The 115,343-nt window shown below is 69.5% G+C and carries 90 protein-coding genes and 1 tRNA gene (2 of these 91 running past the window's edge); 60 read left to right on the forward strand and 31 right to left on the reverse strand.

All coding sequences use genetic code 11. The annotated features are described in order from the left end of the window. From ABZ855_RS10880 to ABZ855_RS10950, 15 genes are all read left to right on the forward strand, one after another. Positions 1-455, forward strand: the final stretch of a protein-coding gene (locus ABZ855_RS10880; RefSeq protein ID WP_360804893.1) for an ATP-binding protein. Its footprint begins 1,465 nt before the window's first position; only the last 455 of its 1,920 coding nucleotides appear in the window; its start codon lies off the left edge, out of view; the stop codon is at positions 453-455. After that, positions 446-748, forward strand: coding sequence for a hypothetical protein (locus ABZ855_RS10885; RefSeq protein ID WP_360804351.1), 303 nt, complete (start codon positions 446-448; stop codon positions 746-748). Before ABZ855_RS10880 ends, ABZ855_RS10885 begins: the two co-directional genes overlap by 10 nt. Next, positions 745-7,326, forward strand: a complete 6,582-nt coding sequence (locus ABZ855_RS10890) for a DUF4157 domain-containing protein (protein WP_360804354.1) — start codon at positions 745-747, stop codon at positions 7,324-7,326. The genes ABZ855_RS10885 and ABZ855_RS10890 overlap by 4 nt, the downstream gene beginning before the upstream one ends. A gap of 78 nt (positions 7,327-7,404) precedes the next feature. Continuing rightward, positions 7,405-7,953, forward strand: coding sequence for a hypothetical protein (locus ABZ855_RS10895; protein WP_360804357.1), 549 nt, complete (start codon positions 7,405-7,407; stop codon positions 7,951-7,953). 54 nt (positions 7,954-8,007) lie between these two features. Further along, positions 8,008-8,739, forward strand: a complete 732-nt coding sequence (locus ABZ855_RS10900) for a hypothetical protein (RefSeq protein WP_360804360.1) — start codon at positions 8,008-8,010, stop codon at positions 8,737-8,739. Between the two features lie 10 nt (positions 8,740-8,749). Beyond that, complete coding sequence (locus ABZ855_RS10905; RefSeq protein WP_360804363.1) at positions 8,750-9,112, forward strand: hypothetical protein; 363 nt, start codon at positions 8,750-8,752, stop codon at positions 9,110-9,112. Beyond that, positions 9,105-10,244 (forward strand): hypothetical protein, encoded by a 1,140-nt coding sequence (locus ABZ855_RS10910; protein WP_360804366.1) that lies wholly within the window; start codon positions 9,105-9,107, stop codon positions 10,242-10,244. Before ABZ855_RS10905 ends, ABZ855_RS10910 begins: the two co-directional genes overlap by 8 nt. A gap of 48 nt (positions 10,245-10,292) precedes the next feature. Continuing rightward, complete coding sequence (locus ABZ855_RS10915; RefSeq protein WP_360804369.1) at positions 10,293-10,829, forward strand: phage baseplate assembly protein V; 537 nt, start codon at positions 10,293-10,295, stop codon at positions 10,827-10,829. Positions 10,830-10,849: 20 nt separating this feature from the next. Then, positions 10,850-11,188, forward strand: a complete 339-nt coding sequence (locus ABZ855_RS10920; protein WP_360804372.1) for a hypothetical protein — start codon at positions 10,850-10,852, stop codon at positions 11,186-11,188. After that, on the forward strand, positions 11,185-11,598 hold the full coding sequence (locus ABZ855_RS10925) for a GPW/gp25 family protein (RefSeq protein ID WP_360804375.1): 414 nt from the start codon (positions 11,185-11,187) through the stop codon (positions 11,596-11,598). The genes ABZ855_RS10920 and ABZ855_RS10925 overlap by 4 nt, the downstream gene beginning before the upstream one ends. Further along, positions 11,595-14,774, forward strand: a complete 3,180-nt coding sequence (locus ABZ855_RS10930; RefSeq protein ID WP_360804378.1) for a putative baseplate assembly protein — start codon at positions 11,595-11,597, stop codon at positions 14,772-14,774. The genes ABZ855_RS10925 and ABZ855_RS10930 overlap by 4 nt, the downstream gene beginning before the upstream one ends. Then, complete coding sequence (locus tag ABZ855_RS10935; protein WP_360804381.1) at positions 14,771-18,616, forward strand: putative baseplate assembly protein; 3,846 nt, start codon at positions 14,771-14,773, stop codon at positions 18,614-18,616. The genes ABZ855_RS10930 and ABZ855_RS10935 overlap by 4 nt, the downstream gene beginning before the upstream one ends. Beyond that, positions 18,616-20,793 carry a hypothetical protein gene (locus tag ABZ855_RS10940; RefSeq protein ID WP_360804384.1) on the forward strand — a complete coding sequence of 726 codons (2,178 nt, stop codon included), beginning with the start codon at positions 18,616-18,618 and terminating at the stop codon, positions 20,791-20,793. Before ABZ855_RS10935 ends, ABZ855_RS10940 begins: the two co-directional genes overlap by 1 nt. A 78-nt stretch (positions 20,794-20,871) precedes the next feature. Further along, positions 20,872-22,437: a DUF6519 domain-containing protein gene (locus ABZ855_RS10945; protein ID WP_360804387.1), complete on the forward strand. Its 1,566-nt coding sequence runs from the start codon at positions 20,872-20,874 to the stop codon at positions 22,435-22,437. Next, on the forward strand, positions 22,437-23,324 hold the full coding sequence (locus tag ABZ855_RS10950; RefSeq protein WP_360804390.1) for a peptidoglycan-binding protein: 888 nt from the start codon (positions 22,437-22,439) through the stop codon (positions 23,322-23,324). The genes ABZ855_RS10945 and ABZ855_RS10950 overlap by 1 nt, the downstream gene beginning before the upstream one ends. Before the next feature lie 62 nt (positions 23,325-23,386). Here the strand turns inward: ABZ855_RS10950 and ABZ855_RS10955 are convergent, their stop codons facing one another. The 3 genes from ABZ855_RS10955 to ABZ855_RS10965 form a co-directional block, all read right to left on the reverse strand. Beyond that, a complete protein-coding gene (locus ABZ855_RS10955; protein WP_360804393.1) occupies positions 23,387-24,766 on the reverse strand; it encodes a M1 family metallopeptidase in 1,380 nt (459 codons plus the stop codon). A 92-nt stretch (positions 24,767-24,858) separates the two neighbouring features. Next, on the reverse strand, positions 24,859-28,734 hold the full coding sequence (locus ABZ855_RS10960) for a Pls/PosA family non-ribosomal peptide synthetase (RefSeq protein ID WP_360804396.1): 3,876 nt from the start codon (positions 28,732-28,734) through the stop codon (positions 24,859-24,861). Between the two features lie 293 nt (positions 28,735-29,027). Next, a complete protein-coding gene (locus ABZ855_RS10965; RefSeq protein WP_360804399.1) occupies positions 29,028-29,666 on the reverse strand; it encodes an ATP-binding protein in 639 nt (212 codons plus the stop codon). 187 nt (positions 29,667-29,853) lie between these two features. On the opposite strand from ABZ855_RS10965, the gene ABZ855_RS10970 reads away from it, so the two are divergent. From ABZ855_RS10970 to ABZ855_RS11010, 9 genes are all read left to right on the forward strand, one after another. After that, positions 29,854-30,726: a helix-turn-helix transcriptional regulator gene (locus ABZ855_RS10970; RefSeq protein ID WP_360804402.1), complete on the forward strand. Its 873-nt coding sequence runs from the start codon at positions 29,854-29,856 to the stop codon at positions 30,724-30,726. Further along, a complete protein-coding gene (locus ABZ855_RS10975) occupies positions 30,723-30,929 on the forward strand; it encodes a DUF397 domain-containing protein (protein WP_360804405.1) in 207 nt (68 codons plus the stop codon). Before ABZ855_RS10970 ends, ABZ855_RS10975 begins: the two co-directional genes overlap by 4 nt. Before the next feature lie 86 nt (positions 30,930-31,015). Next, positions 31,016-31,189, forward strand: coding sequence for a hypothetical protein (locus ABZ855_RS10980; RefSeq protein ID WP_360804408.1), 174 nt, complete (start codon positions 31,016-31,018; stop codon positions 31,187-31,189). Between the two features lie 170 nt (positions 31,190-31,359). Next, positions 31,360-33,426, forward strand: a complete 2,067-nt coding sequence (locus ABZ855_RS10985; RefSeq protein WP_360804411.1) for a class I SAM-dependent DNA methyltransferase — start codon at positions 31,360-31,362, stop codon at positions 33,424-33,426. Further along, complete coding sequence (locus ABZ855_RS10990; protein ID WP_360804414.1) at positions 33,423-34,742, forward strand: restriction endonuclease subunit S; 1,320 nt, start codon at positions 33,423-33,425, stop codon at positions 34,740-34,742. The genes ABZ855_RS10985 and ABZ855_RS10990 overlap by 4 nt, the downstream gene beginning before the upstream one ends. Then, positions 34,739-36,016 (forward strand): AAA family ATPase, encoded by a 1,278-nt coding sequence (locus ABZ855_RS10995; protein ID WP_360804417.1) that lies wholly within the window; start codon positions 34,739-34,741, stop codon positions 36,014-36,016. Before ABZ855_RS10990 ends, ABZ855_RS10995 begins: the two co-directional genes overlap by 4 nt. Then, positions 36,013-36,633, forward strand: a complete 621-nt coding sequence (locus ABZ855_RS11000) for a DUF4276 family protein (RefSeq protein WP_360804420.1) — start codon at positions 36,013-36,015, stop codon at positions 36,631-36,633. The genes ABZ855_RS10995 and ABZ855_RS11000 overlap by 4 nt, the downstream gene beginning before the upstream one ends. 5 nt (positions 36,634-36,638) lie before the next feature. Beyond that, positions 36,639-39,857, forward strand: a complete 3,219-nt coding sequence (locus ABZ855_RS11005; RefSeq protein WP_360804423.1) for a DEAD/DEAH box helicase family protein — start codon at positions 36,639-36,641, stop codon at positions 39,855-39,857. 41 nt (positions 39,858-39,898) lie between these two features. Continuing rightward, a complete protein-coding gene (locus ABZ855_RS11010; protein WP_360804426.1) occupies positions 39,899-41,539 on the forward strand; it encodes a serine/threonine-protein kinase in 1,641 nt (546 codons plus the stop codon). 62 nt (positions 41,540-41,601) lie between these two features. Here ABZ855_RS11010 and ABZ855_RS11015 read toward each other — a convergent pair whose 3' ends face one another. Then, complete coding sequence (locus ABZ855_RS11015) at positions 41,602-43,740, reverse strand: AIPR family protein (protein WP_360804429.1); 2,139 nt, start codon at positions 43,738-43,740, stop codon at positions 41,602-41,604. 172 nt (positions 43,741-43,912) lie between these two features. After that, a tRNA-Leu gene (locus ABZ855_RS11020) sits at positions 43,913-44,000 on the reverse strand. Between the two features lie 188 nt (positions 44,001-44,188). Here ABZ855_RS11020 and ABZ855_RS11025 point away from each other — a divergent pair. The 3 genes from ABZ855_RS11025 to ABZ855_RS11035 all read left to right on the forward strand — a co-directional run bounded on the left by ABZ855_RS11025 (position 44,189) and on the right by ABZ855_RS11035 (position 47,499). Next, positions 44,189-45,523, forward strand: coding sequence for a M20/M25/M40 family metallo-hydrolase (locus ABZ855_RS11025; protein WP_360804432.1), 1,335 nt, complete (start codon positions 44,189-44,191; stop codon positions 45,521-45,523). Between the two features lie 220 nt (positions 45,524-45,743). Continuing rightward, a complete protein-coding gene (gene chpH, locus ABZ855_RS11030) occupies positions 45,744-45,977 on the forward strand; it encodes a chaplin ChpH (protein ID WP_006375137.1) in 234 nt (77 codons plus the stop codon). A gap of 136 nt (positions 45,978-46,113) precedes the next feature. Further along, positions 46,114-47,499 carry a chaplin family protein gene (locus ABZ855_RS11035; protein WP_360804435.1) on the forward strand — a complete coding sequence of 462 codons (1,386 nt, stop codon included), beginning with the start codon at positions 46,114-46,116 and terminating at the stop codon, positions 47,497-47,499. A 114-nt stretch (positions 47,500-47,613) separates the two neighbouring features. Here ABZ855_RS11035 and ABZ855_RS11040 read toward each other — a convergent pair whose 3' ends face one another. Further along, positions 47,614-47,802 carry a DUF5703 family protein gene (locus ABZ855_RS11040; RefSeq protein WP_018549191.1) on the reverse strand — a complete coding sequence of 63 codons (189 nt, stop codon included), beginning with the start codon at positions 47,800-47,802 and terminating at the stop codon, positions 47,614-47,616. Positions 47,803-47,849: 47 nt separating this feature from the next. On the opposite strand from ABZ855_RS11040, the gene ABZ855_RS11045 reads away from it, so the two are divergent. Then, the gene (locus ABZ855_RS11045) at positions 47,850-48,572 is read left to right on the forward strand and encodes a hypothetical protein (protein ID WP_360804439.1); all 723 of its coding nucleotides are present in this window, start codon (positions 47,850-47,852) and stop codon (positions 48,570-48,572) included. 95 nt (positions 48,573-48,667) lie between these two features. Here the strand turns inward: ABZ855_RS11045 and ABZ855_RS11050 are convergent, their stop codons facing one another. Together ABZ855_RS11050 and ABZ855_RS11055 are read right to left on the reverse strand one after the other, a co-directional pair. Then, positions 48,668-50,875, reverse strand: a complete 2,208-nt coding sequence (locus tag ABZ855_RS11050; RefSeq protein ID WP_360804442.1) for a helix-hairpin-helix domain-containing protein — start codon at positions 50,873-50,875, stop codon at positions 48,668-48,670. After that, complete coding sequence (locus ABZ855_RS11055; RefSeq protein WP_360804445.1) at positions 50,872-51,855, reverse strand: aldo/keto reductase; 984 nt, start codon at positions 51,853-51,855, stop codon at positions 50,872-50,874. Before ABZ855_RS11055 ends, ABZ855_RS11050 begins: the two co-directional genes overlap by 4 nt. Positions 51,856-52,010: 155 nt before the next feature. Between ABZ855_RS11055 and ABZ855_RS11060 the strand changes: the two genes are divergently transcribed. Both ABZ855_RS11060 and ABZ855_RS11065 read left to right on the forward strand, forming a co-directional pair. Beyond that, positions 52,011-53,066, forward strand: coding sequence for an LLM class F420-dependent oxidoreductase (locus ABZ855_RS11060; RefSeq protein WP_360804448.1), 1,056 nt, complete (start codon positions 52,011-52,013; stop codon positions 53,064-53,066). 269 nt (positions 53,067-53,335) lie between these two features. Beyond that, positions 53,336-54,124, forward strand: coding sequence for a ferritin-like domain-containing protein (locus tag ABZ855_RS11065; protein ID WP_360804451.1), 789 nt, complete (start codon positions 53,336-53,338; stop codon positions 54,122-54,124). A gap of 23 nt (positions 54,125-54,147) precedes the next feature. On the opposite strand, the gene corA is transcribed toward ABZ855_RS11065, so the two are convergent. Continuing rightward, on the reverse strand, positions 54,148-55,152 hold the full coding sequence (gene corA / locus ABZ855_RS11070; protein ID WP_360804896.1) for a magnesium/cobalt transporter CorA: 1,005 nt from the start codon (positions 55,150-55,152) through the stop codon (positions 54,148-54,150). Positions 55,153-55,229: 77 nt separating this feature from the next. On the opposite strand from corA, the gene ABZ855_RS11075 reads away from it, so the two are divergent. The 5 genes from ABZ855_RS11075 (at position 55,230) to ABZ855_RS11095 (ending at position 59,935) form a co-directional block, all read left to right on the forward strand. Beyond that, entirely contained in the window at positions 55,230-55,916 is a 687-nt protein-coding gene (locus ABZ855_RS11075) for a histidine phosphatase family protein (RefSeq protein WP_360804454.1), read from the forward strand. A 78-nt stretch (positions 55,917-55,994) separates the two neighbouring features. Beyond that, a complete protein-coding gene (locus tag ABZ855_RS11080) occupies positions 55,995-56,585 on the forward strand; it encodes a DUF3090 domain-containing protein (protein WP_319207711.1) in 591 nt (196 codons plus the stop codon). Next, a complete protein-coding gene (locus ABZ855_RS11085) occupies positions 56,549-57,385 on the forward strand; it encodes an SCO1664 family protein (RefSeq protein WP_360804457.1) in 837 nt (278 codons plus the stop codon). Before ABZ855_RS11080 ends, ABZ855_RS11085 begins: the two co-directional genes overlap by 37 nt. Positions 57,386-57,536: 151 nt before the next feature. Then, entirely contained in the window at positions 57,537-58,766 is a 1,230-nt protein-coding gene (gene mshC, locus ABZ855_RS11090) for a cysteine--1-D-myo-inosityl 2-amino-2-deoxy-alpha-D-glucopyranoside ligase (protein ID WP_360804460.1), read from the forward strand. 203 nt (positions 58,767-58,969) lie between these two features. Next, positions 58,970-59,935: a superoxide dismutase gene (locus ABZ855_RS11095; protein ID WP_360804463.1), complete on the forward strand. Its 966-nt coding sequence runs from the start codon at positions 58,970-58,972 to the stop codon at positions 59,933-59,935. Between the two features lie 73 nt (positions 59,936-60,008). On the opposite strand, the gene ABZ855_RS11100 is transcribed toward ABZ855_RS11095, so the two are convergent. The 8 genes from ABZ855_RS11100 to ABZ855_RS11135 form a co-directional block, all read right to left on the reverse strand. Further along, complete coding sequence (locus ABZ855_RS11100) at positions 60,009-61,013, reverse strand: PAC2 family protein (protein ID WP_319207717.1); 1,005 nt, start codon at positions 61,011-61,013, stop codon at positions 60,009-60,011. A 150-nt stretch (positions 61,014-61,163) separates the two neighbouring features. Continuing rightward, a complete protein-coding gene (locus ABZ855_RS11105) occupies positions 61,164-61,835 on the reverse strand; it encodes a FadR/GntR family transcriptional regulator (protein WP_319207718.1) in 672 nt (223 codons plus the stop codon). Positions 61,836-61,938: 103 nt separating this feature from the next. After that, positions 61,939-63,240, reverse strand: coding sequence for an amidohydrolase (locus ABZ855_RS11110; protein ID WP_360804467.1), 1,302 nt, complete (start codon positions 63,238-63,240; stop codon positions 61,939-61,941). Beyond that, on the reverse strand, positions 63,237-64,013 hold the full coding sequence (locus tag ABZ855_RS11115) for a nucleoside phosphorylase (protein ID WP_360804470.1): 777 nt from the start codon (positions 64,011-64,013) through the stop codon (positions 63,237-63,239). Before ABZ855_RS11115 ends, ABZ855_RS11110 begins: the two co-directional genes overlap by 4 nt. Continuing rightward, positions 64,010-64,930 carry an ABC transporter permease gene (locus ABZ855_RS11120; protein ID WP_360804473.1) on the reverse strand — a complete coding sequence of 307 codons (921 nt, stop codon included), beginning with the start codon at positions 64,928-64,930 and terminating at the stop codon, positions 64,010-64,012. Before ABZ855_RS11120 ends, ABZ855_RS11115 begins: the two co-directional genes overlap by 4 nt. Next, positions 64,930-65,967: an ABC transporter permease gene (locus ABZ855_RS11125; RefSeq protein ID WP_360804476.1), complete on the reverse strand. Its 1,038-nt coding sequence runs from the start codon at positions 65,965-65,967 to the stop codon at positions 64,930-64,932. The genes ABZ855_RS11120 and ABZ855_RS11125 overlap by 1 nt, the downstream gene beginning before the upstream one ends. Position 65,968: 1 nt before the next feature. After that, positions 65,969-67,522, reverse strand: coding sequence for an ABC transporter ATP-binding protein (locus ABZ855_RS11130; RefSeq protein ID WP_360804479.1), 1,554 nt, complete (start codon positions 67,520-67,522; stop codon positions 65,969-65,971). Next, positions 67,500-68,552: a BMP family ABC transporter substrate-binding protein gene (locus ABZ855_RS11135; RefSeq protein ID WP_360804482.1), complete on the reverse strand. Its 1,053-nt coding sequence runs from the start codon at positions 68,550-68,552 to the stop codon at positions 67,500-67,502. The genes ABZ855_RS11130 and ABZ855_RS11135 overlap by 23 nt, the downstream gene beginning before the upstream one ends. A gap of 318 nt (positions 68,553-68,870) precedes the next feature. Between ABZ855_RS11135 and mtnA the strand changes: the two genes are divergently transcribed. Then, positions 68,871-69,911 (forward strand): S-methyl-5-thioribose-1-phosphate isomerase, encoded by a 1,041-nt coding sequence (gene mtnA, locus ABZ855_RS11140; RefSeq protein WP_360804485.1) that lies wholly within the window; start codon positions 68,871-68,873, stop codon positions 69,909-69,911. A 92-nt stretch (positions 69,912-70,003) separates the two neighbouring features. Here the strand turns inward: mtnA and mtnB are convergent, their stop codons facing one another. From mtnB to ABZ855_RS11155, 3 genes are read right to left on the reverse strand one after another with little or no spacing between them, the layout of a single operon-like run. Continuing rightward, the gene (gene mtnB, locus ABZ855_RS11145; RefSeq protein ID WP_360804488.1) at positions 70,004-70,624 is read right to left on the reverse strand and encodes a methylthioribulose 1-phosphate dehydratase; all 621 of its coding nucleotides are present in this window, start codon (positions 70,622-70,624) and stop codon (positions 70,004-70,006) included. Next, complete coding sequence (gene mtnC, locus ABZ855_RS11150) at positions 70,621-71,358, reverse strand: acireductone synthase (protein ID WP_360804899.1); 738 nt, start codon at positions 71,356-71,358, stop codon at positions 70,621-70,623. Before mtnC ends, mtnB begins: the two co-directional genes overlap by 4 nt. Before the next feature lie 23 nt (positions 71,359-71,381). Further along, complete coding sequence (locus ABZ855_RS11155) at positions 71,382-71,981, reverse strand: cupin (RefSeq protein WP_329279117.1); 600 nt, start codon at positions 71,979-71,981, stop codon at positions 71,382-71,384. A gap of 594 nt (positions 71,982-72,575) precedes the next feature. Here ABZ855_RS11155 and ABZ855_RS11160 point away from each other — a divergent pair. The 4 genes from ABZ855_RS11160 to mtnK all read left to right on the forward strand — a co-directional run bounded on the left by ABZ855_RS11160 (position 72,576) and on the right by mtnK (position 77,637). Next, a complete protein-coding gene (locus ABZ855_RS11160; RefSeq protein WP_360804492.1) occupies positions 72,576-73,673 on the forward strand; it encodes a substrate-binding domain-containing protein in 1,098 nt (365 codons plus the stop codon). Further along, positions 73,660-75,207, forward strand: a complete 1,548-nt coding sequence (locus tag ABZ855_RS11165; protein ID WP_360804495.1) for a sugar ABC transporter ATP-binding protein — start codon at positions 73,660-73,662, stop codon at positions 75,205-75,207. The genes ABZ855_RS11160 and ABZ855_RS11165 overlap by 14 nt, the downstream gene beginning before the upstream one ends. A gap of 199 nt (positions 75,208-75,406) precedes the next feature. After that, positions 75,407-76,456, forward strand: coding sequence for an ABC transporter permease (locus ABZ855_RS11170; RefSeq protein WP_360804498.1), 1,050 nt, complete (start codon positions 75,407-75,409; stop codon positions 76,454-76,456). Between the two features lie 11 nt (positions 76,457-76,467). Then, entirely contained in the window at positions 76,468-77,637 is a 1,170-nt protein-coding gene (gene mtnK / locus ABZ855_RS11175; protein WP_360804501.1) for an S-methyl-5-thioribose kinase, read from the forward strand. 107 nt (positions 77,638-77,744) lie between these two features. Here mtnK and ABZ855_RS11180 read toward each other — a convergent pair whose 3' ends face one another. From ABZ855_RS11180 to ABZ855_RS11195, 4 genes are all read right to left on the reverse strand, one after another. Beyond that, a complete protein-coding gene (locus tag ABZ855_RS11180) occupies positions 77,745-79,361 on the reverse strand; it encodes a glycerol-3-phosphate dehydrogenase/oxidase (protein WP_360804504.1) in 1,617 nt (538 codons plus the stop codon). 7 nt (positions 79,362-79,368) lie between these two features. Beyond that, positions 79,369-80,919 (reverse strand): glycerol kinase GlpK, encoded by a 1,551-nt coding sequence (glpK, locus tag ABZ855_RS11185; RefSeq protein WP_360804507.1) that lies wholly within the window; start codon positions 80,917-80,919, stop codon positions 79,369-79,371. Positions 80,920-81,009: 90 nt separating this feature from the next. Continuing rightward, positions 81,010-81,795 carry an MIP/aquaporin family protein gene (locus ABZ855_RS11190; protein WP_360804510.1) on the reverse strand — a complete coding sequence of 262 codons (786 nt, stop codon included), beginning with the start codon at positions 81,793-81,795 and terminating at the stop codon, positions 81,010-81,012. Positions 81,796-82,109: 314 nt separating this feature from the next. Next, positions 82,110-82,874 carry an IclR family transcriptional regulator gene (locus ABZ855_RS11195; protein WP_360804513.1) on the reverse strand — a complete coding sequence of 255 codons (765 nt, stop codon included), beginning with the start codon at positions 82,872-82,874 and terminating at the stop codon, positions 82,110-82,112. A 306-nt stretch (positions 82,875-83,180) separates the two neighbouring features. Between ABZ855_RS11195 and metH the strand changes: the two genes are divergently transcribed. The 4 genes from metH to ABZ855_RS11215 all read left to right on the forward strand — a co-directional run bounded on the left by metH (position 83,181) and on the right by ABZ855_RS11215 (position 91,255). Continuing rightward, positions 83,181-86,699 (forward strand): methionine synthase, encoded by a 3,519-nt coding sequence (metH, locus tag ABZ855_RS11200; protein ID WP_360804516.1) that lies wholly within the window; start codon positions 83,181-83,183, stop codon positions 86,697-86,699. A gap of 117 nt (positions 86,700-86,816) precedes the next feature. Continuing rightward, positions 86,817-87,518 (forward strand): HAD family phosphatase, encoded by a 702-nt coding sequence (locus ABZ855_RS11205; protein WP_360804519.1) that lies wholly within the window; start codon positions 86,817-86,819, stop codon positions 87,516-87,518. Positions 87,519-87,984: 466 nt separating this feature from the next. Then, positions 87,985-89,589, forward strand: a complete 1,605-nt coding sequence (locus ABZ855_RS11210; RefSeq protein ID WP_360804522.1) for an ABC transporter substrate-binding protein — start codon at positions 87,985-87,987, stop codon at positions 89,587-89,589. 85 nt (positions 89,590-89,674) lie between these two features. Next, positions 89,675-91,255, forward strand: coding sequence for an ABC transporter substrate-binding protein (locus tag ABZ855_RS11215; protein ID WP_360804525.1), 1,581 nt, complete (start codon positions 89,675-89,677; stop codon positions 91,253-91,255). Between the two features lie 102 nt (positions 91,256-91,357). On the opposite strand, the gene ABZ855_RS11220 is transcribed toward ABZ855_RS11215, so the two are convergent. Next, on the reverse strand, positions 91,358-92,029 hold the full coding sequence (locus ABZ855_RS11220) for a response regulator transcription factor (RefSeq protein ID WP_107019862.1): 672 nt from the start codon (positions 92,027-92,029) through the stop codon (positions 91,358-91,360). Positions 92,030-92,135: 106 nt separating this feature from the next. Further along, positions 92,136-93,008 carry a PD-(D/E)XK nuclease family protein gene (locus ABZ855_RS11225; RefSeq protein ID WP_360804528.1) on the reverse strand — a complete coding sequence of 291 codons (873 nt, stop codon included), beginning with the start codon at positions 93,006-93,008 and terminating at the stop codon, positions 92,136-92,138. A 179-nt stretch (positions 93,009-93,187) separates the two neighbouring features. On the opposite strand from ABZ855_RS11225, the gene ABZ855_RS11230 reads away from it, so the two are divergent. Continuing rightward, positions 93,188-94,654 (forward strand): site-2 protease family protein, encoded by a 1,467-nt coding sequence (locus ABZ855_RS11230; RefSeq protein ID WP_360804531.1) that lies wholly within the window; start codon positions 93,188-93,190, stop codon positions 94,652-94,654. Between the two features lie 29 nt (positions 94,655-94,683). On the opposite strand, the gene ABZ855_RS11235 is transcribed toward ABZ855_RS11230, so the two are convergent. From ABZ855_RS11235 to ABZ855_RS11245, 3 genes are all read right to left on the reverse strand, one after another. Next, positions 94,684-96,060 carry an acyltransferase gene (locus tag ABZ855_RS11235; RefSeq protein WP_360804534.1) on the reverse strand — a complete coding sequence of 459 codons (1,377 nt, stop codon included), beginning with the start codon at positions 96,058-96,060 and terminating at the stop codon, positions 94,684-94,686. Next, on the reverse strand, positions 96,057-96,989 hold the full coding sequence (locus ABZ855_RS11240; protein WP_360804537.1) for a hypothetical protein: 933 nt from the start codon (positions 96,987-96,989) through the stop codon (positions 96,057-96,059). The genes ABZ855_RS11235 and ABZ855_RS11240 overlap by 4 nt, the downstream gene beginning before the upstream one ends. Positions 96,990-97,219: 230 nt before the next feature. Further along, positions 97,220-98,668, reverse strand: coding sequence for a glycosyltransferase family 2 protein (locus ABZ855_RS11245; RefSeq protein WP_360804540.1), 1,449 nt, complete (start codon positions 98,666-98,668; stop codon positions 97,220-97,222). 218 nt (positions 98,669-98,886) lie between these two features. Here ABZ855_RS11245 and ABZ855_RS11250 point away from each other — a divergent pair, with 218 nt between their 5' ends. Next, on the forward strand, positions 98,887-99,789 hold the full coding sequence (locus ABZ855_RS11250; RefSeq protein WP_318324597.1) for a tRNA (adenine-N1)-methyltransferase: 903 nt from the start codon (positions 98,887-98,889) through the stop codon (positions 99,787-99,789). Positions 99,790-99,983: 194 nt separating this feature from the next. Beyond that, a complete protein-coding gene (locus tag ABZ855_RS11255) occupies positions 99,984-100,559 on the forward strand; it encodes a hypothetical protein (RefSeq protein WP_360804543.1) in 576 nt (191 codons plus the stop codon). Positions 100,560-100,677: 118 nt separating this feature from the next. Here ABZ855_RS11255 and ABZ855_RS11260 read toward each other — a convergent pair whose 3' ends face one another. Continuing rightward, positions 100,678-100,983, reverse strand: a complete 306-nt coding sequence (locus ABZ855_RS11260; protein ID WP_319207785.1) for a ferredoxin — start codon at positions 100,981-100,983, stop codon at positions 100,678-100,680. Positions 100,984-101,236: 253 nt separating this feature from the next. On the opposite strand from ABZ855_RS11260, the gene arc reads away from it, so the two are divergent. From arc to prcA, 6 genes are all read left to right on the forward strand, one after another. After that, positions 101,237-103,003, forward strand: a complete 1,767-nt coding sequence (gene arc, locus ABZ855_RS11265) for a proteasome ATPase (RefSeq protein ID WP_360804546.1) — start codon at positions 101,237-101,239, stop codon at positions 103,001-103,003. Positions 103,004-103,238: 235 nt separating this feature from the next. Then, the gene (gene dop / locus ABZ855_RS11270) at positions 103,239-104,750 is read left to right on the forward strand and encodes a depupylase/deamidase Dop (RefSeq protein WP_360804549.1); all 1,512 of its coding nucleotides are present in this window, start codon (positions 103,239-103,241) and stop codon (positions 104,748-104,750) included. Positions 104,751-104,905: 155 nt separating this feature from the next. After that, a complete protein-coding gene (locus ABZ855_RS11275; protein ID WP_319207791.1) occupies positions 104,906-105,121 on the forward strand; it encodes a ubiquitin-like protein Pup in 216 nt (71 codons plus the stop codon). A 182-nt stretch (positions 105,122-105,303) separates the two neighbouring features. Continuing rightward, complete coding sequence (locus tag ABZ855_RS11280) at positions 105,304-105,717, forward strand: endonuclease VII domain-containing protein (RefSeq protein ID WP_360804902.1); 414 nt, start codon at positions 105,304-105,306, stop codon at positions 105,715-105,717. Beyond that, positions 105,669-106,514, forward strand: coding sequence for a proteasome subunit beta (gene prcB, locus ABZ855_RS11285; protein ID WP_360804553.1), 846 nt, complete (start codon positions 105,669-105,671; stop codon positions 106,512-106,514). Before ABZ855_RS11280 ends, prcB begins: the two co-directional genes overlap by 49 nt. A gap of 64 nt (positions 106,515-106,578) precedes the next feature. Further along, the gene (prcA, locus tag ABZ855_RS11290) at positions 106,579-107,319 is read left to right on the forward strand and encodes a proteasome subunit alpha (protein WP_360804556.1); all 741 of its coding nucleotides are present in this window, start codon (positions 106,579-106,581) and stop codon (positions 107,317-107,319) included. Between the two features lie 84 nt (positions 107,320-107,403). On the opposite strand, the gene ABZ855_RS11295 is transcribed toward prcA, so the two are convergent. Then, positions 107,404-108,423 (reverse strand): LacI family DNA-binding transcriptional regulator, encoded by a 1,020-nt coding sequence (locus ABZ855_RS11295; protein ID WP_360804559.1) that lies wholly within the window; start codon positions 108,421-108,423, stop codon positions 107,404-107,406. A gap of 120 nt (positions 108,424-108,543) precedes the next feature. Between ABZ855_RS11295 and ABZ855_RS11300 the strand changes: the two genes are divergently transcribed. From ABZ855_RS11300 to ABZ855_RS11330, 7 genes are all read left to right on the forward strand, one after another. Further along, entirely contained in the window at positions 108,544-109,803 is a 1,260-nt protein-coding gene (locus ABZ855_RS11300; protein ID WP_360804562.1) for an MFS transporter, read from the forward strand. A gap of 9 nt (positions 109,804-109,812) precedes the next feature. Beyond that, on the forward strand, positions 109,813-111,174 hold the full coding sequence (gene pafA / locus ABZ855_RS11305; protein ID WP_360804565.1) for a Pup--protein ligase: 1,362 nt from the start codon (positions 109,813-109,815) through the stop codon (positions 111,172-111,174). 130 nt (positions 111,175-111,304) lie between these two features. Continuing rightward, positions 111,305-112,309 carry an FKBP-type peptidyl-prolyl cis-trans isomerase gene (locus ABZ855_RS11310; RefSeq protein WP_360804568.1) on the forward strand — a complete coding sequence of 335 codons (1,005 nt, stop codon included), beginning with the start codon at positions 111,305-111,307 and terminating at the stop codon, positions 112,307-112,309. Between the two features lie 97 nt (positions 112,310-112,406). After that, positions 112,407-112,778 carry an FKBP-type peptidyl-prolyl cis-trans isomerase gene (locus ABZ855_RS11315; RefSeq protein WP_319207805.1) on the forward strand — a complete coding sequence of 124 codons (372 nt, stop codon included), beginning with the start codon at positions 112,407-112,409 and terminating at the stop codon, positions 112,776-112,778. A 200-nt stretch (positions 112,779-112,978) separates the two neighbouring features. Further along, complete coding sequence (locus ABZ855_RS11320) at positions 112,979-113,932, forward strand: WYL domain-containing protein (protein ID WP_360804571.1); 954 nt, start codon at positions 112,979-112,981, stop codon at positions 113,930-113,932. Between the two features lie 16 nt (positions 113,933-113,948). Further along, the gene (locus ABZ855_RS11325; RefSeq protein ID WP_360804574.1) at positions 113,949-115,061 is read left to right on the forward strand and encodes a WYL domain-containing protein; all 1,113 of its coding nucleotides are present in this window, start codon (positions 113,949-113,951) and stop codon (positions 115,059-115,061) included. Between the two features lie 11 nt (positions 115,062-115,072). Continuing rightward, on the forward strand, positions 115,073-115,343 hold the 5' portion of the coding sequence (locus ABZ855_RS11330; RefSeq protein WP_360804904.1) for a hypothetical protein. It continues 20 nt past the right edge of the window; 271 of the gene's 291 nt are visible here — the first part of the coding sequence; the start codon lies at positions 115,073-115,075; its stop codon lies off the right edge, out of view.

Genomic DNA, 115,343 nt, shown 5'->3' on the forward strand with positions numbered 1-115,343 from the left:
TCGACGAGGCCGACGCCCTCTTCGGCAAGCGCAGTGAGGTCAAGGACAGCCACGACCGGTACGCCAACCTGGAGGTCAGCTATCTACTGATGCGCATGGAGGCCTACCGCGGTCTCGCCGTCCTCACCACCAACATGAAGAAGGCCCTGGACACCGCCTTCCTGCGGCGCATCCGCTTCGTCGTCGACTTCCCCTTCCCGGCGGAGCACGAACGCGCCGAGATCTGGCGCCGGGTACTGCCCCCGCAGGCCCCGGTCAAGGACATCGACTCCGCGCTCCTCGCCCAGCTCACCGTCGCGGGCGGCTCGATCCGCAACATCGCTCTGTCCGGGGCGTTCCTCGCCGCCGAGGAGGGCGACCGGCTCCAGATGCGGCACATGCTCGCGGCTGCCCGTACCGAGTACCTCAAGCTGGAACGCTCCCTCACGCCGACGGAGGTCCGCGGATGGGTGTGAACAGGGAGCGGCCGGGTGCGGCGACGCCTTCGGCGATCCGCGTGGACATCGGGGAACTTGTGCTTGACGGGTTCCGTGCCGACCCCGAGCGGGTGTCGGCCGCCTTCGAGCACGAACTCGCCCGCCTGGTACGGGAATCGGGCGTGCCCCTCGCGGCGGACGGCACGGTGGGCGTCGACGCGCTGACCGGGCTGCCGCCCCTGCCCGCGGGCCTGTCCGCCCGCCGCCTCGGCCAGGAACTGGCACGCGCCGTGCATCAGGGGCTCAGCGGGCAGGGGGAGGTGACCCGATGAGCGGCAACGCGCAGTCCCAGGACGCCCGTTCGGAGCAGTCGGCCGCCGAACAGCGCCGGCGCAAGCGCAGGGAACGGGGCGCCAAGTCCCGTACCCCGTCCGCGAAGGACATCGTCAGCGGCGCCGGACAGCCGCTCGACCCCGGCGTACGACGGGAGTTGGAGGAACGCCTCGGCCACGACCTCGGCCGCGTCCGCCTGCACACCGACCGCGATGCGGGACAGTTGACCGAGCTGCTCGGCGCCGACGCGGTCGCCGTCGGCCAGGACATCTTCTTCCGCGCGGGCGCCTACCGCCCCGGCACGGCGGACGGACAGCGCCTGCTCGCCCACGAGTTGCTGCACACCGTCCAGAACCCGCACGGGCTGGGCGCGCTGCGGGCCGGGCGGGAACCGGGCGCGGTGAGTGTGCCGCAGCAGGCGATCGAGCGGGAGGCGGAGTCGGCGGCGCGGGAGCTCGTACGCGCGGATGTGCAGGCCGCGCCGGAGACGGCGGGGGCGGTCGAGGAAGGGCAGGCGACACCGGGGTGGCTGCGCTACGCCACCGTCGACGCCGACCGGATGCGGGCCGAGGCCGTCGACCCGGCGACCCTCGTGGACCGGCTCGCGGGCGGTGTACTGCGCTCACTGCGCGGCGACCCCACCGACGCCTCCGGCCGGGTCCGTCTGCAACTGGCCCGTATGTCGCAGGAGTTGGAGGACTCCGTCATCGAGCGGCTCGAGGACCGGCTGCTCACACCGGAGTACGAACGTCTCCTGGACCTCGCGGACCGGGCCGGCCCCGGCCCGGTCGAGCTGCAGCCCGCCGACGTACCGCTGCCCGAGATCGACCTCTTCGCGGAACTCGGCGTCGAACGCACCCACTGGCAGAAGAAGCAGACCTCCGACCGGGGATCCCGGGACCAGCGGGCCGCCGACGCCCGCGAGGAGCAGCGGGACGGCAGGGCCCGTGACGACAGGAGCGGCGACCGCAGCCGGGCACGCGCGGACGCGGCCACCAAGGACCAGGAGGCGGCCCGGCGCACCGAGCAGGAGGACGAGCGCAACGCCTCCCGGCAGCGGGCCGAGCAGGAGCAGCAGCAGGAGGACGAGAAGGCCGCCACCGACCGTGAGCGCACCGACGAGGCCGCCGACGAACGGGTCCAGGGGCAGCAGCAGGGGGTCGAGCAGGCCAAGGAGGAGCGCAAGGAACAGCGCGAACGCGAGGAGGCCGACCCCGAGCAGGCCAATGCCCCCGGCGCCGACAAGCGCGGGCGCAGGGACCAGCAGAACCAGCCTGCCGCCGGGTCCCGGCGGGAGGAGCTGGACCCGAAGCAGCAGGCCCAGCCCGGCCCCGTACGGCCGGAGAAGGTCGACGAGCGGGCCGAACAGCGGGACTCGGCGCTGTCCGAGCACGGGCTGAACGAGAACGACGAGGACGGGGGAGCGGACGGCGACCCGCGCGAGGAGGAACAGCCGCTCGGCCTCGAGGCGGGCGCCGACGGCGAGATCGCGGGCGGCGAGGCCGAAGCCGAACGGGCGCCGGACGCCGGGCGCGAGCCCGCCATCAAACCCGAGGACCATCTGCCCGAGGCCGACCTCGACCTCTCCGCCGTACCGACCGCGGACCAGCGCCGGCCGGGCGCCGCCGAGCCCTCACCGCCCACCTTCCCCACCCCGCCGCCGACCAGGGCGGAGAAGATCGAGCAGGAGCGGGAGAAGAACGAACAGGAGGCGGACGAGGAGGCCGTCGGGCCCGAGCCGAAGGCGCCCGGCCAGGACGAGGGACCCGTCGAGGGCGAGGCGCCGCAGCCCGAGGACGGACCCGCCGCACAGGCGCAGGACCGGGGCACCAAGGACCTGCAGGAGTCGGGGAAGCCGCTCGACCAGGAGGTCGGCCCCGACCCCGCGACCGAGGACAGGGAGCGGCCCGAACCGGAGGCCGAGAAGCCCGACCCGGAGCAGCAGCAGGAGCAGGAACAGGCGAAGGACAGCGAGGACGCCGACGACTCCGGGGAGGCCGGGGGCGGGGGCGCGGACGAACGACCCGACGCCAAGGACGCGCAGGACGAGAAGAGCGAACGGCAGGAGCGTACGAGGACGGAGAGCCGGTCCGGTGCGGGTGCGGGTGCGGCGCCGGCCACGGCGAGCCCGGCCGCGGCCACCACCAGCATGTTGGCGTCCGCCGTGTCCCGGCCCGCCGGTGCGCAGACTCCCAGGGCGCTCGTCGAGGACCGCAACCCCTCCCCGGCCGCCCGGCGCGAGGCCGACCCGCCCAAGCCCGAACGTGAGGCGCCCCGGGCCAAGAGCCGTATCCCCAAGGAGACCGGTCCCGGAGCGGCGCCGCGTGGCGCGGTCGGCGGCGCGGAGCGGAGCGGGCCGACGACGGCCGCCGGGCCGGGTGCCGCGCCGTCCGCCGCGCAGGCCGCGGTCAGCCCGGCCGCCGAGCAGACCGACGCGCCTGGCCAGAGCGTGGACAGCGGCGGTCCGAGGCCCGAGGCCTCCCTGGAGAAGGACGGCGGAGGCTGCGCGCCGCCCGAGCCCGCCGCCGAGAAGGACGACGGCGGCGCGGGCAGTTGCGGGGGCGGCGACGGGGCCGTGCCCGAGGAGAAGCAGGAGGAGCCGCCGGACGTCTCCGGGCAGGACCCCAAGTCCGCCGTACGGACCGTGAGCAAGCTGGCGCCCGACCAGGCGGCGGCCGCCATGCCCGGCGTCGACGCGGCGGCGGACAAGAAGATCGGAGAGGAGCAGCAGCGGCTCGACGCCAACGCGCCCACCCGCGAACGCCCTTCGGGCGCGCCCGAGACGCGCTCGGCGACGCCCGAGGCGGCCCCGGCCGCCCCCCAGGTCACCGGCAAGGTGGAGCGGCTCGGCCCGGAGGACCAGGGCGAGAAGCAGAAGGCCAAGGGCAGTGAGAAGGCCACGGGAGCCAAGCCGACCGCTCCGCCGCCGCCCGCTCCCGCGGTGCCCGCCGAGGGACTCAGTGATGCAGAGGCGCAGAGTGTGGAGGCGGCGGCCGACGCCGTGCCGACGCACGACCCCGCCCTGGACAACAAGACGGTCGGGCCTGCGCCGAAGATCCGCCTCGAGGGCGCCAGCGACCCGACCCGGACGGACGACCAGCAGCGAGCCCTGAAGGAGAAGCAGTCCGACATCCAGCAGACCGGCCGCGACGACGCGGCGAAGTCTTTGGGCGAGGACCAGATCTTCCCCGACGCACCGCGCGAGCAACTCACCGGCAAGGCCGCCGGTGGCAGTCGCGGTCGCGGCAAGGGCGGCGCCCTGAGAACACTCTCCGCGCCCAAGGCCGGGGTCGGAGCCGTCGCCAAGCAGGAGAAGGGCTCCGAGATCCAGGGCGCGGCCGGCCAGGCGGAGGGGGATCTGGCGGCCAAGGAGCAAGAGCGGAACCAGGGCGAACAGCAGGCCAAACAGGAGAAGCAGGCCGAGATCGACCGCGAGGTCGCGCAGAACACCGAGAAGCAGACCGGCGAACGGGGCAGGGTCGCCCGGGAGACGCAGGCCCAGCGCGAGGACTGGCGGGCCCAGCAGGACAAGAAGATCGAGGACGCGGACCAGCAGTCCGAGGAAGAGCACGGCGCCAAGAACAAGGAGATCGTCAAGGCGCGCGACGACAAGGACAAGGAAGTCGCTGCGCGCAAGGACAAGGACAACGCGCAGATCGACACCGAGCGTGAGAACGCCGAGAAGGAGGCCGAGAAGAAGAAGGAGGAGGAGAAGCCCTCCGGCGGCTTCCTCGGCTGGGTCGCCGACAAGGTGGGCGACTTCTTCAAGGGCCTGCTCGAAGCGGTGACCAAGGTTTTCGAGGCCGCTCGTGCCCTGGTCAACGGCATCATCGACAAGTTCAAGGAGTGGGCCAACGCGGCGATCGACTTCGTCCGCGATCTGGCTGTCGCGGCGATCAACGCGCTCGCCGACGCGCTGATCGCGATCGGCGATGTGCTGCTGGCGGCCTTCCCGGAACTGCGCGACAAGTTCCGCAACGCGATCGAAGGCCTGCGGGACGCGGCCATCGCCAAGGTCAATCAGCTGGCGGACGGACTGAAGAAGGCCGTCAACTCGCTGCTGGACGCGTTGGCGGCGGGTCTGAACGCGCTGCTCGACGTCCTGGAAGCCGGGGTCAAGGCGGCCATCAAGGCCTTCCAGGGCATCATCGAGGGCGCGATCAAGTTCGCCCAGGCGGCGATCGAGGCGCTGGGCAAGTTCGCGGCCCTGGTGGCGGACATCGCCCCCGACCCGGGCGGCTGGATCTCGAAGGCGGGCAGCTCGGCCAAGACCGGCATCACGGACCATCTGTGGGGCGCCATCAAGGTGGGCGTGAAGCGGTGGTTCGACACCAAGGTGGAGGGCATCCTCGGCCTCGGCAAGGCGGTCATCAACGTCCTGGTCAAGGGCTGCGTCTCGCTCAAGCAGATCGGCAAGATGGCCTGGGACGCGATCATCGCGTCCCTGCCGATGATGATCGCGTCACTCGTCATCGAGAAGGTCGTCTCGATGATCGTCCCGGCGGCGGGCGCGATCCTCACGATCGTCCAGGGCCTGATGGCGGCCTGGCAGTCCATCAGCTCGATCCTGTCGGCCTTCTCGAAATTCTGGGCGTACCTGAAGGCGGTGAAGGCGGGCCCGGCGGCGTGCCTGTTCGCGGAAGCGGTGGCGGCGGGCGTGGTGGCGCTCCTCGACTTCATCGCCAACTTCCTGATGATCAGGCTCTCTTCGGCGACGAAGGGGGTGGGCAAGCGGCTCAAGGCCATGTCCCAGAAGATCATGGACGGCCTGAAGAGGACCGGCAAGGGGGCACGCTCGGCGGCGGGTACGGCGGTCAACAAGGCGCGGGGGGCGCTGCGGAACGCCACGCAGAAGGTCGCGGAGCCAGCGGTCTCCTCGAAGCCGAGGGCTGCGCCTTCTCCTGGGCCTAAGTCCCCGGTGAAACCGAAGGACACGGCCACGCCGAAGGGGCCGGCGAAGCAGGATGCGGCTCCGGCTAAGCCGAAGGACACCAAGCCGGAGCCCGCGAAACCCGCCAAGGACAAGGCTCCGGACAACAAGTCCCAGGCCCCGTCCAAGAAGAAGAAAGAGATCGAGGGCCCCAAGCCGACCAAGCCCAAGAAGCCCAAGTCACCGGCAGGCAAGGCCCTGGCGAAGGCCAAGGGCGCGGTCAAGTCCGCCCTGAAGAAGGCCGCAAACGCGGCTAAGACCCTCGGCAGGAAGCTGAAGAAGACCAAGGTCGGCAAGGCGCTGAAGAACGGCGCGTCGAAGCTGCGGGACGCCTTCAAGAAGAAGAGGGACCGACTTCGGGATCAAAAGAGGCAGCAGCAGGAGCAGAAGAGGCAGAACCAGGACCAGCGGAGGAAGGACGAGAAGTCCAAGGAATCGAAGGAAACGCGTCTTCAGAAGATCGCCGCGCGGATACGTCCGCTTTTGAAGCGTCAACTGGACAAGGGGGCCGACCGGCGCGTCTTCGATATCGCTCTCGCCGCGCTCAAGCGCTGGTATCGGCTCGCCGGCCTTGACGCCATTGGATCCGCCCTCTTCAGCGTCAGGGCTCGGCTCAACCCGGATGTCGAGATACTCGACGGCTGTGCCGAGGTGGATCGCGACGAACTGCTCAAGTTCATCAGACAACTGGGTGCGGAGCTGAGGACGAAGACGGACCGGGAGCGCAACGCTCAGCCTGGTACGGGCGAGCCTGTGTCCTTCGGCGGGATCACACCGCGCGGCGGCAGCGGCTTCGAAGTTGAGCGCGAGGTACGCGGGGCCTCGGCCGGAGCCCTGGCCGAGCACCTCGACACCGCGACCGACCCGCAGTCGGATGCCGAACTCGGAAAGCGGCGCCGGCAGGGAGACATAGACAACCTGAACTTCATCGGCAACCCGCCTCAGTCGTCCACTACCAAGGTGGAGCGGAATCTGAAGCAGGGTGGAAATCCGAGGAACTTTCTCATTTCGGTGCGTGATCCCTTCACCGGCGAACTGACGGATCCGAGTTACGGTCAGCTGAAGAAATGGATGGCGAAGCTCAAGAATAATCCGAGACGGCTGGGTAAGATCAACGGTGGTCTCCGGCAGTTTTTGAAGAATACGACGCATGCGACCGGTGCAGGTCTGGACGACGACTTCATCAGAGGCGTGGGTACGTGGGTGATTCTGGCGGAGGGTTCCAGGAATCCCGCCGCGATGGTCACCCAAGCGATGGCGGTAGATCTGGCCACGAAGGGTAAGGCGGACTGGGGTCAGGCCGTGGATATGATGCCGATGTCCAAGGCTAGTAAGCGTGAGCGTCTGCTCGACGCGGAAGGCGAACCGATTCTCTCGCGAAACGGCAAACCGCGCTGGATCCAGACTCAGGCGGGCGCCGTTCAGGAATCGGACAACCTTAGATCCTACCTTTTCGGCAAGAGGGGACTGAAATCGCAGGCCAGCATCGACAGAGCGGAATCGATCGCCGAACGAGAAGTGGACATCATAAGAGCCTGGATAGGCCACCTCAACGTGGTGGTCGACGACCCGGCTTCGAAGCGCGAAGTACTGCAGAAGATTAAAGGTGTGATCCGGGAGAAGATGGAAGAGCTTTACGGACGTTGATGACATGACCGCCTGACACATAGCAAGGGACAGTCCATGGTGTACCGGACACGACGGCGAGTGCTTCTGCACAGTCCGATGGCCGACGAAATCAACGAGTTGGCGCAGTCGTATGGCTGGCCTGTCGTGTACGAAGCCGATCGGGACTTCGACAAAGCCAAGGGACGTGAGGTCAACTGGGGGGTGACCAAGCAGGTAGTACTCGGCTATCTGGAGAGTCATATCTCGAACGACTGCTGCATCGTTGCCGTCGGTCACGATCCCGAACTTGCAGAGCGGGTCATGCGGCAGATGGATGACGACCTGCAGGATGAAATCGAGGATGTCTCCGATCTGTTGCGCGCAATCACGAGCGAGGATAATCCTCAACGGCTCGCCCAGGCCCTCGTGCGTGTGGGGTTCGGTGCGCCGCGAGACTTCGACCAAGAATTCTTCGAGGCCTTCAGAAAGGCTGCGCGTCAGAATGACGAATATCGCGTCCGAGACATTGCTGTTTCGTCGATCGCTTACGTGGAATGGCGGGAATTCAAACCTCTATTGATCGAGATCAAGGCGGACGACCCAGAGGAGCAGGTGCGAGCCAGGGCCGCCATCGTGCTGCGGGCGTACGAAGCTGCCGGAATGTAGGGAGATAGCGTTGACGATTCCGTGTAACTGGTGAATCCCTAAGGAGTGAGTTTTGTGACCCGCTACCCCGACATCCCCAAACCCATCCGCTCCGGAATAGTCGTAGTCAACTCCGACACCGGCACCCCCCAACGCATCATCGTCCTCCAGTTCAACCCCGACACCCTGGAGCGAAGCGTCGCCCCCCAGACCGCCGGCGACAGCGCCGACTCCGGAGGGGGCGGCGGAGCCGGTGGCGGGGACAAGAACGAAGCCCTGCGGCTCAAAGGGCCCGCTCAGGAGACCTGGAAGTTCACCGCCGAGATCGATGCCACCGATCAGTTGGAGATCGCCGCGCCCGACGGTATTCACCCCCAACTCGCCACCCTCGAAATGCTGGTGCAGCCCACCACCGCCCAGCTCCGCGCCGCCGGCCGTCTCGCGCAGAGCGGGACCATCGAGATCAGCCCGATCGAGATGCCGTTGACCCTCTTCACCTGGGGGAGCAAGCGCGTCATGCCCGTGCGGCTGACCGAACTCTCCGTCAACGAGTCCGCCTTCGACGTGAACCTCAACCCGATCCGCGCCTCCCTCGGCATCGGCATGAAGATCCTCACCGTCAGCGACCTGCCCGCCGGGCATCGCGGCGCCGACCTCTACATGGCCCACCTCGCGCAGAAGGAACAACTCGCGGCCGCCGCCCGGGGCGGAAGCCTCGGGGCGCTCGGGCTCAGCGGCATCGGCGGCAGTGCAGGCGGTGCAGGCACCGCCGGCAGCGGCTTCGGCGCGTTCAGCGGAAGGGGCTGAGGGAACCACCATGGCCGACATCGAACCGTACGAGAACGCCCTGGACGCCATCCCGGGCGCCCATCCCTATCCGCGCACCAGCCGCTACCACGACGCCGAGCTCGGCATCCACCGTCAGGCCGACGGCACCGAAGTCCGTTACGTGAAGCGCCGGTTGCTGCCCCCTCTCCACGACGACACGCACCCCCACACCGTCGGCGCCGGCGAGCGCCCCGACCTCCTCGCCCAGCGCTACTTCGGCGACCCTGCCCAGTGGTGGCAGCTCGCCGACGCCAACCCCGTACTCGACCCACGGGAGTTGACCGCCGAGGCCGGCCGGGTCATCGACGTACCGACCCTCGGCGGGCTGCCGCGAGGTGACCGGCGTGTTTGATCTGCCTGTGGGGCAGGGCCCCGTTCACATCACGCTCCTCATGGGGCCCAAGCTGGTCCAGCCCGTCCCCGCGGAGGTCACCCAGGCCCTGCTGTCCGCCCAGATCACCGCCACCGCGGGCGAACGCAGCGGATTCCAGCTGGCCTTCGACCTCACCAAGAACGGCATCATCAGCCGACGGCTCCTGCCCGAGGGCTTCTTCGACCCCAAGACCCGCATCATCGTGACCGTCGCCGTCAAGGGCACCCCCGACGTCCTGTTCGACGGCCTGATCGTCCGGCACGAGGTCGGCGCCAGCAACCAGCCCGGCCACTCCACCCTCACCCTCACCGGCGAGGACCTCACCCTCCTCCTCGACCTGGAGGAACGCACCGCCCGCTACCCCAACCTCCCGCCCTCCGAACGCGTCCTCGCCATCCTGCGCCGCTACTCCGACTACGGCATCCGGCCCGACGTCTACGCGGAGAAGATCGCCCAGCCACCGCACCAGGACCTCCGCGTCCACTACCAGACCGGCACCGACCTCCAGTACGTCACCGAACTCGCCCGCCTCAACGGCTACACCTTCTATCTGGAGCCCGGCCCCAACCCCGGCCAGTCCTCCGCCCGTTGGGGCCCCGAGGTGCGCCTCGGCATCCGCCAGCACGCCCTCAACGTCAACATGGACGCCAACTCCACCGTGGACCAGCTGACATTCGCGTACGACGGTACGGCGCGCGAGGAGCCCCAGGCCCGCTGGCAGGACCCGGAGACCCGGGTCTCCACGCTGCTGCCCCAGCCCCCCATCAGCCCCCTGCGCCCACCGCTCGGCAAGCGGCCCACCCCGGCCCTCAAGCGCCGCACCCTCTCCGGCACCGCCAAGCAGCAACGGGCCGAGGCCGAGGCGGAGTTGCTGGCCCGCGCCGCCGTCTCCGCCGACGTCGTCTCCGGCTCGGGCTCGCTCGACGTCAACCGGCACGGCTACATCCTCCAGCCCCGCCAGCTCGTCGGCGTACGCGGCTCGGGACGGGCGTACGACGGCGACTACTACGTCAAGTCCGTGACCCACAACCTGCGTCCGGGCTCGTACCAGCAGAACTTCACTCTCTCCCGGGAGGGACTGGAGGCGCTGAGCGACTACGTCCGGCCGTGACCCCAGACATCTCAACGGCAACAGTCCACACCCCAGGAGCAGTTCAGCATGGCGGCACCCAGTAATCGCTACCTCGGCAAGTTCCGCGGCCGGGTCGTCGACAACAACGACCCCCTGCGCATCGGCCGTCTCGTGGTCGAGGTCCCGGACGTCCTCGGCGACGAGCCGTCGACGTGGGCGCTGCCCTGTCTGCCGTTCACCGGTCCCGAGTCCGGTCAGTTCGTGGTGCCGCAGAAGGACACCGGGGTGTGGGTCGAGTTCGAGCAGGGGGACCCCAGTTTCCCCATCTGGACCGGGTGCTGGTGGGGGACCGCGGACGAACTGCCGCCCGACGCGCGCCGCGAACTGGCGGCCGACGCGGCCCACAAGCCCGTCGTCGTGCAGACACCGCTCGCGCACAAGCTCGTCATGAACGACACGCCCGGCGCCGAGCAGGGGATCCTCCTCCAGGCCCAGGGCGGCGCCTATATCCGCATCACCCAGGGAGTCATCGTCATCGCGAACGGCGCGGGTGCCGAGGTTCTGCTCAGTGGTGACCAAGTGATCATCAACGAGGGCCAGTTGACCGTGCTCTCGAAGCGATAGAAGACGGGGGACGAGGAACAGTGTCCGGGAGTCTGCTCGATGCGAGCGCAGTGATCGGCTGCCCGCACGGCGGTCGTGTCAGCGCCGCCACCACATCCACCGGCGGGGTACGGATCGCGGGTGCCGCCGTCGTCACGGCCGCGCACGCCCCGGTCGTCGTCACCGGCTGCCCGCACACCGTCGACGGTGTGCCATCGCCCTGCGTCTCGGTCCGCTGGGCCGGCGACAGCACGGGCGTCCTGGTCGACGGCGCGCCCGCGCTGCTCGACACCTCCGCGGCCCAGTGCTTCACCTCGGCCTTCGTCCCCCAGGGACCGCCCGTCGTCCAGGCCGCGCAGCGAAAGGTCATCGTCCGATGAGCCGCCCGACCACTCCCGGCGCGACCAGCCGGGCCACCCGCCCGCGCAGCGACATCGCCTTCCCCTTCCACGCCGACCGGCGTGGCCGCACCGCGCACGCGGGTCACGCCGAGCACGTCCACGACCTGATCGAACAGCTCCTGTTCACCAGCCCCGGCGAGCGTGTGATGCGCCCCGACTTCGGCTGCGGACTCCTCGACCTGGTCTTCGCGCCCAGCAGCCCGGAGCTGATCAGCACCCTCGAACTCTCCGTGCAGGCCTCGCTGCAGCGCTGGCTCGGCGACCTCATCGACGTACTGGCCCTCGATGTGATCGGCGAGGACAACGTCGTCCGCGTCCATCTCTCGTACGCCGTGCGTGCCACGGGCGCCCGCCGCGACGACGTCTTCGAAGGGCGGGCCGCCGTATGAGCACCGACGACACCAGCGGTACCGGCAGCGTCGCCGCTCCCCGCCGCGCCAAGGTAAGGGCCGCCCAGCTCAACGGAGTTGACGCCGTCGAGGTCAGTGACGACGGGCTCCTGCTCACCGTCACCTTCCTCGGCAAGGCCCCGCACGGCCTCTGCCCCGAGAACATCCGGATCGACGGCGGCCGACGCATCACCGGCATCACCGCCGTCGATGTGAGCGTCGAGCGCGAGGACGACCCGGAGCTCGACGACCGGCTGTACGTCACCCTCGACAAGGCGGGCGACACCTCCCGCTACCGGCTCTCCCTCGTCGAGACCGACCCGTACGACCGCCCGGGCACCCAGCCCTACCGCGGCTTCGACCAGCGCTACCACAGCGCCTTCTTCTCCTTCCGTCCCGACCGCCCAACTCCCTTCGACTGCAGGGGAGATGAGGACCAGGGCGGCTCACAGCCCGTTTTCCCGGACGCGCCCGTCGTCGACTACACCGCCCGCGACTACGACACGATCCGCAAGCTCCTCCTCGACCGGCTCGCGCTCACCACCCCCGACTGGGTGGAACGCAACCCCGCCGACCTGGGCATGGCCCTCGTCGAACTCCTCGCGTACACCGGCGACCAGATCAGCTACCGGCAGGACGCGGTCGCCACCGAGGCCTACCTCGACACCGCCCGCCGCCGCGTCTCCGTACGCCGGCACGTCCGGCTCATCGACTACGCGATGCACGACGGCTGCACGGCCCGCGCGTACGTCACCGTCGAGACCGCAGGCGACCACACGCTCGCCCCCGGCACGTTCCGCTTCGCCTCCGTCGACGTCCGCACCCTCGACCCGCACGACCGGCCCGAGCCCGGCACCGTCGTCGACGACCACGAACTCGCCGACCTCGACGAGCGGGGCTCGGTGGAGGTCTTCGAACCGGTCCTGGCCGCCGACCCGTTGGAGCTGAGGGTCGCCCACAACGCGATCCGGCTGTGGACCTGGGGCGGCGAGGTGAACGCCCTGCCGAAGGGCGCCACCGCCGCGACCCTGCGGGACGAGTGGCAGGACCCCGAGACCTGCCGGGACCGGCAACTCGGCCTCAGGGCTGGGGATTTGCTGGTCCTGGAGGAGGTGAAGGGCCCGCGCACCGGCACCCCCGGCGACGCGGACCCCGCCCACCGCCAGGCCGTCCGCCTCACCTCCGTCACCCCCGCCCTCGACCGCATCGAGGACCAGCCGGTCCTGGAGGTCACCTGGGCGGCCGAGGACGCCCTGCGCTTCCCGCTGTGCCTCAGCACCCGCGGCGGACGTGACTGCCTGCCGGTCCACGACGTCACCCTGGCCCGCGGCAACGTCGTCCTCGTCGACCACGGCCGCTCCCTGCCGGGCGAAGGACTTCCCGAGACGTTCACCGTGCCGCCCGTGCCCGCAGTCGTGGCCGCCTGCGACCCTCCCGCCTTCGGCTGCGTAGACCGAGCCGAGGGCAACGCACCCGCCCGCCTCGTCAACTCCCTCGCGGACCAGACGGAGAACGGGGAGGCGCTGACGCCCGACGACATCCGCGAACTGTTCGACGTACTCGGCGAAGCCGCCACCAACCGTGCCGGACTCGGTCTCGAACGCGCCGGACAGCGCCACGAACGGGTGGTGCCCGGCACGGCGTACGCCCAGGCCGCCGCCCTGCGCACCCTGCTCGCACAGTCCGTCTACCCCGGCATCGCACCCCGCTTCCGACCGGTCCTCGGCCGGGCCCCCATCGTCCAGGCGGTACCGTTCCCCGACCCGGCGACCGTCTCCGCCGGCCAGGCCGAGCGGATCGCCGCCATCCCCGAACGCGTACGGCTGCGGCTCGTCGAACTGTGGCGCAGCGCCCGTGACCGCGACGGCCTCGACGAGCAGGAGATCGCCGAACTCGCCGTCGTGTACGGCCTGAAGGCGCTGGAGCGGTTCGAGCTGCGCCGCCACCCCGTCCGCGCCCTGCGCGAACTCCTGTTCCGCAACGACGAGTTGCTCGACGGCAAGCTGCGCCGCATCGAGATCCTCACGGCCCGGGCCCGCGCCGGAACCGTCCTCGACGGGCACATCGCCTGGGAGATCGCGCACAGTTGGGGCCCGGCGTACGCGGCCGGACTGCACCCGGACGAGCCCGCGCTGCGCGGCTCCGCGACCGCCGCCCTCACCCAGGACCCACGCCGCGCCCTGCCCGCCGTACACCTGCGGGAACAGACCGACGACCACACCTGGCACCCGCGCCGCGACCTGCTCTCCAGCGGCTCCCGGGACCGGCACTTCGTCGGTGAACTGGAGGACGACGGACGGCTCGCACTCCGCTTCGGCGACGGGACGCACGGCGCCCGTCCCGTCCCGGGCACCCGCCTGGCCGCCCGCTACCGCCTCGGCGGCGGCACCGCAGGCAATGTGGGCGCCGAGGCCATCAACCACCTGATCGTCAACCACCAGGAAGCGCAAGGGAACGGCGAGTCACCGCCCGTCGCCGTCGTCCGCAACCCGCTGCCCGCAACCGGCGGCACCGAGCCCGAAGCCATCGACCAGGTACGCCAGTTGGCCCCCCTCGACCTGCGCCGCACCCGCCTGCGCGCGGTCACCGCCGACGACTACGCGGCCCTCGCCACCGCCCTCCCCGGCGTCCAGCGCGCCGCCGCCGAGATCCGCTGGACCGGCAGCACCCAGGAGGCCCACCTCGCGATCGACGCGTACGGCACCGGCGCACCCCCGCCCGAGCTGCTCACCTCGGTCGCCCAGGCCCTGGAGGTGTACCGGCGTATCGGCCACGACCTCGTCGTGGGCGCCGCCCGGCACGTACCGCTGGACCTCGCGCTGACCGTGTGCGCCGCACCCGGCCACCAACACGGGCAGATCCTCGCCGAGTTGTACCGCGTACTCGGCACCGGCCGACTGCCCGACGGGCGGCTCGGCTTCTTCCACCCGGACGCCCTGACCTTCGGCGAACCGGTACGGCTCAGCCGCCTGGTGGCCGTCGCCGCCGCGGTGCCCGGGGTGGAAAGCGTCCAAGTCACCCGACTGCGGCGGCTGTTCGAGCAGGACCGAGGAGAGAGGGAGGACGGTGTGCTGCGGCTCGGCCCGCTGGAGATCGCGACCTGCGACAACGACCCGGACCGGCCGGAGAACGGCCTCCTGGCGATATCCCTGACGCCCGTTGGAGGTGCCCGATGACCACCGGCATACCCGTCCAGGGCGGCGACTTCGCAGACGGCTTCGCCGACGACTGCGGCTGCGGCGGCGCCTGCCGCACCGGCCACGACGAGCGCCTCGCCCCGGCCCCGCTCCACAACCCGCCCGGCCGCACCGCCCTCGACTACCGCGTGGGCGAGTACGGCGACTTCCGGGCCGCCCTCCTCGACCGGCTCGCCTCACCCGCGTACCCGGCCCTCGGAGGCCTCACCGTCCGTACCCCGGACGACCCGGCGATCGGCCTGCTCGACGCCACCGCCGTCCTCGGGGACATGCTCACCTTCCACTCCGAGCGGATCGCCGACGAGGCCTATGTCCGTACGGCCAATGAGCACCGCTCACTCGTCCTGCTCGGGCGGCTCGTCGGCCACCGACCGCGCCCCGGCGTCGCCGCCGCCACCCATCTCGCGTACACCCTCGAACGCGACCCGCGCGCCGAGACGCTGCCCGTGCTGATCCCGCGCGGGGCGCGCAGCAACAGCGTGCCGGCGTCCGCCGACGAACAGTCGCAGACCTTCGAGACGAGCCGTGAGCTGACGGCCCGCTGGGACTGGAACGAGCTGGGCGTCCGCCGTCGGCGTCCCTCCCTGCTCACCCCGCACGACCTGGAGAGCCGCTCCCAGATCTTTGTCGCAGGCACCGCGAACTCGCCGCGCGTCGGCGACCAGTTGCTCTTCGTCTTCGGTGAACAGGCGGGCGGTGAGCGGAAGTTGCTGCCCGTCGCACGGGTGCGCATCGACCGGGACGACGACGTCACGGCGATCTCGCTGCCCAGGTCGGCGCCGCCCACCCTCAAGGAACTCGTCGACGAGGTCCGGCTGTGGACCGCGGAACCCGAGAACCCGGGGGAGCCCGGTGACGAGCCGCCGACGCCGGAGGTCCCCAACCCGCGTCCGGTGAGTCGGCTGATCGAGGACTTCGACGATCAGGTGCTTGCGCCGCTCCGGGGGGATTTGGACGGCGTGCGGACGCCGGAGCAGTTCGCTGCGAGGTTGGCCGAGCCTGTCGCTCGGCTTGGGGAGGCGCAGGTGTTGGCTGCGCCGTACGAGGAGGTGGCGGAGTGGTTCGAGCAGTTGGAGGCGGTGCTGGGTGAACTCGGTTCACGTGCGCTGGAGTTGGCGCCGGTGCAGAGTGATGAAGGGGGTGCCGCTGTAGGTGGTTCTGCGGGTGCTGCGCCGTTGGGGCTTGTCGCGCAGTTCCCCGCGCCCCTGAGGTCAGATTCTCGTACCGCTGCTTTTCAGGCGCTGGCCGCTGTTCTGCCCGCTTTGCGGACCCAGACGTCGGCCGTACCCGGCGGAAAAGGTGCCCGGCGGCCCGGGGGTGATACCGCTCGACTGTTGTCCGCGCTCAATCCCGGGCTGGGGAGCCTCTACCCGGCCTGGCGGACCGTTGCTCCCGGTACGACACCCCAGTTGCTGCGCGAGCTGCTCGCGATGCGTGTGACCACTGCGCCCTTCGGTGCCGCCGCACCCCTCAAGCCGGTCCAGGACGAGCGGGGGCGGGTCATCCGTACCGCCGACTGGCCGCTCACCGGCGCCGCACTCACCAGCATGCGCGTCGTCTACGACACGGCCGGCAAGGTCCCGGTCAGGGCCGAGTTCCAGTACGTCGAGGGCAGCAGCTCCGACCAGCGGGCCGAGAACCTGCCCGTCCCGCAGTTCGTCACGTTCCCGCTGGGAACCGGGCAGGTCGACCTGTCCGTACGCGCGGGCCAGGACCGCGACCTGAACTGGCTCACCCGGCGCCCCGCCGACTCCCAGGAGCCCGGCGTCACCGCCCGGCTGCACTCGGGGCTGCCCGAGCGCACGCTGTTCGTGTCGCGGCCCGACGACGAGGGACTCGTGCACGTCGGCATCCACAACGGGACCACCCACGAGGTCACCCTGCGGCCGGGCGTCACCGAGCAGTTCACGCACGGGGACTACGAGGTCAGCCTGCGCTACACGCTGGGCTCCGCCGAGCCCAACGTCGAAGTGGTCATCGCGAGCAAACCGCAGGCCGTCAACCGCCGTCTCCTCCAGCTCGAGGCCGTCCACACCGGCATCACGGTCGGCAGCTGGGTCGCGATCCAGCGCCCCGCAAAGGGAGTTCAGGGCAAGATTCCCGGCGACCCGAAGCTCGCCTTCGTCACCACTCAGGTGGTCGCCGCCCGTACGGCCGCCTACACCAACTACGGCATCACCGGCCGAGGCACCGAACTCACCCTCGCCGAGCCCTGGTTGGACGAGTTCGACGTTCTGCTCTCGCACATCCGCGACACCACCGTGCACGCGGCCGGCGAACCCCTGCGCCTCGCCGACGAACCCCTCGGCGAGGACGTGCACGGCAAGGAGATCGAACTCGCCCTGCTGTACGACGGGTTGCGGCCCGGCCGCACCCTGATCGTCACCGGCGAACGCACCGACATCCCCGGCACGGCAGGCGTCCAGGCCACCGAGGTCGTCACCCTCGCCGCCGCCGACCCGGCCGTCGATCCCCGGCTGCCCGGCGACCACGTCCACACCAGGCTCACCCTGACCGCCGACCTCGCCCACCGCTACCGCCGGGACACCGTCCGCGTCCTCGGCAACGTCGTCGAGGCGACACACGGCGAAAGCCGCGACGAGGCCATCGGCAGCGGCGACTCCGACCGCGTCAACCAGACCTTCGCGCTCTGGCAGTCCCCGCTCACCTGGCTCGCCGACGACAACCCCCTCGGCGCCACCCCGGTCCTGGAGATCAGCGTCGACGGCCTGCGCTGGCACGAGGTCGACAGCCTCGCCGGACGCGGCCCCCGCGACCGCGTCTACATCACCGGCACCACCTCCGACGGCCGTACGACGGTGACCTTCGGCGACGGCGTCAATGGCGCCCGGCTGCCCACCGGCCACGAGAACGTCCGCGCCCGCTACCGCTTCGGCACCGGCAGGGCCGCCAACACGGCCGCGAACCGGATCACCCAGCCCCTCACCCGGCCGCTCGGCGTCAGCCAGGTCACCAACCCCCGCCCCGCCACCGGAGGTTCCGACGCGGACGGACCCGGCCTGACCCGCAGTACCGCCCCGCTCGCCGTATCCGCCCTCGACCGACTGGTCTCCGACACCGACTACGAGGACTTCACCCGCTCCCGAGCCGGAATCGGCCGCGCGGTGGCCCGCGAACTCTTCGACGGGCGAAGGCGGTTGCTGCACGTCACCATCGCGGGAACGGACGACGTCCCGATCGCCGAGGACTCCGAGACCCTGCGCTCCCTGCGCGGTGCCCTCACCGAGTACGGCGACCCGAACCTCCCCGTCCGCGTCGACGTCCGTGAACTCGTCCTCCTGCTCGTCGCCGCGAGGGTCAAGGCCGCCCCCGACCACGCCTGGGAACTCGTCGAACCCCGCCTGCGGCAGGCACTTCTGCGGCGACTCGGCTTCGAGGGACGGGAGTTGGGCCGCCCGGCCCGCCTCTCCGAGGTCCTCGCCACGGCCCACACCGTGCCCGGCGTCGACTACATCGACGTCGACGTCTTCACCGGCGTCCCCGCCTCCGCCACCCCCGACCGGCTCACCGAGCTGCTCGCCCACCCGGGCACGCCGAGGCCCTCGGTACCGGCGCACCCGGCGACGTACGAGGAGCGGACGCACACGGTGCGCGACGCGGACGGCGAGACGCTTTCCTCGGTCTGCGCCCGCCACGGTGTCCCGCTTCCCGAACTCCTGCGCCTCAACCCCGACATCACCGACACCCGGCGCCTCGCCAAGGGCCGCACGGTGTACGTCTTCCGCGGCATCCGCCCCGCCCAGCTCGCCCTGCTGTCCCCGCGCGCCGCGGACACCCTGATACTCACGGAGGTCAAGTGATGGCCGCGCACCCGCCGGACGTCCAGTTCGAGAGCACCACCCAGGGCAGCGCCCGGCAGCCCGACGGCCTCGCCGCCCTTCTGCCCCGCTGGTACCTGCTGCGCGACGCCGAGGAGGGCGAACCGCTGCGCGCGCTCCTCGCGGTGATCGCCGAGCAGCTCGACCGCGTACGCGACGGCGTCGAGCAGGGCTACGAGGACCTGTTCGTCGAGACGGCGGCCCCCTGGGTGCTCCCGTACCTCGGTGACCTGGTCGGCTACCGCACGCTCCCCGGCTATGAGCGGGTCCTCACCACCGGCCTGCACGACGGGGGCCGGGCCGCGCTCGCCGAGGCGATCGCCCCGCGCGCCGATGTGGCCGCCACCGTCGCGAACCGCCGCCGCAAGGGCACCCTGCACCTCCTGGAGGAGATCTCCGAACAGGTCGCCGACTGGCCCGCGCGCGCCGTCGAACTGTCGCGCCTGGTCGCCCACAACCAGTCGGTCAAGCTCCACCGGGACACGGGAAGGGGCCAACTCCTCGACCTCCGGAACAGCTCCGCGCTCGCCCTGGCCGGCGGCCCCTTCGAGACGGCGGCCCGCACGGTCGACGTCCGCAGCGCCAACTCCCGCCGCACGCAAGGCGGTCGGACCCCCGCCGGAGTCGGTCTCTTCGTCTGGCGACTCAAGGCGTACTCGCTGACCCGGTCCCCGGCGTACTGCGTGGACCGCGCCCGCAACCTCTACACCTTCTCCATCCTCGGCAACGACAGCCCCCTGGTCACCAAGCCGGTCCCGGAACCGTCCCCGGCCCACCTGGCCGCCGTCGACAACCTGCCGGCGTTCATCACCCGCCGGCTCCTGCACGACCGCCTCGCCGACTACTACGGCCCCGGCAAGAGCTTCGTGATCCGGCGCGACGGCGAGGACAAGCCCGTCCCCCCGTCGGACATCGTGGTCACCGACCTGTCCGACTGGCGCTACCGCCCGAAGCGCGGCCAGGTCGCCGTCGACCCCGAACTGGGCCGGATCGCGTTCGGCGCCCGCTCCGCACCCCGCCAGGGCGTCTGGGTCGACCACCACTACGCGTTCGGCGCCGACATGGGCGGCGGCGAGTACGAACGGGCCGACCGCGAGGACCGCCCCGACGCCGCCTTCTACCGGGTCGGCCCCGGACAGCCGTACCGCCAGATCATGGACGCCTACCGCGCCTGGCAGCACGACCGCAGGGCGGACCGCACCGGCCCCGAGGGCATCATCGAGATCACCCACAGCGGCGCCTACCAGGAACAGCTGGACTTCGACCTCGACCCCGGCGACCGCCTAGAACTCCGCGCCGCCGAAGGCACCCGCCCGGTGATCCGCCTCCTCGACTGGTACAGCAATCGCCCCGACGCCCTCAACATCCGTGCCGTGGCGGACGACTGCGCCCCGCACGAGCGCCCAAGGATCACCCTCGACGGACTCCTCGTCGCCGGCCGGGGCATCAACGTCACCGGCCCCATGGGCGCGGTCGTCCTGCGGCACTCCACCCTCGTCCCCGGCTGGTCGCTGCAGCCGGAGTGCGACCCGCACTCGCCCGACGAACCGAGCATCGTCCTCGAACGCACCACCGCCTGCCTGCAGATCGAGCACAGCGTCCTCGGCACCATCGAGGTCATCGGCGACGAGGTGAGCGAGGACCCCCTCGACATCCACCTCCGCGACAGCGTCCTCGACGCCACCGACGACACCCGCGAGGCCCTCTCCGCCCCCGACTGCCGTCACGCGCACGCCGTACTCCACCTCCACCGCACCACCGTCATCGGCGAGATCCACACCCACGCGGTACGCATCGCCGAGAACTCCCTCTTCACCGGCCGACTGCACGTGGCCCGCCGCGGCATCGGCTGCCTGCGCCACTCGTACGTCCCCACCGGGTCCCGTACCCCGCGCCGGTACCGCTGCCAGCCGGACCTGGCCGGACCCGAACAAGCCGCCCGTGTACGGCCGTTGTTCGCCTCCCAGCGCTACGGGACGCCCTGGTACGGGCAGTTGGCCGACCGGACGGCCGAGGAGATCAGGCGCGGCGCCGACGACGGAGCCGAACTCGGCGCCTTCCACGACCTGTACCGCCCGCAGCGCGAGGACGGACTGCGCGCCCGGCTCGCCGAGTACACGCCCGCCGGAACGGACGCGGGGATCTTCTTCGTGACCTGAGCCGCCGGCCACCAGCCACCGAGGCACCCGCCAGACCCCGCGAACCCGCACACTTATCGACCCTGGGGGACCCCCTTCATGCACGCCGATCTCTCCCGACTCACCTTCCGCCCGGACCGCCACTACTCCGCGGTCATCGCCCAGCAGGGCCGCGTCCAGCTCGACGCCGACGCCAACGAACAGGCCGCCATCCAGCTCCACCAGGCCCGCACCCTCGCCGCCGACCTCATCGGACCGCACGGCGGGCCGATCGGCTCGGCCGGCTTCCGGGTGGAGTACGTGGGCGGCCGGCACGACATCGACACCCTCTTCATCCACGGCGGCCGGTACTACGTCGACGGCATCCTCCTCGACGCCGACCGCCCGGCCCCCGGAACGCCTGTACCGGCCGACGACGAGGAGACCCAGGAGCCGGACCCGGACAGCGGCGCCGAGCCGCCCGCGTACTGGACCTACTGGGACCAGCCCGACGGCTTCCGCGACCCGGAGAAGCCCGCCGACCGCCTGCCCTCGCCCGCCCAGTCGCCGTTCCTCGTCTACCTGAAGGTGTGGGAGCGCTCGGTGACGGCCGCCGAGGACCCGGCGCTGCGCGAGGTCGCCCTCGGCGCGGCCCTGCCCGACACCGCGGCCCGCGTGAAGGTCGTATGGCAGGTGCTGCCGCTGTCGCTGGCCGCGCTGGACATCGAGGAGAGCGAGCCGTCCAAGGCCGCCGTCAGCGACGCGTTCGACCGGTGGGCCCTGAAGCAGTCCACGCCCACGGCCCGCCTCGCCGCCCGCAGCGAACGCCCCGACCACGCCGACGAGGACCCCTGCCTGGTCAGGCCGGACGCCCGCTACCGGGGCCTCGAGAACCAGCTGTACCGCGTCGAGATCCACGACGGAGGGGAGGCGAAGGACGCCTCGTTCAAGTGGTCCCGGGAGAACGGCTCCGTCGTCTTCCCGGTCGACGAACTCGACGGTACGTGGGTCCAGTTGGCGTCCCTCGGCCACGACGCCAAGCTCGACCTGGACGTCGGCGACCGCGTCGAGTTCACGGACACCGCGTACTCCTCGCGCCTCGAACCCCTGCCCCTGCTCCGGGTCGAGGAACTGGACCTGCCCGGCCGCCGGGTCCGCCTGTCCGCCGAACCGGAGCCGGGCGTGGGCCGCCTGCCCGGCCTCAACCCGTTCCTCCGCCGCTGGGACCACCACGAGGGCCCCCGGCGCAAGGGCCGCACGACAACCCTTCGCAACGGAGCCGTGCCGGTGACGGAGGGGGAGTGGCTGCCCCTGGAGGACGGCATCGAGGTCTACTTCGCCAAGGGCGCCGCCTACACGACCGGCGACCACTGGCTCGTCCCCGCCCGCACCGCCACCGGCAGCGTCGAATGGCCCCACGACCAGGCCCGCCGCCCCCTCCTCCAGGCGCCCGCCGGCATCGCCCGCTCCTTCGCCCCGCTGGCCCTCGTCCAGGGCGAGGGCAGCACCGTGGACCTGCGCCGCGCCTTCGGGTGGGCGGCGAGCAGCATCCCGGCGGCCGACGACGCGGCCCTCGCGACGGAGGCCCAGGCCCGCCGGGAGGAACAGACGGCGGACACCGACCCCTCCCACGGGAGGTCCCAGACGACCGCGGAAGCGGAGGCAGCAGTGGAGGGAGAGAAGTAATGGCGAAGCCGCTGAGCGCGTCCAAGCTGCTGGAGATCCTGCGCGCGGAGGGCCTGACGGTCCACGAGGTCCGCAACTGGCGCAACCACAACCGCAACGCGAAGGGTCCATGGGGCCCGGTCAACGGCGTGATGATCCACCACACCGTGACCTCCGGCACCAACAACTCCGTCGCCCTCTGCTACGACGGCCACGCCAACCTGCCCGGCCCCCTCTGCCACGGTGTCATCGACAAACAGGGCCACATCCACCTCGTCGGCAACGGCAGAGCCAACCACGCGGGCCTCGGCGACAACGACGTCCTGCGCGCAGTGATCAACGAGTCGAAGCTGCCCGTCGACAACGAGGCCGACACCGACGGCAACCGCCACTTCTACGGCTTCGAGTGCGTCAACCTGGGCAATGGCACGGACCCCTGGCCCGAGGTCCAGAAGGAGGCCATCGAGAAGGTGTCCGCCGCGATCTGCCGCTACCACGGCTGGAGCGAGCGCTCGGTCATCGGCCACAAGGAATGGCAGCCGGGCAAGGTGGACCCGCGCGGTTTCACCATGGACAGCATGCGGGCCCGCATCCGCCAACGCCTCGCAGGCGCCGGAGGCGGCAAGGACACCGAACCCGCCCCGACACCGCCCAAACCGTCCTACGTCCCGTTCCCCGGAGCCGGCTTCTTCCACGTGGGCCAGAAGTCCCCGCTGATCACCCGCATGGGCCGCCGCCTGGTGGCCGAAGGCTGCGGCCGCTACGAAACAGGCCCCGGCCCCGAATGGACCGAGGCCGACCGCAAGTCCTACGCGGCCTGGCAACAAAAACTCAACTACAAGGGCAAGGCCGCAGACGGAATCCCAGGCAAAACAAGCTGGGACAAACTAAAAGTACCGACCAGCTGAGACGCGCCCCATAGGGGCGCGGGGAACTGCGCGACAAGCCACGACGCACCCGCAGGCACAAACTAACCAGTGGACGGCGGATAAGAGGGCCGCGCAGGCACCCGCGGCCCTCCCACAACCGGCGTGGGCAAGACAGGCAACGCCCGCTCAAACAGCCACGCAGTGAACAACTCGTCCAACGGCTCCACAGCGAACCGCGAAACATACGCCGTGAACGTCCCCGTACTCACCGACCCACCCCGATGCAACCCGGCCCACCCCCGCAACATGCGGAAGAACACCTCGTCCCCCAAAGCACACCGCACCGCGTGCACAGCAAGCCCACCCCGCTGATACAACCGGTCGTCGAACATCAACTTGCGCCCAGGATCGGCAAGTCGCAGATCCTGCGGCTGCGAGGCCAGCAACCGATGCGCGGCCGCGGCGAGTTGCTGCGCACTGCGCCCGCCCGACCGCTCCGACCACAACCACTCCGCGTACTTGGCGAACCCCTCGTTCAACCAGATGTGCCGCCAGTCCGCGATGGACACACTGTTCCCGAACCACTGATGCGCCAGTTCGTGCGCGACGAGCCGCTCCGAACTCCGCGCCCCGTCCACATGGTTGGCGCCGAACAGCGACAACCCCTGTGCCTCGACGGGCACATCAAGCTCTTCCTCGGTCACGACGACCGCGTACTCACCGAACGGATACGGCCCGAACAGCTCCTGGAACAGTTCCATCATCGCGGGCTGGCGCGCGAAGTCCCGGGAGAACTCGGGCAGCAACTCGGCCGGAATGTGCCCGTGTTGGGGCACACCGCCGAGCCCGGGATCACCGAGCAGCACGGTCTGGTACTTCCCGATCGACAGCCCCACGAGATAACTCGACGTCGGCGCGGACTGCTCGTACACCCACGTCGTCGTGGAGGCCTTGGCCGTCCGGGTCAGCAGCCGTCCGCCCGCCACCACCGCGTACGCCGACGGTGTGGTGATCGAGATCTGGTAGGACGCCTTGTCGGCGGGCCGGTCGTTGCACGGGTACCAGGAGGGCGCCCCGATCGGCTGGCTCGCCACCAGCGCCCCGTCCTCCAGCTCCTCCCAGCCGAGCCCGCCCCAGGGGCTGGCGACCGGCTTGGGATTGCCCGCCCAGTGCACCTCGACGGTGAACGCGGCCCCGGTCCGCAGCGGCTTCGCGGGACGGATGCGCAGCCGACCGCCCCGGTGGGTGTAGTGGGCGGCCTTGCCGTCCACCCGGACCCGGCCGATCTTGAAATCGCCCAAGTTCAGCTGGAACTCGGCAAGCGGGGCCCGGCCCGCTATGGCGTTGATACGGGCCGTGCCCGCCAGCCGGTTCGGACCGGGACGGTAGTCCAGCGCGAGTTCGTACCGGTGCACCCGGTAACGGGCGTCACCGTTGGCCGGGAAGTACGGGTCCGAACCCACTGTCTGCTGAACGCTCACTGCTGAGTCTGCTCCCTGCGCTGTGCTCGAACGTGGTGCCGGAGATGAACCCATCCCCGCTCCGGTACCCGAACGAGCCGCGCTCACCGCTTTCAGGAACGCCATGACTCGATCGGGTTGCCCAGCCAGCGGGTGTCGTCGGGAACGGACTCCGCCGCCATGACCAGCGACGCGGGACCCAGAGTGGACCGGGCCCCGACCGTTGAACCGGGCAGGACGATTCCGCCAGGACCCAGCGTCGCGCCCTCTCGGAGGACCACAGTATCCGTCCGCAAGATCCGGTCGTGGAAGAGGTGTGTCTGCAGCACGCATCCCCGGTTCACGGTGGCCGCGTCCTCCAGGGTCACCAGGTCGGTCTCGGGCAGCCAGTAACTCTCCACCCAGACCCCCTTCCCGATGTGCGCGCCGAGCCCCCGCAGCCACGCCGACAGCACCGGCGTACCCGGCACGGAACCCGCCATCCACGGTACGGCGACGACCTCCACGAAGGTGTCCGCCAGCTCGTTGCGCCACACGAACCCGCTCCACAGCGGATGCTCACCGGCCCGGTGACGCCCCACGAGTACCCACTTGGCGACGATGGACAGGAGGCATGCGACGGCCCCCACGCCCAGCAGCACCAGCCCGCCCGCCAGCCAGAACCAGCCGCCCAGCACACTGAACGCGGCGACCGTCAGCACGGCGAGACCCGCCGAGCAGAACACCGGCACGATCCGGAACAGCTCGACCAGCGCCCGCGCCCACAGCAGATGCGCCGGCGGGTCGTACGTACGGCTCTGATCGCCGCCCGTCGCGGCCCGGGGCAGCTTCATCGGCGGCAGCCCGAGGTACGAGCTGCCCTTCTTGGCCTTCTTCGGGGTGGCCGAGAGGACCCCGACCAGGCCCCCGTCGGGCACCGACCGGCCCGGCGCGGTCATCCCGGAGTTGCCCAGGAAGGCCCGCCGCCCGATCTCGGCCCGTCCGATCCGCAGCCAGCCACCACCCAGCTCGTACGGCGCGGTCAGCGTGTCGTCGGCCAGGAACGCGCCCTCGCCGACGGTCGTCAGGCTCGGCAGCGCCAGCACGGTCGACACCTCGGCGCCCCGCCCGATCCGCATCCCGAGCAGCCGCAGCCACACCGGCGTGATCAGCCCGGCGTACAGCGGGAACAGCGTCTCGCGCGAGCGGTCCATGAGCTGCGTGACCGTCCAGGCCTGCCAGCCGATCCGGCTGTGCGTGGGATGCGTACCCTCGCGCAGGCCAAGGCTCAGCAGCCGTACGGCGATCAGCAGCACCAGCGCGTACGCGAGACCGAACGCCAGGGTGGCCGGCACCAGCGCGAGCGCGATGCCCCGCAGAGCGGTCCCGAGCCCGGCGTCCGGGTCGACGAACAGGCCCGCGACCAGCAGCGCGACCGCGCCCGCCAGCACCGGCAGAGCGGTGAGCGCGAACCCGGTGACGCCGTACATCGCCCGCCAGGCACGTCCGCGCTGCGGACGCTCCTTGGGCCAGTTCCGCTTGGCCTTGCCGAGCTTCACGGCCGGAGCCCCGGCCCAGCGCTGCCCGGTCGGCACCGTCCCGGCGACCGCCGAACCCGGCGCCACCTCGGCCCGTTTGCCGACCCGCGCGCCCGGGAAGAGCAGGCTGCGCGTCCCGACGACAGCGCCGGCACCCACCTTGACCTGCCCGATCTCCAGCCGGTCCCCGTCCAGCCAGTGGCCGGACAGATCGACCTCGGACTCGACGGCGGCCCCACGCCCCAGCTTGAGCATCCCGGTGACCGGGGGCAGCGAGTGCAGATCGACGTCCGTGCCGACCTTGCCGCCCAGCGCTCGCGCGTACCGCTCCAGCCATGCCCCGGTCAGCGAGGTCGCCCCGCTGAACTCGGCGAGCCGCTCGGCCGTCCACAGCCGCAGATGCACACTGCCACCGCGCGGATACCGCCCCGGCTTCACACCTCGCAGCAGCAGCCGCGCCCCACCGGCGGCGAGCGCGAGCCGCCCGGGCGGCGAGAAGAGCACGACGGCCCCGGCGGCCACCGCCCACCACGACGTCACCGGCGCCCACCGATAGGCCCCGAACCAGTGCAGTACGTTCGCGGCGCCGGCCAGCGCGACCGCCCACCGCAGCCCCATCAGCGTGAACAGCGGAACCAGCAGCAGCAGCTGAACGGCCTTGGCGCGCAGCGGAACCGGCGCGACGACCCGCCCACTGCTGTCGTCCTGCGCGGACTTCTCCAGATGCCGGGCGAGCTTGCGCAGCACGGGCTGCTGGTAGATGTCGAGGACGGCCGCGCTCGGGTAGCGCGTCCGCAGCCGGGTGGTCAGCTGGGCGGCGCCGAGACTGCTCCCGCCGATCGCGAAGAAGTCGTCGTTCGCGCTGCCCACGGGGATACCGAGGACCTCGCTCCACTGCTCGGCGAGCCACGCCTCGGTGCCGTACAGCTCGGCGGCGGGACCGGTCTCCAGTCCCTCCAGCGGCCACGGCAGGGCGTTGCGGTCGACCTTGCCGGACGTCCGCGTCGGCAGTTCGGCGACCGGCGCGAGCAACGGCACCAGGGCGGCGGGCAGCTCGGCGCGCAGCCGCTCCACGGCGGCGGCCTGGTCCCAGCCCTCCTGCGTCACCACATAGCCGACGAGCAGCTGGTTGCCACTGCGGGCGGTCCGTACGGCGGCCGCCGCACCGGCGACCCCGGGCAGCGCCTGGAGTGCCGAGTCGACCTCGCCCAGCTCGATACGGCGTCCGCCGAGCTTGATCTGCTCGTCGGCCCGCCCGAGGAAGATCAGCCCCTCGGGCTCGGCCTTGACGAGGTCACCGCTGCGATAGGCCCGCTCCCAGCCGAGGGACTCGAGGGGCGCGTACTTCTCCGCGTCCTTCTCGGCGTCCAGGTACCGGGCGAGCCCGACCCCACCGATCACCAGTTGCCCGCTGGCCCCCATGGCGACGGGCTCCCCGGCCTCGTCGACGACGGCGAGCTCCCAGCCGTTCAGCGGCAGCCCGATCCGCACGGGCTCCTCCCCGGTCATCAGGGAGGCACAGGCGACGACGGTGGCCTCGGTGGGCCCGTAGGTGTTCCACACCTCGCGCCCCTCCGTCACCAGCCGCTGCACCAGCTCGGGCGGGCAGGCCTCCCCGCCGAAGATCAGCAGCCGTACGTCGTTGAGGGTCTCGGGCTCCCACAGCGCGGCCAGCGTGGGCACGGTGGAGACCACGGAGATCTCCTGCTCGACCAGCCAGGGCCCCAGATCGGCGCCGCTGCGCACCTGGGAGCGCGGTACGGGCACCAGACAGGCCCCGTAGCGCCAGGCCAGCCACATCTCCTCGCAGGACGCGTCGAAGGCCACGGAGAGGCCCGCCATGACCCGGTCGCCGGGTCCCACGGGATCGTCGGTGAGGAACAGCGCGGCCTCGGCGTCCACGAACGCGGCGGCGCTGCGGTGGCTGACGGCGACGCCCTTGGGCTTGCCGGTGGAGCCTGAGGTGAAGATGATCCAGGCGTCGTGCTCGACCCCGGGGCGCCGCGCGGGCAGCTCACTGGGGGCGCCGGGAAGGGTGATCTCGTAACCGGCCCCGACGACGGCCCGTACACCGGCCTCGCCGAACACCAGCTCGGCCCGCTCGTCCGGGTCCTCGGCGTCCACCGGAACATAGGCGGCGCCGGCGGCGAGTACGGCCAGGATCGTCACGTACAGCTCGTTGGTGCCGGACGGCACCCGGACCCCGACCCGGTCCCCGAGCCCCACGCCGGCGGCGCTCAGCCGGCGCCGTACGACCTCGACCTCGGTGGCCAGCGCGCGGTAGGTGAGCGCGGTGGTGCCGTCGTCGAGGGCGGGCTCGGTCGGGTACGAACGTACGGCGGCGTCGAAGACGTCGACGAGTGTGCGGGGCGAGGCGGCGGGCCCCGCGGAGAAACGTGCCGTGTCGCCGAACCGCTCGCGGATCTCTTCTTCGAGCAGACCGAGAGCGCTGCTCTCGTGTATGGCTGCCATCAGTCCTCGCGTCTCGTTCCCGGAAACCTCCGGGTCGCTGGCGGGGCCCGCAGGTGTGCCTGGGGTTGTCCGGCTCCAGCTCCGTTCCGTAACAAGCCGGAAATTTTAGTACGAGACTAGGGTCGTGGTAGTCCGTCTGCCATGCGGAAGGGCTGTTCGGGGGCCGCTCAGGGTGCCTGGGGGAGTGGCTGACCGCTTCTGACCTGGTGATCTTCGTGCGGGCGCGCTACGGAGAGAGACATCGCCCACACACAACGAGTGAGGGCCGCGACCTGGTGGTGATGACCCTCACTTCACCGAGGTCCGTCTTCCCCATTGTCCCGTACGTTCACCGGCTCGGCCGCGTGCAGCCGCAGCGCGGGGCCCTCGTCCAGCTCCAGTACGACGACGGGCCCGCCCGAGGCGTAGCGTTCGCCCCGCACACTGCGGACCGTGCGCCATGCGTCCCACGCTTGTACGCACTGTCCGGCCCGGACCGTGACTGCCGCGACCTCGGTTCCCGTACGGGCGGGTGCAAGGTCTGTGGCCTTCAGCTCCGCCCAGATCGTTTTGCCGATCCCGGCCGCGCGGCCCGTCACGCCCCAGCGGAGCGTCAGCGCGTCCACGAGCAGCAGGCCGCGCCCGCCCGTCTCGTCCGCGCCGGGCGCCCGCACCTCGGGAGTGCCCGCCCCGGCATCGCTCACCTCCAGCCGCAGCAGCCCCTCGTCCGCCGAGTGCGCGATCCGGACACCGACCTGCCGATCCTGCGGCGCCCGCACCCGCAGGGCATTGGTGACCAGCTCCGAGAGCACCAACTCCGCGGTCTCGGCGACCTCTTGACCGGCTTCCCAGCCGTGGAGTACGGCGAGCAACAGCGCTCGCACCCGAGGAACACTGCGGCGGTGCCGGGCGAGCCGGAAGGTGACCTCGCGAGTGCTGGAGGGGTCTGCCATGACGCTCCCTGGAGGTAGGTAGCTGGTGATCAACTTCCTGTGATTCGGCGGGCGTCGTGACACCCATGCTGAGGAGAGTGCCGCGCGGCGACGATTTCGCGCAACGTTGAATGCTTGTCCAGCCTTAAATTCATCCTTCTGTGTAATCTCGTCGCATCGCGCATCAGCTCCTGATAGAGAGTTGTCCATGCCAAATGTCAAGCCTTCCACCGTGCTCGGACGCCAGCTCGGCGATGAACTACGGCGCTTTCGTGAGGCGGTGGGCTTCACGACTACTGCTGCCGCCGAGGTGCTGGACTGCACCAAGGGGAAGATCAGCCGGATCGAGAACGGCCACGTACCCGTCCGAACGCCAGATCTGATCGCCCTCATGCAGGCATACGGAGTGGAGGACCCGGAGGCGCGCGAACGCCTTGGAGCGTTGGCCCGAAGGGCCAATCGCCGCCGACGTGAGGGTTGGTGGCACCAGTACGGCTCCGTGCTCGAAGACACGTACCGCGACTACATCGAGATGGAGTCGATCTGCGATGGCATCAAGACGTTCCAGGCGCAACTGATCCCTGGACTGCTCCAAACCCCGGAATACGGGCGGGCTGTCACCGTTGCTTCGCGCGCCTGGCAGACCGCTGAGCAGATTGACCAGTTTGTGCAGGTTCGGATCGCCCGGCAAGAACGGCTCGTCGACGAGGTCCCATTGGAATTCTGGGCCGTACTCACCGAAGGAGTGCTCCGTCAGCAGGTGGGGAGCGCGACAGTGATGCGTGACCAGTTGGAGCATGTTGCGAACATGGCCGAGCGGCCCAACGTCACCGTCCAGGTGCTGCCGTTCTCGCGCGGGGCGCACTCAGGTATGTTCGGCCCATACCTGTTGCTGAGCTTTCCGAGGGTGTCGGCGGTGGACCTAGTACTGACTGAGACGCCGACCGGCAACATTTGGATGGAACAGGAGTCTGAGGTCGCCCGCTATCGCGAGCTCTTCGACGACGCTCGTACCTCGGCGCTGCCGCCAACGGAATCGCTCGGACTGATCCGACGCGCCGCCAAGGAGCACAGAACATGACCCAGGACCGCCGTCCTCTGCGCGATCTCACTGAAGCGGTATGGCGCGTCAGCAGCTACAGCGGCGGGCAGGGGGAGTGCGTCGAAATTGCCGACAACCTCCCCTACCTCGTCCCCGTCCGCGACAGCAAGTGGCGCGCCACTGCCCCCGCGATCACCTTTGGCCGTGACGCTTGGTGCGCGTTCGTCGCGCAGCTGGGCTGATTGACGTTGGGGAGACGGGAGCGGGCTCGCCGGACCAGATCACCACGGTGGGGGTCGGCGATCCGGTCCTGGCAGATCTGGTAGGTGTGGAAGACGGCGAGGCGGCTTCCACCAGCGACCAGCTCGACATGGACTACCTGCGGCAATTCCTACGCAGCGCGGGCGACACCCGCCGCGACACCTCCGCCACAGGCACCCACCGCACGGACCTGCGCGGGGCCCAGCCGCCGCAGATGGACATCGAACAGCAACGCTGGTAATGGGGCGGTGTTCCGTGGCTTGGGCGAGTTCGAGCGAAAGCTGAGGGAACTTGCCAGGATGGGCGATCAAGCGGCACGCCTGGCCTGCTACGGGCTGGCATACGGGACCCTTGCGCCGACGGAAGAATTCCCCACCGTGACCTACGAAGACGCAACACGAGAGGTGCTGAGTGAGCAACACCAACCAGGAACTCGCCGACTTCATCTGGTCGGTGGCCGACCTGCTGCGGGGCGACTACAAACGCTCGGAGTACGCCAAGGTCATCCTGCCGCTCACAGTGCTGCGCCGCTTCGACTGCGTGATGGAGGAGAAGGGCACGCGTGAGGCGGTGTGGAAGCGCAACGAGTCGTTCGCGGGCGACCGCAAGGACGCGCTCCTGCTCGGCGTCTCCGAACTCCCGTTCTTCAACACCTCCCGACAGAACTTCAGAACCATCAGTAGTGACGACAAGAACGTCTATGCCAACCTCAAGGACTACATCCGCGGTTTCTCTCCCGAAGTCACCGAGATCATCGACCGGTACGACTTCCACGTCCAGATCGAGCGTCTCCAGGAAGCCGACCTGCTGTACCTGGTGGTCCCGGAGTTCGCGGCGATGGACCTCAGTCCGAGCAAGGTCAGCAACCACGACATGGGGTACGTGTTTGAGGAGCTGATCCGCAAGTTCGCGGACGCTTCCAATGAGACGGCCGGTGAGCACTTCACCCCGCGCGAGGTCATCAAGCTGATGGTCGAACTGCTCCTGGGGCCCGACGAGGAACTGATCCGCAGGCCCGGCGCCGTCATCGACATCCTGGACCCGGCATGCGGCACCGGCGGAATGCTTGCGGCCGCCGAGGAGCACATCAAGGACATCAAGCCAAGCGCCCGGGTCAACCTGTTCGGGCAGGAGATCAACGCGGAGTCGTACGCGATCTGCCGCTCCGACATGCTACTCAAGGGGCATAAGGCGGAGAACATCCGGTTCGGAAACACCTTCACCCGCGACTGGCACGAGGACCGCCGCTTCACCTACATGCTGGCCAACCCGCCCTTCGGGGTGGAGTGGAAGAAGTCGGAGAAGGCGGTCCGTGCGGAGCACGACGACCGTGGCTTCGACGGGCGCTTCGGGGCCGGCCTGCCCCGGATCAACGACGGTTCCTTCCTCTTCCTCCAGCACATGCTCCACAAGATGCAGCCACTGAAGAAGGACGAAAACGGCGAAGAGATCGGCGGCTCGCGCATCGCTATCGTCTTCAACGGCTCCCCGCTCTTCACCGGGGGCGCGGGGTCGGGTGAATCGGAGATCCGCCGCTGGATCCTGGAACACGACTACCTGGAGACCATCGTCGGCCTCCCCGACCAGCTCTTCTACAACACCGGGATCTCCACGTACTTCTGGATCCTCAGCAACCGCAAACCCAAGCACCGCAAGGGCAAAGTCATCATGATCGACGCGCGCGGGGAGTGGGTGAAGCGGCGGAAGTCGCTCGGTGAGAAGCGCAAGGAGATCTCTGAGGCGCAGATCGCCGAAATCTGCGCGATGTATCGCGACGCCGAGCAGATCGCGGCGGACGAGAACCACCCGCAGCACGCCAAGGTCAAGATCCTCCGCAACGAGGAGTACGGCTACCAGCGCATCACCGTGGACCGCCCGCTGAAGCTCCGCTTCGAAATCACCGAGGACACGCTTACGGAACTCGCGACTTCTGCGGCGCTCCAGAAGGTGCTGGGTGACAAGACGATGGCTGAGGAGGAAGTGGCCAAGCGGCAGGAGCAGTTCGTGGAGGCGCTGCGCCCGCTGGCCGGGGAGGTCTGGCCGACCAAGTCGGAAGCATGGGACGCCCTGCACAAGGCTGTTGTGGCGGCTGGCCTGATCTGGCCGTCTGGTGCGGCCTTCCAGAAAGCTCTCCGCGACGCGGTGGGTGTACGCGACCCGAAGGGCGAGGTTCAGTACGCGAAGGCGAAGCAGCCCGAGCACGATCCCGAGCTCCGCAACGCCGAGAACGTACCGATGGACCAGGACATCGACGAGTACCTCGCGGAAGAGGTTAGGCAACACGTAAAGGATGCGTGGATCGCTGAACTCAAGAACCCCAAGACAAGATTGGCGGAACGCTCGAAGGTGGGTTACGAGATCCCCTTCACACGGCACTTCTACGTATATGAACCGCCACGACCGCTCGCGGAGATCGATAAGGAAATCAAGTCACTTGAGGACGAGATCCAGGCGTTGCTGGGCGAGGTGACTTCGTGAGCACTGCGGAAATCGCGTACCCGCGCGTCCCTCTGAGGCGTTTCATTCGAGAGATCGCCGATGGGCCGTTCGGTAGCTCCTTGACCAGTAGTCACTACGCTTCAGAAGGTGCTCGCGTAATTCGGCTAGGGAACATCGGCGCAGCTCGCTTCAAGGAAGCTGACGCCGCTTACATCTCTTTGGAATATTTTAAAGAGCTGAGACAGCATGAAGTGAAGTCCGGAGACTTGATTATCGCAGGGCTCGGCGACACTAACAATCCTGTCGGGCGTGCGTGCGTGGCCCCCCCTGGACTGGGCCCGGCGATCGTGAAGGCAGACTGCTTCCGCGCCCGGCTCGACGAAGGACGGATCTCCCATCAATATGCGGCTTGGGCCCTCAGCTCATCCTTCGTATCTGGCCAAGTGCAGACGCTGACACGTGGCTCAACTCGTGCCCGAATCAACCTCGATGTCGCACGGGAGATTCAACTGCCCGTGCCTCCAGTAGAGGAACAGCGCCAAATCGCCGACTTCCTCGACATCGAGACCGCTCGCATCGACCAACTACGCGAGCTGAGGGCACGACAGTATTCACTCGTCGAGGAAGCTGATTTCAGTAGGACTTATAATGTCGTGCGCGGGGCTCACGTACCTGGCAGGCGCAAGGAAAGTGGCTTGAAGTGGTTGGGATCTATTCCTGCAGACTGGCGTGTTGGCGCTGTCTCGCACTACTTTGATGTTGCCCTAGGTAAGATGCTCAATCAGGAACGGACAAGAGGAAAATACCTCCGACCCTATCTTCGAGTGGCTAACGTCCAGTGGGATCACGTGGATATCAATGATCTCGCCCTGATGAATTTTCCGCCGGGCGAACAGGAGCGATATCGCCTAGAGTCGGGGGATTTGCTCGTCAATGAAGGTGGAAGCTGGCCCGGTAGGGCGGCGATCTGGAACGGAGAGATCTCGGAAATCTACTACCAGAAGGCGCTGCATCGGATTCGTGCCATTGGGTCAGAAATTCCGCGATGGCTCTTTTACTGCCTGGTCACGGCGGAACGGCTCAGGGTGTTTCAGGTCCAGGGGAACACCAGCACCATGACACACCTCACCCGCGAGCAGTTGGAGCCCCAAAGGTTTCCGTTTCCGCCCGTTGACGTCCAGCGCCAATTGGTTGCTCAGCTTGATCAAGCCGCAGGTCGAGCGAAAGAGGCGCGTACGCTGCTCAACCGCCAACTCGCCCTACTCGCCGAGCGTCGCCAAGCCCTGATCACCGCCGCCGTAACCGGCCAGTTCGACGTCTCCAGCGCCTCCGGTCGGGGAGTTGACGCCACATGACCTTCGACAAGGCAACCCGTTGGCTGACGACGAACACCATGCCGACCGTGCCCTTCGTCAACCGCCTGCGCGTGAGCGGCTTCCGATCCTTCGCCGAGTGCGACGTGACGTTCGGTCCATTGACTGTCCTGATCGGACGGAACGCCTCGGGCAAGTCAAATCTCTTGGACGCCCTGAAATTCATCCGTGATTGCGTGGAGAGCCGCCCTCTGAAGGCCGTGACGGCACGGGGCGGGACAGACGTGCTGTTTCATCAGGCGAACGCCGAAACGGCCGAGGCGCTCTCCGTCGAGGTCTACCTCACGCTCCGCTCTTCTGAGGGTGACTCCCCTTCGCCCGGCCCTGTCCACGCCATGTATGGATTCCGTCTCGTTCGGGACGCCGTCCGTAGCCGGCAGCTCGTCGCTGTCGAGTCGGAATGGCTGGAGGTCAGGACGCCTGAACACGGCACCCCCCGCGGATTCAGGCGAGAAGGCGACACCGTCACGCCTCTCGACGGTGACGCCCCCCTGGGCCCGGTCATGTCCACGGACCAGGGCCTATGGCTGGGCCTCGCCGCCGCCACCGACGCCACGTACGCCGGTGTCCTCCACGCCCTCTCCACGATGTCGCTCTACGCCCCCGTCCCGGCCCGGATCGCCGAACCGCAACGTGCCACCTCAGGGGACACACTGCTCCCGGACGCGTCAAACCTGGGCCAGATCCTGGGCACCCTGGCCACCGCTCACCCCGAGGTGAAGCAACGCATTGACGACTACTTGGCAGCCATCGTCCCCGGCGCCATCGGTATCGACGAGCGCCCCCTCGACGCGTACTCCTCCGTGCAGTTGAGGATGCGGGACGACGACACAGCCGACATCATCCGCTTCGGCGCCGACCAGCTCTCGTACGGCACACTCCGCGCCGCCGGACTGCTTGCCGCCCTTTTCCAGCCTGACGCGCTCGAAGGCTGGACCTCCCTCGTATGTGTCGACGAGCCGGAGCTCGGGCTTCACCCGGCCGCAGCCGGGGTGATGTTCGACGCGCTCACGGAGGCGGCCAAGCACGTGCAGGTCATCGTGGCCACGCAGAGCGGGGACCTCCTGGACCGGGACGAGTTCGATCCGGACTGGGTGCGTACGGTCACGGTCGTGGACGGAGCAACGGTGATCGAGCCGCTTGGCGAGGTTGCCCGGCGTGTGCTGGCCAAGGGCCTGGACACGATCGGCGGCCTGATGCGCGGCGACCAGTTGACGCCCAATGAGGTGTGGCCCGAGAGCGGACCTCGCCCATGACGAACTCATCGGCCCCACCTGTGATCGCATCCGTGGTCGAGGGTGACGGCGAGATCCAGGCCGTACCGAAGCTGCTGCACCGCATCGCCGGAGCCCTGGGTGTCTGGCGCATCAGCACCCCACGTCCCGCGCGGGTGCCTCGAAGCCAGATCGTCAAGGCCGGGGGCATCGAGAACGCGGTACTGAAGCAGGCGGAATTCGTACGCGGACACATGGGCGGTGTGCTCGTCCTGCTCGACGCCGATGACGACTGCCCAGCCACTCTGGGACCTGAACTGCTCGCACGCGCGCAACAAGCGTGCTCCGATATCGCCGTTGCCGTCGTGCTGCCCTCGCGCGAGTACGAGTCATGGTTTCTCGCGGCGGCCGACTCCCTCGCCGGTGTCAGGGATTTCCCCGTCTCCATGACCGCACCTGAGCAGCCCGACACCAAGCCGCGCGACGCCAAGGGATGGCTGACCCACCAGCGAGGCAAACACCGCCCATACAGCCCCACGGCGGATCAGGCTCCCCTCACCAGCGCCATGGATCTCGAACTGGCCCGCGCCAACTCCCCGTCCTTCGACAAGTTCTGCCGTGACGTCCACTACCTCATGACCGGAAAACGAGGAGCCTGATCCCCATGGCGCACGTGGAACGTGTAGAAACCGAGGAAGCGTTCGAGGACGCCGTTGCGGAAGGGCTTCTCGCGCACGGCTGGGAGCAGGGCCTGGCCAGGACTTACAAGCACGAACTCGGCATCGAAATCGACGAGTTGAAAGCGTTCCTTCGCGCCTCGCAGAACGACGCCTGGCTGCGCCTCCAGGCCGAGTATGGCGAAGGTGAGAAGGCATCTCTCGACCGGTTCGCCAAACGCGTGGCGCAGCAGATCGACGCCCGTGGCGTACTCGACGTGTTCCGGCGCGGGGTGAACGACCGGAACGTGAAGATCCAGCTCGCGTACTTCCGGCCCGCCCACACGCTCGCCGCCGACGCGCTGAACGAGTACGACGCCAACCGGCTCACCTTTGTACGGAAGTTCCACTACTCGGCGAAGACTCCCGCCAAGTCCGTGGACCTGGCGCTCTTCGTCAACGGCATCCCCACCGCCTCCGTTGAGCTGAAGAGCCACCTCTCGCAACACCCGCAGAGCGCCGAGGACGCCATGCGCCAGTTCCGTACCGACCGCGACCCGAAGGACCTGTTCTTCGCCAGGCGGACACTCGTGCAATTCGCGGTGGACCCGACCCTGACGTTCCTCACCACGCGCCTCGCCGGGAAAAGGACCCGCTTCCTGCCGTTCAACACCGGCTCCGGCGGCCCCGGTGTCACCGGCGGTGCCGGCAACCCGCAGACCACGGAGGGACAGGACGACGGCACGTACCCCGTCTCGTACCTCTGGGAGCAGATTTGGAACCGCGACAACTGGCTTGAACTGCTGGAGCGTTACCTGCACGTCGAGGACGAGCAGGCGAAGGCCGGCAAGGCTCCCTCGCACCGCCCCGGCAGCGCGCACACCCAGCCGTTGATCTTCCCTCGCTACCACCAGTGGCATGCAGTGCGGCAGTTGACAGACCACGCGACCCGGCATGGCTCCGGGGAGAACTACCTCGTCCAGCACTCGGCGGGTTCGGGTAAGTCCAACACCATCGCCTGGCTCGCGCACCGCCTGTCGTCCCTGCACACCCCGGAGGATCCGGCACAGCTCGCCGAAGCCGTCCGGGCGAAGGGCGCGGGACCCAACGAGCCGGTCTTCGACAAGGTCGTCGTCATCACCGACCGCCGCGTCCTCGACAAGCAACTCCAGGACACCATCTTCCAGTTCACCCACACACCAGGTGTCGTACGGCGTATCGACGAGGACTCCGTGCAGCTCGCCGAGGCACTGACCGGATCCACCGCGCGCATCGTCATCACCACGTTGCAGAAGTTCCCGTTCGTCCTGAAGAAGGTCGGCGGCCTAGGAAAACTACGCTACGCCGTGATCATTGACGAGGCGCACTCCTCGCAGGGCGGCGACGGCTCGGCAGCGCTGAAGAAGGCTCTCGGCTCCAAGGCCGTAGACGCGGACGGCGACCCGCTCACCGCCGAGGCACTGGCCCGTGGCCAGCAGCCGAACATGTCGTTCTTCGCGTTCACCGCCACCCCCAAGCCCAAGACGCTCGAACTCTTCGGTACGGCGGACCCGGTCACCGGGCGGCCGGGTCCCTTCCACGTGTACTCGATGCGCCAGGCCATCGACGAGGGCTTCATCCTCAACGTGCTGGACACCTTCATCACGTACGGCACCTACTTCAAGCTGCAGAACGACGCCGCAGACGAGGTCGAACGGCAGGTGGACCCGCGCAAGGCACGCTCCAAACTGGTGCGTGCGGCGCTGCTGTCCGACGCGTCGCTGGCTCAGCGGGCGAAGATCATGGTGGATCACTTCCGGTCCCACAGCGCGGGCAGGCTCGGCGGCCGGGCCAAGGCCATGGTCGTCACTCCCAGCCGCGAGCATGCGGTAAGGCTCTATCTGGCGATCCGCAAGTACGTGGATGAGCGCGGAGCGACGGACTGCGCCGCTCTGGTCGCGTTCTCCGGAGCGCTGACGGTCGAGGAGGTCGAGTACACCGAGTCCAAGCTCAACGGCTTCCCCGAGAAGGAACTCCCCGCCCGTTTCGGTTACGTACGCGTGGACGACCCGAATCCGCCGTCCGTACCGAAGCCCGAATACCGCATCCTCGTCGTCGCGGAGAAGTACCAGACCGGGTTCGACCAGCCGCTCCTGACGACAATGTACGTGGACAAGCCGCTTGCCAACGTCGCCGCTGTGCAGACGCTCTCCCGCCTCAACCGCACACACCCGTTGAAGTCCCAGGAGGATCTGTTCGTCCTGGACTTCGCCAACAAGTTCGAGGTTGTTCGGGAGGCATTCCAGGCCTACTACGAGACGTCACTGACCGAACCGACCGACCCCAACCTGCTTTTCGACCGGCAGGACGAGGTGATGGGGTACCAACTGCTCGTGGAAGCCGAGATGGACGCTCTGGTCAAGGCGTACTTCGCCGCCTTCGGCGACGGCAGTGCCACGGAGGGCGAGGTCAAGAAGGCCCACGCACGGCTCTACCACTACACGGCCCCCGCCGTGGACCGCTTCAACGGCCTCGCGGCCCACGAGCCGGGGAAGGCCGAGGAGTTCCGCCGGGCCCTGGAGTCGTACGTCAAGGCGTACGGCTGGCTCTCGCACATTATCGGCTTCGAGAACCTGGAACTCGAACGGCTCTTCCAGTACGGGCGGTTCCTGTTGCGCCGGCTTCCGCGTCCCGACGGTACCGCCGCCGCCGACATAGGGGAGACGGTGCCCAGCCACATGCTGGTCAAGGAGACCGGAACCCCCGAGCTGAGGCTGGAGGCGCTCGGAGCGCAGGTGCTGCCGGGCCTGGTGGTTCAGGCGGCAGGTGCGGCGGCCGAGATCGAGGAGAAGTCGCTCGCCGAGGTCATCCAGTCGATCAACGACGAGCTGGGCACGGGACTGTCCACGGCGGACCAGATCCTGCTCGGCCAACTCGTCGTCACGATCGCCGAGAACACCGACATGCAGGAGGTTGCCCTCGCCCAGGACGAGGAGACCTACGGCCGGGAACTCGCCAAGGACATGGACGAGTTCGTCATCAAGCAGGCACACTCCAACGACGCCCTGATGGTCCGGTACTTCGACGACGACAAGGTCAACCGCCTCTTCCGGCGGGTTGCGACAGCCCAGTCGTACAACTTGATCCGCCGCCCCGCCCGCCGCGAGGCCGACCGGCAGGCGACCGCCGAACGGGCGGCGGAGTTGAAGAGCCGTGGATCCAGGCCCACCACGCCTCCCGCACCGTAACCTGCACTGACGGTCACCACTAGTGAGATGAGGTGCGAGGCATGGGGGACGGGACGGCGCCGGCCCAGGACGAGGGGCAGCCCGAGAGAAGACTGGCCGGGCGGTACCGCCTGAGCACGCTCCTCGGAGCCGGTGGCATGGGGGAGGTCTGGCAGGCCTACGACGAAAGCCTCGACCGGCGTGTCGCCGTCAAGATGATGCTCGACGAGCAGCCGCACGTGTACGCCGTCCGCACCGCCGCCCACCGGGAGGCGATGGAGACCCGGCGCCGGCGGTTCCTGAGGGAAGTGCGCACGACCGCCGGACTCCACGAGCACCCAGGCATCCCCGCCGTCTACGACACAGGATTCGACGAGGCGAGCGGCCGGCTGTACGTGGTGATGCAACTGCTGCGGGGACGAGAACTCCAGACCCTCATCAACGAGACGGACTACGACTACGAGCCGCTGCCACTAGCCTGGGCGGCGGCCATCGGAGCACAGATCGCCTCCACTCTGGACGAGGTGCACCGCCACGACGTCGTACACCGCGACATCAAACCGGCCAACCTCATGCTCACCCCGGGCGGGGTGGTGAAGGTACTCGACTTCGGAGTCGCGGCCCTCGTCGGCTCGGGATCGAACCCTCATCTGACCCAGCCGGGAATGACCGTGGGCACCCCCGCCTACATGTCCCCTGAGCAGAGCCTGGCCAACGCGGTCGGCCCGGCCGCCGACATCTACGCCCTCGCCTGCGTGATCTACCAACTCCTCACCGGACACACGCCTTTCACCGAAGCCGACGGCAAGTCCGTCACCTGGCACCAGGTGAACAGTGATGCCCCGGCAGTCGGCGAACTGCGCCCCGACGTGCCCGGCGACCTCGAGCGGCTTCTGCTCGGCATGATGGAGAAGGACCCCGAAGACCGCCTGTCGGCGGCAACGGTCTACGAGACCCTGCTGCCGCTCGCCACCCAGGGAATTCCGGCCGGCACCTCACCTCCGGTCGCCGACGGCGGGCTCGAACTCGATCCGTGTACGCCCTTCACCCGGCCGTTCGGCGGATCAGTCCGCCGCGGGCGCGGGCGACCGAGGGCATACACCCCGACCGTGCCGGACGCCTCGTTGGAAGCAGCCCCCTCCACACTGCCCCTGAGTGAGGCCGAGGCTGAGGAAGCGGCCGACCGAGCGTCGGAATTCGTTGCGCAGAAGCAGTTCACACAGGCCGCCGACGTGCTGACGGACGTGCTGGCCAGGGCCACGGACAATGCTTTGACGGACGACCTGACCCTGTCCCTCGCGCACGTGAAATTCCTCGCCGGGACGTTCAGCGAGGCGCTTGGCCTCTTCCAGGCGGCACGGAAGGGTCTCGCCCGACGATTCGGAACCGACGACGTCGAAGCGCGGCGATGCCTCTATTACGAGGCCGAGTGCCGCATGGAACTCGGCGAGGCTACGGCCGCAGTCACCGCCTTCACCTCGTATACGCAGGAAGCCCCGGACGAGGACGACGAAGACGCCGTCGACCGTCATCTGGAAGCGCTCGCCCAGATCATGCGGCTGGAGGCCGGATCCGAGCGGTTCTCACAGGCGCAGGCCGCCGCGATCACCCTCCGCGATGCGACGCGACGATATCGCGGGCTGCGGGCTCCAGAGCTCGCCGACATCAACGGGTTCATCCAGCGTCTGAGGCGATTCGAGTAAGTACCTGAGGCGGCGTAAGGGCCTGGCCGCACAAGCGCCGCTCCATTGACGCAACCGTCCTGTCAGTCCTCGTCGTTCTGACTGTCGAGCCACTCGGTGGCCAATTCGTACAGATTCCGCTTGCCGTCAGGGGTCCAGCGTGCGGGTGCCTGTACCGAGGTCGGTGCCTCGTCCCATCCGGCCAGTTCCCAGATGCGGAGGACCAACTTGTTGGCGGAGTAGAGCTGACCGTCGTAGGCCCAGAGCAACGGCTTGCTCCGGTTGTTCTGCCAGGTCGCCTGCGCCCTTTGGGAGTCGACCGCGATCCACTCCTGCACGGCACGAGCTTCGGGAACGTTGCCAGGAACGTACGTCAGCGGAGTGCCTTCCGCGAGCAACTTCGCGTTGATCAACGTCGGCACTGTAGCCGGACGCCTCCCCTTCCGTTTCCGCTGAGCGGGCGGCTGGTAGTTCTCGGGAAGTTCCGGTACGGGCCGGCCACTGCGCACGTCGGGCAGTACGAGACGGGCGAGTTCCCGGCACTTGGTCTCGTTCGTGAACGTGCTGGTGAGGAAGGAGGTGGGACCGAAGCTCGCATCGACATGGTGGATCAGCCACGAGAGCACGGCCTCGGCAAGGGCGGGTACCCGTGCGAGCGCCGCTTCCAGGTCGTACTTCGGTTCGTCGATGTCCTCTTCGATTTCGAGAAGCTGGAACACCAGGTGGGTAACCAGCAGGTCACCCCGCTGAGCCGCGTCCGCGGCACGCCCGTACAGACGCTTACGCAAGGCGTCGAGCGCCTCTCCCACCGCCCGGTGGATGCACACGCTGCGCCAGATCCGGAACGCGCTCGGGACTTCGCGGAACAGCCGGGGATATGCTCCGCCGGCACCCCGTTCCCACAGCAGATCCGTGTCTCGCTTGGCGCGTACGGTGAGCTCGGGAGTCCGATGCGCGCAGGACAGGGCGATCGCCGCATGGACCACGGAGCAACCTGAATCCGGCGCGGGATCGGCCTCCCCTCGCTTGAAGACATACAGCTTCTGCAGAGAGAGATCGAAGTCCTCGCGGATCAGTTCCTGGGCGTTGTCCAGGGCTACGAAATCCCGCTGGGACACGTCGTTCTGGGTATTCGTGGTCTCCGTGATCCGAGCCGCGTACAGCCCTCGCTCGGCTCCGAGCGAGATGACTTTCACGGTGACATCGGCATCGTCGACAGTCTCCGGAGTCACCTGCCTCGCCTTGTGGATCTCGGTCACTGTCTGCGCGCCATTGACGACGCTGGCGCGCGTCAGCCGCAGCTCGACCGTTTCGTCCGGGCGGCGCCTCCCTGGCCACGTGGGCTCGATCTCGTCGCACAGGACGGTGATGCCGTTGTTGAAGTACCAGAAATTGTCCGGCTCTTCGCTGAGGGTGGTCTGAATGCCAGAGTTGATGCGTGTGAGCCCCAGGGACTTACGGATGTTCTCGTCATAGAGCCGATCTCCGTGCTCCTCGTACCACTGCGCGACATCGGAGGCTGAGACCGACCCCTGGTAGGCCAGGAACGGTATGTCTCTCTTGGTCCACTGCGGCATGCGGACCGTGATGTCCACCGGTTCCGGAGCACGGTCGTTCTTCAACTGCTGGAGCAGTTCACCCGCTCCCACGAGCCGGTAGTCCAGCATCGGCCCGAGACCGAAGTGATCGTCGGCAGCTCGGTCAAGGACGGCTTCCGTGTCCGCGTGAAGGGGATCGTTCCCGACGACCGCGATCACCAGGGTGATCTTGAGCCGAGTGTCCGTGAAAGCCGAGTCCAGCCGCGCGGTGAAGGGTGCCAGCTTGTTGTTGAAGAGATCGAATCGTCGCTGCTCGAGCAGACTCAACCCGTCGACGAAGGCACGCGCGGCGTGGGTGTCGAAGCCCGCGGTACCCGAGTCCTTCCACTTGGCCTGGACGAGCCAGACCTGAGCGCCGTCGGTCACGGCGACAGCGTCGATGCCGTTGTCCCGGCTGCCGTCGATCACAGCTGCCGCGCACGCCTTGTGATCCCAGCCGGTCACCCGGCGTACGGCGGTCGCTGCAACCGCACGGGACAGGAACGCGCGATCCCGCTCCACCTCGGAGTTCCGCTGGAGGTCACTCTCATCGATGAGCCCCCGGTAACCCCGGAACAATGCCTCACGGATCTGATGCAGCTCCAGTGTCGTCGTCCTGGTGGGTCCCCGCCCCGCATTGCCCACAGCCAGCTCTCCCCCGCCCGCTCCCGCACCCCTGATGACCCTGCTCGCCAAGCGTATCCAGGCGGGTGCGGTCGCGTCCTGCGACGGTCCGTCTGGGGCCGGACGGTCGCCGCAGTATGAGTCGCCAAAAACAAAGGACCCCACGATCGACAAGGGATCTTGGGGTCCTGCCTGGTGTCCGAGGGGGGACTTGAACCCCCACGCCCGATAAAGGGCACTAGCACCTCAAGCTAGCGCGTCTGCCATTCCGCCACCCGGACAAGGTGTCTGTCGCGCGGGGTTCCCCCCGTGGCGACGAAGGAAACATTACCAGGCTTTCCGGGGTGGCCGATCACCCCCTGTCGCGGCGTGAACGGTGTGTGACGGGCCCGGCCCGGCCTTGGGGCACGGTGGGCCGGGGAGGGAGGATGAGGGATGACCACCAGCAGGAACAGTGGGAGGTAGCACCGTGAGCGGGACGGGCAGCACGGAAACGGCCAAGTACGTCACCGGCGAGGACGAGGTCGTGGACCTCTGCCGCGAACTCATCCGGATCGACACCAGCAACTTCGGCGACCACTCGGGACCCGGCGAGCGCAAGGCCGCCGAGTACGTCGCCGAGAAGCTCGCCGAGGTGGGTCTGGAGCCGCAGATCTTCGAGTCGCACCAGGGACGCGCGTCCACCGTGGCACGCATCGAGGGGGAGGACCGGTCCCGGCCGGCGCTGCTCATCCACGGCCACACCGACGTCGTACCGGCCAACGCGGCGGACTGGACCCACCACCCCTTCTCGGGCGAGATCGCCGACGGGTGCGTATGGGGCCGCGGCGCGGTCGACATGAAGGACATGGACGCGATGACCCTCGCGGTCGTCCGCGACCGGCTGCGTACCGGCCGCAAGCCCCCGCGCGACATCGTCCTCGCCTTCCTCGCGGACGAGGAGGCGGGCGGTACGTGGGGTGCGCGGCACCTCGTGGACAAGCACCCCGGCCTGTTCGAGGGCGTGACGGAGGCGATCGGCGAGGTCGGCGGCTTCTCCTTCACCGTGAACGAGCAGCTGCGCCTGTATCTCGTCGAGACGGCCCAGAAGGGCATGCACTGGATGAAGCTGACCGTCGACGGCACCGCCGGACACGGTTCGATGATCCACAAGGACAACGCGATCACCGAGCTGTCGGAGGCCGTCGGCCGCCTCGGCCGGCACAAGTTCCCGGTCCGGGTCACCAAGACACTCCGGCACTTCCTCGACGAGCTCGGCGACGCGCTGGGCACCGAGCTGGACCCCGAGAACATGGACGAGACCCTCGCGAAGCTCGGCGGTATCGCCAAGCTGATCGGCGCCTCGCTGCAGAACACCGCCAACCCGACCCAGCTGGGCGCCGGCTACAAGGTCAACGTCATCCCGGGCCAGGCCACCGCGCACGTCGACGCCCGCTACCTGCCGGGCTACGAGGAGGAGTTCCTCGCCGACCTGGACCGCATCCTCGGCCCGAACGTGAAGCGCGAGGACGTGCACGCCGACAAGGCGCTGGAGACCTCCTTCGACGGGGCGCTCGTGGACGCCATGCAGACCGCGCTGGTCGCCGAGGACCCGATCGCCCGGGCCGTGCCCTACATGCTCTCGGCCGGCACCGACGCCAAGTCCTTCGCGGACCTCGGCATCCGCTGCTTCGGCTTCGCGCCGCTGAAGCTGCCGCCGGAGCTGGACTTCGCGGGCATGTTCCACGGTGTTGACGAACGGGTGCCGGTCGACGCGCTGAAGTTCGGGGTGCGTGTGCTGGACCGCTTCATCGAGGCATCCTGAATCCTGCGCCGGGTCTGTGTTCCGAGCGGTTCGCCGGGCTCCCAACGCCCGTGAATCCGCCCGGAATTACCCGATTGAACGACACTCCAATAATCGTCCGCACGTGCGTGGCTGACTGAGAAGAGTGAATGCGCTCATAGGGTCGTAGCCCTAATGCCCCCTCCTCGTTACTGGTGATGCGGTCCGCTACTCGGGATCGCATTGCCAACAAGGAGGAATAATGATCAAGAAGGTCGTCGCCGCTGCGGCTGCCACTGGTGGTCTGGTTCTCGCGGGTGCGGGCCTGGCCGTCGCCGACGCGGGTGCCCAGGGTGCTGCCGTGCACTCCCCGGGTGTTCTGTCCGGCAACGTTGTTCAGGTTCCCGTTCACATCCCGGTGAACGTCTGCGGCAACACGATCTCCGTGATCGGGCTGCTGAACCCCGCCTTCGGCAACACCTGCGTCAACAACTGATGCTGCGCCTCACTTCGTGAGGTTTCGACTCCCAGTGAGTCTGAGCCTGTCGGCCCCGGAACGCGTCATGCGTGCCGGGGCCGACAGGTCGTTCCGGAAGGTTCGCGACACATCATTTGAAAGCAGGGATGCAGTAATGCGAGAGGTCACCCGCAAGGGCCTGATGACCGTGGCCGCCGCGACAGGCGTGATGGCCGCCGCGGGCGGCGCCCAGGCGCATGCCGACTCGGGTGCGAACGCCGCCGCCTCGAACTCGCCCGGTGTGCTGTCCGGCAACTCGGTGAGCGCGCCGGTGAGCGTGCCGGTCAACGCCTGCGGCAACACCGTGAGCGTCGTCGGTCTGCTCAACCCGGCGATGGGCAACAAGTGCGCCAACGGCGGAGGCAACCACGGCTCCCCGGGCGGACACGGCAACTCGGGCAACCACGGCAACCAGGGCAACCACGGCGGTCACGGAAACCAGGGCGGCCATGGAAACCAGGGCCACCACGGCGGTCAGGGAAGCCACGGCTCGTCCGGCGGTTACGGCGACGAGGGCGGTTACGGCGGGCATGGCTCGCCCGGCGGCTACGGCAACCACGGCGGATACGGAGGCTACGGCGGTTACGGCGACCAGGGTGGCTACGGTGGCCAGGGTGGGTACGGTGGCCAGGGCGGCTACGGCGGTCACGGTGGTCAGGGCGGGTACGGAGACTCGGGCGTCCCGGGTGGCTTCGGGTACCCGGGCAGCCCCGGCGGCTCCGCCGACTGGGCGGACTGGCAGAGTTGGGAAGGCTCGTACGCCGGCGGATACGCCACCAACTCCCCGGGCGTCGGATCCGGCAACCACGTGGAGGCCCCGGTCGACGCACCGGTGAACGTGTGCGGCAACACCGTCGACGTGATCGGCATCGGCAACGCGGTCGCGGGCAACGACTGCGCGAACACCGGGGACCACGCGGGCGGCGGCCACCCGGCACCCCCTCCGGAGACCGACGAACCGTGCACGACTCCCGGCGGCGAGCACGAGACCCCGCCCCCGCCCGGACCGAGCGGCCCCGAGCAGCCCGGCCAGCCGCAGCAGCCGGAAAGCCCCCAGCTTCCGGGCGGCCCCGCACATCCGGGAAACCCGCAGCAGCCCGGAGGCCCCCAGCAGCCCGGCAGTCCCGAGCAGCCCGGCGGCCCCGGGCAGCCCGGGGGCCCGCAGCAGCCCGGCAGTCCCGAGCAGCCCAGCACTCCCCACTTCCCGGGGAACCCGCAGGCGCCCGGGAACCCGGGGCAGCCGGTCACCCCGCACCACCCGGGGACCCCGGCCCAGCCGGCTTCCCCGATCGCGCCGCCCGGTGTCTCGCACGGTGTGACGCCTCCGGCCGGTCCGACGTACGTCGACCAGAGCGACGCACGGACCGTTCCGCAGCCCCGGAGCGGCGCGCAGCTCGCGCACACCGGCGGTGATCTGCCGCTGGGCGTCGCCCTGCCGGTGGGCGCGGGCATGCTGCTCGCGGGCACGGTGCTCTACCGCAAGGCGCGCCCCTCGGCGTAGACCCGTACGGAGATTCCGTACGAACGGAAGGAACGCGCCGGGCGGTCACCCGGCGGCGTGCTGAACGGAGCGGGCCCCGCAGTGGCGGGGCCCGCTCCGTTTCGCGGCGTCACCTCACCACGTGGCCCGCACCTGGCGGATGATCCGCCGCCGCAACCGCACTCGGCGGCTGCCGTCGCGCAGCAGGCTCAGGCGGTCCAACTCCCAGTGTCCGTACTCGGCATGGTCCGTGAGCAGACGTGTGGCTTCCTTGCGGGTGACCCCGCGCGGTACGTACACGTCGACAAATTCGTATTCCGGCATCGCATCTATTGTGCGGGCAGAGGCCCGGTACGGATAGCGTCTGCACTATGTCTGATGCTGCGCAGCCCACCGCTGCCGAGGTACGCGCCGCCGCCGAGGCGGTGAAGACCGCCCTCGACCGCCACCTGGCGGCGGTCGAACGCCGGTCGGGGGAGGACGACCCCGATGTCTATGAGGCGTTCAACCAGCTGGCCGCTGCCGCCGAGGTGTACGACGAGCTGCTCTACGACCGCTACGACGAGGTCACCCCCTTCGAGATCCCTGGTTCGGACGACGCGCTGCCGCCGTACGCGGGCCCCGAGGAGCCGAACGCGCTGAGTGTGCTCATCCGCCGCGACTACGCCGTGGTGGAGCCGCAGCGGCTGCTGGCGCAGGCGCAGCGGGTGGAGGCCGCGGACGACGACGGCGGGGGCGCCGATGTCTCCGGCACGGTGCACGGGGCGCTGGGCATCCTGTTCGGCGAGTTCGAGCCGGACGAGATCGCCTCCCGGCACAAGGAGTTCGGCCTGGAGGAGGGCGATTCCACGCTGTGGGTGACGGCCGCGGACGAGGCGGCGGACCCCGGCGAGTGGCTGGAGGCGCCCTTCGACCAGGTCGACGCGGAGCGGGTGGTCTGCCGCTTCGACGTCAGCGCGGTCTTCGACGACGACGCGGACGACGGTGTCGAGGACGACGACCTGCTGGAGGACGAGCTCGACCCGGACCTGGTGGTCGTGAGCCTGGACGAGGACGAGGACCTGGAACCACTCGACGCCGATCACCGGCGATAGCCGAGAAACGGTCACCGGTCGCCTGTGAACGGCGGTCACGGGAGGGACACCTTCCGTGACCGCCGTTGGCGTTCGGCGGCAGCCCGCCCGGCGGCTCAGGCGGTCGGCGGCACCTGGGCTCTGAACAGGCCGGGCAGCCGGGTCGTACGGGCCTTCGCAGGGACCTCCGCGACCGCGCGGGCCAGGGCCTGGTCCACGCCGTGCACCACGGAGAGATGCCGCTCCGCGCGGCCGAAGGCCGTGTACACCCAGGGCCGGGTCAGTGACGAAGCCGTGTCGCCGGGGAGCACCACGACGGTGGCGGGCCAGTGCAGCCCGACCGCCTGGTGCGCGGTGAGCGCCCACCCGTGCCGCACGGTCGGCTCGACCCGCTCTTTCGGTACGACGACGGGGACGCCCTCGCAGTCCAGGTGCAGTCCCTCCGCGTCGGCCTTGACGACCTGCCCCGGCACTGTCCGCCCGGGCGCGGGGGAGTACGCGATCCGGTCGCCCGGGTCGAAGCCGCCGAAACGGCCCGGGCCGGGGTTCAGCCGCTCCTTGAGCGCGGAGTTGAGCGCGCGGGTGCCGGCCGCGCCGCCGTGCCCCGGTGTGATCACCTGGGTCTGCTCGGCCGGTACCCCCAGTGCTCTGGGCACCGAGTCCGCGACGAGCTGCACCGTGCGGTGCACCGCCTCGCCCGCGTCCCGTACGGGGACGATCACGACCTCCTTGCCGGGCGCCTCGACCTGGGTGAGCTCGCCGACGGAGACACCCGAGACGAGTTCGCCGATCGGGCCGGGGTCGGGCGTGCGCGACACGATGTGCGGGCACGTGCGCGTGCCGGCCAGATCCGCGAAGACCCGCCCCGGGCCGGCCGACCACAGCACCGCCGGATCACCGCTCAGCACCAGTCTGGACCCGTCGGCCAGTGACTCCACGAGCATCGCCGCGCTCTCCACGTCGAGCTGCGGCGCGTCCAGCACGACCAGCAGATCGACCTCGAACGCCCCGTCGGCGTCCCGCCCGGGCCCCTCGACCCCGGCCAGCAGCCCGGCGACGGTGACGACGAAATCCGGGTCGGAGCGGTCCCCGGACGGCAGCAGGGCCGCGAAGCGGCGGCGGCCTGCGGGTGTGTGGGCCGCCGCGCAGACCCGCAGGCCCAGCGAACGGGCCGCGGCCACCAGGGCGGCCGGTTCGGCGCGTGCCGCGTCACCGCCGGTGTGCAGCACGAGCCCGTGTCCCGCGACGGCACGGATCAACTGGGCGGCGGAACCGGACCCCGACGCCCCGGGTGCCGACTCCCAGTCCTCGGACGCCTCCTTGGGCAGCGCGTTGACGAGCCGGGCGAGCCCGTCGGCGAGGCTCTCCTCGGCCAGCGCGTACCGCTCGAGCCCGATCAGTACCCGTACGGGACGTTCCTCGGCCTCTTCGCCCTCTTCGGCCTCGCTGTTTTCGCGATCGGGGGCGGGCTGCCCCGCCGCTTCCTCGATCGGGTCCTGGAATTCCAGGGCCTCGCCCTCCGCGACCGTGCTCTGCACGGCGGTGTCCGGGTCGGGCACGCCGCGCTGGGTGAGGGCGGCGGTGAGCGTGGCTGCGTCCAGGACGGTGTGTCCGGCCAGGGCCGCCTGTTCCAGCAGCCACACCGTGACCGCCCGGCCCCGACGCTCGTCGTCCGGACCGCACTCGGCGCCGAGCAGCGCCCGCGCGAACCCGTCGGCCTGCTCGGGTCGAACGCCGGTGACCCGGAGCAACTGCCATGGGTCGGCGCGCAGTTGTCCGTCCGCTCCTTCGCCCAGCGCCGAGACGACCTGCGGCGCGAGCGAGTCCGGCGCGCCTCCTTCGGTCAGAACGCCCCGCACGGCCTCGACGGCTTCAGGGGATGTGGGAACGGCCGCCGTGTCGCGCTGGATCGGCGCGGCGGGCTGGGGCTGCCGTACGGGAGCGGGGGAGGCCGCGGGGCGTGCGGCGGGGGCGCCGGTCGTGGCCCTGGGGTTCGGCTCGCGCGTGGGGAAGGCGATGGCCGACGCGGGCTTCTCGCCGCTCTCCACGGACCGGACCGCCGCCATCAGGTCGGCGGCCGTACCGCTGAGCTTGGTGCCGCTCGCGATCGGACCCTGCTTCTCGGCCTTGCGCCGCTCGATCCGCTCCCGGAGCTCCCGCTGCGCGGCGAGTTCGGCCTCGGCCTCGGACAGCTGCTCGGGGTCACCGGCGCCGGTCCCGGTCTCGTCGGCCGGCGAGTCGTCGGCCGCTTCCGGGGCGGCCTCCTCGGAGGCGCCCGGGGTGCCCGGCTCGGCTTCCTCCGTGGTGTCGGGCTCCGTGCTCACAGCGTGCTCCAGTCGTGATCGGGATAGCGGTGCACGGGCGCTGACACGTCGTCCAGCGCCCGGCAGATCTCGTCAGGAAGACTAAGGGTCTCCACTGACAACGCGGCCGTGAGCTGCTGCGCGTTGCGCGCTCCGACGATGGGGGCGGCCACTCCGGGCCGGTCGCGGATCCAGGCGAGCGCCACCTGCAACGGCGTCACCGCCAGTCCGTCCGCGGCGGTCTGCACCGCGTCCACGATGCGGCTCGCCGTGTCGTCGAGGTAGGGCGCGACGAAGGGCGCGAGATGTTCCGAGGCGCCCCGGGAGTCCACGGGGGTCGCGTTGCGGTACTTGCCCGTCAGGACCCCGCGGCCGAGCGGCGAGGAGGGGAGGAGCCCGATGCCCAGGTCGAGGGCGGCGGGCAGTACCTCGCGTTCGACGCCTCGCTGGAGCAGCGAGTACTCGAGCTGCGTGCTGGACAGCCGCGTACGTATGCCCGGTGCCGCGAGCTGCCACGTCGCGGCCTTGGCGAGCTGCCAGCCGCAGAAGTTGGAGACCCCGGCGTAGCGGGCGCGGCCGCTGCTGACGGCGAGGTCGAGGGCCTGGAGCGTCTCCTCCAGCGGGGTGTCCGGGTCGTAGGCGTGGATGTGCCAGACGTCGACGTAGTCCGTGCCGAGGCGGGCGAGGGAGGCGTCGAGGGCGGCGAGGAGGTGGCCGCGGGAGCCGTCGACGCGGCGCTCGGGGTCGGGCACGCTGCCCGCCTTGGTCGAGACGACCAGGTCGCGGCGCGGAACGAGCCCTTCCATGAGCCGCCCGAGCAGATACTCGGCCTCCCCGTCGCCGTACACGTCCGCGGTGTCGACGAGGGTTCCGCCCGCTTCCCAGAACGCCTTCAGCTGGGCCGCGGCGTCATGTTCGTCGGTGTCCCGACCCCAGGTCAGGGTGCCGAGTCCGATCCGGGACACACGCAGGCCGGTACGGCCGAGATGCCTCTGCTCCATGGACGCCGAGATTACTGGCCAGAACTGACCAAGTGGGTTGCCTGTGGACAACGGTTTCCCCGGCCGGCGAGACCTACGCCCCACCGCCGGCTCCCCACCCACGCGCTAGGGTCGGTCCTACAAGGGACGTTACTGATCGGTAAGGGGAATCGGCCATGCAGCTCGGGATCAACCTCGGCTACTGGGGTGCCGGAATGGACGGCGACAATCTGGCCGTCGCGCAGGAGGCCGACCGGCTCGGATACGCCGTCTGCTGGGCCGCCGAGGCCTACGGGTCGGACGCGGCCACCGTGCTCACCTGGGTCGCCGCCCAGACCGAGCGGATCGACGTCGGCTCGGCCATCTTCCAGATTCCGGCCCGTCAGCCCGCGATGACCGCGATGACGGCCGCCACCCTCGACTCGCTCTCCGGCGGCCGCTTCCGGCTGGGTCTCGGTGTCTCCGGACCGCAGGTCTCCGAGGGCTGGTACGGCGTCAAGTTCGACAAGCCGCTCTCCCGCACCCGCGAGTACGTGGAGATCGTCCGCAAGGCGATGAGCCGTGAGCGGCTGTCCCACGACGGTGAGCACTGGACGCTGCCGCTGCCCGGCGGCCCCGGCAAGCCCATCAAGCTGACCGTGCACCCCGAGCGCGAGCACATCCCGCTGTACATTGCCGCCATCGGCCCCAAGAACCTCGAACAGACGGGCGAGATCGCCGACGGGGCGCTGCTCATCTTCCCGTCCGCCGCGCACATCGAGGACACCGCCATCCAGTACCTGCGGGCGGGGCGCGAGAAGGCCGGCAAGACCCTCGACGGGTTCGACATCTGTCCCACGCTGCCGCTCGCCCTCGGCGACGACAAGGACGTGGCCAAGCTCGCCGACACCTTCCGGCCGTACACCGCCCTGTACGTGGGCGGCATGGGCAGCCGTAAGCAGAACTTCTACAACCAGCTCGCCCAGCGCATGGGGTACGAGAAGGAAGCCGCCGAGATCCAGGACAAGTACCTGTCCGGCGACAAGCAGGGCGCCGGGGAGGCCGTTCCGCACGACCTGATCGACCAGACGACGCTGCTCGGCTCGGTGGACCGGATCGCCGACCGGATGCGGGCCTACGCGGCGGCCGGAGTCACCACGCTCACCCTCGCCCCGGCCGGCTTCACGCTCGACGAGCGGATCGCCGCGCTCCGGGCGGGCACCGACGCGCTGGAGCGCGCCGGACTCGCGTAGGCGACAGCGAGAAAGTTCCGCGGCCGTGGTGGGGGCTCGGGGGGTCTTCCCCGCCACGGCCGTCACGGAGCACAACGCGCCCAGGCCCCCGGCGGTTACGCACCCGAGCACCCTCGAAGCCCTCGCACTCATGTCCCCAAGGCGCCCCCGCCGCTGCTCCCTTCGGCGCAGTCGCCGGGCTCCCGTGTTGCGGCACCTCCGGCCCCGCATTTGACTCGTTGTCCGACGTGTTCTTCGCGGAGCCCGGCAGATCTGCGAGAGGTGCCCCGATGCTTTCGGCCAGGAGCCTGTTCCAGGAGATCCTCGACAACGACGACTCCTTCCGTCTCTTCTGCTCCATCGCGGCGAGCGGGGAGTCCCAGGGCGGCTGGGAGAACGCGCGGATCGCCGCGCTCGTGCCGGCGGGCGAACGCGCGCTCGCCCCAAGGATCACCCGGCACGGCGCCGACGAGGACAAGCACGGGCGGATCTTCAGAGCCCTCATGAAGAAGCGCGGCCTGCAGCCCGTCGACGTCCCGGCCGACACCGACTACACGATGCTCCTGGAACGCCGGGGCATCGGTCTCGCGCACGAGAAACTCAAGGGCGACGAACCCCTGACCGTCCCGGACCTCGTCACCTACCTCGCCCACAGCCGCGTCACCGAACAGCGTGCCTCGGAGGAGATGGACCTGCTGCGCAGGTACTTCGGCGACCATCCCGACCTCGGCCGCGCGGTACGGATGATCTCCCACGACGAGGACAACCACCTCGCCTACTGCCACGAGGAACTCCTGCGCTTCGCCGCCGCGGGCCACGGCCGCGCCATCCAGCGGACGCTGCGCGAGTGCGCGCTCGCCGAGATCCGCGTCTACCGGGACGTCAGCCTCGCGGTCATGTCCCACATGGGGCGCGTCCTCGGCTGGCCGCGCCCCAAGGCGGCCGTCCTCGCGGCGGGCATCCGCGCGCGGTACGCGTACGAGCGGGCCGTCGGCTGGCGCCGCATGGTCACTCTGCGGATGCCCGAGCGGCGCGACGCCCTGGGCGGCCCGGCGACCACGTCACCCGAGTACGCCTGAGCACGTCTGGGGGCACCCCCGCGCTACAGCCAGCCCCGGCGCTGGAACATCCGGTACAGCAGGACCTCCACCACGACCATCGCCACGAGCAGCACCGGGTACGACCACACCCAGCGCAGTTCCGGCATGTGCTCGAAGTTCATCCCGTAGATCCCGGCGACCATGGTGGGGAACGCGGCCATCGCGGCGAACGCGGAGATCTTGCGCATGTCGTCGTTCTGCCGGACGCTCATCTGCGCGAGATGGGCCGACAACACGTCGGAGACCAGACGGTCCAGGCCCTCCACGGACTCGTTCACGCGCGTGAGGTGGTCGCTGACGTCCCGGAAGAAGGGCTCCGCCTTCTCGTGGACGAAGGGCACGCGCGTGCCGAACAGGCCCGTGCCCGCGAGCCTGCCGAGCGGTGCCGCCAGGGGGCCCGTCGCACGGCGGAACTCCAGGATCTGCCGCTTGAAGGTGTAGATGCGGGACGCCGTGTGACGCGAGCCGCCGTCGGACGGCGAGAACACCTCCGTCTCCAGCTCCTCCAGGTCGGTGCCCAGCTCGCCCGCCACCTCCACGTAGTGGTCGACGACGGCGTCGGCGATCGCGTAGAGCACCGCCGTGGGGCCGTGCCGCAGCATCTCGGGCTCCGCCTCCAGCCGGTGCCGTACGGCGGCGAGAGGCGCCTCCTGGCCGTGCCGCACGGTCACCACGAAGGAGTCGCCGATGAAGACCATGACCTCCCCGGAGGAGACGATGTCGGCCTTCGGCTCGTACCCGACCGGCTTGAGCACCATGAACAGCGAGTCGTCGTACACCTCCAGCTTCGGCCGCTGATGCGCGTTGAGGGCGTCCTCGACGGCCAGGGGATGCAGCCCGAACTCCTCCGTGACGTGCTCGAACTCGTCCTCGGTGGGCTCGTGCAGGCCGACCCAGACGAACGCCTCCCCGACCCGGTCCGCACGGCATTCGTCGAGGGCGTCGGAGAAGTCCGCGGGGCCGTCCGTACGGCGCCCGTCGCGGTAGATGGCACAGTCGACGATCACGGTGCGCATTCTCCCGCCACCCGGCCGAAAACGCACCAGGGCCTGCCACCGGCGGCCGTACGCCTACCCTGGGCCGCATGCCCACGCTGATCCTCGTCCGGCACGGACGCTCCACCGCCAACACCTCTGGCGTGCTCGCCGGCCGTACGCCCGGCGTCGCCCTCGACGAGCGGGGCGCCGCGCAGGCCGCCGCGCTGCCCGGACGGCTCGCCGAGCTGCCCATCTCCGAGATCGTCACCAGCCCCCTCCAGCGCTGCCAGGAGACGATCCGGCCACTTCTCGAAGCCCGGCCGGAACTGCGCGCGCACACCGAGGAGCGCATCTCGGAGTGCGACTACGGGGACTGGTCCGGACGCAAGCTCGCCGAACTGATGGACGAACCCCTGATGCAGGTCGTCCAGGCCCACCCGTCCGCCGCCGCCTTCCCCGGCGGTGAGTCCATGCGGACCATGCAGACGCGCGCGGCCGAGGCCGTACGCGAGTGGAACGCGCGCGTGGAGGCCGATCACGGCTCCGACGCCGTCTACCTCATGTGCTCGCACGGCGACATCATCAAGTCCCTTGTCGCGGACGCGCTCGGGCTTCATCTCGACCTCTTTCAACGGGTGTCCGTCGAACCGTGTTCCATCACGGCGATCCGTTACACCCGTCTCAGGCCGTTTCTCGTGCGCCTCGGGGACACCGGCGACTTCGCCTCCCTCGCGCCGCGCGAGGAACCGCCGAGCGAGGACGCCGCGGTCGGAGGCGGTGCGGGCGCACCGTGATCGTCGTCAGCAGTAGGGTGAAGCGGTCGCGGTAGCGCCGCGGATGCCCAAAACCATTCGATTCAATGGAGACAGGACGTGTCCCGTCAGGTGTTCCTCTACGATCCCCCGGACCGCTTCGTGGCCGGCACGGTCGGACTGCCCGGGCGCCGTACGTTCTTCCTCCAGGCCACGGCCGGCCCCCGGGTGACCAGCGTGGCCCTGGAGAAGACCCAGGTCGCCGCGCTCGCCGAACGCATGGACGAACTGCTCGACGAGGTCGTACGCCGGAGCGGGGGCAACGCCTCCGTCCCGGCCGTGGCCCCCAGCGAGGTGTCCGACACCCGCCCCCTCGACAGCCCGGTCGAGGAGGAGTTCCGGGTCGGCACCATGGCCCTCGCCTGGGACGGCGACGAGCAGCGCATGATCGTCGAGGCCCAGGCCCTGGTGGAGCTCGACGCCGACTCCGAGGAGGACCTCGCCGAGGCCGAGGAGCGGCTCCTCCAGGACGAGGAGAACGGCCCCCCGATGCTGCGCGTCCGGCTCACCGGCGCACAGGCCCGCGCCTTCGCCAAGCGCGCCCTCGACGTCGTCAACGCCGGCCGGCCGCCCTGCCCGCTGTGCAGCCTCCCGCTCGACCCGGAAGGACACGTATGTCCGCGCCAGAACGGATACCGCCGCGGAGCGTGACGACCCCCCGCACGCCCGCCGAACTGCTCGCCAAGGGCGAACTGACGGTACGCGGGCGCATCCAGGAGGCGTCGAACGCCGCGCTGTACTGCACGGTCTCCTACGAGGGACAGGAGGCCGCCTGCATCTACAAGCCCGTCGCCGGTGAGCGGCCCCTGTGGGACTTCCCCGACGGCACCCTCGCCGAGCGCGAGGTGGCGGCGTACGAGGTCTCCGAGGCGACCGGCTGGGGGCTCGTACCGCCCACCGTGCTGCGCGAGGGGCCGTACGGCGAGGGGATGTGCCAGCTGTGGATCGACGTGGCGGCGGACGGCGGCGCCGGGCTGCTCGCCCTGGTCGAGAGCGAGGAGCCCGCGCCCGGGTGGAAGGCCATCGCCTTCGCCGAGGTGGGCGAGGGGAAGACGGCACTGCTCGTGCACGCCGACGACGAGCGGCTGCGCCGGCTCGCCGTGCTCGACGCGGTCATCAACAACGCGGACCGCAAGGGCGGGCATCTGCTGCCCGGCGATGAGGGACGGCTGTACGGGATCGACCACGGCGTCACCTTCAACGCCGAGAACAAGCTGCGGACACTCCTGTGGGGGTGGGCGGGGGAGCCGCTGACCCCGGAGGCGGTCGAGATGCTCACCGGCCTGCGGAGCGCGCTGGCGGAGGGCGCGGCGCTGGCCGAGCGGCTGGCGGAGCTGGTCACCGCCGACGAGATCGAGGCCACGCGCGTGCGTGTGGACGCGCTGCTGTCCTCTGGAAGGCATCCGGAGCCCAGCGGGGAGTGGCCGTCGATCCCCTGGCCGCCTGTGTGAGACGCGTGGGGCTGTGGCGCCGCACGGTGCGACAGTCCCACGCCGAAATCGGTGGCTAGGACACTGAGACGAATCTCGCAAGACCGCATTCCAGGCCATCTGCACCCCGTCCGGCTCGTATACGGAACATCCGTCCGGTTACGCTCATGACATGCATGCCTGGCCCGCTTCCGAGGTCCCCGCCCTGACTGGTCAGGGCCGCGACCTGAGGATCCACGACACCGCCACCGGTGCTCTGGTCACCCTCGACCCCGGTCCCGTCGCCCGTATCTACGTCTGCGGCATCACCCCGTACGACGCGACCCACATGGGTCACGCGGCGACCTACAACGCGTTCGACCTCGTCCAACGCGTGTGGCTCGACACCAAGCGGCAGGTTCACTACGTCCAGAACGTCACCGACGTCGACGACCCGCTGCTCGAGCGGGCCGTGCGCGACGGAGTCGACTGGGCGGGACTCGCCGAGCAGGAGACCGCGCTCTTCCGGGAGGACATGACCGCCCTGCGGATGCTGCCCCCGAAGCACTACATCGGCGCCGTCGAGGCGATACCCGGCATCGTCCCGCTCGTCGAGCGGCTGCGGGACGCGGGCGCCGCCTACGAGCTCGACGGGGACGTCTACTTCTCCGTCGAGGCCGACCCCGACTTCGGCAAGGTGTCCAACCTGGACTCCGCCGCGATGCGGCTGCTGTCCGCCGAACGCGGGGGAGACCCCGACCGGCCCGGCAAGAAGAACCCCCTCGACCCGATGCTCTGGATGGCGGCCAGGGAGGGCGAGCCGAGCTGGGACGGCGGCTCGCTGGGCCGCGGTCGCCCCGGATGGCACATCGAGTGTGTCGCCATCGCCCTCGACCACCTCGGTATGGGCTTCGACGTGCAGGGCGGCGGCTCCGACCTCGTCTTCCCGCACCACGAGATGGGCGCCTCGCACGCCCAGGTGCTGACCGGCGAGTTCCCCATGGCCAAGGCCTACGTCCACGCCGGCATGGTGGCCCTCGACGGCGAGAAGATGTCCAAGTCCAAGGGCAACCTCGTCTTCGTCTCCGCGCTGCGCCGCGACGGGGTCGACCCGGCCGCCATCCGGCTCGCCCTGCTCGCCCACCACTACCGCGCCGACTGGGAGTGGACCGACCAGGTGCTCGAGGACGCCGTGGCGCGGCTCGGACGCTGGCGGGCGGCGGTGTCCCGGCCCGACGGGCCGTCCGCCGACGCGCTCGTCGAGGAGCTGCGCGAGGCTCTCGCCAACGACCTGGACGCCCCGGCCGCACTGGCCGCCGTGGACCGCTGGGCGGCCCTCCAGGCGGAGCACGGCGGCACGGACGAGGGCGCCCCGGGCGTCGTCTCCCGCGCCGTGGACGCCCTGCTGGGCGTGGCGCTGTAAGGAGCGCGCGTACAGACGTGTGCGGAGGGGCGTTGGGCGGGTTCAGCCGCCCAACGCCCCTCGCGTTCCCGGGGGTCCTTGCTGTCGAGGTGCTGTCGACTCTCCCGGGTCGGGTGTGGCAGCGGTCGTCATGTGATGTGGTGGCAGGGTCAGTTGACCCGTAGGACCGGCCAACTGCCGGTCCCTTCCCGGAAGGAAGCCCCGTGGCACCCACACACGGTTCCTTCGCACGCCACGTCAGCCGCCGCGGACTCCTCGCGGCGGGCGCCGCCACCGTCTCCGCCGCCCTGGTCGCCTCACCGGCCGCCGCCTCCCCGAAGACCCTGCCGACCCTGATATCCCTGCCCGACGGCTTCCGTCCGGAGGGCATCGCCACCGGCGCCGGCCCCTACGCCTATCTGGGCTCGCTCGGCGACGGCTCGATCTACCGGGCCGACCTGCGCACGGGCGCGGGCGAGATCATCTCGACCGGCCCCGGTACCCCGTCCGTCGGGCTCAAACTCGACGGCCGGGGGCGCCTGTTCGTCGCCGCCCGCAGCGAGGGCGCCCGCGTCGTCGACACCCGTACGGGCGAGGTCCTCGCCTCCTACGCCCTCACCACCGCCACGCCCACCTTCGCCAACGACGTCTTCCTGACGCCGCACGCGGCGATCTTCACCGACTCCTTCCAGCCCGCCCTGTACGCCCTTCCGCTGGGCCGGGGCGGCGCACTGCCGGGCGCCGGCGATGTCGTACGGATCACCCTGAGCGGCGACTGGAGCCAGGTGCCCGGCGAGGTCGTCAACGCCAACGGCATCACGGGCACGCCCGACGGAAAGGCGCTCCTCGTCGTCCAGTCCGGGGTCGGCGGACTGCACCGGGTGCACCCGCGCACCGGCGTCACCAGGCTCGTCGACCTCGGCGGCGCGGCCCCGCTCACCAACGGCGACGGACTGCTGCTCGCCGGGCGCACGCTGTACGTCGTACAGAACCGGCAGAACGCGATCGACGTGTTCACACTGTCGGGGGACGGGAGCCGCGGGGTCTTCCAACGCCGCGTCACCGACCCGGACTTCGACGTGCCGACCACCGTCGCCGCGTACCGGAACCGGCTGTACCTGCCCAACGCCCGGTTCACGACTGCGCCGACGCCGCAGACGACGTACGCCATGGTCTCCGTGGAGCGCTGACAGGCGCCGGGAGGCGGATACGGGGAAGGGCCGGTGCGCGTGGTGCGCACCGGCCCTTCCCCGTATCTGGCGTCTACTCCTCCGGAGGGTCCTCGTCGTCCGTGCTCGGCAGCTGGGGCGGCTTCGGCGGCTGCGGTTTCGGGCGTCCTGCCGGGTTGTCCCGGAGGTAGGACGCGCTGTCCGTGCCGTCCGCGGTGGCATGGCCGCCGGGGGCCGCGCCGGGGCCCGCCGGGCCGGTGCCGTCACGGCGCCGCAGATAGCGTTCGAACTCGCGGGCGATGGCCTCGCCCGTCGCCTCGGGCAGCTCGGCGGTGTCCCGGGCCTCCTCCAGCGTCTGCACGTACTCCGCGACCTCGCTGTCCTCGGCGGCCAGCTGGTCCACGCCCACCTGCCAGGCCCGCGCGTCCTCGGGCAGCTCGCCCAGCGGGATGCGGATGTCGATCAGGTCCTCCAGCCGGTTCAGGAGGGCCAGCGTCGCCTTCGGGTTGGGCGGCTGCGACACATAGTGCGGGACCGCCGCCCACAGCGACACCGCCGGGACGCCCGCGTGCGTGCACGCCTCCTGGAGGATGCCGACGATGCCCGTGGGGCCCTCGTACTTGGTCTCCTCCAGATCCATCCGCTGGGCCAGATCCGCGTCGGACGTGACCCCGCTGACCGGAACCGGACGTGTGTGCGGAGTGTCGCCGAGCAGGGCGCCCAGGATCACCACCAGCTCCACACCCAGCTCGTGCGCGAAGCCCAGCAGCTCGTTGCAGAAGGAACGCCAGCGCATCGACGGCTCGATGCCCCGGACCAGCACGAGGTCACGGGGCTTGTCGCCGCCCACCCTGACCACGGACAGCCTGGTCGTCGGCCAGGTGATCTTGCGTACGCCGTTGTCCAGCCACACGGTCGGACGGTTGACCTGGAAGTCGTAGTAGTCCTCGGCGTCCAGCGCCGCGAACACCTCGCCCTTCCACTCCCGGTCCAGATGCGCGACCGCGCTGGAAGCTGCGTCGCCGGCGTCGTTCCAACCCTCGAACGCGGCCACCATGACTGGGTCGATCAGCTCGGGAACCCCCTCCAGCTCGATCACCCAGCGCCTCCTTCCGACGTGCCCTCGCTTGACCACCCAACCTTACGGCGTGCGGCGAGGACGCCCGCAGCCCCCTTGCACGGGGGAGTGAACGGATCACTGCCCCGATAGACACCCATGAACACCAACCATGAGCAACCGGGAATTCGGCTAGAGGGTCGACCGCAGCCACTGCTCCACGCTGGCGATGTGCACCGTCGCCCACGAGCGCGCCGCCTCGGCGTCCCGGTCGCGCAGGGCGCCCAGGATCGCCCGGTGCTCGTGCAGGGTGCGGCTGACCGCGTCCTCCTGCGTCAGACCGCGCCAGATCCTCGCCCGGGTGGTGGGGCCGGACAGACCGTCGAGAAGGGAACACAGCACCGAGTTTCCGGAGCTCTGCACGATGCCCCGGTGGAACTCCAGGTCGGCGGCGACCAGCTCCTCCACCGACGGCTGCCCGCCCAGCCGCTCCAACTGGGCGGACAACGCGTCCAGCTGCTGCTCGCTGACACGTGCCGCCGCCATCGCGGTGGCGGCCGGCTCCAGGATGCGGCGTACGGCCAGGAACTCCAGGACGGTGTCGTCGCGGTGGAAGTCGACGACGAAACTCAGCGCCTCGAGCAGGAGTTGGGGATCCAGGCTGGTGACATAGGTGCCGTCGCCCTGCCGTACGTCGAGGATGCGGATGAGCGACAGGGCGCGCACCGCCTCGCGCAGGGAGTTGCGGGACAGTCCCAGTTCGGCGGCCAGCTCGCTCTCCTTGGGCAGCCGGTCGCCGGGGCGCAGAGACCCGGAGACGATCATTCCCTTGATTTTTTCGATCGCCTCATCGGTGACTGCCATGGCGGGCCTCCCTGTCGTTCAGACATCCGATGTCTCGCCCATTATGGGGGTTCAGTGGGCTGAACGGGACACAAAAATGCGATGTCAGCCCATACGAGAGTCGTCAGAGCAGTGCTTCCAGGTCGGCGAGCGCCGCGGCCTCGTCAAGGGTGGTCAGGGTCCGGTCGCGCATCAGGACCCTGCCGTCCACGACGGTGTCCCGGACGTCTGCCGAGTGCGCCGCGTACGCGAGCGTCGACCAGGGGTCGTGCAGGGGCCGCAGATGCGGGCCGCCCAGGTCGAGCACGATCAGGTCGGCCCGCTTGCCCGGCTCCAGCGAGCCCAGCCGGTCGCCCAGGCCCAGTGCCTTCGCCCCCTCGACGGTCGCCATGCGTACGGCCTGTTCGGCGCCGACCGCCGTGGGGTCGCCGCCCGCCTTGTGCACAAGGGCCGCCTGCCGTACCGCACCCAGCACGTCCAGCGTGTTGGAGCTGACGGCGCCGTCCGTGCCGAGCCCGACGGTCACACCGGCGCTGAGCAGCCGGGGCACGGGCGCGATACCGCAGCCGAGCTTCAGGTTCGAGACGGGACAGTGGGCGACGGACGTGCCGGTACGGGCCAGCGCCGCGATCTCCGGGCCGGTGAGGTCCACGGCGTGGGCCAGCAGCAGGTCGGGGCCGAGCAGACCGAGCGAGTCGAGCAGTTCGACCGGGCGCTTGCCGTACCGCACCTCGACGGTGGCGACCTCGGTCGCGTTCTCGGCGGCGTGGATGTGCAGCAGGGCGCCGAACTCCCTTGCCAGGGCGGCGATCTCGACGAGCTGCTCGGGGGAGAGGGTGTAGGTGGAGTGGGCGAAGAGGATCGGACGGTGGCCGGGGCGGGGGGTGCCCCGGGCGGCCAGGTCCTGGCGGGCCCACGCCAGCCGGTCCTCGTAGGCGATGCCGTCGGGCGGTTCCGGTACGTCCATGAAGGTGGGGCCGGTGTGCAGTCGCCAGCCGGTCTCGCGCGCCGTATGCTCGGCCGCCTCGTGGAACCAGTACATGTCGAGCGCGGAGGTCACCCCGGCGCGGACGCTCTCGGCGACCGCGACCCGGACCGCCGCCGCCACATTGCGCGGCGACAGCAACTGGGCCTCCCACTTCAGCACGCGCTCCAGGAAGCCCTGGAGGGTGACGTCGTCGGCCCGGCCGCGCAGGAACGTCATCGCGAGATGGGTGTGGGTGTTGACCAGGCCCGGAAGAACGAGGCAGTTCGCCGCGTCAAGGGACTCCTCGGCTGTGAACCGGGTTGTCAGCTCCTCGGCCGGACCCACGGCGACGATCTCACCGTCCCGGACGGCAACCGCGCCGTCGTGAACGACGGTTCCGGCCTCGTCCACGGTGAGCACGTCACCGCCGTGCACCAGCAGATCGATCGGCTCGCTCATATGCCGTACTCCCCGGACTCGGTCTCGGCCTCGAACTCCGCCAGCAGGCGCAGCGCCTCCAGCGACACCACCGCGCCGCGTTCGACGCCCTCCGCAACGACCTCCCGGTGCGGGTTGTAGCCGCCGGTCACGGTCTCGTCCACGAGTTCGTCGGCGTTCGCGCCGTCGATGACGACCACTCCGCCCGCGACCAGTCCGCGCAGCGAGGCCGTCACCAGCAGCGCGCTCAACTCCATCTCGATGGCGGCGAGTCCGGCGCCGTCATAGGAGAAGAGGGGGAGCAGACCGGGCTGGAACGCGGCCCGCGTCCACACGATGCCCCGGTGGTGCGGAGCGCCCGCCTCACGCGCCGCCCGCTGGAGCGCGAGCACCGCCTCGGGGGACGACACCGCCGGATACTCCGGGGGCAGCAACTGCTGGGTGACACCGTCGTCCCGGACGGCCGCCTCCGCGATCACGAGGTCGCCGTCGCCGATCCCCGGCTTCATCGCACCCGCCGTACCGAACCGCAGGAAGGTCCGCACACCGGCGTCCGCCAGCTCCTGGAACAGCAGGATCGCCCCCGGCGCGCCCACCCCGTGCGAGGCGACCAGCACCGGCACACCCTTCCAACTCCCGCTGAACACACGGTATTCGCGGTGGTACGACACCTCCCGGGCGCCCTCCAGCTTCGCGCCGACGAGAGCGGCGCGCTGCGGGTCGCCGACGACCAGCGCGCGCGGCGGCAGCCCCGTGCGGGGTATTCGGGTGACGGGCAACAGGTCCTGCGTCATGAAGCGGCTCCAGCGGAAGTGGACGTGGAAGGAGAAGAGGGAGTTGCGGCGGGAGAGGAGGGCGACGGGGACGGGTTACGGCGACGGCGGCGGGCCGTCGTCAGGAAGAGGGCGCCGAGCGTGACGACGTACGGCGCGGCGTCGGTCGCCTGCTGCGGCAGACCGAGGCCCTGCAGACGGAAGCCGGCCGCCTCCGCGAGCCCGAACAGCAGCGCCGCCAGCAGCACGCCCAGCGGCAGCGCCCGGCCCAGCATCACCGCGACCACGGCGATCCAGCCGCGCCCCGCCGTCATGTTCTCGGAGAACAACGTGACGTTGCCCAGGGCGAGTTGAGCTCCCGCAAGCCCGCACAGCACACCGGAGACGAGCACCGCCCCGTACTGGTACCTGACCGGGCTCACACCCAGCGTGGCCGCCGCGTCCGGCGCCTCGCCGACCCCGCGCAGCCTGAGCCCCCACACATGCCGGGACAGCATCAGCGCGGCCACACCGACCGCCGCCCACGCCAGATACGCGAGCGGCGAGAAGCCACCGACCAACGGCAGCCCGGCCAGTGACGGATCGTCAAAAGTGCCCTGCACACCGAAGACGGTACGGAGGAGGAAGCTGGTCAGGCCAACTGCCAGGAGATTCAGGGCGATTCCCAGCACAACCGCGTCCCCGCGCAGGGTCACCGCACCCACGGCGAGGATCAGCGAGTACGCGGCGGAGGCGAGCGCCGCCGCCAGCACACCGAGCCAGGGACTGCCGGTGAACCAACTGGTGGCCACCGCTGTGAAGCAGCCCATCAGCATCATGCCCTCGAGGCCGATGTTGAAGACGCCCGCCCGTTCGCAGATCGCCCCGCCGAGCGCCGCCAGCAGGATGGGCGTCAGCGCGCGCAGCGCCGACATGAGGAGATCGGAGTCGAAGAACATCACACCGCCTCCTTACGACGGTTGAACCACCCTTGGGGGAAGCGCAGTCGCGCCGCCAGGAACACGATCACGATCGCCTGGAGCACCTGGGTCAGCTCGCGCGGCACCTCGGTCGTCCGCTCCATCGACAGCCCGCCGACCTGGAGCACGGCGAAGAAGAAGGACGCGAGGACCGTGCCGACGGGCGCGGCGGCGGCCAGGAGAGCCGCTGTCAGACCTGTCCAGGTGTATCCGGACGCGGTGAGGGAGCCGTCGAGGAAGCGGTACGGGAAGCTCAACACCCCTATGGCGCCCACGAGTCCGGCCAGCGCGCCCGACACCGCCATCAGCCGCAGCGTCAGGCCCTTGCGCTCGACGCCGGCGTAGGCGGAGAAGCGGGGGTTGAGGCCGGTCATCCGCATCTCGTAGCCGAACGCGGTACGCCGGTCGGTGAACCAGTACGCGGCGGCGGCCACGACGACCAGCAGCAGCCCGACCGTCACGGTCGACGAACCGAAGGTGGGCAGCGCGACCCCGTCCGGCAGCTGCCGGGTCTGGGGGAGGCTGGAGCCGGGTTCCTTGAGCGGGTAGCGGGCCAGGTAGGAGGCGAAGGACGCCGCCGGATAGCTCAGCAGCAGGCTGCTGACCAGCAGCGGTACGCCGAACCGGTTCTCGCACAGGGCGGCCAGGGCCGCGTACCCGGCGCCGGCCGCCATGCCCGCGAGCAGCGCGAGGACGACGGTGAGCGGCGCGGGCAGGGGCGAGTACAGCCCCGTCACGGCCGCCGCCATCCCGCCGAGCACCAGCTGGCCGTCCCCGCCCAGGTTGATGAGCCCGGCGCGCAACGGCACGGCCAGCGCGAGGGCCAGGCCCAGCACGCTCGTCAGGGTGGTCAGCGTCGACCCGATGCCGTCGGCGCCGAGCGAACCGCTGAGCACCGCGCCGTACGCGGTGAGGGGATCGGCGCCGGTCCCGACGAGGAACAGGGCGCCGATGACCACTCCGGCGAGCACCGAGAAGGCGACGGGGGAGCGGAGGGCTCTCGTGATGTGGTTCATGTCAGTCCCCGACCTCCATCGGGGCCGGCGGGGCCGAGCTGTCCGCGCCGCCGCCCGCCATGGCGAGCCCGAGCGTCCGCTCGTCCGCCTCGGCCTTGTCGTACGACGCCGTCACGCGGCCCTCGTACATGACCAGGACGCGGTCCGCGAGCCCCCGGATCTCGCTCAGCTCGGCCGAGACGAGCAGGACGGCGTGACCGGCGTCGCGGTAGGCGATCAGCTGGTCGTGGATGTTCTGGACGGCGCCGATGTCGACCCCGCGCGTAGGCTGCTCCACAAGCAACAGCGGGGCCTCGTGGGCGAGTTCACGCCCGATGAGCAGCTTCTGCAGGTTGCCGCCGGACAGCGCGGACGCGGGCACCTCGGAGGACGCCGCCTTGATGCCGAAGCGCTCGATCAGGCGTCCCGCGTGGCCGCGTACGGCGGCGGGCGGAAGCAGCCCGCGTGCGGACAGCGACGTACGGTGGTGGCCCATCGCCAGGTTGTCGGCGACCGACGCGGCGGGCGCCGTACCGACGGCGTGCCGGTCCTCGGGGACGTAGGCGAGGCCCTTGGCGCGGCGCTCGGTGGCCGAGGCGTGCGTGATGTCGTCGCCGAGCAGCGCGACCCGGCCGGCGGTCACCGGACGCAGCCCGGCCAGCGCCTCCACCAGCTCGCTCTGCCCGTTGCCCGCGACGCCCGCGATACCGACGATCTCGCCTGCGCGGACGGTGAGTTGGACCTCCCGTACGCCGTCCGTGGCGAGGCCGGTGACGTCCAGGACCACGTCACCCGGGGTTCCCTGGGCGTGGATGCGGTCCAGCTCCACCGCGCGGCCGGTCATCGCGGCGGCTATCTCGTCGGCGGACGTCTCGGCGGTGACCAGCCGGGCGACGACCCGGCCGTCCCGCAACACCGTGACGTGGTCGCTGCCCTCGAGCACCTCACGCAGTTTGTGCGTGACCAGGATGACCGAACGTCCCTGTGCGGCAAGGGACTTGAGGACCGCGAAGAGGGCGTCCGCCTCGGCGGGCGTCAGGACGGCGGTCGGCTCGTCGAGGATGAGCGTCCGGGCGCCTCGGTGCAGCAGCTTCAGGATCTCGACGCGCTGACGCAGCCCCACGGGCAGGTCACCGACCCGGGCGTCCGGATCGACCGCCAGCCCGTGCTCCTGGGCCAGCTCACGCACCCGGCGGCGGGCCGCTCCCCGGTCCACCAGACCAAAACGGCGCGGCTCGGCGGCGTACACCACGTTCTCCGCGACCGTCAGCGAGTCGAACAGCTTGAAGCTCTGATGGACCATGCCGAGTCCTGCGGCCATCGCGTCGCCGGGATCGGCGAAGACGACCTCACGCCCGTCGACCCGGACCGAACCGGCGTCCGGGCGTTCCATCCCGTACAGGACCGACATGAGCGTCGACTTGCCGGCGCCGTTCTCGCCCATCAGGGCGTGGATCTCGCCGTGCCGGACGGTCAGGTCGACGGCGTCGTTGGCGAGCGTGCCGGGGAACCGCTTGGTGATTCCCCGGAGCTCGACCGCGGCCGCCGCTGTCTCAGCCCGCGGCGGCGGGGTCATCGACCGTCAGCTTCCCGGACACGATCTCGTCGCGCAACGCCTCGACCTTCTTCAGGACGTCGGGGTGCTTGGCGATCACGCACTGGGAGGAGTCGACGTCCTTCTCCAGCCCCGTGAGGCTGATGCCGCCCTCCTTCAGCCCGTACGAGGTGGTCGTGCCCGTCTGACCGGCGAGGACCTGCTCGACGCCCTTCTCCACGGCGATGTCCGTGCGCTTGATCACATTGTCGACGACCGTGCCGGGCGCCGAGGGGCACTGGTTCACGTCGACGCCGTACGCGAACGCGCCCTTCGCCTTGGCCGCCTCGAACACGCCGTAGTTGCCGGCCGCCGCAGCCGCCATCAGCTGGTCGTAGCCCTTGGACAGCAGGTCGTTCGCCTGCTCCTTGGCGCGCGCCGAGTCGTCGAACGGCGACTGGCCGCCGACGAAGCGCGTACCGGTCTCCGTCTTCGCCGCGACATGCTGGGCACCGGCCGCGAACGGGTCGCTGAAGCGGCGGAACACGGGCGTGTCCAGCACGTCCACCGCGCCGACCTTTCCGCTCTTGGTCAGCAGCCCCGCCTCGGCGCCCGCGAGGAAGACGCCCTCGTGCTCACGGAAGACCCCGCAGCTGACGTTGGCGAACGCCTTCGTCGTGCACGCGTCGATCATCAGGAACTGCTGCTTGGGGTGTGCCTCGGCCTGCTGCGCGACCAGGTCCGCGAACTCGAAACCGACCAGCACGACGACATCGGGCTTCGCGTCGATGGCGGCCTGCACATTCTGCTGCTGGGAGGCGGTGTCGGTGGACTCGAACACCTTCTCGGACCCGTTGTGCGCCTTCGCGGCGGCCTTGACGCCGGTCACCGCCAGCTTGAGGAACTCGTTCTGCCCGACGGCGTCCGGCGTGACGAGGGTGAACGACGCGGCGCCCGCACTGCTGTCCGAGGACGCGTCGTCCTTCGAGGCGGCGTTGCAGGCGGTGGCACCGGCGACGAGCAGCGCGGTCATGGCGGCGAGCGGGATCGTTCGACGGGATCTGCGAGGCATCGGGGACCTTCCAAGGCACGAACGGCACAGCCCGCGCTCTGCGCTGAGCACGGGGAGGGGCGGGGAGGGGGAGAAGAGGAGACGGGACGGGGACGCCGAGGGGGACGGGTCAGCGTCGACAGCCGTCGCTCGCACACCGGCCGTGGTCGAGGAAGCGGCGCATGGTGAGCGGCACGTGTCCTCCTTCACATCGGATCCAAGGTGCGGATGTTGGACTGTAACACCGCGATTCAGCCACTGGACAAGCTGTCTCGAACTGTGGTTCTCCGAGGTCATGTACGGTGTCGCGCACCGCCGGAACTTCAGGAGCGTCCCGTTATGCCCCAGGAACTGCGCGCCGTCGGCTGGACCGGAAACAGCCTCGCGCTCATCGACCAGACCTTGCTGCCGCACCGCAACGAGACCAGGGACGTCCGCGATGTGGACACCCTGGTGGACGCGATTCAGCGGCTCGTCGTGCGCGGCGCGCCCGCGATCGGCGCGGCGGGCGCCTACGGGGTCGCGCTCGCGCTGCTCCAGGGCGAGCGCGAGGGCTGGACCGAGGAGCAGGTACGGGCCGCCGTGGCGCGCATCCGCGAGGCCCGGCCGACCGCCGTCAACCTCATGGTGTGCGTGGACCGGGTCATGACCCGCTTCGAGGAGGGCCTGGAGGCGGTGCTCGAGGAGGCCGCCGCGGTCCAGCGCGAGGACGTCGAGGCCAACAGGGCGATGGGCGCGCACGGCGCCGACTGGTTGCTCGAGCGCCTCGCCGGGAGCGCCGGGGACCGCCCGCTGCGCATCCTGACCCACTGCAACACCGGCGCCCTCGCAACGGCCGGGTGGGGCACGGCACTTGGCGTCATCCGTGAACTGCACGCACGCGGCCGGCTCGAGGTCGTGTACGCCGACGAGACGCGCCCCTTGCTCCAGGGCTCGCGCCTGACCGCCTGGGAGCTGGTCCAGGAGGGCATCCCGCACTACGTCCAGGCCGACGGGGCCGCCGCCGGCACGATCCTGCGCGGCCAGGTCGACGCGGCGATCGTCGGCGCCGACCGCATCGCCGCCAACGGCGACACCGCCAACAAGGTCGGCACGGTCGGGGTCGCGCTGGCCTGCGCGGACGCCGGAATCCCGTTCCTGGTGGCGGCGCCCACCACCACGGTCGACCTGGCGACGGCCACCGGCGACGACATCCACATCGAACTCCGGGGCGAGAACGAGGTGTTGGAGTGGTCGGGCGTACGCACGGCTCCCGCCGAGTCACGCGGCCACAACCCGGCGTTCGACGTCACGCCGGGCAGGCTGGTGACCGGGCTGGTGACGGAGCGGGGTGTGCTGGAGGTCTCCGCCGGTGAACTGCCCGGCGAGCACCTGAAGTAGCGAGTCCCCGCGCCCCTGTCAGGGGCGCGGGGCGGTGTTGAACTGCGGCTCCGCCGCGGGGCGCGACCAGCCCCCACCGGCCCGCGGTTCGACTACCGTCCGTCCCGCGGTGCGCTGAGTTCCAACTCCAGCAGCCACTCCACTACTTCGGTGTGGTGCCGGGCCTGACGGGGGTTGTCCCCCCATACGTACAGCCCGTGCCCCGCGACCACCACGGCCGGCATCCGGGGCTCGCGTGCCGCCTCCAGACGGTCGCCGAGCACCTTCATGTCCTGGCTGTTGTCGATGACCGGCAGGGTCACCTCGACGTCGTGGGCGGGCTGACCGACCCCCTTGAGCATCTCGATGTCCTTGAACACGATCCCGCCGGGCTCGCGCCGGCCCATCGCCACGGACGCCACGGTGTGCACATGCACCACCGCACCGGCCCCGGTCAGCGCGGCGACCCGGGCGTGCAGCTCGGCCTCGGCGGACGGCTTGCCGCCGTTCACCGCCGCGCCCCGCGCGTCCACCAACACCACGTCGGAGGGCGTGAGTTCACCCTTGTCGTGGCCGCTCGCGGTGACCGCGAGCAGCAGCGGATCGCGGGACAGCACCACGGACAGGTTCCCGGAGGTGCCCCGCATCCAGCCGAAGGAGGCGAACCGGGCGGACTCGGCGGCGAGTACCGCCCCCGCCTCCTCGAGGTCGAGCGTGCTGATGTCGGCGGTCACGTGGTGCTCCCTGAACTGGTGGAACTGGTGGAACCGGTGATGCTGATCTCGTCGAACGTCCCCGCCTGCGCGTGGTCCCCGACGCCCTGCTCGTAGTAGGGCTCCCCGGGCCGCCGGATCCCGACGGTCCGCCATCCGGCGGCGCGCGCCGCGTCCAGCTCGCCCGGCCGGTCGGAGAGGAAGAGGAGACGGGCCGGGTCGGCGGTGCCGGTGGCCTCCGCGATACGGCGGTAGGACTCCGGCTCCTGCTTGGGTCCCGCGTTCTCGGTGTCGTACAGACCCGAGACGAGCGGCAGCAGGTCGCCCTCCGGAGTGGACGCGAACCACGCGCGCTGCGCGGCGACCGACCCGGAGGAGTAGACGTACAGCCGGAGCCCCGCCGCGTGCCAGGCGCGCAGCGCGGGCAGGACGTCGTCGTAGAAGTGCGAGACGAGGTCGCCGCGCGCGAAGCCCTCGGACCAGATGATGCCCTGGAGGGTCTTGAGGGGCGTCGCCTTGCGGTCCTCGTCGAGCCAGGCGTTGAGGGTCTTCTCGACGAGTACGGCGTCGGCGCCGGGCTCGCCGATCAGCTCGCGCACCTGTGCGACCGCCCGCGCCACCTCCGGATCACCGCTCCGCTCCGAGAGCAGTGCTCCGAAACGAGAGCGCGAGTACGGATACAGCACGTCGACGACGAACCCCGTGGCGCTCGTGGTGCCCTCGATGTCGAGCACCACGGCGTCCACGGAGTCCATGCCGAACACCGCGCCCGGCAGGGTCACGCGGCGGCCCTGTCCTGCTGGAACCCGGCGTCGATCGTGTCGTAGTCCGGGAAGCGGGAGGCGATGGTCGAGCCGGTGAAGTTGCCGATCCAGCCGTCCTCCTCGTGGAAGAAGCGGATCGCGGTGAAGGCGGGGCTGGTGCCCATGTCGAACCAGTGCGTGGTGCCGCGCGGCACGCCCAGCAGGTCGCCCTTCTCGCAGTACACGGCGTGCACCTCGCCACCCACGTGCAGATAGAAGATGCCGGAGCCGGAGACGAAGAAGCGGACCTCGTCATCGTCGTCGTGCGTGTGCTCCTGGAGGAACTTCGCGCGGGCAGCCTTCGCCTTCGCGGGGTACTCCGGGTCGTCGCTGGGGTGCAGACCGAGGACGTCGACCGTGGTGAAACCCTCCTCGGCGTTCAGCCTGTCGATCTCCGGGCCGTAGGCGGCGAACACGGTGTCGCTGTCGGCGTCCGCGGGGACGTCCTCACGGATCGGCCACTGCTCGTAGCGCACACCGATCGGGGCCAGCGCGGCGGCGATCTCGGCCGGGTCGGAGGTACGGCGCACGACGGTCTCCGGGCCGGACTCGGGCCAGGTCGTCAGCAGGGTCATGGGAGCAACTCCAGTTGGCTGCGAGAGGGGTGGGGGAATGCGGGCGAAACGAATGCGAGGAGGCAGGGACAGGAGAAGGAGACGGGCCGGTCGTCAGTCGCGACAGCCGCGACACAGCGCGCCGGTACAGCGTCGTACCGCCCTCGCGCAGGGTGTCGTCGTCATCGGAAGCCTCACTGTCCCGGGTCGGGTGCCGGTCCCGTGATGGTAACTCCCGTCGGCAGGTCGGCAGAGTGTGACGAATCCGGCGTTCCATATGCTGAGATCCAGTGTCCAAGCCTTTGACGAATGGCTGGAAACGTTCTCATGATCTGCTTATGAAGACGCTGCTGCTCGTGCGGCGGCTGTACGTGGACTTGCTCCGGTCGACCACAGCCCGCTGTCGCTGACCTGACCCGGAGTACCCGAGACGCCCCCGGCCGTGGCGTGCTTCCCGCCCCACGCCGCCACCCCACACCGTCACCTCGCGCTCGGGACCGGACACTCCCGCGCCGGTGCCTTTCGGCCACCGCGCCCCTTCATTCCCCGTTTCCCGGATTCCCCCTTTCCCCCCTCATCCCTTCTTCCCGTACTGCCCTGCACCAGGAGTTCCGCATGTCCCGCACCCGTCTGCCCCTCGCCGCGCTCTCGCTGGCCTCCGTCTCGGCGCTCTTCCTCGCGGGCTGCTCGCAGTCGACGAACGCCTCCAAGGACACCGGTGACACGGGCGCCTCGGCGTCCGCGGCCACCGGCACCAAGCCCGCGCCCTTCGACAAGGGCGCGGTCAAGGTCGCCCTGGTCCGCCAGAGCGGTGCCGGTGACTACTTCGAGCAGTGGGGCAACGGCGCCAAGGCGCAGGCCAAGGCGCTCGGCATCGACCTGACGGTGTACGACGCCCAGGCCGACAACGCCAAGCAGGCCACCGACCTGTCCTCGGCGATCAACTCCGGCGCGCAGGCGATCATCGTGGACCACGGCTTCCCGGCGACGATCCAGCCCGAGATCGACAAGGCAGTGAAGAAGGGCATCAAGGTCGTCGTCTACGACGTCGAGACCCCCACGAAGGGCGTCGTCAGCACCGAGCAGGACGACGCGAGCATGGCGCAGGCCGTCCTCGACGTCATGGCGAAGGACCTCGGCAAGAACGCCAAGGTCGGCTACGTCAACGTCGCCGGCTACGCGGCCCTCGACAAGCGCGACAGTGTCTGGAAGACGACGGTCGACGCCAATGGCTGGAAGCAGGCCTTCAAGGTCGGCAAGGTCACCGACTCCACCGCCACGGACAACGTGCCGCTGGTCTCCGCCGCCCTCACCCAGCACTCCGACGTGACGGGCATCTTCGCCCCCTACGACGAGCTGGCCAAGGGCACCGTCCTCGCCGTGCAGAACAAGAAGCTGCAGGACAAGGTGAAGGTGTTCGGCGCGGACGTCTCCAACGCCGACATCCAGAACATGACCGCGGCGGGCAGCCCCTGGGTCGCCACGGCCGGCACCGACCCCTCCGCCGTCGGCGCCGCGGTCGTCCGCACCGCAGCCCTGGAACTGGCCGGACAGCTGAACAAGACCACGGTCGAGTTCCCGGCCGTCGCCATCACCCAGGAGTTCCTGAAGAGCAAGAACATCCAGAACATGGACCAGCTGCGCGCCGCGCTGCCCGCGCTCAACCTCTCCCAGGTGAGCACGGCCGACTGGATCGCCAATGTCGCCCACTGACTCGCCCGCCGAGTCGCCGACCGAGGCGTCACCCGCGGTCGTCCTGCGCGAAGTGAGCATGGCCTTCGGCGGCAAGACGGTCCTCGAGTCCGTGTCGCTGGACATCGCGCCGGGCAGCGTGATCGCGCTGCTCGGTGCGAACGGGGCCGGCAAGTCCACTCTCATCAAGATCCTGTCCGGCGTCCACACGGACCACGGCGGCGAGGTGACGGTGAACGGGGCCCGCGCCGCCCTCCAGTCGCCGCTCGCCGCCCGCCAGTTGGGCATCCAGACGGTTCATCAGCGGATCAGTGAGGGCATCGTGCCCGGCCTCACGGTCGCCGAGAACCTCGTCTTCGAGGAGCTGGCCCAGGCACGCGGCAACCCGTTCCTGAACGGACGCCGCGTGCTCGCCCGCGCCCGCGAGATCCAGTCGGCCCTGGACCTCGGCTGGAGCGACGCCCTGCTCAAGCGGGACGTCACCGAACTCGGCATCTCCGACCGCCAGTTGCTGATCCTGGCCCGCGCCCTGGCCACCCGCCCGAGGCTCCTGATCCTCGACGAACCGACGTCCGCGCTCTCCGCCGCCGAGGCCGAGCGCCTGTTCGCCCTCGTCCAGCGGATGCGCGACGACGGCATCGCCGTCCTGTACGTCTCCCACCGCCTCGGCGAGATCGACGCCCTCGCGGACCGACTGGTCGTCCTGCGAGACGGCCGTCTCACCGAGGACCAGGTCAAGCCCTTCGACTGGGACAGCGCCCTGCGCGCCATGCTCGCCCAGGCCCAGGAGGCGACCACCGCCCGCCCCCGCGCCGAGTCGGAGCCCGGCGAGACCCTCCTGTCGCTGCGCGGCGTACGCCTGCTGGACGGCCGTACACCCCAGGACCTGGACCTGCGGGCCGGTGAAGTCACCGGCGTCGTCGGCCTGTTGGGCGCCGGCAAGACGGAACTGGCCCGAGGCCTCTTCGGCGCCGAACCCTTCGCCGCCGGTGCCGTGGAGCTGGACGGCAAGCCGTACACGCCCCGCCGCCCCGCCGACGCGATCCGGGCCGGCATCCACCTCGTCCCCGAGGACCGCCACTCGGACGCCCTCGTCCCCGGCTGGTCGCTCGCCCAGAACATCTCCCTGCCGTTCCTCAAGTCCCTCTCGACGCTCGGCCTGGTCAACCGCTCCCGGGAGGACACCCTCGGCCGGGACACCATCGAGGCGCTCGGCGTCGTCACCCGCGACGAGCACAGCACCGTCGAGGAACTCTCCGGCGGCAACCAGCAGAAGGTCGTCGTCGGCCGCTGGCTCGCCGAACGCCCCCGTGTCCTCATCCTGGACGAGCCGTTCCGAGGCGTGGACATCGGCGCCCGGCGCGACATCGGCCGCCGCGCCCGCGCACTGGCGGCGGAGGGCGCCGCGGTCCTGGTCCTGTCGGCCGACGTGGACGAGATCCTGGAGATCGCCGACCGGGTCGTCGTCCTCGCGGCCGGCGAGATCCACCTCGACGCGTACGGCGAGGACGCGGAACGCGACCGCGTCATCCAGACCATCTCGGCGTCGGTCTGATGAGGGGCGCTCCCCGGGTTGGGCGGAGTGGCGTTGTCCGCCGGTCCGGCTCTGTCGGGCGGCTGCGAAGTCGCGCCTCTTCCGGGGCGCGGGGAACTGCGCGACCAGCCCCCACCGGCCCGCAGGCAAAGAACCACCACCCCCCGCCGGCCACCCCTCTCGCATCGGCCCAACCGCACGCCACCCCAGGAAGCACCCCATGACCACCACCAAGAGCGCCGCCCCCGCGAAGACGGCGCCCCCGTCCACGCTCGTCGCCGCCGCGGGCCCCCGCATCCAGAACGCGGTCATCAAGTACGGCTTCATCTTCGTCACCGTCACCCTCTTCGCTTACTTCGCGCTGAGCGAGCCGTCCTTCCGCGATTCCGCGACCCTCCTCGACACCCTGCGGTACGTCTCCGTCGCCGCGATCCTCGGCCTCGGTGTCACGCTCACCATGGCCGTCGGCGGGATGGACATGTCGGTCGGCGCGGTCGCCGGGCTCGGCGTGACCGTCGCCGCGAAGACGATGGTCACGTACAACCAGGTCGGCGTCGTCGCGATCGTCGCGGTGATCGTCGCGGGCGCGCTCGCGGGCCTGCTCAACGCCCTGCTCATCGTGGTCCTCAAGATCCCCGACATGCTGGCCACGCTGGGCACCATGTTCGTCATCCAGGGCACCAAACTCATCCTGGTCGACGGCCAGTCGATCACCCCGGGCATGACCCAGTCCGACGGCACGACGGCCCCCGGCAAGTTCACCGAGGGTTTCCTGCGCATCGACCGGGGCACGATCCTCGGCATCCCCGTCTCCGTGGTCATCTTCGGCGCCCTCACCGTCCTCGCCTGGGTCTTCCTGGCCCGCACCCGCTGGGGCCGCGTGCTGTACGCGATCGGCGCCAACCCCGAGGCCTCGCGCCTGGCCGGCATCCGCGTGGGCGCGTACCGGGCGCTGGCGTACGTCCTCTCCGGCGTCCTCGCCTCCATCGGCGGCCTGATCCTGGCGGCGCGCATCGGCCAGGGAGACGTCTCCGCCGGCACCTCGCAACTCCTCGAGGCCGTCGCCGTCGCCCTGGTCGGCACGTCCGTCCTCGGCAGCGGCCGCCCGAACGTGTGGGGCACCGCCCTGGGCGCGGTCCTCATCGGCATCATCACCACCGGCCTGACCATCAAGGGCCTGCCGTACTACACGCAGGACGTGGTCGAGGGCGCGGTCCTGATCCTCGCCCTCGTCTTCAGCTTCACCCTGTCCAAGCGCCGCACCGCATAAGGAAGTTCACGATGGGCTACCGCATCCTGGAGCCGGCCGACGTCCCCGCGTACCTGAACGAGCGCGGCCACTGGCCCGACCCCTCGGACATCGAGGTCCGCGAGGTCTCCGACGGCAACATGAACCGCGTGTTCCTCGCCAGGTCCACCGACGGCACCCGCAGCCTCGCCGTCAAGCAGGCCCTGCCCTGGGTCCGGGTGGCGGGCCCGTCCTGGCCGATGAGCCCCGAGCGGGCAGACGCCGAGGCGAGGGCGTACGAGCAGGTCGCGAAGGTGGCCCCGGACAAGATCCCGGCGATCCTCGGGTACGACCCCGAGAACTACGCCCTCGTCATGGAGGACATGTCGGACCTGGAGGTCCTGCGCACCCTCCTCAACGAGGGCGCGTCGTACGGCCCGTACACCTCCGCCCGGATCGGCGAGTTCGTCGCCCAACTGACGTTCGCGACCAGCGACTTCGGCATGGCGTCGGCGGACCGCAAGGCTCTGCTGGCGGCCTCGGTGAGCCCCGAACTGTGCAAGATCACCGAGGACGTGGTCCTGTCCGAGCCGTACATCGAGCACGAACACAACCACTGGCACGAGGACTTGGACGACCTGGCGGCGGAGTTCCGCGCCGACGCCCGCCTCCGCACCGAGGTCGCCGACCTCCGTCACACCTTCATGACCAGCGCCCAGGCCCTCCTCCACGGCGACCTGCACACCGGCAGCGTCATGGTCGGCGAACGCGAAGGCGCCCCGGTGGTACGGGTCTTCGACCCCGAGTTCTCCTTCGTCGGCCCGATCGGCTACGACCTCGGCCTCTACTGGGCCAACACCCTGGTCTCGGAGCAACGAGCCCGCGCCCTGGACTCCTTGACCGACCACGCCGACCAACTGGCCCTGTCCTGGACGGCGTTCGAGTCCGAGTTCCGCCGCCTGTGGCCGACACGAGTCGACACCTTCTTCGACGACGCGTACCTGGACCGCTTCCTGCGCAAAATCTGGACGGAGTCCGTGGGCTACGCAGGCGCGGAAATCATCCGCAGAATAATAGGCTTCGCCCACCTGACAGACCTGACCACGCTCCCCAACCCGGCAGAGGCGTCCCGCCGCTCACTACTCATCGGCCGCGAACTGATCCTCCGCCGCGAGGAGCTGACCACCCCGCACGATGTACGAACGGTGGTGGAACGCCTTTAGGGGCGCGGGGAACTGCGCGACAAGCCCCCACCCACCCGCACCCAGAACACAACGCAAAGAAGGAGCGGCTCCCACAAAAAGGAGCCGCCCCAAAAAACGCCCTACCCCTACTTCTTGTCCAACAAATCCTGCACCTTGGACCGAACCTCGTCCGAATCCAACCCCCGAATAGTCAACGTGGTCCGACGCCGCAGCACATCATCCGCAGTCTCCGCCCACTCATTGTCCCGCGCATAAACCACCTGCGCCCAAATCTCCGGCGCATCAGCGTGCACCCGCTCACCCAACTCAGGGTTCTCATTCGCGAGCCGCGCGATATCGAACGCCAAAGACCCATAGTGCGTCGCCAGGTGCTTCGCCGTATCGGCGGCCATCCGCGGCCCAGGCGCCGGGTTGTCCACCAGCAGCCGGTGCGCGACAGCGCGCGGGTTGGCGACACCAGGAAGCGGCAGATACTTCGGCAGGGACGACACGGACTCGAAGTCGTCACCCAAGGGACGCCCCGGCAATGTCTCCAGCTTCTCCATGACCGTACGGCCGATGTGCCGGAAGGTCGTCCACTTGCCGCCGGACACGGACAGCATCCCGCCCCTGCCCTCGGTCACGACCGTCTCCCGCTTGGCCTTGGCCGTGTCGCCGGGGCCACCCGGCAGCACGCGCAGACCCGCGAAGGAGTACGTGATCAGGTCACGTGAGAGCTGCTGGTCGCGCACGGAGAACGCGGCCTCGTCGAGGATCTGGGCGGTGTCCTTCTCGGTGACCGTGACGTCCGCCGGGTCGCCCTCGAACTGCTCGTCGGTCGTACCGAGCAGCAGCATGTCCTCCCACGGCAGGGCGAACGTGATGCGGTACTTGTCGATCGGCGTGGCCAGCGCGGCCTTCCACGGAGACGTCCGCTTCAGGACCAGGTGCGCGCCCTTCGACAGGCGGATCGAGGGCGCCGCGCCGGCGTCCTCCATCCTGCGCAGGTGGTCGACCCAGGGGCCGGTCGCGTTGAGCACGAGCCGGGCGTTGACGCCGAAGTCGTCGCCGGAGAGACGGTCGCGCAGGTCGGCGCCGGTGACCCGGCCCCGGGTGAAGCGCAGACCGGACACCTCGGCGTGGTTGAGCACGACCGCGCCCGCCTCGACGGCCGCCCGGACCGTCATCAGCGCCATGCGCGCGTCGTTCATCTGACCGTCGCCGTACACGGCCACGGCCTTGAGGTTCTCGGTACGCAGCTCGGGCACGTCCTGCGCGGCCTTGGCCGGGGACAGCAGGTGCCCGACACCGTCACCGAACGCCGACAGCATGGAGTAGGCGAAGACGCCCGCCCCGAGCTTCGCCGCGCCGTGCGGCCCGCCCTTGTACACGGGGAGGTAGAACGTGAGCGGATTGGCCAGATGGGGAGCCACCTGACGGGACACCGCACGGCGCTCGAAGTGGTTCTCCGCCACCAGCTTCACCGCGCCGGTCTGCAGATAGCGCAGACCGCCGTGGAGAAGCTTGGAGGAGGCGGAGGAGGTGGCGCCGGCGAAGTCGCCGGCGTCGACCAGAGCCACCCGCAGACCGGACTGCGCGGCATGCCAGGCAGTCGAGATGCCGAGGATGCCACCGCCGATCACGAGAAGGTCGTACGTCGCCTTGGAGAGCTGCTCCCGGGTCTCGGCGCGGCTCGGGTTGACGCCGAAGGCCGGGTGCGTACCGAGGGCAGGCACGGACTGCAGGGTGGACTGGCTGGTCATGTGTTTCTTACTCCTCGACAGAGCTGTCTTCGAGCCAGCCCATGGACCGCTCGACGGCCTTGAGCCAGCTCTTGTACTCACGGTCGCGCTTTGCCGCGTCCATGTTGGGGGTCCACTCGGCGGCCCGGCGCCAGTTGGCGCGCAGGTCGTCGGTGCTGGTCCAGAAGCCGACGGCGAGACCGGCGGCGTAGGCGGCACCGAGGCAGGTCGTCTCGGCGACCATCGGGCGCACGACGGGTGCGTCCAGGAAGTCCGAGAGGGTCTGCATCAGCAGGTTGTTGGAGGTCATGCCGCCGTCGACCTTGAGGGCCGCGAGCTCGACGCCCGAGTCCTTGGTCATGGCGTCGGTGATCTCACGGGTCTGCCAGGCGGTCGCCTCGAGGACGGCACGCGCGAGGTGCGCCTTGGTGACGTACCGGGTCAGACCGGCGATCACACCGCGGGCGTCGGAACGCCAGTACGGGGCGAACAGACCGGAGAAGGCCGGCACGAAGTAGGCGCCGCCGTTGTCCTCGACCGACGACGCGAGCGTCTCGATCTCGGCGGCGGTGGAGATCAGGCCCATCTGGTCGCGCATCCACTGCACCAGCGAACCGGTGACCGCGATCGAGCCCTCCAGGGCGTAGACCGGGGCCTGGTCGCCGATGCGGTAGCCGACGGTGGTCAGCAGGCCGGAGTACGAGTTGATGATCTTGCCGCCGGTGTTCATCAGCATGAACGTGCCGGTGCCGTACGTCGACTTGGCCTCGCCCTCGGCGAAACAGGTCTGGCCGAACAGGGCCGCCTGCTGGTCGCCGAGCGCGGAGGCGACCGGGATGCCGCCGAGCAGTTCGCCGAGCGGACCGCCCGTGACCTCGCCGTACACCTCGGCGGAGGAGCGGATCTCCGGGAGCATCGACAGCGGGACGCCGATCGACTCGGCGATCTTCGGGTCCCACTCCAGGGTGTGCAGGTTCATCAGGAGGGTGCGGGAGGCGTTGGTGACGTCGGTGACGTGGTGACCGCCGTCGACACCGCCCGTCAGGTTCCAGATGACCCAGCTGTCCATGGTGCCGAAGAGGATGTCCCCGGCCTCGGCGCGCTCGCGCAGCCCCTCGACGTTGTCGAGCAGCCAGCGGGCCTTGGGGCCGGCGAAGTAGGAGGCCAGCGGGAGGCCGGTCTCACGGCGGAAACGATCCTGCCCGACATTGCGGCCGAGCTCCTTGCAGAGCGTGTCCGTACGGGTGTCCTGCCAGACGATGGCGTTGTGGACGGGCTCACCGGTGTTCTTGTCCCACAGCAGCGTCGTCTCACGCTGGTTGGTGATGCCGATGGCCTTGATGTCGTCGCGGGTGATGCCGGCCTTCTGGACGGCTCCGGCGACGACTTCCTGGACGTTGGTCCAGATCTCGTTGGCGTCGTGCTCGACCCAGCCCGGCTTCGGGAAGATCTGCTCGTGCTCCTTCTGGTCGACGGAGACGATCCGGCCGTCCCGGTCGAAGACGATGCAGCGGCTGGAGGTGGTGCCCTGGTCGATGGCCGCGATGAACGGGCCGGCGGTGTGCGCGTCGTCGGTCACTGTGTGCTCCTGAGAGGTCCGTGGGTGAGGGGCTGGCTTACGGCGATGTTGCTCGAGGCTGCGGCCGCCGCGCTGACTGTGCTGGCTGCTCTAAGCAAAAGCGACGTTGTAGATGCCTGCAGCGATCGCGCCGCCGATCAGCGGACCGACCACCGGGACCCACGCGTAGGACCAGTCGGAGCCGCCCTTGTTGGGGAGGGGCAGAAGGGCGTGCACGATGCGCGGACCGAGGTCACGGGCCGGGTTGATCGCGTATCCGGTCGGGCCACCGAGGGACAGACCGATGGAGACCACGACGAGCGAGGTGATCAGGGCGCCCAGGACGCCGAGACCCTTGCCGCTGTCGTTGAGGCCCTGCGTGAGGACGGCGAGCACCAGCACGATCGTGCCGATGACTTCCGTGGCCACGTTCTGCCAGGCCACGCGGACCTCGGGGCCGGTGGAGAAGATGCCGAGGACCGGACCGGCCCCCTTCTCCTGCGCCTCGACGGACTTCGCCGCCGGAGTGCCGACGATCTCCTTGTCGGTCAGGTGGGCGAGGAACTGGCCGTAGTAGGCGATCCAGACCAGGGTCGCGCCGATCATGGCGCCGAGCAGCTGCCCGCCCCAGTAGATCGGGACGTCGCTCCAGTCGATGCCGTCCTTCTTGAGCGCGAGCGCGAGAGTCACGGCCGGGTTGAGGTGGGCGCCGGAGAGCGGCGCCGAGGTGTAGACGGCCGTCAGAACGGCGAAACCCCACCCGAAGGTGATGGCGAGCCAGCCGGCGTTGCGGGCCTTGGAGGCCTTCAGCGTGACGGCGGCGCACACGCCACCGCCGAGCAGGATGAGTATGGCGGTACCGATGGTCTCGCCGATGAAGATGTCGGAGCTGGACACCCGCGACTCCTTTGTCCTTCGTCCAGGGGGAGAGCTGCCGGCCTTGGCGTTGTCACACTCTAACGCCTATTGCCGGTCGGTGTTCGACAATGTCGACCGATGGACGGGAGTCTTGCTCCGGAGTTACGGGCACGTCAAGAGCTCTGTCTCGAAAACACGATCGTTATTGATTGCTGTGAGCTATCGATCTTGCGTGCGATCCCGAGTCGGTCGCGAACCGCGTCCGCCCGCACACGCCGCGCACACGAAAAGACCGGAACATCCACGATGTCCCGGTCCGCTTTCGTAGGAAGTGCCAGATTTTGTACGAAGGTTCAGAACCGCCCGGCGCCCAGGTCCCGTGACACCGCGCGGGCGCAGTCCCGCACCGCCGCGATCAGCTCCGGACGCAGCTCGCCCTCCCGGCAGAGCCGTTCCACGGCACCGGTGACGGCCACCGCGCCGACCGGCATCCGCCGCCGGTCGTGGATGGGGGCGGCGATCGACGCGATGCCCTCCCAGGTCTCCTCGACATCGGCCGCGTACCCACGCGCGCGGGTGAGGTCCAGGACGCCCTCGAAGCCCTCCAGGTCGCTGATCGTCCGGTCGGTGAACGACTTGCGCTCGGCCTCCAGGACCTCGCTGTGCGCGACCGGGTCGTAGGCCGACAGGACCTTGCCCAGAGCTGTGGAATGCAGGGGCTGCATGGCCCCGACCTCCAGCACCTGTCGGCTGTCGTCGGGGCGGAACACGTGGTGCACGATCAGCACACCCCGCTGGTGCAGGACGCCCAGATGGACGCTCTCGCCGCTCGAGCGGGCCAGGTCGTCGGTCCACACCAGGGCACGCGCGCGCAGTTCGTGGACGTCCAGATAGGTGGTGCCCAGGCGCAGCAGTTCGGCGCCCAGCTGATAGCGCCCGGAGGCGGCCTCCTGCTCGACGAAGCCCTCCTGCTGGAGGGTGCGCAGGATGCCGTGGGCGGTGCCCTTGGCGAGGCCGAGGGACGAGGCGATGTCCGAGAGGCCGAGCCGACGCTCGCCGCCCGCGAGGAGCCGCAGCATCGCCGCCGCCCGTTCGAGCGACTGGATGTTCCGTGCCATCGCCGTCCTGCCTCCGTCCCTCGACCGCCCGCATCCGGCGTTCGCTGCCGCCGTTCGGCAATGTCGAACACTACCGGTCCATGTCGACCGCCCGCCAATGGCTGGTCGTCACCTGTTACATCCCGCGTACATCCGGGTGGATGCCGGGCATACACCCGGTGGCTTTCGGCCACGACACGCGCGCCACGTACGTCCGTCCCGTGGACGCCCTGACCATACGGCCCCGCACCGGGCTACCCTGGCCGGGTGCGCCTTCCCCAAAGAAGCCGCAAAGCCGACAGCCGTCGCACTCCAGGGAGCCCTTACATGGCCGCCTCGTCGTCCGCCCCTTCCTCCGACAGCAGGACCCGTGTGTCCGCCCTCCGGGACGCACTCGCCACCCGAGTGGTGGTGGCCGACGGTGCGATGGGCACCATGCTCCAGGCGCAGGACCCGACACTGGAGGACTTCCAGCAGCTGGAAGGCTGCAACGAGGTCCTGAACATCACCCGGCCCGACATCGTCCGTTCCGTCCACGAGGCGTACTTCTCGGTGGGCGTGGACTGCGTCGAGACGAACACGTTCGGGGCCAACCACACGGCGGCGTCCGAGTACGACATCGCCGATCGCGTGTACGAGCTGTCCGAGTCCGGTGCCCGGATCGCCCGCGAGACCGCCGACGACTTCGGCGCCCGTGACGGCCGTCAGCGCTGGGTCCTCGGCTCGATCGGCCCCGGCACCAAGCTGCCGTCCCTCGGCCACATCGACTTCCGCACCCTCCGCGACGGGTTCCAGGCGAACGCCGAAGGACTCCTCGCCGGCGGCGCCGACGCCCTGATCGTGGAGACCACGCAGGACCTCCTCCAGACGAAGTCGTCGATCCTGGGCGCCCGCCGCGCCATGGAGGCCACCGGCCTCGACGTACCCCTGTTGGTCTCGATGGCCTTCGAGACAACCGGCACGATGCTGCTCGGCTCGGAGATCGGCGCCGCGCTGACCGCGCTGGAGCCGCTGGGCATCGACATGATCGGCCTGAACTGCTCGACCGGCCCGGCCGAGATGAGCGAGCACCTGCGCTATCTGTCCCGCCACTCCCGCACTCCGCTGCTCTGCATGCCCAACGCGGGTCTGCCGATCCTCACCAAGGACGGCGCGCACTTCCCCCTCGACCCCGAGGGCCTGGCCGACGCCCAGGACACCTTCGTACGGGACTACGGTCTGAACCTGGTCGGCGGCTGCTGCGGAACCACCCCGGAGCACCTGCGGCAGCTCGTGGAGCGCGTGCAGGGCGCCGCGCCCGTGGAGCGCGACCCGCAGCCCGAACCCGGCGCCGCCTCGCTCTACCAGACCGTCCCGTTCCGCCAGGACACGTCGTACATGGCGATCGGCGAGCGCACCAACGCCAACGGTTCCAAGAAGTTCCGCGAGGCCATGCTGGAGGCCCGCTGGGACGACTGCGTCGAGATGGCCCGGGATCAGATCCGCGAGGGTGCGCACATGCTCGACCTGTGCGTGGACTACGTGGGCCGCGACGGCGTCGCCGACATGCAGGAACTCGCCGGCCGTTTCGCCACCGCCTCCACGCTGCCGATCGTCCTGGACTCCACCGAGGTCCCCGTCCTCCAGGCGGGCCTGGAGAAGCTCGGCGGCCGTGCGGTCATCAACTCGGTGAACTACGAGGACGGCGACGGACCGGAGTCCCGCTTCGCGAAAGTCACCCGACTGGCCCAGGAGCACGGCGCCGCGCTGATCGCGCTGACGATCGACGAGGAGGGCCAGGCCCGTACCGTCGACCACAAGGTCGCCATCGCCGAACGCCTGATCGAGGACCTGACGACGAACTGGGGCATCCACGAGTCGGACATCCTCATCGACACCCTGACCTTCACCATCTGTACCGGCCAGGAGGAGTCCCGCAAGGACGGCATCGCGACGATCGAGGCGATCCGCGAGCTGAAGCGCCGCCACCCGGACGTGCAGACGACGCTCGGCCTGTCGAACATCTCCTTCGGTCTCAACCCGGCCGCCCGCGTCCTGCTGAACTCGGTGTTTCTCGACGAGTGCGTGAAGGCGGGTCTGGACTCGGCGATCGTGCACGCGTCGAAGATCCTTCCGATCGCCCGCTTCGACGAGGAGCAGGTGACCACCGCCCTCGACCTCATCTATGACCGCCGCGCCGAGGGCTACGACCCGCTGCAGAAGCTGATGGCCCTGTTCGAGGGCGTCAACACCAAGTCGATGAAGGACGGCCGCGCCGAGGAACTGCTCGCCCTGCCCCTGGACGAGCGACTGCAGCGCCGCATCATCGACGGGGAGAAGAACGGCCTGGAGGCCGACCTCGACGAGGCCCTCCAGACCCGCCCGGCCCTCGACATCGTCAACGACACCCTCCTGGAGGGCATGAAGGTCGTCGGCGAGCTCTTCGGTTCCGGCCAGATGCAGCTGCCGTTCGTACTGCAGTCCGCCGAGGTCATGAAGGCGGCCGTCGCCTACCTCGAGCCGCACATGGAGAAGACGGACGACGACGGCAAGGGCACGATCGTGCTGGCCACGGTCCGCGGTGACGTCCATGACATCGGCAAGAACCTCGTCGACATCATCCTCACCAACAACGGCTACAACGTCGTCAACATCGGTATCAAGCAGCCGGTCTCCGCGATCCTCGAGGCCGCGCAGGAGCACAAGGCCGATGTGATCGGCATGTCGGGTCTCCTGGTCAAGTCCACGGTGATCATGAAGGAGAACCTCCAGGAGCTCAACCAGCGCAAGCTGGCCGCCGACTACCCGGTGATTCTCGGTGGCGCGGCGCTGACCCGGGCGTATGTGGAGCAGGACCTGCACGAGATCTACGAGGGCGAGGTCCGCTACGCCCGCGACGCCTTCGAAGGCCTGCGGCTGATGGACGCGTTGATCGGCGTCAAGCGGGGGGTGCCGGGGGCGAAGCTGCCGGAGCTGAAGCAGCGCCGGGTGCGGGCGAGCGCGGCCGACACGGTGGTGGAGGAGCGGCCCGAAGAGGGGCACGTCCGTTCCGACGTCGCCATCGACAACCCCGTCCCCACCCCGCCCTTCTGGGACACCCGCGTCATCAAGGGCATCCAGCTCAAGGAGTACGCGAGCTGGCTCGACGAGGGCGCCCTCTTCAAGGGCCAGTGGGGTCTCAAGCAGGCCCGCACCGGCGACGGCCCGACCTACGAGGAGCTGGCCGAGACCGAGGGCCGCCCCCGCCTGCGCGGCCTCCTGGACAAGCTCCAGACGGAGTCCCTGCTGGAGGCGGCCGTCGTCTACGGCTACTTCCCGTGCGTCTCCAAGGACGACGACCTGATCATCCTCGACGACCAGGGCAACGAACGTACGCGTTTCACGTTCCCGCGTCAGCGCCGTGGCCGCCGGCTGTGCCTGGCCGACTTCTTCCGCCCGGAGGAGTCCGGCGAGACGGATGTCGTGGGCCTTCAGGTGGTCACCGTCGGCAACCGGATCGGGGAGGAGACCGCCAAGCTGTTCGAGGCGAACTCCTACCGTGACTACCTCGAACTGCACGGCCTGTCCGTCCAGTTGGCCGAGGCGCTCGCCGAGTACTGGCACGCACGCGTCCGCTCCGAACTCGGCTTCGCCGGCGAGGACCCCACCGACGTCGAGGACATGTTCGCCCTCAAGTACCGGGGCGCCCGGTTCTCCCTCGGCTACGGGGCCTGCCCCGACCTCGAGGACCGCGCCAAGATCGCCGACCTGCTCCAGCCCGAGCGCATCGGCGTCCACCTCTCCGAGGAGTTCCAGCTCCACCCCGAGCAGTCCACCGACGCCATCGTCATCCACCACCCCGAGGCGAAGTACTTCAACGCGCGCTGAGTCCTACCACGCGCGTTGATCGGACAAGACGTACACTTGACGGTCCATCGCAGGCCGGTTGCCCTCTGTGAACTCAGGGGCAACCGGCCTGATCGTCCCTCAAGGAGGTGCGCCAGGATGACCAGCACGGTCCCCGCGCTCGGAACCCGTACGGCCGAAGGCTCAGCACTGCAGGCCGTTCTCCTCGACATGGACGGCACCCTGGTGGACACCGAGGGCTTCTGGTGGGACGTCGAGGTCGAGATCTTCGCCGGTCTCGGCCACACCCTCGACGACTCCTGGCGGCATGTCGTGGTCGGCGGCCCGATGACCCGCAGCGCCGGGTTCCTCATCGAGGCCACCGGCGCCGACATCACGTTCGACGAACTGTCGGTGCTGCTCAACGAGGGTTTCGAGGACCGTATCGGCCGGGCCCTGCCCCTGATGCCGGGCGCGGCCCGCCTCCTCGCCGAGCTCTCCGCGCACGAGATCCCGACCGCTCTGGTCTCCGCCTCGCACCGCCGGATCATCGACCGCGTGCTGGCCTCCCTGGGCCCGCAGCACTTCGCCCTGAGCATCGCGGGGGACGAGGTGGAGCGTACGAAGCCGTTCCCCGACCCCTATCTGATCGCGGCCGCGGGACTCGGCGTCGACCCGGTGAGATGCGCCGTCGTGGAGGACACGGCGACCGGGGTCGCGGCCGCCGAGGCCGCGGGCTGCCACGTCGTGGCCGTACCGTCCGTGGCGCCCATCGCCCCCGGCGCGCGCCGTACCGTCGTGACCTCGCTGGAAGAGGTCGACCTGCCATTTCTGCGCGGGCTGATCACGTACGACCGATGACGGAAATGCACTGACGCGTTTACCGAGTGTGCCCGATTCGAATGCGGGATAACGCGCGGATGAACGTGCGGGCCATCAAATGAGAATTACGTGCCCTCCGTCGATCCCACCGCCTCTGCCCGTGACCGAATTCAGCTGAGCGTACCCAGTCGAAATGTGTGAGGTTCGCCACGCGGCAGGGCCTCGGCGGTGGGCCGGTGGCGCGTACACGCACTCTATTGGCAGGTTCTCGTCGCGACCTTGTGTCCCGATTGGGGGGAGCCTGCGCGGAATCCTTCCCGTGTCGGTTTTTCGGTGCGTCCACACCCGGTTTCGCAGCGTGATGGGCTCTCAACTCCGGCTGCATGCGGGCCTTCCCGCGGTCCGGACTAATCTCGTCGGGAGAACATCGACGCAATCCCTCACCCGCGCGCACCACCCCACGCACGCCGGGTCCCCTGGGATCGACAGCCTGGAGAACCCGAGCATGAACCGCAAGACCTTGGTGCTGCCGACGGTGGTCGGCCTGCTCGCCCCGGTGCTCGCCGCCTGCGGTGGCGTCGACAGCGGGGGCAGCAGCGGCGACGCGATCGTCGTCGGCACCACGGACCGGTTCACCGCCACGAAGGCGGCTCCGGCGCCCATCGACCCGGCCTACGCCTACGACGTCGGCACCTGGAACATCCTGCGCCAGACCGTGCAGACCCTCATGGTCCAGCCGCGTGGCGACGGCGAACCGGTGCCCGAGGCCGCCGAGAAGTGCGGCTTCACGGACAGCGGCAACGAGCGCTACGTCTGCACCCTGCGCAAGGGCCTCGAGTTCTCCAACGGCGACGCCGTGAAGGCGTCCGACGTGAAGTTCTCCATCGACCGGGCCCTGCGGATCCAGGCCGACAGCGGTGTGTTCGCCCTGCTGTCCACCATCGACACCGTCGAGACCCAGGGCGACCGCGAGGTCATCTTCCACCTCAAGACCGCCGACGCCACCTTCCCGTTCAAGCTGTCCACCCCGGTCGCCGGCATCGTCAACCCGGCCGACTACGACAAGGACAAGCTGCGCGACGGCTTCGAGGTCGACGGCTCCGGCCCGTACACGCTCAAGGCCGAGGTGAAGGACGACGAACTCGTCAACGCCGTCTTCACCAAGAACAGCCGCTACAAAGGGCAGTTGACGCCGAAGAACGACAAGGTCGAACTGCGTTCCTTCGCGGACGCCGACGAGATGGGCACCGCGCTTTCCAAGGGCGACATCGACCTGATGACCCGCACGATGTCTCCCGAGCAGATCAGGAAGCTCGACGACGACTCGACCGGCGACATCGACCTCGTAGAGATGCCCGGCCTGGAAATCCGCTACCTCGGCTTCAACACCAACGCCCCGACGGTGAAGACCAAAGCCGTCCGCCAGGCGATGGCCCAGATCATCAACCGCGCGGAACTCGTGGCCAAGGTGTACGGCGACGAGGCCCAGCCGCTCTTCTCGCTGGTCCCGGCCACCATCACCGGCCACTCGAACTCCTTCTTCAACAAGTACGGCGAGCCGAGCGACATCAAGGCCAAAGCCCTGCTGGAGAACGCCGGAATCACCGCCCCGGTGAAACTGACCCTGCACTACACCACCGACCACTACGGCTCGGCGACCAAGCAGGAGTTCGAGGAACTGCAGAAGCAGCTCAACGGCAGCGGGCTGTTCGACGTCACCATCCAGGGCACCCCCTGGGACACCTTCCGCGAGGCCGAGAAGAAGGGCCAGTACGACGTCTACGGCATGGGCTGGTTCCCGGACTTCCCCGACGCCGACAACTACCTCGCCCCGTTCCTCGACAAGGACAACTTCCTCAGCCTGCCGTACGCCAACGCCAAGATCCGCGGCACGCTGATCCCGCAGTCCCGCCGTGAGGCCGACCGCCTCACCGCCATCACCAGCCTCACGGACATCCAGAACATCGTGGCCGACGACGTACCCGTACTGCCGCTGTGGCAGGGCAACCAGTACATCGCCGCCCGCGACGGCATCACCGGCGCCGAGTGGGCCCTCAACTCCTCCTCGACACTCCAGCTTTGGGAGCTCGGCCGCGGCGCGAGCAGCTGACCAGCGCGCCCGCCCGACGCACACGTCCCGACCCGGGGCTGGGACGGTCCCGGGTATCCAAGACCCGACGACAAGGCACTTCGACGTGAACCTGCGCAACCAGTGGCCGGTCCTGCCCATCGTGGCGGGGCTGGCCTCCGGCCTGCTGACCGCATGCGGTTCGGAGAACGGCGGCACGGGGGCCGACGGCTCCACCGTGGTGATAGGGATGTCCGACGACGTCCTGGCCACCGACCCGGCCTCCGGCTACGACCCGGGCTCCTGGCTGTTGTTCAACAACGTGTTCCAGTCGTTGCTGAGCTTCCCCAACGGCGGCACCGAACCGCAGCCCGAGGCCGCCAAGGAGTGCGCCTTCAGCGACACGCAGACCAAGGTGTACAAGTGCACCCTGCGCGACGGCCTGAAGTTCAGCAACGGCGACGCGCTCACCTCGGAGGACGTCAAGTTCTCCTTCGACCGCATGCTGAAGATCAACGACGCCGCGGGCCCCGCGATCATGTTCCCGATGCTCGGCTCGGTGGACACCCCGAACGAGAAGACCGTCGTCTTCAACCTCAAGGTGCCCGACGCCACCTTCCCCAGCAAACTCGCCTCCGGCGCCGGTTCGATCGTCGACCACAGCCAGTACGAGGAGGACGGCCTGCGCAAGGACGGCGAAGCCGTCGGCTCCGGCCCCTACAAGCTCGACTCGTTCGACGAGGACAGCGCGGTCTTCTCCGTCAACCCGAACTACAAGGGCACCGCCGAGGTCCACAACTCGGGCGTCACCCTCAAGTTCTTCCACGGCGACCAGACCGAGCTGAAGCAGGCCATCGTCGACAAGGACATCGACATCGCCTACCGAGGCCTCAAGGCCGGCGACATAGCCGACATCGAGAACGACAACGGCGACGAGGGCATCGACATCATCGAGGGCACCAGCGCCGAGGTCCAGCACCTCGTGTTCAACATGAGCGACCCGGTCGCCGGAAAGACCGGCGTACGCAAGGCCATCGCCTACCTCCTCGACCGCGAGGCCCTCGTCAACGAGGTCTACGAGGACACCGCGACCCCCCTCTACTCGATCATCCCGGCCGGCATAGCGGGTCACAACACCGCCTTCTTCGACACCTACGGCGCCCGCCCCTCCAGGGCCAAGGCCCAGGCGGCCCTCCAGGCCGACGGCATCACCGGCAAGGTCAAGCTGACCCTCTGGTCGACCCCGTCCCGCTACGGCCCCGCCACCGACGACGAGTTCAAGGCCATCGCCAAGCAGCTCAACGCCAGCGGCCTGTTCGACGCGACCGTCAAGTCCGTGCCCTTCGCGCAGTACGAGAAGGACATCGAGGCGGGCAAGTACGGCGTGTACGTGAAGGGCTGGGTGCCCGACTACCCCGACGCCGACAACTTCACCGCCCCCTTCTTCGGACAGGGCAACGTCCTCGGCAACAACTACACCAACGGCACCATCACCGACACCCTCATCCCCGGCACCGCCGCCCAGAGCGACCGCTCCGCGACCGACACGGACTTCGCCGAGCTCCAGAACATCGTTGCCAAGGACGTCCCCGTCCTCCCCATCTGGCAGGCCAAGCAGTACGCCGTCGCCCGCGAGAACGTCTACGGCCTGGAGAACTGCCTCGACGCCTCGACCGTCTTCCGCTTCTGGGAGATCAACAAGGGCTGAGCCCCGCCGCACACGAACGAGGGCGCCCTTCCGCATCCGGAAGGGCGCCCTCGCCGTCGTACAGCCGTTGCGTACACACAACTCCGTCGTACGCGCGTCCGGTTACTGTGCGCCGGGACGCACCAGCCCGCTCTCGTAGGCGTACACCGCGGCCTGGACCCGGTCGCGCAGCCCCAGCTTCGTCAGCACATGCCCGACATGCGTCTTCACCGTCGTCTCGCTGACGAACAGATCAGCGGCGATCTCCGCGTTGCTCAACCCCCGCGCCACCAGCTTCAGCACCTCGACCTCACGCTCGGTCAGCGTGTGCAGGGTGTCCGGCACGGGCTCGTCACCCGAGGGCAGATGCCCCGCGTACTTGTCGAGAAGCCGGCGGGTGATGCTCGGCGCGAGCATCGCCTCGCCCGCCGCCACCACCCGGATCGCCTGCACCAGTTCGTTCGCCGGGGCGTCCTTCAGCAGGAAGCCGCTGGCACCGGCCCGCAGCGCCTCCACCACGTACTCGTCGAGATCGAAGGTCGTCAGCACCAGCACCTTCGCCGGCCCGTCCCGCCCCGGCCCCGTGATCTGCCGGGTCGCCTCCACCCCGTCCATCCGCGGCATCCGGATGTCCATCAGGACCACATCGGGCTGCAGGGCCCGCACCTGGTCGATCGCCTGAAGACCGTCTCCGGCCTCGCCGACGACCGCGATGTCCTGCTCGGCCTCCAGAATCATCCGGAACCCCGTACGCAGCAACGGCTGATCGTCAACAAGTAGGACGCGGATGGCCACAGAGATCTCCTTAGCTAGTCACCCCATTCTGCCCTGCGGAGGGCGCAGCCCTCCCGCTAGGGGCGCGGGGAACTGCGCGACAAGCCCCCACCCACCCGCAGTCGAACTACGGCGCACCCGGCGGAGCCACCGGCAACGGATACGGCGGGGGAGTCCCCCCGAACTCCGGACACACCGCCTGGTGATCGCACCACCCGCACAACTTCGTCGGCCGGGCCCGCCACACCCCCGTCTCCGTCGCCTCCCGAATCGCCTCCCACAACGCCAGCAACTTCCGCTCCACCCGCTCCAGATCGGCCAGGACCGGGTCGTACGTCAGCACATCCCCACTGCCGAGATACACCAGCTGAAGCCGCCGCGGCACCACGTTCTTCAGCCGCCACACGACCAGCGCGTAGAACTTCATCTGGAACAACGCGCCCTCCGCGTACTCCGGACGCGGCGCCTTCCCCGTCTTGTAGTCGACGATCCGCACCTCGCCCGTGGGCGCCACATCGACCCGGTCGATGATCCCGCGCAGCTTCAGCCCCGAATCCAGCTCAGCCTCGACGAACAGCTCGCGCTCGGCGGGCTCCAGCCGGGTCGGGTCCTCCAGCCCGAACCAGCGCTCCACCAGCCGCTCCGCCTCGCCCAGCCACCGCGTCAGCCGCTCCCCGTCCGGATCGTCCGCGAACAGCTCCACGACCTCCGGCCGCGACTCCCTCAGCCGGTCCCACTGACCCGGGATCAACGACTTCGCCCGCGGCGCCGTCCGCTCGGCCGCCGGCGCGTCGAAAAGCCGCTCCAGAACCGCGTGCACCAGGGTGCCTCTCGTCGCCGCCTCACTCGGTTTCTCGGGCAGCCGGTCGATCACCCGGAACCGGTACAGCAACGGACACTGCATGAAGTCACTGGCCCGCGAGGGCGACAGCGACGCCGGCGCGGAGGGCAGCACGACCGGCGGGACGGACTCGGCGGCACCCTCGGGGCTCATTTCCATGACGACGACCATACGGCCCGCCACTGACAGTGACCCACCCGCGCCGACGACCCAACCACTACGGCCCGGCGAACACAGGGGGTGCCGGGGCGGAACACGGTGCGACGGCCGCATACCATCGACCCGAGACCTTTCCGCCCCGGAGCGGAAAAGGGAGACGCATTCGACAAGGGGACACCGTGGACGAGAGCGGCGGGAGCGGGCAGCCGCGCTCCGGCAACGACCAGCCGACCGACCGCCACACCGGCGGCACGGCCCGGACCACCGACCCCGCACACCCCGAACCCACAACCGTGGACGCCACGCGCGACGACCGGACCGACCGGGACGACGAGCACGACAAGCACGAAGAGCACACCGAACCCGCGGCACCGGCCGCCGCGGAACCCGCGAAGCAGACCGAACCCGACCCCGCACCGGCACCCGCGCCCGCGCCCGGCGGCACAGGCACCGCCCCACGCCTCGCCAAGTCCCGGGCCCCCCGCAAACCCAAGGAACTCCGCGGCGGACTCCTCATGGGACGCCCCTTCGGCGTACCCGTCTACGTCGCCCCCAGCTGGTTCCTCGTCGCCGCCCTCATCACCTGGGTCTTCGGCGGCCAACTCGACCGCGTCCTGCCCGAACTCGGCGCCCTGCGCTACCTCGTCTCCCTCTTCTTCGCGGTCGCCTTCTACGCCTCCGTCCTCGTCCACGAACTCGCCCACACCGTCGCCGCCCTCCGCTTCAAACTCCCGGTACGCCGCATCCAGCTCCAGTTCTTCGGCGGTGTCTCCGAGATCGAGAAAGAGTCCGAGACCCCCGGCCGCGAATTCGTCCTCGCCTTCGTCGGCCCCCTCCTCTCCCTGATCCTCGCGGGCGTCTTCTACCTCGCCCTCCAGACCGTCGAACCCGGCACCGTCCCCGGCGTCCTGCTGGCCGGCCTGATGATCTCCAACCTCATCGTCGCCGCCTTCAACCTCCTGCCCGGCCTGCCCCTCGACGGCGGCCGCATGCTCCGCGCGATCGTCTGGAAGATCACCGGCAAACCCATGACCGGTACGATCGCCGCCGCCTGGGTCGGCCGCGCCCTCGCCGTCTCCGTCCTCATCGGACTGCCCCTGCTCACCCAGTCCGGCGCCCTCGGCTCCACCGCCGAGGACAGCGTCGGCATGGACACCGTCACCGACGCCCTGCTCGCCGCGATCCTCGCCGCGATCATCTGGACCGGCGCCGGCAACAGCCTCCGCATGGCCCGCCTGCGCGAACACCTCCCCGAGCTGCGCGCCCGCAACCTCACCCGCCGCGCGGTCCCCGTGGAGACCGACACCCCTCTCTCCGAGGCCCTGCGCCGCGCCAACGACGCCGGCGCCCGCGCCCTCGTCGTCGTCGACCCCGACGGGGAACCCCTCTCCCTCGTCCGCGAGGCCGCCATCGTCGGCGTACCCGAACACCGCCGCCCCTGGGTCTCCGTCAGCGGACTCGCCCAGGACCTCACCGACGGCATGCGCGTCTCGGCGGAACTCTCCGGCGAGGAACTCCTCGACGCGCTGCGCGCCACCCCCGCCACCGAATACCTGGTCGTGGAGGAGTCCGGCGAGATCTACGGAGTCCTCTCCGCGGCCGACGTCGAACGTGCCTTCGTCAAGGCGATGGCCCGCCCGAACTAGGGGACGGCCGCGGACCACCACGGCAGGACTCAGCGGGACGCTCGCCCACGGCGCCACGGACCGGCGGCCAGGCGCTCGACGAGCAGGTAGTGGACGAGCAGCGACAGGAACCACGTCACCGCGCCCCCGACCAGGAACAGGGTGAGAGCCCCCAGGCCGTGCGACTGCCCGCGCCGCAGCAGCCAGTACACCGGCAGATGCAGCAGAAAGAGGCTGTACGACATCCGGCCGATCTCCGTGAGCAGATCGCCCGACAACAGCCGGACCAACGGCCCCCGGCCGCCGCACAGCAACGCCGTCAGCACAGCGGCGCCCAGCACGACCGCCACCACGTAACGGTTACCGGTGTGCCCTCCACCGAGAAGCACGGCCGACACCACCAGGGCCGCCACCGCCCCTGGCCCGGCCACCAGCAGCAGCCGGCCGACCGGCCGGGACACCGTAGGGCCCCCACGCTCGGCCAGGTGAACAACGCAGGCGGCAGCGACCCCGGCCGGCAGAGCGAGCGTCTGCATACCGGTGACGACCCCGACGCCCGGCAACACCCCGTACGCCGCGGCCACGGTCACCGCCCCGGCGAGGAGCGCGACGACCAACGCCACCCCGGCGAGCCGGCGCCGGGCCACCAGACACAGGCCCGCCAGCACCAGCGACCACGCCAGGACGGAACGCGCGCTCACGTCCAGCAACCACAGCGGAGCAAGCGGCGAGTCCATCGTCGGGACGACACCCACCACCCGCCCCTGCACCCAACCGGCCCAGCCGTTCCGGCCCGCGACGACCGACCCGACCTCCCCGGCCAGATCACGCACGATGCGCGAGGAACCCAGAGCCCAAAAACCCATGAGCGCCATGGCCACCGCCACCAACAGAGCGGGAACCAGCCGCTTCACCCTGCGGACCAGGAAGCCGACGGCGCCGGTCCTGCCGGTCGCCGTCGCCCTGCGCAGCAACGGCAGAGTGGTGAGGAAACCCGTCAGCACCAGCAGCACATCGACGCCGACACCCGCACCGGCCCAGGACACATACGGCCCGCCCACCCCGGCGTCGAACAACAGGACGGCCAGCACAGCCGCCCCCCGCAGACCGTCCACGGCCAGAAACCGCCGCCCACCCGCCTCGGACGACCCGGACTGGGCTGCAGGAGAGGGGGACGACTCGACCACAGGCGCGGCCACGGCCACGGGGACGGATACAGATACCGGTACGGGTACGGGCTCCGGCTGCACGAGCAGCATCGGCAGCCGGTCGGTCATGGCCGGCCGCGCGAGCGGCAGCGTGTCCGCGATACGCCAGGCATCGGCGCCCCGGGGCCTCCCGGGTGCCAGACGGAGCCCACCCTCGGCCCTCGGACCGGGTTCGGCGTTCGGATCGGACGCCCGGCGTCCGTTGCGCTCTTCGTTCATCTCGGCCAGGTCCGGAAGCAGGAGGCGATGACAGCCTCGGCGGGACGGCCGAGGAAGGAGGTGCGGGAACCGGCGGGCGTACCGGCCGTGGGGTCGGTGTGGAAGTCGAGGTTCCACCAGTACAGGCCGGCCATGTCCCGGTCCTGGGCGACCCGGCAGGCCGCCTCGAACCAGCGTTTTTGCACCGTGGGGTTGAGCTTCCCGCCGCCCGTCCACACCGCCGGGTGACGATAGGCGCCGTCCTCGGCGATGATGCCGACCTCGCTCAGGACGATCCGGGGCAGTTTCCCGGTGCTCTTCTGGTCCAGCCAGCGCTGCCAGCCCTCGGCGATCCGCGCGACGGAGGCATCGTCCCCGAGGTGGCGGAACGGGAAGTACGCGTCGATGCCCAGATGGTCCACGGGGACGGGGACATGCCGGGACACATAGTCGTCCCAGTTCGCGTCGTAGGACAGCTCACCGGAGAACGACCTGCGCGCGGCATCCACCACCGAACGCCAGCGCGGATCGTCCTCCAGCGACGTCAGCTCCGCCCCGAGGACGAACGTGCTCGCGTGATGACGGTCCGCGAGGGCGAGATACGGCGCGAGGAACGCCTCGTAGGACCGGAACCAGGCCGCCCTGTCGGCAGGCGTGAGCGAGCCGCGCCAGGCCAGCGGATCCCGGGCGACCAGACTCCGCTCATCGAGAAGCGGACGCAGAGTGATGCGCAGCCCGGCCGCCGCCGCGGTGTCCAGGAACAGCCCCAGATGCCGTACGGAGGGAGTCCTGGCAGAGGCACCCACCACGCTCGCCGACGGCCCCGCGGTCACGAACGGGAAAGTCACCGACACCGCGTTCATGTGCTTGCCGACCATGTAGTTCACCAGGCGCAGCGCGTTGGCGCGCACCGAGGCGTCCGTCTCGCCCGCGTAGGAGTACCAGAGCACCTGCGCCCCGAGCTGGGGATCCCCCGGCCGCCAGGGCCGGGCAACCCGCTCGGGCGCCGGAAGCCTTCCTGGGGACGCGGAGGCGGACGCGGGCGACGAAGGAGCCGCCGCCGGGGACACCCCGGCCGTCGCCGGGGCCCTGGCTCCGGGAGCGACACATCCCGTCAGCAGGACAGCCAGGAGGACAAGGGGAACGGGGAGACGAAGGCTCCGCAGACGTGTACGCATCCTCAGGCCGGCTTCGCTATCACGACGAACTGGTTCTCCGCCCCGCGCAAGAACCGCAGCAGCCCCCGGAAGGAACCCACCGCCTCCCACAGCGCGAAGAACGGCATCAGGGCGATCACCGCGACCGGCTCCCACCACAGACGACGGCCGTTCACCGACACCGACGCGTTGATCTTGAGCCCCTCCCAGTACATCCACACCGCGTACCCCATGGTCACCGCCCACAGCGGCAGGATCCACGGCGTGACCGGCGACGTGTTCAGGTCACCCAGCAGCGCGCCGACCGCCAGAACCACCCCCACATGCTGGAAGGGCCCCATGACCCACGTCGTCACGCTGTACATGAGCAGCGCCCTGGAACGGCGCGGCAGAGTGCGGTTGAACGCCAGCCCCACCAGACCCCACGACCAGCGCTCCCGCTGCTTGAGGAAGTCCCGCATCGTCGCCGGGGACGCTCCGTAACTCCGCCCCGAGAACCAGTCGCTGCGCCCCTTGTAGCGGCTGGCGAAGACCAGAGCCAGATGAGCGTCCTCACAGATGGAGTCCGGGCCGAAGTCCCAGCCGATCGTCGCCTCGATGGACGCCCGGATCAGCAGCAGCTCGCCGTGCAGCCCGGCCAGCGGAGTACCGCCGCCGGTGAGAACCGCGAAGCGGGCGATGTCGTCGGCCGGACGTATCGCGTCGGCCAGCCACGTCAGACGGTTCACCGCGTTCTCCCGCGGATACGTCAGCATGCCCTGCGCCAGGTGCTTGCCCTCGGAACCCGCGCGGCGCTGCGCGTTGATGAAACGCGCGACCTGCTCGGCGGTGTCGGGGCCCACCCCCGTGTCGTCGTCCATGTGCAGCACCCACACGTCGTCCAGCGCCTCACCCTCGGCGATACGCAGCTCGTGGGCGTAGTGGTTGGCGCGAGCCTTGAACCGGGTGCCGTTGGCCGTGCGGTACACCTTCGGCACGGTCACCACCCGGATCAGCGGACTGCGGGCGGCCAGCGCGTCGATACGGCCGGCGGCCTCGCACCCCTCCTCCGTCAGCACGTCGATACGCAGCTCGGGGAACCAGCGCGGCAGGAACGCGCAGTACGACAGCACCGACCGCTCCAGCGCCGGATACGTGTCGTCACGGCCGATGGTCGGCACCAGCACCACGAGCCGGTCGTCCAGCGCCGGCGCGGCCTCCACCCAGCCCCGCTGGCGCGCGATACGACGCCGCGTCAGCAGCGCGCCGGTGACACCGACGAGCGAACTCACGACGGGCAGCGTCCACAGGACGGTGACGACCCAGCCCATCAGCGTCACCTTGGGGGAGTACAGCGTGGAGGAGAAGGCGTAGGCGAGGCCCGCGGTGACCAGGAACGGCAGGAAGCCCGGCTTCCACACCGCCTGACGCTTCACCATCCGCGCGGTGCGACGGGACGGGAAAACGTCAACGCCGTCTGCGGAGGTGGTCATGATCACCCACTTGCATGCATAAGGACCGACTCATCCCAAGGGCGGCAAAACCCTTGAAGTACGAAGAAGTACTAAGCGGAACCATGCATGTCGATTGTAGATTTTGTGAAGATGATTCCCATCACAGGGCCCCACCTGCGAAGCCCACCCCGAACCCCGTCCCCACCCCCAGCCGCTCGATGGTCGGCGGCCCCCGTCAACACCGGTAGGCTCTTCACATGTCCGAACCGACCGGTGCCGCCCGCAGGCGCGGGCCCTTCAAGGTCGGGGACCAGGTTCAGCTGACCGACCCCAAGGGCCGCCACTACACGTTCACGCTCGAAGCCGGAAAGAACTTCCACACCCACAAGGGTTCCTTCCCGCACGACGAGCTGATCGGCGCACCCGAGGGCAGCGTTGTCCGCACCACCGGAAACGTCGCCTACCTCGCGCTGCGCCCCCTGCTCCCCGACTACGTCCTGTCCATGCCCCGCGGCGCCGCCGTGGTCTACCCCAAGGACGCGGGGCAGATCCTCGCCTTCGCCGACATCTTCCCCGGCGCACGCGTCGTCGAAGCGGGCGTCGGCTCCGGCTCACTCAGCAGCTTCCTGCTGCGCGCCATCGGCGACCAGGGAATGCTGCACTCCTACGAGCGCCGCGAGGACTTCGCCGAGATCGCCCAGCAGAACGTCGAGCGCTACTTCGGCGGCCCCCACCCCGCCTGGCAGCTCACCGTCGGCGACCTCCAGGACAACCTCAGCGACACCGAGGTCGACCGCGTCGTCCTCGACATGCTCGCCCCCTGGGAATGCCTGGAAGCCGTCTCCAAGGCCCTCGTCCCCGGCGGAATCGTCTGCTGCTACGTCGCGACCACCACCCAGCTCGCCCGGACCGTCGAGTCCATCCGCGAGATCGGCTGCTTCAACGAGCCGAGCGCCTGGGAATCGATGATCCGCAACTGGCACATCGAGGGCCTCGCCGTCCGCCCCGACCACCGCATGATCGGCCACACCGGCTTCCTGCTCACCGCCCGCCGCCTCGCCGACGGCGTCGAGCCCCCCATGCGCCGCCGCCGCCCCTCCAAGGGCTCCTACGGCGAGGACTACACCGGCCCCAACGCCGACGGCGGCAACGGCCGCTGACCGCTCAACGCAAGGACACCGTGGCCGAGTTCCCGCAGATCACCGGGAACTCGGCCACACCACTTTCCCGTTGACGCCACAACGGCACCCGTGCCGACACCGGACACCACCCGCCCCGCCGTTCCGCCACGCTGTGACGTGTGGCACTATGCGGGACACCCCACCGGCACAGCCCTCCACGGGAGACACTCCGAGTGCAGCAATCCGCCGTCCCGGAACTCGCACACACGCACACCCGCCCCATCCACTGGCTCGCCACGGCCACCGCCCTCGCCGGCGTCGTCGCCCTCTCCTCGGCCCTCCAGCCGGGCTCCGCCACCGCGGCCCAGGCAGCCGGCCCCACGGGCAGACCCGCCGCGGCCGTGGCACCCCCCGACCCCACCGGAGTCGACTTCCCCCTCCAGTGCGGCCCCCTCCCGATCCTCGTACAGCAGAAGGCCACCGGAGACCTCGACGGCGACGGCAGACCCGAAACGGTCGCCTCCGTCCGCTGCGACGCCGGCTCCGGCACCCCGCCCAACGGCGTGTACGTCCTCACCCAGGCAGCCGACGCCGAGCAGCCGCGCATCGTCGCGACCCTCGTCGACCCCAAGGACCGCCTCACCGTCACCGACCTCACCGTCACCGACGGCGCCGTCACGGCCACCCTCCTCGGCTACTCGTCCCTCGACGTCCCCCGCTGCTGCCCCGACATCGACGAGCGCGCCAAATGGCAGTGGAAGAACGGCGCGTTCCTCCGCTCGACACCCGCCGGCGCACGCAGCGCGTGACCCGGGCGCAAGTGATCAGCAGGCGACCGCGACAAATCCGTACGACCAAGAGCCTGTGAGAAACCAGACAACCGCAGGGGCGTGAATCAGCCGTAGGTAGCGCGGAGTGGTCGGACCATCACTCCGCGTCCGGGCCGAAAACCTCGACCCTGTCCGAAACTCGACGTACGTGAATACAGTCCCCCGGACACTCCTTCGCGGAGTCCACCACATCCGTCAGCAAGGGCAGCGGAACCGGCGTCGTCGCCCCCGGGGCCTGCAACAACTCGTCCTCGGGGCTCTTCACGTAGGCCAGCCCGTCGATGTCCAGCTCGAACACCTCCGGCGCGTACTGGACACAGATTCCGTCCCCCGTACACAGGTCCTGATCGATCCAGACCTCCAAGGCCTCACCGCCGGCCATGGCCTCCTCCTGCACAGTCACATCCCCTGCCGATTCTGTCCCGAGCAGGACAATCCGACGGCAAGTCGGCCCAGCTCTGACGGGTGTTGAACACTTCGACCCTACCTCCGGCCGCTTCCCAATCATGTTCTGTGGGTATTCCCCTGGCGTGAGGGGAAGCGCAAGGGTGAAGATCGGACACACCCCGACAGTCTTTGTGATCTAGGGGTTTCAATCGACACCCACCCAGGTAGGGTCTGGAAGCGTCCAGCTCCCCTTGGAGGAGGTGAGGACCGTGGCAGCCCACGACGACGACATGAACCGCGGCATCCGCCCGGGACGAGGGTCCGACGACCCGTCCGGGCAGGTTGCCTACCTTGAGCAGGAGATCGCCGTCCTGCGGCGCAAGCTCGCCGACTCTCCGCGACACACGAGGATTCTCGAAGAGCGGATCGTCGAGCTGCAGACCAATCTGGCCGGCGTGTCCGCACAGAACGAGCGGCTCGCCAACACACTCCGAGAGGCCCGCGACCAGATCGTGGCCCTCAAGGAAGAGGTCGACCGGCTGGCACAGCCCCCGGCCGGCTTCGGTGTCTTCCTGGAGGCCAATGAGGACGGCACAGCCGACATCTTCACCGGAGGCCGCAAACTCCGCGTGAACGTCAGCCCCAGCGTCGAGCTCGAAGAGCTACGACGCGGCCAGGAAGTGATGCTCAACGAAGCACTCAACGTGGTCGAGGCCATGGAGTTCGAGAGCGTCGGCGACATCGTCACCCTCAAGGAGATCCTCGAGGACGGCGTACGCGCCCTGGTACAAGGCCACACCGACGAGGAAAGGGTGGTACGGCTCGCCGAACCACTCCTGGACGTCGTCATCCGCCCGGGCGACGCACTCCTGCTCGAACCCCGCTCCGGCTACGTCTACGAAGTCGTACCGAAGAGCGAGGTCGAGGAACTCGTCCTCGAAGAAGTACCCGACATCGGCTACGAGCAGATCGGCGGCCTGGGCAACCAGATCGAAATGATCCGCGACGCGGTCGAACTCCCCTATCTCCACCCCGACCTCTTCAAGGAGCACGAACTCAGGCCGCCCAAGGGCGTCCTGCTCTACGGGCCCCCCGGATGCGGTAAGACACTCATCGCCAAAGCCGTCGCCAACTCGCTGGCCAAAAAGGTCGCCGAGGTCACCGGCCAGGCCCAGGGCAAGAGCTTCTTCCTCAACATCAAGGGACCCGAACTCCTCAACAAGTACGTCGGCGAGACCGAGCGGCAGATCCGCCTCGTCTTCCAGCGTGCAAGGGAGAAAGCCAGCGAGGGCACCCCCGTCATCGTCTTCTTCGACGAGATGGAATCCCTCTTCCGCACCCGCGGATCCGGCGTCAGCTCGGACGTGGAGAACACCATCGTCCCCCAGCTCCTCGCCGAGATCGACGGCGTGGAAGGCCTGCAGAACGTGGTCGTCATCGGCGCCTCCAACCGCGAGGACATGATCGACCCCGCCATCCTGCGCCCCGGCCGCCTCGACGTGAAGATCAAGATCGAACGTCCGGACGCGGAATCCGCCAAGGACATCTTCCAGAAGTACCTCACCGACCGCCTCCCGCTGCACCCCGAGGACGTGGGGGAGCACGGCGGCGACAAGGTGGCCACGGTCCACAGCATGATCCAGACGGCCGTGGAACACATGTACACGGAATCCGAGGAGAACCGCTTCCTGGAGGTCACCTACGCCAACGGTGACAAGGAAGTCCTCTACTTCAAGGACTTCAACTCCGGCGCCATGATCGAGAACATCGTGGGCCGGGCCAAGAAGATGGCGATCAAGGACTTCCTCGACCACAAGCAGAAGGGCATCCGCGTCTCCCACCTCCTCCAGGCATGCGTGGACGAGTTCAAGGAGAACGAGGACCTCCCCAACACCACCAACCCCGACGACTGGGCCCGAATCTCCGGAAAGAAGGGCGAACGGATCGTGTACATCCGTACGCTCATCACCGGAAAGCAGGGCGCCGACACCGGACGCTCCATCGACACGGTGGCCAACACCGGTCAGTACCTGTAAAAAACCGGGTGGCTGCGGGTGCCCCTCACCGGGTACCCGCAGCCAACTGTTTTTCAGGCCACAGCCGGAGCGAGGCAATGACGCAAATGATCTCCCCACCAGCGCAAAGGCGTTCTAGGCTCTTTCGTACCGCCGAGTCGCGCAGTGCGGGGACGGGCACCGCACACGCACCGGAGCACCACCGGTACTTGAGCGGCGTCCCCGACCGAGGACACCGCCGGGCAAGGAGGGCCGCATGACCGTACGGCGAGTAATGGGCATCGAGACGGAGTACGGGATCTCCGTCCCCGGCCACCCGAACGCCAATGCCATGCTCACCTCGTCCCAGATCGTCAACGCCTACGCGGCGGCGATGCACCGGGCCCGCAGGGCCCGCTGGGACTTCGAGGAGGAGAACCCGCTGCGCGACGCGCGAGGCTTCGACCTCGCCCGAGAAGTCGCCGACTCCAGCCAGCTCACCGACGAGGACATCGGCCTCGCCAATGTCATCCTCACCAACGGCGCACGGCTCTACGTCGACCACGCACACCCCGAATACAGCGCCCCCGAAGTCACCAACCCCCGCGACGCCGTCCTCTGGGACAAGGCCGGCGAACGCATCATGGCCGAAGCAGCCGAACGCGCCGCCCAGCTCCCCGGCGCCCAGCCGATCCACCTCTACAAGAACAACACCGACAACAAGGGTGCCTCCTACGGCACGCACGAGAACTACCTGATGAAGCGGGAAACCCCCTTCTCGGACATCGTGCGCCACCTCACGCCGTTCTTCGTCTCCCGCCAGGTCGTCACCGGCGCCGGCCGCGTCGGCATCGGCCAGGACGGCCACGAACACGGCTTCCAGCTCAGCCAGCGAGCCGACTACTTCGAGGTCGAGGTGGGCCTCGAGACCACCCTCAAACGCCCGATCATCAACACCCGGGACGAACCCCACGCGGACGCGGAGAAGTACCGCCGCCTCCACGTGATCATCGGCGACGCGAACCTGTCGGAGATCTCGACGTACCTGAAACTGGGTACGACAGCCCTGGTCCTCTCCATGATCGAGGACGGCTTCATCGCCGTCGACCTCGCCGTCGACCAGCCCGTACGCACCCTCCACCAGGTCTCCCACGACCCGACACTCAAGCGCCTGGTCACGCTCCGCAGCGGACGGACACTGACCGCCGTTCAACTTCAGATGGAGTACTTCGAACTCTCGCGCAAATACGTCGAGGAACGGTACGGGGCCGACGCCGACGATCAGACGAAGGACGTCCTGGTCCGCTGGGAAGACACCCTGAACCGCCTGGAGAACGACCCCATGAGCCTCGCCGGCGAGCTCGACTGGGTCGCCAAGCGGGAACTCATGGAGGGCTACCGGCGCCGCGACGACCTCGACTGGGACGCCGCCCGGCTGCACCTGGTCGACCTCCAGTACGCCGACGTACGGGCCGAGAAGGGCCTCTACAACCGCCTCGTGGCCCGTGGCCGCATCAAGCGGCTGCTGGACGAGAACGAGGTCGAGAGGGCCCGCACGAAGCCCCCGGAGGACACACGCGCCTACTTCCGCGGACGCTGCCTCGAGCAGTACGCGGACGACGTCGCCGCGGCCTCCTGGGACTCGGTGATCTTCGATCTGCCGGGCCGGGACTCGCTCCAGCGGGTTCCAACCCTGGAGCCGCTTCGCGGAACGCGTAATCACGTCAAAGAGCTCCTGGACCGCTGCCGAACGGCAGAAGACCTGGTCAGGGTCCTGTCGGGCCACTGAGCGGGGCTTTGGGCCGGGGCGGCCGGGCAGGGTGGAAAGTGCCGCGTCCGGGAATCATCGAGGTGGTTCCCGGACGTTGTGGCAACTACGGGGCCAATGTCGGACCCTGCTTGTAGGGTCTGATCAAGAACGTCGAACCGAGCGGGGTGAGGGTTATGGCGACCAAGGACACCGGCGGCGGACAGCAGAAGGCGACGCACAGCACGGAGGAGGTCGAGGAGGCACCTGAGGCACAGGTATCCGAGGACCTCAAGGAACGCCAGGAGAAGCTGAGCGACGACGTGGACTCTGTCCTGGACGAGATCGATGACGTCTTGGAAGAGAACGCTGAGGATTTCGTGAGGTCGTTTGTTCAAAAGGGTGGACAGTAGTCACATCTGTGAACGAGCGGGTCAGGAAGTGCTCGGCGTGCCAGAAGGTGCTCCCGGCCAGCGCATTCGCGAGTAACAGGTCACGGCCTGACGGCCTACAGGCCAACTGTCGCGAGTGCGCTGCCGAGTACTACCGGCGCAGCCAGGAAGCCAAGGGCAAGACTGTCCGGGTCAAGGTGCCGGTGCCGAGGGGGCACAAGCGCTGCCCGCAGTGCGAGGAGGTCAAGCCGCATTCCCAGTGGGAGCGGAACAAGACCTCGTCGGACGGCTGGGCGAGCTACTGCCGACAGTGCCGAGCCGAACGGAATCGGGTCGGCTACTTCCAGCGCAAATACGGCCTCACGCCAGCGGAGTTGGACGCGATGGTCGCGGAGCAGCACGGAATTTGCTGTATCTGTCTTTCCGGTCCGGCCGAGCATGTGGATCACTGCCACGAGACGGGTAGGGTCCGAGGCGTACTGTGCTTCGGCTGTAATGCAGCGCTGGGGCAGTTCAAGGATCGGCCCGACGTCATAAGGCGGGCTGCGACATACGTGGAAGGAAACGCGTGGAAGCCAACACTCGTAGCACCGGGCGTCTACCGGCTGCCTTCCTGACGCCCGGGTCGTCGTCCTTCATGGACTTTCTGTCGGATCATCAGCCGGAGATGCTCCCGGGCAAGCGGCAACTGCCGCCCACCCAGGGTGTGATCGAGGCGCCCCACGGCACGACCATCGTCGCCGTCACCTTCCCGGGTGGTGTGGTTCTCGCCGGTGACCGGCGAGCGACCATGGGGAACGTCATCGCGCAGCGGGACATCGAGAAGGTGTTCCCGGCTGACGAGTACTCGGCTGTCGGGATCGCCGGCACCGCCGGTCTCGCCGTCGAGATGGTGAAGCTGTTCCAGCTGGAGCTGGAGCACTTCGAGAAGGTGGAGGGTGCGCAGCTCTCGCTGGAGGGCAAGGCGAACCGGCTGTCCACCATGATTCGTTCGAATCTCGGTATGGCGATGCAGGGTCTTGCCGTGGTGCCGTTGTTCGCGGGGTTCGACGTGGACCGTGGGAAGGGGCGCATCTTCTCGTACGACGTGACGGGTGGGCGTTCCGAGGAGCAGGGTTACGCGGCGACCGGGTCGGGGTCGATCTTCGCGCGTGGTGCGATGAAGAAGCTGTACAGCCGTGATCTGAGTGAGGCGGACGCGACGACGCTGGTCATTCAGGCGTTGTACGACGCGGCGGACGACGATTCGGCGACCGGTGGTCCTGATGTCGCGCGTCGGATCTACCCGATTGTCACCGTGATCACCGAGGACGGTTTCCGCAGGCTCGGGGACGAGGAGTCCGCCGGGATCGCCCGTTCGATTCTGGAGCGGCGTCTTGAGCAGCCCGACGGCCCGCGTGCCGCGCTGCTGTAGTGCCTCTCGTGGTTCAGGTGGTCCAGTGACTTCGACAGATTCGACAGGAAGGGACGGTTAATCGGTGTCGACGCCGTTCTATGTCTCACCCCAGCAGGCGATGGCCGACCGGGCGGAGTATGCCCGTAAGGGCATCGCGCGTGGTCGCAGCCTGGTTGTGCTGCAGTATGCCGATGGCATTGTGTTCGTCGGCGAGAACCCGTCCCGTGCGCTGCACAAGTTCAGCGAGATCTATGACCGGATCGGCTTCGCGGCTGCCGGTAAGTACAACGAGTACGAGAATCTGCGGATCGGTGGGGTGCGGTATGCCGATCTGCGGGGGTACACGTACGACCGTGATGATGTGACGGCTCGGGGTCTGGCGAACGTGTACGCGCAGACGTTGGGCACGATCTTCTCTTCGGCTGCGGAGAAGCCGTACGAGGTGGAGCTTGTCGTCGCGGAGGTCGGTGCGACGCCGGACGGTGACCAGATCTATCGGTTGCCGCACGACGGTTCGATCGTCGACGAGCACGGTTCGGTGGCGGTCGGTGGTAACGCCGAGCAGATCAGTAGTTATCTGGATCAGCGTCATCAGGACGGTATGTCGTTGGCGGAGGCGCTGAAGCTGGCGGTTCAGGCGCTGTCGCGGGATACGAACGGTACGGAGCGGGAGATTCCCGCGGAGCGGCTGGAGGTCGCGGTGCTGGATCGTACGAGGCCGCAGCAGCGGAAGTTCAAGCGGATCGTGGGTCGTCAGCTGGGGCGTCTGCTGGAGGCCGATGGGGCTACGACGGAGGCGGAGAGCGCCGCCGAGGACGAGTAGTCCGCCGCAGTGCGTTGTTGTCTGTTTTTGATTCGTACCCCGGTTGCCTGTGGCGGCCGGGGTTCGGTCGTTTTGGGGGATGCCTCAGGGGCGGTCGGCGGGCGGCGCTGTGGAGCCTCGTACGACGAGTTGGACGGGGATGTCGCCCTGGGTGGGGGTGCGGCCGTCGAGGACGGCGAGGAGGGCTTGCATGCCGCGTTCGCCGAAGAGTTCGGCGTCGAGGCGGACGGTGGTGAGTTCGGGGTCGATGGCGGTGGCGAGGGCGAGGTCGTCGAGGCCGGTGACGGAGAGGTCGTCGGGGATGCGCAGGCCGAGGCGGCGGATGGCTTTGTAGGCGCCGGTGGCGAGTTTGTCGTCGTCGCAGACGAGGGCGGTGGGGTGGGGGCCGGGGCCGGTGAGGGCGGCTGTGACGGCCTGTTGGGCGCCTTCGATGGTGATGGGTGCGTGGATGGTACGCAGGGCGGTGTCGGGGGCGCCTGCGAGGCGTGTGGCGAGTTCCTGGGCGCGTACGGCGAAGGTCCAGGAGGGGATGTCGGCGGCGAGGTGGAGGAAGTGGCGGTGGCCGAGGGTGAGGAGGTGGTCGGCGACCTGGCGTACGCCGTCGGCGATGTCGAGGTTGACGGTGGCGGCGCCGAGGCTGCCGTGGGGGTCGCTGTCGAGCATGACGAGGGGGAGTTGGTCGCCGCGGATGGTGGTGAGGGCGTCGGCGGCCATGGAGGAGGCGATGACGCCGTCGAGGGCGGCCTGGGCGGAGTGGAAGGGGTCGCGGGCGGGGCCGATGCCTTCGGGGGAGGGGTAGAGGACGACGCCGAAGCCGTGTTCGGCGGCGACGCGGGCGGCTCCGGTGTAGACGCCGGCGAAGAACTCGGTGGTGAGGACGGGGACGACGAGGAGGACGGTGCGGGTGTGGCCGAGGCGTAGGTTGCGGGCGGCGAGGTTGGGGCGGTAGCCGAGGTCGCGGGCGGCGGTGCGTACGCGTTCGGCGGTGGTCTCGGAGACGCGGCCGCGCCATTTGTCGCCGAGGACGAGGGAGACGGCGGCCTGGGAGACGCCTGCGGCCCGGGCGACGTCACGGCTGGTGGGTCGGGTGCTGCCTCGTACCACCGGGGGCCTGCTCTTTCGTGTGGACGTGCGGACTGGGCACATGGTACGTATGACGGGCGACGTTATACGTACAACTTCCGGCGTCGCGGGTGACGGGGCGGGTGACGGGAAGGGCTGGTCATGGCGGCGGGATACCTGGAGATCCTCAGGGCACGGCATGCGGTGCGGCTGCTCGTGGGCACCCTGGTGGGCCGGTTGCCGAACGCCACCGCGGCCATCGCGATCGTGCTGTTCGTCCGGGCCGAGGGCGGCACCTACAGCCTGGCGGGCGGTCTCGCGGCGGTGTACGGGGTGGCGAACGCCGTGGGGCAGCCGCTGCTGGGGCGGCTGGTCGACCTGTACGGGCAGCCGCGGGTCCAGTTGTCGACGGCGATCGTGTCCGCGTTCGGTATGGGGGCGTTCGCGTTCGCGGGGATCGATCCGCTGCCGGTCTCCTATGCCGCTGTGGCGGTCGCCGGGCTTTTCACGCCTCCGTTGGAGGGTGGTCTGCGGGCGTTGTGGCCGTCCGTCCTCCGTAAGGAGGAGCAGGTGCACACGGCGTACGCGATGGACGCGGTGGCGCAGGAGGTGATGTTCACGGTGGGGCCGTTGCTGGTGACGCTGTGCGCGTCGCTGTGGTCGGCGCAGGCCGCGTTGCTCGTGCTGAACGTGATCGGGGTCCTGGGGGCCCTGTCGGTGGTGCTGTCGCCGCCTTCGCGGGCGTGGCGTTCGGCGCCGCGTGAGGCGCACTGGCTGGGTGCGCTGCGCTCGCCGGGGCTGCTGGTGATGCTGGGGGCGTTCCTGTTCGTGGGGATCGCGATGGGGTCGATCACGGTGGCGTCGGTGTCGTACGCGGACGATCACGGCGGGGACGCGGTGTACGGCTGGCTGATGGCGGCCGTGGGGCTGGGTGCGCTGCTGGGTGGGACGGTGTATGGGGCGCGGCGGTGGAGTGGGCCCGCGGAGCGGCGGCTGACGGTGCTGGTGGGGCTTCTGGCGGTGTGTTACGTGCCGTTGACGTTGATGCCGGGTGCGGTCGCGATGACGTTGCTGATGGTGCTGGCGGGTGTGTTCCTGGCGCCGGCTCTCGCGTGTGTGTTCGTGCTGGTGGATCGGCATGCCCCGCGGGGGACGGTCACCGAGGCTTTCTCCTGGCTTGTGACGACGTTCACCGTGGGTGCGTCGCTGGGAACGGGCCTGGCGGGGCCGGTCGTCGAGTGGGGCGGAACGCTGTGGGGGTTCGTCGTGCCGGGTGGTGCGGGGGCCGTGTCGTTGCTGGTTCTGCTGGTCACCGGGCGGGTGCTGGCGGCTCCCGCGGGGGGTGCGGTGGTTGCGGTCTCATCGGAAAATGATCCAAACCGTGCTGCCGGATCCCGTTTCAGCTCGGGGGATCGGGCGTAATGTTCAGTCATGGACCGCCGCATTTTCGGGCTGGAGAACGAGTACGGCGTCACGTGTACGTTCAGGGGACAGCGGCGTCTGTCTCCCGACGAGGTGGCTCGGTACCTCTTCCGCCGTGTCGTGTCATGGGGCCGTAGCAGCAATGTCTTTCTGCGAAACGGCGCACGCCTCTATCTTGACGTGGGCTCACATCCGGAATACGCGACACCGGAATGTGACAACGTGACGGAACTCGTCACCCACGACAAGGCCGGCGAGCGCATTCTCGAAGGACTCCTGGTGGACGCCGAACGACGCCTGCACGAGGAAGGAATCGCGGGCGACGTCTACCTCTTCAAGAACAACACGGACTCGGCGGGCAACTCTTACGGTTGCCACGAGAACTATCTGGTGGCCCGGCACGGGGAGTTCTCCCGGCTCGCGGACATCCTGATTCCGTTCCTCGTCACCCGCCAGTTGCTGTGCGGTGCGGGCAAGGTGCTGCAGACGCCGCGCGGTGCCGTGTACTGCGTGAGTCAGCGGGCGGAGCACATCTGGGAGGGCGTCTCCTCGGCGACGACCCGGTCCCGGCCGATCATCAACACGCGTGACGAACCGCACGCGGACGCCGAGCGTTACCGTCGGCTGCATGTCATCGTCGGCGACTCGAACATGTCCGAGACGACGATGCTGCTTAAGGTCGGTGCCACCGACCTCGTGCTGCGCATGATCGAGGCGGGCACGGTGATGCGGGATCTGACCCTGGAGAACCCGATCCGGGCGATCCGCGAGGTCAGTCACGACATCACGGGCCGCCGCAAGGTGCGGCTGGCCAGTGGCCGGGAGGCCTCGGCGCTGGATGTGCAGCGCGAGTACTACGAGAAGGCCGTGGACTTCGTCGAGCGGCGCGGGATCCGTACGGGCACGGTCGAGCAGGTGCTGGAGCTGTGGGGCCGGGTGCTGGACTCCATCGAGGCCGAGGATCTGGACCGGATCGGTACCGAGATCGACTGGGTGATGAAGTACCAGCTGATCGAGCGGTACCGGGCCAAGCACAATATGACGATGTCGCATCCGCGCGTCGCTCAGATAGACCTCGCCTATCACGACATTCACCGCAGGCGGGGTCTTTACTACCTGCTCGAGAGGAAGGGTCAAGCGGCGCGGATCTGCAACGACTTGAAGATCTTCGAGGGCAAGTCGGTTCCGCCGCAGACCACTCGGGCGCGGCTGCGTGGTGACTTCATCCGGCGGGCTCAGGAGCAGCGTCGTGATTTCACGGTCGACTGGGTGCATCTGAAGCTCAACGACCAGGCGCAGCGCACGGTGTTGTGCAAGGACCCGTTCCGCAGTGTCGACGAGCGGGTGGAGAAGCTGATCGCCGGTATGTGAGATTTGCGGCCGGATGTCATTCCGGAACGCAACACGGGCGCCGTACGTTTTCGGTACGGCGCCCTTCGCACGCCGTAGAGTTGCGCGCACGCCAGCAACACAAGATCGACACCGATACGAGGCTTTCACCGTGCGCCGACGCTCAGTTCTCCTTGCCGTACCTGCCGGACTTGTCACGCTCGCCGGATGCGGCGACGACAAGTCCGACAAGAGCAAGGCCAGTGACAGCAGCCCGTCCCCTTCGGCGTCGGGTCCGTCCGCCGCGCCCGCGCCGAAGATCGTGGACGGTCCGCTGCCGGCGGTCACCGCGGGGGCGAAGTTCGGCGAGAAGCCGACCGTGGCCAAGGGCAGCGGTGAACCCTCGAAGGATCTCGCCGTGAAGACGCTCCTCGCGGGCGGCGGCAAGACGGTCGCGGAGAACGACTACGTCGTGGCGAACTACCTGGGCCAGATCTGGGATTCCGCGAAGGTCTTCGACAACTCGTACGACCGGGGGACCGCGCTGGTCATCCAGCTCGCGCAGGGCAAGATCATCGACGGCTGGCGGTACGCGCTGACGGGGAAGAAGGCCGGCAGCCGGGTCGAGATGTCCATCCCGCCCACGTGGGGTTACGGCACGTCCGGCAACTCGCAGGCGGGGATCAAGGGCACCGACACGCTGGTGTTCGTCGTGGACGTCCAGGACACCTTCAACGCGAAGAGCTCGGCGAAGGGCAAGGTCGTCCCCCAGGACGACCCGGCTCTGCCGAAGGTCGGGACGAACACGGACGGCGCGGCTCCCTCGATCGAGGTCCCGAAGTCGGCGGCGCCGACGAAGCTGGTGGCGAACTATGTCATCGAGGGCGACGGCGAGGTGGTCAAGGAGACCGAGTCGGTCCTCGTGCAGTACAAGGGCGTGCTGTGGGACACGGGCAAGGAGTTCGACTCGTCGTACAACAACGGGCAGCTGGTCTCGTTCGGGCTGTCGCAGGTCGTCAAGGGGTGGGCGCAGGGGCTGACCGGCAAGAAGGTCGGCAGCCGTGTGATGATCTCGATTCCGCCGGCGCTGGGCTACGGCGACAACCCGCCGCAGGGCAGTGGTATCGAGAAGGACTCCGTACTGGTGTTCTCGGTGGACATCCTCGCGAAGATGTGACCCCTTCGGGGAGGTCGGCCTGGCGCGGGCGGCATGGCGCCGGGGATGAAAGACTGTCCTTGTTGCCTTTGTTCCATCACCAGCAGGAGCCTTAGACGTGAGCATCGAGAAGCCCGAGATCGACTTCCCCGAAGGCGAGCCCCCGGCGGACCTCCAGATCAAGGACATCTGGGAGGGCGACGGCGCCGAAGCGGTGGCGGGTCAGAACGTCACCGTCCACTACGTGGGTGTCTCCTTCAGCACGGGTGAGGAGTTCGACGCCAGCTGGAACCGGGGCACCCCGTTCAAGTTCCCGCTGGGCGGCGGCCGGGTCATCAAGGGCTGGGACCAGGGTGTGCAGGGCATGAAGGTCGGCGGCCGGCGTGAGCTGACCATTCCGGCCCACCTCGCCTACGGCAACCAGAGCCCCACGCCGGCGATCAAGCCGGGCGAGACGCTGATCTTCGTGGTCGACCTGATCGCGGTCTGACCGTCCGGTCCGATCGTCGTACGACAGTCGAATGGGATCGGGATCAGGTCGGATCGTCGTACGAGGTAGGTGCGGGGTCCGACCGGAGTCGATCATCCTGGGTCCATGCCTGTCCGGGCATGGGCCCTCGGCTTTTGCCGCGCCACTTCGGAGCGGTACGGTCATCCGTCGTAAGCACCATAGGAAGGCGAAGGGCGTCGATGGCCATTGCCAAGGCGGAGCGGCTGATGAATCTGGCGCTGTGTCTGCTCGGGACGCGCCGGCCGCTGAGCAAGCGCGAGTTGCGTGACTCCATCGAGGCCTATCTCGAAGCGGGCAGCGACGACTCCTTCAACCGGATGTTCGAGCGCGACAAGGACGATTTGCGCGAACTCGGTCTGGTCATCGAGACGGTGGAGAACCTCGATGGCGAGGTCGGCTACCGGGCCGGCCGGGACAGCAACCGGCTGCCGCCCATCACCCTCGACGCCGAGGAGGCCGCCGCCCTGGGCCTGGCCGCGAAGGTCTGGCAGCAGGCCCGCCTCGCCGGCGCGGCCAGCGGCGCACTGCAGAAGCTGCGCGCGGCCGGGCTCCCCGAGGACGTCGACCCGTACGGGGCCCATGGCGCCCTGGAGCCGCGCATTCCGGTGCACGAGGCCGCCTTCGAACCGCTGATGCTGGCCTGCCGGGACCGCCGCCCGGTCGTCTTCGACTACCGCAAGGCCAACGCCGCCCGCCCGGAACCCCGTCAGGTGGAGCCGTGGGCGCTGGAGTGCTGGCGCGGCCACTGGTATCTGGCGGGCTGGGACCGCGACCGGCGCGCCGAACGGGTGTTCAGGCTGTCCCGGATCACCGGCAAGGTCCGCAGCCGCAGCGCGAGTTACACCGCCGAGGTGCCCGATGTCGTCACGGTCCGCGAGACCGTCGCCAGCTGGGCGGGGGAGACCGCCGACCGGTCCGCGCTGATCCGGCTGCGCAAGGACGCCGGCTACCCCCTTCGGGCGAAGGCGTCCGCGGTGCGGGAACTCGGCGACGGCTGGGACGAGTTGGAGATTCCGTACGGGCATGGGCTGGACGCCTGGCTGGTGGAGTTCGGGCCGGACGTGGTGGTCGTGGAGCCGGCCGAGCTGCGTGCCGACGTGGTGGACCGGCTGCGTGCCGTGGCCAAGGGCTGAGGGGGAGCGCAAGCAAGTGGCAGGCAAACCGGCCAGGCCCGTGAACGCCATCGACCAGACGCGGCGCATGCTGTCCCTGGTGACGTATCTGCGCGAGCGGCCCGGCGCGCGCGTCGGCGATGTCGCCCGCGCGTTCGGGATCACCGAGGACGAGCTGGTCTCGGACCTGGACGTGCTGCCCATGTGCGGCACGAGCTTCCGGGGCGGCGATCTGCTCGACATCGACACCGACGGCGAGCGGATCTGGTGGCACAACCCCGCGGCCCTCGGCGAGGAGGCCGCCGAACCGCTCCGGCTGGCCGCCGACGAGGCGACCGCGCTCCTGGTGGCCGCCCGCGCGGTGTCCACGCTGCCCGGACTGCGCGAAAGCGACCGGCAGGCGCTGCTGCGGGCCACCGCCAAGGTGGAGACGGCGGCCGGCGAGGCCGCCGGGGCCAGCGCGCGGCTCTCGGTGACCTTCGAGTCGGAGGGCGGGGTGTTCGCGGACGTCGACCGGGCGATCTCCGAACGCCGCCGCCTGTGGATTCGCTATTACTCGCCCGCCCGCGACGAAGTCACCGAACGGGAGATCGACCCGATCCGCCTGGTCAGCGTCGGCCACACCTACGTCGAGGCCTGGTGCCGGCGCTCCGAGGCGCGTCGCACCTTCCGCCTCGACCGGGTCGCCGAGATCAGGATCCTGGACGAGCCGGCCGCCCCGCCCGAGATAGAGCTGCGGGATCTGTCGGAGGGGCTGGTGCAGCCGGCCGCCGAGGATCCCGAGGTCGTCGTCGAGGTCGGCCCGGGCGGACGGTGGGTCGCCGAGTACTACCCGCACGACAGCGCGGATGAGCTTCCCGACGGCGGGCTGCGTATCACCCTGCGGACCCCCGATCCGGCGTCGCTGCGCCGCCTGGCGCTGCGGCTCGGGCGTGACGGGCGCATCGTCTCGCCGCAGGACCTCGCGGACAGTGCCCGCCAGGCCGCCCAGGAGGCACTGGCGGCGTACGACGTCCCGTCGGCCGCCCCCGGGGCGCAGGCGGGCCCCTCCGGGGCACACGGGGCCCAGGACGGGCTGGTCCAGGACGGGCTGGTCCAGGACGGGCTGGTCCAGGACGGGCTGTACGACAGGCGGGAGCAGGGGCGTTGAGCGAGTCTCCGATGTCAGGTGTGCGGGACGGTGTGCGGGACATGACCGTGGCGGCTGCCTTCGCCGGTATGAGAAGAGTGGCTCCCGTCGTGTTTCGGGCCGCCTGTCCGGACTGTCGTGGCAACTTCGAGTTGACTGCGGGGGCTTTGCGGTTGGCGATCGGGGCGAGTAGTCGGACCACGTTCTACTCCTTCACGTGTCCTGACTGTGATGTGACCGTTCGTAAGCCTGCCGGGGAGCGGGTTGTCGAGTTGCTCACCGGGGGTGGGGTCAAGACCTTGC

The organism is Streptomyces sp. NPDC047042, assembly GCF_040644035.1.
In the GTDB taxonomy this organism is placed as follows: domain Bacteria; phylum Actinomycetota; class Actinomycetes; order Streptomycetales; family Streptomycetaceae; genus Streptomyces.

Coding starts and splice junctions, on each gene's coding strand:
- ABZ855_RS10885 (WP_360804351.1), top strand. CDS start 446: ATGGGTGTGAACAGGGAGCGGCCGGGTGCGGCGACGCCTTCGGCGATC.
- ABZ855_RS10890 (WP_360804354.1), top strand. CDS start 745: ATGAGCGGCAACGCGCAGTCCCAGGACGCCCGTTCGGAGCAGTCGGCC.
- ABZ855_RS10895 (WP_360804357.1), top strand. CDS start 7,405: ATGGCCGACGAAATCAACGAGTTGGCGCAGTCGTATGGCTGGCCTGTC.
- ABZ855_RS10905 (WP_360804363.1), top strand. CDS start 8,750: ATGGCCGACATCGAACCGTACGAGAACGCCCTGGACGCCATCCCGGGC.
- ABZ855_RS10915 (WP_360804369.1), top strand. CDS start 10,293: ATGGCGGCACCCAGTAATCGCTACCTCGGCAAGTTCCGCGGCCGGGTC.
- ABZ855_RS10925 (WP_360804375.1), top strand. CDS start 11,185: ATGAGCCGCCCGACCACTCCCGGCGCGACCAGCCGGGCCACCCGCCCG.
- ABZ855_RS10930 (WP_360804378.1), top strand. CDS start 11,595: ATGAGCACCGACGACACCAGCGGTACCGGCAGCGTCGCCGCTCCCCGC.
- ABZ855_RS10935 (WP_360804381.1), top strand. CDS start 14,771: ATGACCACCGGCATACCCGTCCAGGGCGGCGACTTCGCAGACGGCTTC.
- ABZ855_RS10940 (WP_360804384.1), top strand. CDS start 18,616: ATGGCCGCGCACCCGCCGGACGTCCAGTTCGAGAGCACCACCCAGGGC.
- ABZ855_RS10945 (WP_360804387.1), top strand. CDS start 20,872: ATGCACGCCGATCTCTCCCGACTCACCTTCCGCCCGGACCGCCACTAC.
- ABZ855_RS10950 (WP_360804390.1), top strand. CDS start 22,437: ATGGCGAAGCCGCTGAGCGCGTCCAAGCTGCTGGAGATCCTGCGCGCG.
- ABZ855_RS10960 (WP_360804396.1), bottom strand. CDS start 28,734: ATGGCAGCCATACACGAGAGCAGCGCTCTCGGTCTGCTCGAAGAAGAG.
- ABZ855_RS10965 (WP_360804399.1), bottom strand. CDS start 29,666: ATGGCAGACCCCTCCAGCACTCGCGAGGTCACCTTCCGGCTCGCCCGG.
- ABZ855_RS10970 (WP_360804402.1), top strand. CDS start 29,854: ATGCCAAATGTCAAGCCTTCCACCGTGCTCGGACGCCAGCTCGGCGAT.
- ABZ855_RS10975 (WP_360804405.1), top strand. CDS start 30,723: ATGACCCAGGACCGCCGTCCTCTGCGCGATCTCACTGAAGCGGTATGG.
- ABZ855_RS10995 (WP_360804417.1), top strand. CDS start 34,739: ATGACCTTCGACAAGGCAACCCGTTGGCTGACGACGAACACCATGCCG.
- ABZ855_RS11000 (WP_360804420.1), top strand. CDS start 36,013: ATGACGAACTCATCGGCCCCACCTGTGATCGCATCCGTGGTCGAGGGT.
- ABZ855_RS11005 (WP_360804423.1), top strand. CDS start 36,639: ATGGCGCACGTGGAACGTGTAGAAACCGAGGAAGCGTTCGAGGACGCC.
- ABZ855_RS11010 (WP_360804426.1), top strand. CDS start 39,899: ATGGGGGACGGGACGGCGCCGGCCCAGGACGAGGGGCAGCCCGAGAGA.
- chpH (WP_006375137.1), top strand. CDS start 45,744: ATGATCAAGAAGGTCGTCGCCGCTGCGGCTGCCACTGGTGGTCTGGTT.
- ABZ855_RS11035 (WP_360804435.1), top strand. CDS start 46,114: ATGCGAGAGGTCACCCGCAAGGGCCTGATGACCGTGGCCGCCGCGACA.
- ABZ855_RS11040 (WP_018549191.1), bottom strand. CDS start 47,802: ATGCCGGAATACGAATTTGTCGACGTGTACGTACCGCGCGGGGTCACC.
- ABZ855_RS11045 (WP_360804439.1), top strand. CDS start 47,850: ATGTCTGATGCTGCGCAGCCCACCGCTGCCGAGGTACGCGCCGCCGCC.
- ABZ855_RS11055 (WP_360804445.1), bottom strand. CDS start 51,855: ATGGAGCAGAGGCATCTCGGCCGTACCGGCCTGCGTGTGTCCCGGATC.
- ABZ855_RS11060 (WP_360804448.1), top strand. CDS start 52,011: ATGCAGCTCGGGATCAACCTCGGCTACTGGGGTGCCGGAATGGACGGC.
- ABZ855_RS11065 (WP_360804451.1), top strand. CDS start 53,336: ATGCTTTCGGCCAGGAGCCTGTTCCAGGAGATCCTCGACAACGACGAC.
- ABZ855_RS11075 (WP_360804454.1), top strand. CDS start 55,230: ATGCCCACGCTGATCCTCGTCCGGCACGGACGCTCCACCGCCAACACC.
- ABZ855_RS11085 (WP_360804457.1), top strand. CDS start 56,549: ATGTCCGCGCCAGAACGGATACCGCCGCGGAGCGTGACGACCCCCCGC.
- mshC (WP_360804460.1), top strand. CDS start 57,537: ATGCATGCCTGGCCCGCTTCCGAGGTCCCCGCCCTGACTGGTCAGGGC.
- ABZ855_RS11105 (WP_319207718.1), bottom strand. CDS start 61,835: ATGGCAGTCACCGATGAGGCGATCGAAAAAATCAAGGGAATGATCGTC.
- ABZ855_RS11110 (WP_360804467.1), bottom strand. CDS start 63,240: ATGAGCGAGCCGATCGATCTGCTGGTGCACGGCGGTGACGTGCTCACC.
- ABZ855_RS11115 (WP_360804470.1), bottom strand. CDS start 64,013: ATGACGCAGGACCTGTTGCCCGTCACCCGAATACCCCGCACGGGGCTG.
- ABZ855_RS11120 (WP_360804473.1), bottom strand. CDS start 64,930: ATGTTCTTCGACTCCGATCTCCTCATGTCGGCGCTGCGCGCGCTGACG.
- ABZ855_RS11125 (WP_360804476.1), bottom strand. CDS start 65,967: ATGAACCACATCACGAGAGCCCTCCGCTCCCCCGTCGCCTTCTCGGTG.
- ABZ855_RS11130 (WP_360804479.1), bottom strand. CDS start 67,522: ATGACCCCGCCGCCGCGGGCTGAGACAGCGGCGGCCGCGGTCGAGCTC.
- ABZ855_RS11135 (WP_360804482.1), bottom strand. CDS start 68,552: ATGCCTCGCAGATCCCGTCGAACGATCCCGCTCGCCGCCATGACCGCG.
- mtnA (WP_360804485.1), top strand. CDS start 68,871: ATGCCCCAGGAACTGCGCGCCGTCGGCTGGACCGGAAACAGCCTCGCG.
- mtnC (WP_360804899.1), bottom strand. CDS start 71,358: ATGGACTCCGTGGACGCCGTGGTGCTCGACATCGAGGGCACCACGAGC.
- ABZ855_RS11155 (WP_329279117.1), bottom strand. CDS start 71,981: ATGACCCTGCTGACGACCTGGCCCGAGTCCGGCCCGGAGACCGTCGTG.
- ABZ855_RS11160 (WP_360804492.1), top strand. CDS start 72,576: ATGTCCCGCACCCGTCTGCCCCTCGCCGCGCTCTCGCTGGCCTCCGTC.
- ABZ855_RS11165 (WP_360804495.1), top strand. CDS start 73,660: ATGTCGCCCACTGACTCGCCCGCCGAGTCGCCGACCGAGGCGTCACCC.
- ABZ855_RS11170 (WP_360804498.1), top strand. CDS start 75,407: ATGACCACCACCAAGAGCGCCGCCCCCGCGAAGACGGCGCCCCCGTCC.
- mtnK (WP_360804501.1), top strand. CDS start 76,468: ATGGGCTACCGCATCCTGGAGCCGGCCGACGTCCCCGCGTACCTGAAC.
- ABZ855_RS11180 (WP_360804504.1), bottom strand. CDS start 79,361: ATGACCAGCCAGTCCACCCTGCAGTCCGTGCCTGCCCTCGGTACGCAC.
- ABZ855_RS11195 (WP_360804513.1), bottom strand. CDS start 82,874: ATGGCACGGAACATCCAGTCGCTCGAACGGGCGGCGGCGATGCTGCGG.
- metH (WP_360804516.1), top strand. CDS start 83,181: ATGGCCGCCTCGTCGTCCGCCCCTTCCTCCGACAGCAGGACCCGTGTG.
- ABZ855_RS11205 (WP_360804519.1), top strand. CDS start 86,817: ATGACCAGCACGGTCCCCGCGCTCGGAACCCGTACGGCCGAAGGCTCA.
- ABZ855_RS11210 (WP_360804522.1), top strand. CDS start 87,985: ATGAACCGCAAGACCTTGGTGCTGCCGACGGTGGTCGGCCTGCTCGCC.
- ABZ855_RS11225 (WP_360804528.1), bottom strand. CDS start 93,008: ATGGAAATGAGCCCCGAGGGTGCCGCCGAGTCCGTCCCGCCGGTCGTG.
- ABZ855_RS11235 (WP_360804534.1), bottom strand. CDS start 96,060: ATGAACGAAGAGCGCAACGGACGCCGGGCGTCCGATCCGAACGCCGAA.
- ABZ855_RS11245 (WP_360804540.1), bottom strand. CDS start 98,668: ATGACCACCTCCGCAGACGGCGTTGACGTTTTCCCGTCCCGTCGCACC.
- ABZ855_RS11250 (WP_318324597.1), top strand. CDS start 98,887: ATGTCCGAACCGACCGGTGCCGCCCGCAGGCGCGGGCCCTTCAAGGTC.
- dop (WP_360804549.1), top strand. CDS start 103,239: ATGACCGTACGGCGAGTAATGGGCATCGAGACGGAGTACGGGATCTCC.
- ABZ855_RS11275 (WP_319207791.1), top strand. CDS start 104,906: ATGGCGACCAAGGACACCGGCGGCGGACAGCAGAAGGCGACGCACAGC.
- ABZ855_RS11300 (WP_360804562.1), top strand. CDS start 108,544: ATGGCGGCGGGATACCTGGAGATCCTCAGGGCACGGCATGCGGTGCGG.
- pafA (WP_360804565.1), top strand. CDS start 109,813: ATGGACCGCCGCATTTTCGGGCTGGAGAACGAGTACGGCGTCACGTGT.
- ABZ855_RS11320 (WP_360804571.1), top strand. CDS start 112,979: ATGGCCATTGCCAAGGCGGAGCGGCTGATGAATCTGGCGCTGTGTCTG.